Here is a 115,343-nt window from a genome sequence, read left to right as displayed (position 1 = left end):
GAGGAGTAATTATAGACATCTCATATAGCAATGTATTAACTAAAGTAGTTTTACCTGAACCAGTTCCTCCAACTACTAAAATATTCTCTTTTTGTTTGATAGCTTCTTTTATACTCTGAGCTTGGCTTGAAGTAATAATTCCATTTTCTATATAATTTGTTAAAGTAAAAACTATCTTAGGCCTTTTACGTATAGTAAAGCTAGGACTGACACTTATTGGTGAAATAATCCCCGTAAATCTACTGCCATCAAAAGGTAAGGTTGTTTCTAAAATAGGAGAGTTATAGTTAATTACTGTACCTTTCATTGCGGCTATTGTGCCAAGTAAATTCTCTGCCTGGTGTTTACTAATAACTATACCGCTATCAATCATACCTTGCTCTAAATAATCATACCAAACTTTACCATCAGGGTTTAACATAATCTCAATGATATCATTACTATAAAGAGCATCCATAATCTCAGGCCCAAGTTCACGTTTTAGCTTGTCTTGAAGCCTAGCAATTAGTTCTTCTTGAAAAAAGATGTTATTCATTCCTTTCAGTTTCTAAATCTTGCAAAATACGTGCTTTGATATTACGGGCAATATTAGCTTTGTTATCACTTATCGTCTTTACTACCCTTGTGATAAATCTTTCATAACGTTCCTCGGAGCTTTTAATTCGCTCTAGTTGCATTGCTGCTGGAACAGAAGGAGTATGATTTAGATAAAGCTGAAGATAATGATCAATGATAACACTTAGCATTTGGATTTCAGTTTTAATCTCTTCTATAACTTCTAAATTATTGACCAAAACTTTAGCAATTCTACTTTCCATATTAGCTAAATGCGTATGAATTATCGAACCTTCAGGTAATTTTCCTTCCTTAATAAGTTCCGATTCATTTTTTAGTTTAATATATTCCATAGCATAACTTTTTAAAATCTTGGACATAGGAACAGAAGCTTTGCTAGCTTCTTCTTGAATAGCCTTAAGAGTTTCTCCTGTTAAATTCACTTTAGTAGAACTAGCTATGATCATTAAATAAAAATTCTCCTCTATAAACTAAGTAAATCTGCGACATATACACTAAAAAACTGCACTAGAGGAGATCTTCTTTATCTTGCCTTCGGAGCGTACTATACCCTGAGTACTTAATCTCCTGTCCATTTTATTATTTCTGCTGCCTGCAAAATGTAAAGCGCAAGCAGCATTTATCATGTTTGCCATAGAGCAAATGAACATAGGATTGAACCAGTAGATAGCAGAACATTGATTAAATCGGAAATTCATTTTTAGATATCGTTATCTTACAAAATAGAAAATCAAAAAAACTTGAATAAATTTGCAATCAATATAAATTTTTGAATATTAAATTTGAATATTTAGGAAGTGTTTAGATAGATTTATCAACTTTATCTAAACACCTTACTTTGGGATTTTATCGTTGTCAATAACAATTATTTCTATTTTGGAAAAATATTATAATATTTGGCTAAAACATCCAAAGCTTTCTTTAACTCATATACACCAATATTTACATAATCAGGATTAACTTGCTTTAAATCCTTTAAATAACCATCGTCAAGTACCATATATTGCACTATAGCACTATAAGGAGCATTATTACCTAAACTCCTTTCTTGCTCCTCAAATTTTCTAACCTTAGCCATTGCTTGTTCATATCTCTCTCTTGAATCTAAAAAGCAATAACCAAGCATTGAAGGCTGATAATTCGATTTTTGGGTGATCGGATCAATAACAACTTTTGCTTTGACTGATACTACTGTATTTGCTTTAAAGTAATCTCTTTGCAGAATTTGTACTGCATGAAACTGATAAGCTTCAATTTGAGATCTTTTATATAATCTTTCCACAGGAGTTTGATTAGTAACTCTTGCTTGCTTATATCCACCTTCGATATCGATATATTCTACTTCACCTTTCTCTTGTAATTCTTTGGTGCCATAATCTGAATATCTAGCGGCAACTGGTGGTTTGCTATATTTAACTTTAGTTTTTTTCATCATTCTTTCCTTTTATTTTTTAATTTCTACTTTCTGCTTTTTTACTGATTTGCTTGTAATTCTTTAATCATTGCTTCAACTTCCTTTTGTATGGTTTTAATGAGCAATCTATTATCATCAAAATCTAGATCTTGTTCCTTTTCAGCTTTAGCTAACAAGATTTTGATTTGGACTAATTGCCACTTTCTAGCTACCCATTTTTCACGAATAGGCGCCAGTAACTCAGCAATCTTAGGAAAGAAACTATTTAGAGAGTTTTGACGATACTGCAGGCAGATAGCAGACAAGATATCAAACGGATATATGCCTAGATCTTCCAAATAGTCGTTTAGTAATATTTGCACCTGATTGCTTGCTAAATTTGTAAGCGGATAATGTAATCTCAGCTTAGAAAGCAAAGCTAATATCTGGCGATGAGTTGCTGATTTCAAATGCTCAGCTAAAATTCTTTCCGCTACCACTAGCTCTTGGTATAAAAACGAAGTTCTAGCTATTTTAGGAACCATATTTTTGCTATGATTGCCAAGTATGCCACTCCAATCAATGTCTTTCAAGCTTAGCAGCGAGCTCAGCTGCTCCGAGAAAGAAATTATCGATCCCTGAGTGTTCCTTTCTTTCAGTGTAGTAATTGTTTTCATTTGTTTTTCCTTGAGTTTTAAGTTCTACAGATTTACGTAACCAGTTTCTAAAAGCAGCTATCCCATCCTTTGGAGGCTTTTTACGAGTTGATAACCAGTAATCTTTGAATTTCCCTAGCTCCCAAGCAAGATCAACATCAATTGGTAGTGTTTTCTCTCCCCAATGTTCTACATCAGCAATTTCTACTAGATCAAAAGGTAAGGATTTCCTTGAAAAACTGCTTAAAAACTTTTCTTTTTTAATACCCCTATAAGGGGTATTTTTTTCTTTTGAAATATTATTTTCTTCTTTTCTTTTTTTGCTTCTTTTTTTCTTTTCTTCTTTTTCACAATTTTCGTCTTGAAATTGACTCGAATCTGTCTCAAGATTTTCTGCTAAGCCTTGAAGATATTGGGTTTCAGTATCACTACTTCCGTCTTGAAGCTGATTTATGCTTGTTAGATTGTCTTGTTTCTGACTTGGAACTGTCTCGCTCTTAGTCTCTTCTACTATCTCTATTTGCGAAGCATCAGGCTTAAATTGCTTACAATTACCTATCATAATTAACAACTGGCCTGACTTTACTTCTGTCTTGATTAATGACTCGTTTTTCAGAGATGTTAAAAATCTCTCGACTTTTGATCTATGCCACTTCCATATGCTTGCCATACTGCGAATAGAATATGATAACTCGCCATGAATAGCATTTTCTACTAGCCAGCTCCATGCTTCTCTTCGAGTAAAGGGTTCTTCAAAAAAATAGGCATAATTAATATTCTTAAGAAAATCATTCATAATTTTTATTTACTTTTGTTATTTGTTATGATATCTGTAGAATATATATGAAACTTTACTATATAAAATCATAATATTTATCCACATATATGTGGATATCATGATTAAAAAATTCATGCAAGGGAAATTTATGTCCTCTTACTTACAACAACAAATAAAAGAAAGAATGGAAGCTAAAAGCCTCTCCACCAATGCCCTTGAAAAGAAAGCTGGATTAAATAAAAGTGCTGTTAGAAATATATTAAAAGGTTTCTCTAAAAATCCTAGTGTTGAAATCTTAAGTGCTATAGCTGCAGCCTTAGATTGTACTCTTAATGATTTAGTACAGATATCATACGCCAATGCTGGGCTAAATAAATTAACCCCAGAAACATCAGATAAAGAAACATATATTTGGCAAGAGCAATTATATCTTGAAGCAGTAAAAGTTATATCCGAATTAGTAAAAAGTAAAAATTTGCATTTAAACCAAATAACTTCTTTAATTAATGAAGTATACAAATATTCTATAAGTAAGAATTCTAACCTTATAGATAGAGATTTTTGCAAATGGCTTATCAATAAAAATTTCTAGCATCTCAAAGGCTTTCTAAATAATATGACATTTTCATGTTCAACAGCCCTGGTTTTACTTACATCAATAAAAGTTTCACACGGCAAAGTTAAATAAATTTCTCTATTTTCACTGCCATGTAATAAATCTAAAGTACCATTATGTGTTTCTAGAATATTTTTGATAGTATTTAAATCTAGCTCTAAAGGAGAGATATTTAAGAAATTACTCTTAAAATCACGCGTAAATTCTTCTGAAAGGTAAAACCCATTATCTTTAATTAAAATTACTAAAGTATCTTGTTGATCTTTTTTTCTGGTAGTAATATCTATGTTAATCGTTCCTGCCGGTCTTGCATGACTCACTGCATGGTTTAAAAGACTAGCAAGTATTTGTTGTAATAATAATTTATTAAATTTAATATTTTTTATGTTAGTTGATATCGTAGGAATAACATTTAATCTACTCTGAACAATATCTTTTTTATAAATTTCATATATTTCTCTTATATTATAAACTATATCTAAAATTTCTATATCTTCTTCTTGATAGGCTACGCAAAATTCTGATAAATAGGCTAGCTTGTTATTGATCTCGATAAAAATATCTAATTGCTTATCACGGCTAATAGAAATCTTAATTTCTCCAGTTTTTAATTGTATAAAGATCCTGATAAATTCTTTTATTTCTGCTAAAGAAGTAGTTATTTTACTACAAATATCTGAAATCAGTTTTTCTTTTCGAAAGCTACTTATCTCTTCTATTTTTACTAAATTTTTATAGTGATGATAAGATCCTGTAAGAAGGTTATTCTTTTCGATTAACATCTTATTGTCCCTTTCAAGCTTTTCTATGTATTTAATAGAATAATTATTGAGATAATATTTTAGCTGGTGCTTAAAAAAGAAAAAAATGCTTAAAAAGAAAATATTAGAAATTCCTAATATTATCAAGAATTGGACAATAGAATTCATCAGCGACCCACCGAACTCACTATGCTTAGCATATAAAAATGCTACCATAATAATGGCTTCCAATACGGCATAAATATAAATTATTCTTAATAGCTGATAAAAATTCTTATCTTTAAAATGAGAAAAAAACATCATAATTTGTATATATTATTAAATTAATTATTTACTAATTTAATAATAGATAACATAAATTAATACAAGAATAAATAAAAATTAAAATATATTACATTTTACGCTTGTAGAATAAATATGAATATGATATTCACATATATAGTAATGATATTTCTCTATCAATGTTAAAGATTTATAATAAAAACATTAGAAGAGATTTTATGTAATATAAATTATGGAGTATTTTATGCTAACAACTATCCAAGAAAATAATGAACTAAATATACCTAAAAATGAAAACCTCAATATACACAAGCCGCCTCATTTAATCTTTTTAAATGAGAAAGAGTTTTGTGAAATAACTGGTCAAAAAATTTCGACAGCACGTTCTAATAGAATTAAAGGTATAGGTTGTAACTTCTATAAAATAGGTGGTTTAGTGCGTTATAAATTATCAGAAATTATAGAGTATCTTGAAAGCTGTAAGTGCAGTTCTACTACTAAAAAAATAGAGCTATCCCCGAAGAAAAGCTCAAATATAATAAAAAAATAATAATTATTTAATTAAGGAGTTATAAATGCAATTTAATTATACTAAGAATCCATCAGAAATTCTTCTTACCCGCACCCAAGCTGCAGAATATTTAGGCTGTAAAGTGAGCACTCTTGCTATTTGGAAATGTACTAAAAGATATAATTTACCTTATGTAAAGATAGGTAAAAATGTTAGATATAGGCTTTCTGATCTAAAAGAATTTATAGAACAAAATATAGTTGAATAATAAAATATTCTCTCTCAAGAATTTTTTAAAATATTTTGAGCTCTTAAAACATTTTCATTATCAATAGCAAAGTGATCTGTAAGTTTTTTTAAGTAAATCTCCGCTAATTTTCTATCACCACTTCTATAGTGAAGAATAGCTAAATTAGCGAGAACAATGCTAACTTCATACATTTTATAGAAATTTTCCTTATAGAATTTTTTATAAAACTCTTCAGAAAAGCTGTATTCTGCTTTAGCTTCAGCATATTTAGAGGTTTCCATAAAAATATCACCTAAAATAATATGTGCTGCAGCTTGGCTGGGATCAAGACTCTGAGAACCGAATATTATTTCTAGGTCAGCAATTGCCTTTTTAATTGTTTGCTCGGCTAAATCATAATCTTTATTGATTTTATAACACCTAGCCATAGTAACCAGATTTTCTGCTATTACATCTTTCGCTTCTGTTTGATAAAATTTGACTCCTCTCTCGTAGCATTTATTAGCACAATCAAACGCTGCTTGAATATTGCCTAAACGAAATTCAATAGATGCATTAATATTTAAACAATGTAAATATATAGCGCTGCTCACCTTAGATTCAGAAATAATAGAAAAAAAGCTATTAATATTTTCTTTAGCTGTTTTATAATCACCTTTTTCTACATATATCCATGAATAATGGTACCAAAATAAAGCTCTGTAATTCGGAATGCAAATTTTTTCTTCAATATTTTTAGCTTTATTTAGGTAAGATAAAGTTACTTCATGGGTGCCCTGAAATAAATAAAATTGGGATATATTAATATAAGCTAAAAATCTTTCATTAATTAATGAGTCTTCCGTTTCCAAAAATAAGAGATTTTTTTGTAATTCAATTTCAAAAGATTTTTTAGATTCATCGTTAAGAAACATATAATCAGCATATACACTATCAGAATAGTATCTTGCTCGAATCACTTTATCAACTGAAACACTTTTATTATCAATTAATTTATGTACTGCTTCAGCCAATTTTTGATATAGAGTATAATCAGCTTTTTTATGAAAAAGGATGTTATTATTTTCTAATAAACACACTAACAATTCGGCTAATAAAGCGTGGTTGTTATTTTCTGAAAATAACTTCAGAACAAAATTGTTAGCAAAGTCAATTAAATTCTCATGTGAATTTATATAATCTACTAAATCACCCCATGGCTTTCTGAATATAGAACATAAAATATCCAATATAAGATGGCTGATATTTTCTTTAGTTAATTCTTGTTGGCTGTTAATAATATTTCTAGCTATTTCATTTAAAAATTCATCTGGTAAGTTTTTTATCTCTAAATCTATTAAAGATTCTATTTTTTCTTTTAGCACTGATGGCATAGTTTCTAAATAATTATAATGTTTTGATCAAAGGACTATATTACTGGTTATGTAATAATTTTATAGATATTTCAATTAAATAATTATTTATTAGTAACACTTTAATCTTAATTAAATCTTTTTTGGAATGAATTTAATAACATTATTTGTATATTTTTCTATAGTTGGAGCAATTTCAGCTTCTTTTTCATTATTTAAAATGAGACACGTAGTGTTAGATTTATACGATTCAATACTTGTATTAATTGTAACATTAATTGCTAAAGAAATTCTTTGAATACCATTTATAATGTTTGATTAGAGGGGTTAGGAGAAAAATCTACATAGTACCCATTATTTTCAATTTCAATGTTAGTGTTATCATATTCTTTATATAATTTAATTAAAATTTTCCCTTTTTGTTAGGCTCTAAGTAAAGCAATTCTAATAAAACTAACAATAATATAAATTATTTTTTTTACTAAAATTATATCTTAAAAACTTTATATTATTTGTTTTAAAAGTAGCACGAAGGTAGCACTAAATATTTAAGTATAAAAAAAATTCTCACCAACACTAGAGAAATCCTGGTGGGCGATGGGGGGTTCGAACCCTCGACCTACTGATTAAGAGTCAGCCGCTCTACCAACTGAGCTAATCGCCCTAAAGATTTTATAAAAATTTATGGTTAGTATTAATATGGCTATTATAATGCACATAGCTATTAAACAAAAAGCCAAACCCTATAAATATAGTCATCATAATAGTTCCCCCGTATGATAATAAAGGTAATGGCACTCCTACTACAGGTAATAACCCCATAACCATAGCCATATTAATAAATATATGCAAGAAAAAAAGAGAAGTAATGCCTATGGCAATTAGTCTACTATAATGATTGCGTATATTATTTGCTGTAAAGATACCAAATATTATTAACAGAGCATATAATGCTAGTATTATTATACCTCCTACAAACCCAAATTCTTCTGCAAAAGTGGTAAAAATAAAATCGGTGTGATGTTCTGGTAAAAATTTAAGTTGGTTTTGTGTGCCTTTTAAAAGTCCTTTACCAAAAATACCTCCTGAACCTATAGCAATTTTAGATTGTATAATATTATATCCAGCTCCTAAAGGATCGCTCTCTGGATTTAAAAAAGTTAATACACGTTTTTTTTGATAATCATGTAGTAAATTCCAAGAAAATGGTAAAATAATTAAAGCAGCTATAATTATTACAATAAATTTTCGTATACTCACACCCGTTGCAAAAAAGATTAATGTACCTAAAGCTAATAAGATAAGCGCTGTACCGAGATCAGGTTGTCTTAAAATCAGGCAAAAGGGAATAAAAATCATAATTATTGGGGGTATTAAATAAATTATTCTGTTAGTAGATAGCTGTGAGATATTATGAAAATACTTTGCCAAAGCTAAGATTAAGGAGATTTTCATAATTTCAGAGGGTTGAATTTTAATTACACCAAGATTAATCCAGCGAGTAGCACCCATAGCTGTATGGCCTGAAAACTCTATTATAGCAAGAAATGATAATACTAATATGTAAATAACGTAAGACATTTTAAACCATAGCCGTACGTCTGTAATAGCTATAATAATCATAATTGGCAATGAGGTAAGTAAATGGATAATTTGTTTATTGGCCCATGGGTACCAACTGCCGTTAGCGGCGGTATACATGAGGGTAATACCTATTATAGTTGTAAATATAATAATCAAAATCATGGACCATGGTAATAACAATAATTTTTTCAAAAAATGTCTATTATTTTTACTAAAACCAGAATGATACATAAGTTATGATCCATTTCATTATCAATAAAGAATTTAATTTATATACGAAATATTGTTAATCCTAATTTATATCATACAAAATATTTATAATATACTATGTATGATGTTTGTATATTAGAAAATTAAAGAGTAATTATATATTATCTATTGATTTTTATTATTTATTTTATTTATTATAGTTGCTTATTTGAATATGTAAAATTTTTTGAACAAATGAATAAAATTGAAACCGATATAGTAATTATTGGAGCTGGTCCAGTTGGATTGTTTGCAATATTTGAAGCTGGTATGTTAAAAATGAAGTGTCATGTAATCGATACTTTAGAGTTTATAGGGGGACAGTGTAAAGCTTTATATCCTGAAAAGCCTATATATGATATTCCTGGCTATCCAATAATTCAGGCTTCAGACTTAATAGATAACTTAATTAAACAAGCAGAGCCGTTTGATCCTGTGTATCATTTAGGAGAACGTGTAGAAAAGATTGAACAAATTGGACAAGGTTTTTGCGTAATAACCTCAAAAGATAAAAAAATATATACCAATTCAATAATAATAGCGGCCGGGTGTGGAGCTTTTGGTCCTAATCGTCCTCCTCTTGACCATTTAGAAGAATACGAGAATAAAAGTGTATTTTATATGGTAGATAAAAAAGAAAATTTTCGTGATAAAGATATAGTTATAGCTGGAGGAGGGGATTCAGCAATTGATTGGGCGTTAAATCTGGCCGGTATTGCAAGAAATATTTATTTGTTACATCGTAGGCCTAAATTCCGTTGTGCACCAGAAAGTTTAGATAGATTGAATAAATTAGTAGAGCAAAAGTTAATAGAGTTGGTAATACCTTATCAACTGTCAGGCTTGGAAGGTCAAAAAGGTGTTTTAACTAATGTTATAGTAAAAGATTTAAATGATAATTATAAAACTTTATCTGCTAATTATTTATTAGCTTTCTTTGGACTTGCAATGGAATTAGGTCCTATAGCAACTTGGGGATTAAATCTTGATCATCAGCATATACAGATAAATCCACAAACATTTGAAACTAATGTAAAAGGTATTTTTGCTATAGGAGATATAGTGTCTTATCCTGGTAAATTAAAGCTGATTTTAACTGGTTTTTCAGAAGCAGCCAGTGCAGCTCATGCAATATATACGAGAGTACATCCTAATGAGGCTTTACATTTTGAATATTCGACAACTAAAGGATTGCCAGTATGAATAATATTATTGATGGCAAAGCAATTGCCGCTTCTGTTTGTGATGAAATTGCCAAGAAATTATTAATATTGAAAAATAAACATGGGATTGTACCTGGGCTTGCCGTCTTACTGGTGGGAAATAATCCAGCTAGTGAAGTATATGTAAGGAATAAAGTTAAAAAATGCAAAGAAATTGGTATAAACTCATTTGAAGTTCAATTACCAGAAAATATAGTACAAAAACAGTTAGTAAGTAAATTAGAATTTTTAAATAATGATCCAAAAGTTCATGGTATATTAGTACAATTACCTTTGCCTAAACATATTGATAGTGATATTATAATTAATACTATAGACCCAAATAAGGATGTAGATGGATTTTCTAGTGTGAATATAGGAAGGTTAGTAAACAATTTACCAGGTTTTGTTCCATGCACTCCTCTAGGTTGTTTACAATTGATAAAAAGTGTACGTCCTAATTTATCGGGGTTGAAAGCTGTAGTTATTGGTAGATCTAATATAGTAGGTAAACCTATGTTACACTTATTATTACAAGAAAATTGTACTGTTAGTATGGTACATTCTAAAACAGTGAATATAGAAAACGAAGTTAAAACTGCTGATATAGTAATAGCAGCTGTAGGTGTGCCTGAGCTTGTAACTAGTAACTGGATAAAGCCAGGTGCAATTGTGATAGATGTAGGTATAAATCGTGTGATACGAGGTGGTAAATCTATGTTAATAGGGGACGTAAAATTTGAAGATATTAAAGACACTGTGTATGCGCTTACCCCTGTACCTGGTGGAGTTGGACCAATGACAATAGCATATCTTCTGAATAATACTGTGAAAGCTGCATGTATGAGTAAGAATATTGATATGGATCAAATCTAGCTTAGGCAATTTAAATATTACTTTGTCGATTGCTAGTTAATGTATTGTTTTTTGTATATTTTACTCCTCGTTTCTAGTACCATTTTAAATTGCTGCAGCTATATATTAATTTAACTCGTCTCTTCTAGCCTAAATAACAAGTTAATTTGCTATATAGGTGATTATAAATTAATATTTTCTTTCTAAAATAAAATTTGCAAATTCTCTAAGTATATCGGCTTTTTTCTCAAATACATTTAAATGAGAAATTGCTTGATTCACTAAATATTTTACTTGTTCAAAAGCGGTATCTGGGCCTATAGAGAGGATATAATTAACTTTTTGAGTATTTATAGGTAATTTTGTAGGTTCAGTTGATTCAATTTTGTCAGGGGTTAAATCCATTAAATCATCAGTAATTTGAAAAGCTAAACCTAAAGCATGCGCATATCCCTTGAGGGCTAATCTAAGGTTTTTAGAAGATTTTCCAAGTATAGCACCTGCTTCGCATGAAACAGCAAATAATTCCCCAGTTTTCATACGTTGTAGCCTTATAATTTCTGCTAAAGAAAGCTCAGTTGTATTAGATAAAATATCAAGCATTTGCCCTCCTGTCATACCACTAGGTCCAGAAGCTTTGGCGATGGCTGCAATCAGCTCACATCGTACGTTACTGTCAGTATGGGTAGTAGGAGAAGCGAGTATACCAAATGCGAGTGTTAATAAGGAATCACCAGCAAGTATAGCAGTTGCTTCTCCAAATTTTACATGACAAGTTGGTTGTCCACGCCTCACAAGGTCATTATCCATAGCTGGTAAATCATCATGAATCAGAGAATAATTATGAATAAATTCAATTGCAGCTGCTGTTTGTAAGGCTGAATCTTTGCATACTCCAAAAAGATTGGCAGCTGCAATAGTCAAAAATGGCCTTAATCTTTTTCCAGGAGATAAGACTGAAAAAAGAATAGCTTCTAATAATATGCTCTCTTTACTATTATCTGGTTCAGGTAATAATTGACGCATCTTTATTTCTAACGATGAAGAAATATCTTGTAAAGTTTCTTGTAATTTTGCCAAAATAGCCTCTATTGATATTTTAAGTTAGCTTCTTACGATTAAAACAGATGTTTTAGCATGACGTACTACTTTAGCTGCGTTTGGACCAAGTAAATAATCTTTCAGTTCAGGACGATGGGCTGCCATAACAATTAAATCAGCATCTAATTCAGCTGCTTTATCTACAATACACTGATAAATAGGACCACGTTCAACTATATAGTCTATTTTTATATCATCAGGCAAATGTTTAGTAGCTATATTATTTAATTCTACATTAACCTTTTTAATCATTTCCTCTAGCCAGCCCTTAGGAAAATATTGATGTACTAAATTCATACCATAATTAGGTATTACAGTCATTAAATATAGTTTAGCATTAGAAGCTCTCACAAGTTCAATTACTGCGGCAAAACTCTTATCCCAGGCATGTTTTGAGTTAACATCAATAGGAAATATAATTGTTTTATACATGTGAATCTCCAAATGCTAAAATTATTAATATATTATGATTATAATAAGCCTTTTTCTTTATAATAGCGCTCTGCACCTTTATGTATAGGTATGATATTATTTTGTATCATATCTTTTGGTACTAAATTATGTAAAACAGGATGTAAATTTCTAAATACATCAAAATGATCAAATAATGATTTTACAACTTGATAGATTACGTTGTCATTTACATCTTCTCTGGTAATTATACTAACTTTTACACTAAAAGTAGGTATATTGTTTGGATTGCCGGCATAAAGTCCTCCTGGTATTGTAGATTTTGTATAATAGGAGTAATCTTTAAGTAATTTTTCTATATTATTACCTGTTATTGGTATGATAGTAATGTCACATAGTGCCGAAACTTCTTGTATTGCAGCATTAGGGTGACCTACACTAGCAATAATGGCGTCAATTTTATTATTACATAATGCAAAGGACTCTTCTGAAGATGTGAGTTCAGAAAATATAAAATTTTCCGAAGTTAATCCATAAAGATCCATAATGGTTTGTAGCATTTCTCTACTACCAGAGCCTTTAGAAGAGATATTAATTTTTTTACCTTTTAAATCTTCTATAGTTTTAATACCAGAATCACTGCGTACCACCACAGTAAAATCATCGTTATGTAAGGAAAAAATACTTCTTAGAGATTTATCGGGCCCATCATTTGCAAAATTATCGATACCATTATATGCGTTATATTGTATATCAGATTGTATAATACCTAAATCAAAAGTTTTATTTTTTAATGATTGAATATTATCCAAGGATCCGTTTGAAGGATCAATAGAACATCGTATAGAATTTGTGCGACGATATCTGTTAACCATACGACATATAGCGCTACCCGTGGGATAGTAAACACCTGTGACTTTACCTGTACCTATAATAACAAATTTCTCAACGGCTTGACTAGCTTGCCATGAAAAATCGGAATCTATAACCAGCATAGTAGATATAGTTACAAGAAAAAATATTACAATTATAAATTTTTTTACATTCATTATCAAGCCCACTAATCCATCAAAATCATCTAGTCAATATATTACATTAAAATTATTATTCTGAAAAGTAAACTTTTTCGTCTAAAGTACCTTCACTTTTATCAATAATGAGAGTAATAGTAGCGTCTCCAGTGAGATTGATAGTAGTACGTATCATATCTAAAATTCTATCTATGCCAGCTATTAATGCTACTCCTTCTATAGGTAAATGTACCGAAGATAGGACCATAGGTAACATAACCATTGAACCTCCAGGTATCCCAGCAGCACCTATTGATCCAAGGGTAGCAGTTAAAATAATCATCATATAATCATTAGGTTGTAAAGTAGTTCCTGTAGCTTGTGCAAAGAATATAGCGCACATACCAAGATATATTGCCATACCATCCATATTCATAGATGCACCAATAGGCAATACAAATGAAGTGTTGCTTTTTGAAATACCAAGTTGTTCTGTGCAGACTCGCATTGTAGTAGGTAATGTAGCTTTACTGCTACTCGTGGAAAAAGCAATAGTTTGATATTCAAGACTTTTTCTATAAAAGGGTATAGGAGATATACGGGCAAAGACTAAGATTAGCACGCCAAAAATTAGATACTGTAATGACATGCCAAGTATAACTGATATAATTAATTTAAATAAACTATTTAATACTTCTAATCCTTGCGTTCCAACAACCCATGCTGTTAAGGCAAAAGCACCATAAGGAGAAAATGACATAACTATATTAATCATTTTAAATATTAATTTTGCAAACAGATTAAAAAAGTTGATCATTTTTCTTCCATCGCTACCCATAGCATTTAAGGTAAGACCAGTAAATATTGCAAAAAATACTACTTGTAGCATATTATTACCTGCAAGTGTTGCTACAGCATTAGTAGGTACTATATCCACTAAAAATTTAGTTAAATCGAATTGTGCAGGGGGAGCTATATTGATTGAGTCTAGATGATCAAAACGCAGAACAACTCCTTGTCCTGGCTTTAGTAATAAAGCAGTTGTAAGTCCTATGATAATAGCAAAGGTAGTGGTAAGTAGATATGATACTACAGCTTTAAAGCCAATTCTACCTATTGATGATGGATCACTCATACTGGTGATACCAGAGACCAGAGATAAAAATATTAATGGTACAATAATCATTTTAATCATGTTAATAAAAATGTCTCCTATTGGCTTTATGTAGTGGAATACATTTTTATCTTTTACTAAAACACCAAAGACTACTCCTAAAATTAACCCCAAAGTAACTTGTTGCCAAAGTTTCATATCTATCTCTCCAAACTTAAATTTTGCATTAAAAATGCAATTTAAATTAGCTGTTAATAAAGATTTTAAACAAAATTAAGTCCAACAATAATCAGAATACTCAAATTACACAAGGATTAAATAAAAATTTTTAAAATTCAAAATATTATTATTATTAATTTGGCTATTGTACTACTAAAAATGTAATGGTATATATGTTTTACTAGGGAATATATAAGTTTTATACAAAAAGATTAATTTGTAGGGTAAATATGTCAGGTTTTGAACTAAATAAAATAGCTGCATCAATACTTTTAGCAGGCTTAATAGCAATGGTTGTTGGCAACATTGCTGATATAATTTATAGACCACATGTAAGTGAAAAAAGAGGGTATACAGTTGAAGTTACTCAGTCTGCGGAAGAAAATCAGCCTGCTAAAGAAGAGGTAGTAATAGATATACCAGCTTTACTTGCAAAGGGAGATGTGGATCGTGGTCAAAAATTATCAAAAGCATGTTTAATGTGTCATAATTTTGAAAAAGGTAAAGGGCCTAAAATAGGTCCAGATTTATGGGGAGTAGTAGGTGCAAATAAATTAAGAGAAGATTATGAATATAGCGCAGCTATGAAGGCCAAGGGTGGAAGTTGGACTTATGATGAATTATTTAGCTTTTTGCAGTCTCCTCAGAAATTTATTCCTGGAACTAAAATGACATTTGCAGGATTTAAAAAGCCTCAAGATGTAGCAGACGTAGTTACATATTTACGTAGTTTAAGTGATAATCCTGTGCCTTTACCCGAGGAAACAAAATAATCAATATTTTTTTAATTTAATTAAATCTTAAATAATAATGTTAATAATATATAATTATGGATATTATAAATAATTTTATACTCAATAATATAAGCTATGCTTGGATGGTGTTTGGTATTATATTGATAATACTGGAAGTTTTAACTACGCCTGGTATTGGTATATTATGTGCAGGCTTAGCTGCCATAATGGTTGGTATAATGATATTATCTAGTCTCATTTTTGATAATAGCTATATTATTCAGTTTGGTTGGTTTTTTGCATGGACGGTAGTGTGGGCTGCTGTATTATGGAAGCCTTTGTTACAATTACGACATTCTAAACCTAATTATCATAATATAGTAGGAGAACGTGCTGTCGTATATAAGAATGATTTAGTTAAAGGTAAAACTGGAGTAGTTAAATGGTCTGGTACTGTTATGAATGCTTTAATTATAGATGCTTCAGGAGTTTCATTTATTAGTGTAAATCAGGAAGTGATTATAAAAGATCTCAAAGGTAATGTTTTATTAGTTGATATAGCTACGTAATGTAAAAGAGGAGAAAAGTAGATGGTTGATATTTCTGGTTTATTTCTAGTAATAATGGTCATATTAGCACTTATAGTATTTAAAGGAATTAAAATTATTCCTCAGCAACAAATCTGGATATTAGAAAAATTAGGTAAATTTGATCGAAAAATGGAACCTGGATTAAATATATTGATTCCCTTCATTGAAACAGTAGCTTATAAGCATTCTTTAAAAGAACAGGCTATAGATGTGATGGAACAAACAGCTATTACAAATGACAATGTAACATTACGTATAGATGGTGTTTTATATGTACGTATTATAGATCCTGTAGCGGCTTCTTATGGGGTAAATGATCCATATTATGCTGTGTTACAGCTTGCACAAACTAGTATGCGTTCGGAAATAGGTAAGATTACTTTAGATAAAACATTTGAAGAGCGTGATACTATTAATGCTAATATTGTAAATGTTATAAATGAGGCTGCAGGTAGCTGGGGTATTCAGTGTATGAGGTATGAAATTAAAGATATTACTCCTCCTACTACTGTGTTAAAAGCTATGGAATTACAGGTAGCTGCAGAACGTCAGAAACGTGCAGAAATATTAGAATCTGAGGGTAAAAAACAATCGCAGATTAATTTAGCTGAAGCCTATAAACAAGAGATAGTATTACGTTCTGAAGCGGCTTATACAGATCAAGTAAATCGTGCAAAAGGTCAGGCAGAAGCGGTATTACTTGTAGCTGAAGCAACTAGTAAAGGTATAGAGAAAATTGCTGAAGGTATTTCGAAAGAGGGAGGTGATGCTGCTGTTGCAATGAAACTTGCTGAGCAATATACAGATGCTTTTAGAGAAATTGCTAAAGAAACTAATACTATAATAGTGCCAGCTAGTGCTTATGATACTGGCTCAATGGTTGCACAAGCTTTAACTATTTTTGATACAATTAAAAAACGTCCAACTTCTATATCGCCATGGAATAATAAAGTAGATGATAAAAATAGCTAATTGGAATATTAATTCTGTTAGAACTAGATTGCCCCTATTGCTTTCTTTTTTAGAACAAGAATCTCCTGATATAGTGTGTTTGCAAGAAACAAAATGTATTAATGAACAGTTTCCTACATTAGAAATAGAATCTTTAGGATATAATTTTGCTTTACATGGACAAAAAAGCTATAATGGAGTTGCAATTCTTTCTAAATTTCCTTTAGAGGATATATCGATAAAAATGCACGATGGTACAGATGATGTTCAAGCTAGATATATAGAAGTTATAGTAAATGTAAGCTCTGATCGTGTGTTAAGAGTTATATCATGTTATGTGCCAAATGGCGCGCCTCTTGAATCTGAAAAATTTATATATAAGCTTAATTTTCTTGATCAGCTATATGAACGTGTACAACAGCTTTTAAAATTTGAAGAAATATTGGTTGTCATGGGTGATTTTAATGTGGCTCCTGAAGATATAGATGTATATGATAGAGAGGTTTTAAATAATACAGTATGTTTTCATATTGAAGAAAAAGTACGTTTTAGAAAAATTATCTATGCTGGTATGAATGATGCCTTTAGGATGCTATATCCTGATAGGCAAGAATTTACCTGGTGGGATTATCGTGCTGGTAGTTGGCAACATAACAGCGGTATGCGTATAGATCATATATTGCTCTCACCGCAGGCTGCTGACTTATTGAAAGCAATTTATATTAGGAAAGATATGAGAGCGGTGGATAAAGCTTCTGACCATGTTCCTATTGTTTGTGAATTAGAATAAACTTAATAGGTGAACAATTTTTATAAACATGCTTGATTTAGATTAATTAAGCGGATCTAGTTAAGCTTTCCTACAACTTGATGTTTATGCTGTTTGTGTTAATCAAGCTATAATTGACACTTCTTATATAAAATTATATATCTTAATTAAAGCGTATTAAATTATCTGTTGACCGTTATATTTGTTTATAGCTATCATTTATATAAGCTATTTATAGTTTTTATTTATGAGTAAGTATATAGTTTTTATGAATACTGAATCTCAAATATCACTGTACGCATAGAGTAATAATTTACTTGAGGTATATATGAAAAAAATAGTTATTTCTGGTATGATAGGTAATGCTTTGGAGTGGTATGATTTTGCTCTTTATGCACATTTTGCTGGTATTATTAGTCAACTTTATTTCCCGTCAGATGATAAATTTATATCTTTAGTTTTAACTTTTGGAGTATTTGCTGCAGGTTTTGTTATGCGACCTTTAGGAGGGATAGTATTTGGTTATATAGGTGATAAATTTGGTCGTAAAGTTTCCCTGGTAACTTCAATTGTATTAATGGCAGTCCCTACTACTTGTATAGGATTGCTTCCTACTTATGAACAGATAGGTATAGTTGCGCCAATTTTATTAACAATAATTAGATTATTGCAAGGTTTATCATTAGGAGGTGGTTTTAGTGGATGTATAGCGTTTATTGTTGAGCATGCTCCGGATGGTCGTAGAGGATTAATTGGTAGTGCTTCTGTATTTAGTATGAGTGCGGGTATTTTATTTGGATTAATAGTTGCAACTTTTATATCGCATATATTATCTCCACATGATTTTAATAGTTGGGGATGGCGTGTGCCTTTTCTAGTTAGTGCAATTTGGGGATTAATTGCTATTTATATTAGAGGCAATATACATGAAAGTCCTAAATATAACGAAGCAAAGGCAAATGGTTTTCTATCAAAATCACCAGTGCGGGAAGTGTTATCAAATTATTTACCAGAATTATTAATAGCAATAGGTATTTACCTTACTGTAACAGTACCATTTTATACCTTAATGATTTTTATGAATAACTATATGTCTCAGATTTTAGGACATTCTATTAAAGAGGCATTACTAATGAATGTAGTAAGCATATTAGTTCATATGTTATTCTTACCATTTGCATCAAATTTATCAGATAAAATAGGTCGTAAGCCTGTTTTAGTAGTAAATTCTTTAGCGTTTATGTTCTTGACGTATCCTATTTTCTGGTTATTATGTCAGAATGGCTTTGTGTTACCCTTAATGGGTCAAGTGATGTTTGGTATTATATTATCATTTTATATAGCGCCTGTACCTGCATTATTAGTAGAATTGTTTCCTACTAGTGTAAGATTTACAGGTATTGCTCTTTCTTATAATTTAAGTGCTGCTATATTTGGTGGTACGACTCCTATGGTTGCAGCTTGGCTAATAAGATATACAAATATGAATGATGCGTTAGCATTTTATATTATTTTATTTGCTATCATTTCTCTTATAACCCTCTATTATTTTAGAGATAATTATGATAAACCTTTGGCGTAAAAATAAAAATAGAACAAAAGATGATAATATTATTATTACTAAACCAGTTATAGGTATTACTATAGATTCTGAAGAGCAAGGTTGGTATTCGGAATTTCCTTGGTATGAAGTGCGTCAAAACTATTGTACTGCTATTAGTAATAATGGGGGTGTACCTTTATTGTTGCCTTATGAAATGGGTTTGTTAGAAGAATATATAGGAATGATGGATGGATTAATGATCACTGGAGGAAATTTTGATATTTCTCCGGAATATTATGAGGAAAAGGGTGTATTAGAGAAATCAAAAATAAATAAAAATCGTACAGATTTTGAAATGGAAATTACAAAGTTAGCCTTAAAAAATAATATACCTATTTTAGGAATTTGTGGTGGTGAACAATTAATTAATGTTATATTAGATGGTACGCTTATTAAGCATATACCAGAGATAGTTGATGCTATTAATCATGAACAGACTGTTCCTAAAAATCATCCATGGCATATGATTAATATAGAGCCTAATAGTTTATTACACCGTATTACTGGTGTATTAGAAATGTCGGTCAACAGTACTCATCATCAAGCAGTAAAAGATTTGGGTAGGGGTGTAATAATTAATGCTACAGCTTTGGATGGGATTATAGAAGCTATAGAATATTCATATAACTGTTTTTGTTTAGGTGTACAGTGGCATCCAGAATATGAAATTAATGAGTATGATACTAAAATATTTAAAGCCTTTATAGATGCAGCGTTACAATATGCAAGAAGAAAGAATCTCAAAACTAATAGCTAAATCTGGTTTATGTTCACGTAGAGCTGCAGAGCAATTGATTTTAGAATCAAGAGTTAAATTAGATGGACAGATTATAAAAGAATTAGGTACCAAAACAAAAAATTATCATTCTATTTGGGTTGATAATAAGCCATTAAAACTTCAGGAAGAAGCTAGATTATGGATTTATTATAAGCCTGTTGGGCTAATTACTACTCATCATGATCCAGAAAATAGAAAAACAGTTTTTTCTACGTTGACTAAAGATATGCCAAGGGTGATATCAGTTGGTAGGTTAGATTTGAATAGTGAAGGATTACTGTTACTGACAAATAATGGGGCATTAGCGAGTCGTCTTGAGCACCCATCAAATGGATATCTTAGAAGATATAGAGTAAGAGTATTTGGTGATTTAAATCTCAATGAGTTCGCGAAATTAAAACAAGGAATTACAGTTAAGGGTATTGATTATAGGCCTATTACAGTAGAAGTAGATAAAATAGGAGGAAAGAATTCTTGGCTAGTGATGGATTTATATGAAGGAAAAACACGCGAGATTAGAAATATAATGCAACATTTTGGGCTTAAAGTGAATCGTTTGATACGCATTTCTTATGGTCCATTTCAAATAGCGGGCTTAAAACCTGGAGAAATAAAAGAAATAGATGTAAAACTATTTATCAAGGGTTCTTAAAACTTTTTCAATAAAAGACTTTAAAATTCTATTAATAATGAGAAAATAATATGAGAATTATAGCTGGAAAACATAAAGGGCGTAATATTATGTTGCCTACAAGAACAAATGTTAGACCTACTACGTCAAAAACTCGTGAAGGTATATTTAATATATTAAATAGTGGTCAGTTTCTTAAAGAAGGTATTTCTATTTTGCATAGAGCTAAAATACTAGAGTTATTTTGTGGTAGTGGTGCATTGTCTTTTGAGTCTTTATCACGAGGCGCAGAGCATGCTATAATGGTTGATAATAATCAAGAAAATTTAAATTATGTAGCATTGAATGCGGAAAAACTTTCAGAATCAAATAATATTTCTATTATTCGGACAGATGCGAGTTTTTTGCCTAAAGCTAATCATGCTGTTGATATTGTGTTTATTGATCCTCCTTATAATAGCAATGTAATTGAGTCTGTATTATATAAATTACAGCAGCAAAATTGGTTAAAAAATGATACAATTATTGTTATAGATGCTTTTAGTAAGGAAGATATCAATATACCATTGGGGTATAATCATATAAGCCAGCGTATATATGGTAAAACCAAAATAATATTTTTAGGTATTACATAAAAATTGTAAAAAATATTAAAATATAAATTATCTATTTTATGTTGCTGTATAATATGATATACTTAATAGGTTATAAAGTAGAACGCTTGCTAAATATTGTGAAATAGGAGGGTAAGATGTCATTACTGGAACATGTCAATCAAATTTCTTCAAAACATGCAAAGATAGAAAACGAACTACACACGGCATATATTAACCATATTGATGATATTATTATAGGAAAATTAAAAAAACAAAAATTGAAATTAAAAGATGAGCTTCAATATTACGTAGAATCAAGATTATTAGAAGTAATATAAATGTAATAAATTCTTAAACCACGGGTCTGCTACCAAAAATAGCAGACCCAATACGTATATGAGAAGCACCAGATTTTAAAGCTATTTTATAAGAATCACTCATGCCCATACTAAGTACTGAGATATTATGTTTACTAGCAATGTACTGCAATAAAGTAAAATGAGGATATGGATCATCATTTACAGGAGGAATACACATTAAACCTTCTACTTTTAATCTTAATTCATATTTACAGCTATGTATAAAATCGGTAGCGTCATAAGGCATAATACCAGATTTTTGGCTTTCCTCCCCGGTATTAATTTGTATATAGCATTTTAAAAATTTATTTTGTAATTCCATTTCATGTTTAAGAGATTTGGCTAATTTAAAACTATCTACTGTTTCTATAACATCAAAAATTTTTACAGCTTCTTTTACCTTATTGGTTTGTAAACGTCCTATCATGTGTAATTCAATATTATTGTATAACTTTTTAAGAGAAATCCATTTACGTTTTGCTTCTTGGATCCTATTTTCGGCAAACGTTCTATGCCCTACTTCTAATAAAGGTTCTATAAAATTTATTGGTTGGTTTTTGGTAACAGCAATAATGATTGCCTTTGAATTTAGAAAAGATATTTCATCTTGTATAAGTTGAAATTTACTGATTATAGAGCGTTCAATCATAGGCAAAATAAATGGTTATAGAAAACAATGTAATGGTATTTTTACAACAAAAAACGGAAAACTTAATAATAGGTAAACAAATATTATCTATCTAACTTGCATAAGTCAATCTTATCTTTTAATAATGAAAAGACATAAGAAGTCATATGGGTTTATATGTCTTTTGATTTTGGCAATAGTTTAATTTGGAAGGTTGGCGTATTATGAAAAAATTTTTGATTAGTACCACTGCATTAGTAGCGATAGTAGCAACTAGTGCGTTCGCTGAAGTACCTACAACCCCAGCCAATGGGCTTACTGTAAGTGCAGGTGGGATAGTTGATTTTCAAGCTGGTTTTCGTAACCAGAAAAAAGGTTATAAAGTAAATTTATCAGAAAATAATAGAAATGTTGCTTTTATGGGCCATGCAAAGGCTTATTTATCAGCGACTGCAAGAGCTGATATGGGCTTTAAATATGGTGGTGTAATACAATTAAATACTAATGTTGTTAATTATAGCGGAAATAAAGATGCTAAAATGGAACATACATATGTATTCGTTGAAACAGGTTTAGGTAGAGTAGAATTAGGTACTAATTCTTCAGCTACACAAGCAATGAAAGTTGACGCTTCAAGTATAGCTCGTGCTACTGGGGGTATTGATGGTGATTGGGATAACTATGTTAATACTGCTGCGTATTATCCAGATGGTGTCACAGGGGCTGTAGATCAGTTAGATACTGAATATATGAGTTCTCCGGATTTCTTAAGTGCATATAGATATGATTCTAAATGGACTTCTGAAAAAGCAAGAAAGATTTCTTACTATACCCAAAGATATAATGGCGTGCAGTTTGGTATAAGTTATACTCCTGATACAGGCGTTATAGGTAGATCTTATAATGGTGGAGTTGGAGAAAACACTGCATATAATACTCGTAGCGGTACGCAAGGTGTAATACCACGTTCGCCTAGAGCTATTAAGAATTTAGTTAGTGGTGGTTTCAACTATACCAATCAGTTTGATCAAGTTGGATTTAGTGCTAGTTTGTTAGGTGAACTTGGTAAAGGTACTCACAGTGCTTCAGAAACAACTAAACATCGTAATTTAAGAGCATGGCAGGCTGGTGCTGCTTTAGATTATGCAGGATTTAGTGTTGCTGGTTCTTATGGTTCAACTAATAAAAAGTTTGCAAATGTTGTGCCAGCTAGTGATACTACAAAATATAAAGATTTAAAGTATTGGACAGCAGGTTTAGCTTATGCTCAAGGACCAATTGGTGTTAGTGCAACCTATATGAACAGCGAATGGATGAAAAATAAATTCAATAACGTTGTAGTAGGTGCTGATTATCAACTAGCTCCAGGTTTAATGCCTTATGTAGAAGCTGCATTCTTCGAGTACAAACCTAAGAGAGGTGGTAAAATTACTAAGAAGAATAGAGGTGAGTCTTACATAATTGGTACTGAAGTTAGATTCTAGTCTTATTTAATTAATATGATGGTATAAATTTATACCATCATATTATTTTCTGGTTCTCTCTTGCTTTTGAAATCTTTCTATGTGATCATACAGTGTTGTTCATTATTTTCTATTCCTTAACTGTCCGTTGGGCTCCTATTTTTAAATTTCTAGTAGTAATATTATAGTAAAAGCATTGAATTTGTATGCTTAGGTAACTCTTTGCTCTCCTACTAATTGTCATACTACCGGACAAAAAAGTAGAAAGAAGTTTTAAGATGTGCAAGATTGGAGGATTTGGTATGGAAGGAAGTCATATCAAAAGCAGCAAAAGATTAGAAAATTATATTAAATGAATATTTATAGCTTTTGCTATTGTAGTTAAAATAGGTAAAGATGTGAATGAAACTATTCCGATAAAGGTTAAGAAAACTTTAGTTTGTAAGGCGTCTTTTGTCATTACCGCGTAGGCGGTAATCTAATAATATGGGCAAATTCACTAGATGCCCGTTTTCGCGGGTATGACTAAAGGGGATTCCTTTTTTTTATTACTGCATCCTTTCTTGCTCATTATTTACATTTTTTGTCTGGTAGTATGACTATTTATAGGCTTCGCTCTATCTGCCCTAGGTGTATAGTTTCAAGAATATATTTGCAGATTTATTAAATCTTGAGAATATCCTACGAAAATGTTTGATTTTACCAAAAAAACATTAAATCAGATGACGTTCTTTGTAAATGTGTTGGTCATATGATTTAGCTCTTTACAATTTTTCTTCGAAGAGATAATTATTTCACAATACTTAACTCTCAAGCTTTTCTCTTTATTTTCAACCACTTTAATCTCCATCTCTCTTTTAGAAAACTTCACATAACCTATATTTTGGTAATTTTTTTTGCGAATGTTACTAATATTAGCTGCGAAAATTCACTTATATACCCTAAAATTATTTCCAAAATCTTATCTAGAAATATTTTGTTAACAGGATCATAGTTTTTTATATGATTTCCAAAAGTTACTATTGTAATGACGCTTTTGGTTATTTCTATTATACCAATTTTATTTTGAGAAGGAGAATTAATAGATCAATTATTAAATAATAACGATTTATTGCCGGTTATAGGATTATATAAGTGAGATAATTTATGTATAGTTAGTATTAAGCCCTATTTCTTTGAATATAAGGTAAATTATTATGGGCTACGTCCTCTCCCTCGTGCTCCTATTTTTAATAAAGTTCCTTTTCTTAAGATAGTAGTAAATTTTGCCTTATTATTAGTTTTTATATGATTGTCAGATTTTACCCAAAAAGTTACGCCTGTAGTAACGCTTTGGGTTATTCCTGGGGTGTTATCTTGAGAAGAAGAATTAACCGATAAATTGTTAAGTAATGCCGATTTATTTGCAATTATAACAGGAGTTTTAGGTAGTTTTTTATCTTCTTTTAATGATTGTTCATCATCATAGGCTTTAGAGGTCTTAGCCTTACCTTTTTCAAATAATTTAACGATTTGGTCTATTATGACTGTTATCATACTTTTGATCTTTATCAATTTATATATTAATATTTATTACTATATATATAAATTTTTTTATAAAAAATCAAGGTATATTATGAAAAAAATACATTTTATCCTATATAGTATTGTATTTTAAAATATTATTATCATAATATTAGGGGTTAAAAATTATGATTATGTTTTATAATAAATAAAGTTGGAATAGGTATAGCGTCGCTTTAGAGCTCATGTACTCTAATCAAAACATCTGAAGCTACGGTGTTGTTTTTCTCTCATCACGTCTCGCTCCTTGTATTATTTTCAATTTATATTTACTATAACAAGAGCATTAACAATAAACGGAAAATATTGTGCGAAATAAATTTATTACTGCTTTAACTCTTGGAATCAACAGCGGTTTAAACTATGCTTTGATAGATACATTAATTACAGCGTATTTTAATGATGCTAAAATAAATTTAGTAGTGATAGGGATATTATCGCTTAGGCTTGTGCCTTATTATATAAGATATTTATGGGCACCAATTGTTGATAGAATACCTATTAGATTATTTCCCAAAAATTTTGGACATAGAAAAGGTTGGTTATTATGCACACAGGCAATTTTTATGTGTTTAGTGATAGCTTTATCTTTTATAGATATTACTGATAAATTTTTATTAACGATTATTGTAATCTTTATGATAGCTTTTACAGCAGCTACGTATGATATAAGTATGGAGGCTTACAGGATAGAATTATTTGAAAAAAATGCGTTAAACTTAGGTAGTTCTTATACCGTGATTGGATTTAGAATAGGGTTATTAATTTCTGGAGCTTTTGGATTATATTTATCTTCTATCTTATTATGGAAATATACGTTTATTATTATATCCATGTTTATTATACCATGTATGGTAGTAATATTTTTCTCTAAGGATGCTAATATTCAAAAAGGTAACAATAATTTAAAACAAGAGTTTTGTATGCCTTTTAAGGCAATATTTAAACAGCCTATGTTTATATTTGTTTTTGTCATTATAGCATTTTATAAAGTAAGTGACGCATATCTTGATACTATGCTTTTACCTTTTTTAATGGAAACTGGGTTTTCTAAAGGAGAAATAGCTAGCGTTAATAGTGTTGTTAGATTGATTGCTAGTATATGTGGTACATTTATTGGTGGATACATAGTACGTCAAAAAATGACAGCTAAGCATTTATTTTATACAGAAATTTTTGCTGCTTTAACAAATTTATTGTTTATATTCTTAATAAAATCAGGTCATAATATGAATATTTTAGTAGGTATATTATGTGTTGAGAGTCTGTGTTCAGGTATATGTAATATAATGTTAATAAATTATATGAGCAATTTATGTAATAAAGAATTTGTTGGCACTCATTATGCTATTTTAATATCTATTTCTGGATTTAGTAGGTCTATTCTGGCTTCTACATCCGGGTTTGTAGCGGTGAATTTAGGTTGGTATAATTTCTTTATTATATCATCTTTGTTATCAATACCTTCATTATTATGTATATATTGGCTTTATATATATAAGCATAAAACAATATTACCGTATTTCTAGTTTAGTAAGCTTTATTTGTGTGTTATGCATTTTTTGGTTTATTGCTAATAATACGTTATATAAATCATTTATATTAATATTTTTATATAATTTACCATTTAATGATAAATGTGGTATATACGAACCAGGTAGAGTACGCTTATCAAGACTATATTTACCATCCTTATATTTTGCTACTAGCGATATTAATGTTTGGTTATATTCTAAGAATAATTGTGCATTTTTGGGTAAAGCTACTATATATGAGTGTTTGCAGCCTAATAAACTTGCTGCACCAAATTCAAAAACTGTGCTCTCTAATTTGGTACGTAAATTTTCGTCCAAATATTTTTTTAAATCATTTATATCTTCATTTTGTACATTTTTAATGTATCCAATAGTAACATGGTATTCATAATTAAACTGGCTATTATCTTCTAATTTACGTATTAGCCCTAACTCTTTTAAATTTTGCTGATAAATATTATTACCAGCTTCCTCATTTTCAATATATATCATGACGGCTAGATCTCTTGCTTGTACAGTATTTATATTAAATTGAATAAGTACCAAAAAAAACAATAATAGTTTTATGAAAATATTTTGCATATACGAGTCCGAGTAAAATTACCAACATTCACTAAGATAAAAAAAGATAGTGCAACTACTACAATAGAAGCGCTACCTGGAGTATCAAATATAAAAGAGCAGAATAGACCTAAAATTAAAGAAATTATACCAATTATAGATGATATAATAACCATTTGCTCGGGTGTAGAACTTAAATATCTAGCTGTTGCTGTAGGAATTATTAATATAGCAGTTATTAATAAAATACCTATTATTTGAAAAGAAACGGCTATAAATAAAGCAAAAGCTAGAGTAAGTTCAATTTCTATACGTTTTACATAAACTCCTTGGACAGAAGCCAAATCTTTACAAATGATTATATATAAAATAGCACGCCATCTGATTAAGAACCAAATGGTGATTATAGCCAATAACACAAATATATAGAGCATATCTTGGTTAGTAATAGTAAATATGTCACCAAATAAATATGATTCTAAATCCAACCTTGTATTAATAAAAGAAGATGTAATAATTATGGCAATAGCAAGAGACCCAAAGGCTAGTATATTTAATAGAGTATCGTTTCCAAGTTGTGTATTCAGGGTTACTAATAATATTGCAAATATTATAGCTATCAATAAGGCAGACCAAAAAGGTGTAATATTTAATAATATTCCAAGCGCAACACCAAGCAATGCAGCATGTGATAAAGAATCACTAAAATACGCCATACGCTTCCATAGCATAACACAACCAAGAGGTGCAGAAGTTATTACTATCCCAATACCACTTAGTAATGCTCTAAGAAAAAAATCACTAAAAATATAGCTAATTATCATCGTATATAAAACTTAACTTAGCAAATTAATAAAAAATCAATATACTATTATATTATCCACGTCAAGATAATATAAAAAACATTTACATTTTATATAAAAGGCATTAAATGTAGTTAGGATTCTATTATTTTAAGTACAGAATTGGCTAATCTCTGAATGTCATCATTTTGATGTTCAGATGAAAAAGTAAAGCGTAATCTTGCGGTATTAGAAGGCACTGTAGGAGGTCTTACAGCTTTTACTAAAAATCCATCACTCATTAATTGATGAGCTGCGTTTAAAGTATCACTAGATTCTCCTATAATAACAGGCACTATTTGACTGGTTGCTGATTTCATTTTCATTAAATTAGTAAAATATTGAGCTTTAATTAGTGGAACTGATAGTATATTAGGATTTTCATTAATAAAATTAATAGCTGCTATAGCCTCTGCAAGTATGATAGGTGGCAATGCAGTGGAAAATATTAAACTACGTGCTGTATTATTTATATAATTGATAATAGATTTTGAACCGCATACATATCCGCCATATCCTCCCAAGGCTTTCGATAATGTTCCTACGCGTAGATCAATTTTGTGAGTAGATTTAGTAATTAAATGTGCTCCGTCACTTAATAGCCAACTATTATAATATTTTGCTATTTCAACCAAAGATGATAAAGGAGCTATATCTCCATCCATGCTGAAGATATCTTCTGTAATAATGAGACAATTATGATATAGTTTTCTGTATTTTTCTAATAAGATAGAGCAATGGTTGATATTATTATGCTCAAAACGTAAAAATTTTGCTCCAGATAATTTAATTCCATCTAAAATGCATGAATGAATAAATCTATCAGCGATGATTAAATCTTGTTTATTCATTATAGCTGGTATAATTCCTATATTAGTTAAATAGCCGCTCCCAAAAATTGTGCATGATTCAGTACCATGATAATTTGCCAATTTTTCTTCTAAAATAGTATAAAGGGGAGAATTGCCACTGATAAATCTTGAAGCAGAGGCTCCGCTTAGATATTGTGCACATATTTCAAGGCTTTTTTGTTTTACTGCGCGGTTATAAGATAATCCTAAATAATCATTACACGAGAAAGATAATAATTTTTGATTATTATATTCTACATAGTGGCTAGCAAATCTTTTTATAGTATCTAGAGTACGATAATTACTAATTAGTTTTAATTTATCAATTTTCGTATTTGCAAATTCTTCTAGTGTCAACACAATCTATATATTTGTAATAATGGTTTATACGAGACATATAACGAAACAGTTTCTACTAATTAATTTTTAAGAAGTCTAGTAAAAATTTTATCATATTAAAAATATTCCATTATAAATTTCATAAAATATTAATTAAGCGTTGCTACGATTATTACTAATGATAATATATTATCAATAATAGTATGAGTAAATTAAGACAAAAGACAGTTTCTTTGTATAATGAATGTATTATATTTTCTATAATAGTGGCAATATTTGTATTGATTTCTTCATTGTTTATTGGCTGTTCATTATATTATTCTCATAAAAAATCTAGATTATACATTAATAATAATGAAGCAGAAATTATAGAAAATATTTTCTCAGAAGCTTTAACAGAAACTTACCATTATATGAATTTTTTAGGAGAAAAAATAATAAAATATGGAAGTGAGGATAGTAATTTAATCACTAATATTTTAAAAAATAGTTATATTGCTTATAAAAACATAGATAATAATTATTCTTGGGCATTGTTTGATTGGATATCTCCTGATAGAAAAGTCATAGTTAATTCTTTGTATGGTAAGTTATCTGCTCCTCATAGATTATTGAATTGTTCTTATTTAAATAAAGCTGAAGCAAATCCTTGGAATTTTATATTTGATAAGCCATGTATTGGCTTTTTAAGTAAGCAATTAGTTTTGCCTACCTCTATAGGAATTTCATATGAAAATGGTAAATTAGGAGGGTTTATATTAGTTGCTTTGTCAGTACAAAAATTAATGTATAAAATTAATTTATCTCTAAAGGATAAGATAATATTTTTTGTTTTAGATGAACATTTTCATTATATGTTTGGTTCTAATATATTTAAAGATGAAGAGGAGAAAAAATATGCTCTATCTCAGATTCAAAATAGGGTAATAAGGCTAAATGAACCAGGACAGCTTAAGAAACCAGTTTTATATAAAGAAGATTTAGACTTTACTTATTACAAAAAATCTGACCAATACAATTATTACATTATTATAGGCGAAAATAAATATATAATTTTTCGTGAAATATATAATAAATTTCTTACCCATATATCTGTATTGCTCATTTTAGCAACATTTTCCATAATATTATTTTTTATATTGCAATATAAAATAATGAAACCAATGGCGCAATTGTCTAGAACTGCTTCTTCTATAGCAAACCAAGAGCGTATAGATATAAAAGATTATAAGTATAAAGAATTAAATGCGTTAGCTACACAGTTATATAATATACAAACGCTAAGAGAGCAATTGTTACGCTCTAATCAACGTTCAGAATTTATCAATAATGAAATATCGCGTATTAATAAAAATTTATCGAAAAGGACCATTGAATTAGAGGAAGCTTTACAAATAAAAAATGAGTTTTTAAATAATCTAAGTCATGAAGTAAGAACTCCCATTCAGGGTGTCACTACCTTATCCGAATGACTGATTAACTATTGGAATGAATATACAGAGCACGAAAAATTAAAGTTAGCTACTAAGATTGTAAAAAATGCTCGTAGACTTTACTCACTAGTAAGCAATATACTAGATTTATCCAAATTTTCTTCGAATACAATGACACTTATTATTACTAAGAATGATATGATTATAATAATGAATGAAATGATAGAAGAATGTAAAGAACTATATATAAAAGATGGAAGACAAATAGAAATTGTAAATAATGATATAAAAGAGTGGGTCATTAGTTGCGATAGAGAACGTATTATGCAAGTTATACGAAATCTGTTAGTAAATGCCATAAAATTTACTATGAAAGGTAAAATTATTTTAACTATAAAAGAATGGAAGCAAAAAATAGGTAACGTAAATAATGGTCTAATGATAAGTATAAGTGATGAAGGCGTAGGGATACCCGAGAATGAGCTGGAAAAGGTATTTGAGGCATTTACACAAAGTACAAAGACAAAAACAGGAGCGGGTGGTATAGGACTTGGTCTTGCAATATGTAATGAGATTATTAAAGCTCATAAAGGACAAATTTGGGCAGAAAACAATATTACGAAAGGAATTAAAGTTACTTTTGTTATACCACTTATGAAAGATGAGATCCCAGTATATTTTACTGATATTTTACATAAGGGAAATCAAAGAATTTTAGATATTCACGATAAGGGTAATATATTAATTATTGATGATGAAACCTGTTTGATGAGTATGGAAGTGATGATGTATAACAGTAATTATAATGTAATAACGAGTGCAGGAGGGAAACTGGGCTTCGATTATTTATCTGAGCATGCTGAAATTATTGATATAATTTTCTTAGACCTTATGATGGTAGATATGTACGGGCTTGATGTGCTATACAAAATTAAAACTAATCCTATTATGCGTCATATCCCTGTGATTGTACAAAGTGGTACATTTGATGATAGTGAAGTTACAAAAGCCTTTGAATACGGTGCAAGTGATTTTCTAAGGAAGCCATATAACAAGAATGATATACTACATGCGATAAAAAAATCTAAAAATAGTAAATAGCCTAGCATTATATTTTAAATTATATTATGATCACATATAAAATAATAAATATATGATATAATAATCAAGTAAAACGTGGTTCTAGTAAATAAATTATATATTAGGTTAGAAAACTATTGACATCTCAGCTGAAGCTAATATTAAGTTATATTGTTAAGAGATAATAGGAATGTAATAATGGATGATAGTATATTGTTAAATAAAGAAACCAAACCTGAATTAAGTAGCAACACACAAAATCCAGTAAATAGGCGTGATTTTATAGTCCTTACAGCTACTGCTATGGCAGCTGTAGGAAGTGCATCTGTTTTGTGGCCATTTGTTGATTCAATGAATCCATCAGCAGATGTATTAGCTTTGGGTTCTATAGAAGTTGATTTATCTCCTATAGTGGCAGGTCAAGAAGTAACGCTAATGTGGCGTGGTATGCCTGTTTTTATAAGGCATAGAACAGAAAAAGAGATACAAGATGCTAGAGAAGTGGTATTAGATCAATTACTTGATCCTGAATTAGATCAGGATAGAGTGAAAAGTGAACATCCAGAATGGCTAGTAGTAATTGGCATTTGTACGCATTTAGGGTGTGTACCTTTGGGATATGAGGGTATTTATAATGGCTGGTTATGCCCATGTCATGGTTCTCAATATGATACGTCTGGTAGGGTTAGAAAGGGTCCGGCACCTAAAAATTTACCTGTTCCGGAATATACTTTTTTAAGTGATACAAAAATAAAAATAGGTTAATGTGTGAGTTTATCAGTTATGCAATTGAATACAGAAAAACAGCAAACTACTTTGGATAAAATAATAGACTGGATTGATTATAGATTACCAATCTTTTCATTTTTAAAACATCTTGGAGAATATAGAACTCCTAGAAATCTAAGTTATCTATGGAGCTTTGGCTCTATAGCAGGGATAGCTTTAGTTTTACAGATAATGACAGGTATATTTTTGGCTATGCATTATGTTCCTGATTCTGAACAGGCATTTGCAAGTGTAGAAAATATTATGCGTAATGTCAATTATGGATGGTTAATTCGTTATATGCATGCTGTTGGGGCCTCTATGTTTTTTATAGCGGTCTATATTCATATATTTAGAGGTATGTATTATGGCTCATATAAGTCTCCTCGTGAATTGTTATGGTTTATTGGTATAATTATTTTTATTGCCATGATGGCAACGGCATTTATGGGGTATGTACTACCGTGGGGACAAATGAGTTTTTGGGGTGCAACTGTAATTACTAATTTATTTTCAGCTATACCATTGCTTGGAGAAAGTATTGTGAGGTGGTTATGGGGAGGTTTTGCTGTTGGTGGACCTACATTAAATAGATTTTTTGCCTTACACTATTTGTTACCATTTATAATAGTTGCATTGGTAATGGTACATTTAATAGCATTACATTTGCATGGTTCTAATAATCCTACTGGTATTGATATCAAGAGTGAAAAAGATACTATTCCTTTTCATCCATATTATACGATTAAAGATTTTGTAGGTTTTGGAGCTTTCTTTTTGATTTTTGCTTATATGTTATTTTATGCTCCAAATTATTTTGGTCATCCTGATAATTATATAGAAGCTAATCCTCTGGTTACTCCTCCACATATTGTCCCGGAGTGGTATTTTCTACCTTTTTATGCCATTTTACGTGCTATTCCTAGTAAACTTGGTGGGGTAATAGCAATGTTTGGAGCGATATTGGTATTATTTGCTTTACCGTGGCTTGATACATCAAAAGTAAGGAGTGGTAAGTTTCGTCCAATATTCAAATGTTTTTTTTGGGTTTTTGTAGTTGATTGTTTATTACTGGGGTATGTAGGCAGTAATCCACCAGAAGGTGTATATACTATATTAGGCCGCGTTGCTACCTTATATTATTTTATACATTTTTTCTGTATATTACCTTTGGTTGGTAAGTATGAAAAGCCTTTAAAATTGCCTGAAAGTATTAGTTATAGATAAAATTGGTTTTGAGTTTAGAGTATGAAAAAAATACTAATAGTTTGTACAATGTTGTTGTCTGTGGTTTCATTAAATAGCGAAGCTTCTGATCAAGTTCTATCGCCTAAACATTTAAAATGGCCGTTTACTGGGATGTTAGGAAGTTTTGATAAAGCATCAATTCAGCGTGGGTTTCAAGTATATAAAACTATTTGTCATACTTGCCATTCTTTACAATATTTATCATATCGTAATTTAGAAGAAGTGGGCTTTTCTGCTGCTGAAGTGAAAGAAATAGCTAGTGAGTTTGAAGTGTCTACTGTAGATGATCAAGGTAATCCTACAACACGTAAAGCCTTACCTTCGGATCGTTTTGTGAAACCTTTTGCCAATGAGCAAGCTGCAAGGGCAGCTAATGGGGGTTCTATTCCTCCAGATCAATCATTACTAATAAAAGCACGTGAAAGAGGGCCTGATTATTTATATTCTTTATTAACAGGCTATACTGAAGCTCCAGCAGGAGAAGAAGTACCTACTGGTAAGTATTATAACCCTTATTTTGCAGCCCATTTTATTGCAATGCCTCCACCCTTACAAGAGGGTATTTTAACTTATGAAGATGGTACGGATGCATCAGTTGACCAGATGGCACGAGATGTGGTAAATTTTCTACAATGGACAGCAGAACCTGAAATGGAGTATCGTAAGAGGATTGGTATAAAAGTGTTATTATATTTATCTATTTTTACAATAATATTTTATATAGCAAAACGTAGGGTGTGGTCTAAATTAGATAAGTAGGTATAAAATGCTTGATATTGCATGGTCAGAGTTATTAGTTGTAATTGCTTTAGGTTGGTTACTAACAGATCCAAAAGAATACGCAGAGGTAATCAAAGGTATCGCATCGTGTATGCGTAAAATTGCTACCATAAAGAATGAAATACATTCTACGCTAATGGAAATCAGTGAGGATTGTGTATCTACGTCTGATATGAAGGTACAAAAGGATAATAATATTTTAGGTGCCAAAGAATTATATTTAAAGCAACTTTCTAGCATGTATTGTGAAGCGCAATATAATAAAATCAAAGATGATAATACTACTATACATTGAATAATTATTTAATTGAGATGTCTAATTTTATTAGTGAAAATCAAAAAGTTTCTTTGTCTGTACATATAGCTGAGTTAAAGAAGCGTGTGGTATATTCATTAACTGTATTTAGTTTATGTGTAATGATATGTTACCATTTTGCAGGTGATATTTATAACTACCTCTTAATGCCTTTAGCTAATGTTTTAGAGGGAGATAATCGAAAAATTATTTATACAGGCTTAACGGAAGCATTTTTTACGTATTTAAAACTTGCAATTTTTGCAGGTTTTTGTATATCTTTCCCTTTTATCGCGATGCAGCTATATATATTTCTTGCCCCTGGCCTTTATTATAACGAAAAGAAAGTTTTAATACCTTATTTAATAGCTTCTCCTATATTATTTATATTGGGTGCGGTATTGGTTTATTACTTAATTTTACCAGTAGCATGGAAATTTTTTCTTAGTTTTGAGACTTCTCATAGTTTTTTATTGCCTATACAATTTGAAGCGCGTATAAGTGAATATTTAGCTCTTGTAATGCACTTAATTATAGCTTTTGGTATAGCGTTTCAATTACCTATAATATTAACTTTATTAACCAAAGTAGGTTTATTAGATTCTGTAGTGTTATCTAAGAAACGTAAGCTTGCTATTGTTTTGGTATTTGCAATTGCCGCAGTAATTACACCTCCTGATGTGATTAGCCAATTTGCTCTTGCAATTCCTATGCTGATATTATATGAGATATCTATATTGGCTTGTAAATGGGTAAAAAATTGAGGGAAATATAATGCATGATGCAAAATGGATTAAAGATAATTCAGAAAAATTTGATCAATTATTGATGAAGCGTAAATTACCTGCATTATCAGAGACAGTACTTGAATTAGATAATGAGCGCAGGCATACTATTACCATCACCCAAATGCTACAACATGCTAGGAAAGAAAAAGCTAAGTTAATTAGTACATTTAAAAATAAAAATTCTCCTGAATATAAACAGGCTTTAGAGGATGCAACGCATATTAATGAAAAATTGCAAGAGTTAGAAGAGAAAAAGCATCAAGGCGATAAGTTAGAGGAGTTGCTAGCTACGATTCCTAATTTATTAGATGATGACGTACCTGACGGTAAGAATGAAGAGGATAATGTAGAAGTAAAAAAAGTTGGTCAGATTAGAGAATTTGACTTTAAGCCTAAACAGCATTTTGAGTTAGGTGAAACTTTGGGTATGATGGACTTTAGTCAAACTGCAAAAATTTCAGGAAGTAGATTTGTTACCTTAAAGTCTAAACTTGCAAGATTGGAAAGAGCTATAGCAAATTTTATGCTTGATATTCATACTAGAGAATTTCATTTTCTTGAAATATCACCCCCATATTTAGTGCATGACTATGCAATGTTTGGTGCGGGTCAGTTACCAAAATTTAGTGATGAGTCCTTTGTTACAACAAATGGTTATAGATTAATTCCTACTGGAGAAGTTTCACTTGTAAATCTAGTCTATGATACTATCTTGAAAGCAGAGGAATTACCTATACGTGTTTGTGCATATACACCATGTTTTAGATCAGAAGCCGGTAGTAGTGGGCGTGATACTAAAGGCATGATTAGATTACATCAATTTAGTAAGGTAGAATTGGTAAGTATTGTTCATCCAGAACAATCTGATCAAGAACATCAACTGCTGGTAAATATGGCTGAAACAGTGTTACATAGGTTAGAACTGCCATATAGGATTATGTTATTATGTGCTGGAGATACAGGATTTACTTCAAAGAAAACTTTTGATTTAGAAGTATGGTTACCAGGGCAAGGTAAATATCGTGAAATCTCTAGCTGTTCTAATTGTGGAGATTTCCAGGCACGCAGATTGAAAGCTCGTTATAAGGCTGAAAATGGTAACTCATTTGTCCATACTTTAAATGCTTCAGGTTTACCTATTGGACGTACAATGGCAGCTATTTTAGAGAATTATCAGAATCAAGATGGGTCTATTAATATACCTCATGCATTAATAAAATATATGGATGGGATAGATAAAATTGATTTATCTGATTTTTAATTTAACAAAGGATAAAAATATGAGAATTGTTAGAATTTTTATCCTTACTTTTATATTAATATTATCTTTTATAAATTTAGCGAAAACTGAAGAACGTATACGTATTGTAGGATCTCATACGCTCTATCCTTTTTTAACAATTGTAGTAGAAAAATTTGGTAAGGAAACGGGTTTAAAAACTCCTATAGTTGAGGCTACCGGTACGGGGGGAGGATTTAAATTATTTTGTTTAGGAAATGATTATAAATATCCTAGCATTGTTGCTGCTTCTCGTCGTATTACAGAACAGGAATCTATGTTATGCAAAGAGCATAATATAAATGATATCCAGGAGATTTTATTAGGATATGATGGTATTATACTAGCAAATTCTGTAAAAGCTCCTCAATATAACTTTAAAGCGCGTCAGATATTTTTAGCTCTGGCTAAAAAAGTTCCTCACAATGGTCAATTAGTAGAAAATTTTTATAATTCATGGCATGAAATTGATCCTTTACTACCTAATTATAACATTGAAATATATGGACCTTCTGTAACATCTGGTACTAGAAATATTTTTGTTGAGTTAATAGTACAAAAAATATGTATAGAGGATCCTGAGTTTAAAAAATTTTTTCCTGATAAAACAAGAAGAGCACAAGAATGCCAATTATTTAGAGAAGATGGTAAATTTATAGAAGTTGGCGAAAATGATAATTTAATGATACAAAAATTATATTATAATCCTCTGGCTTTAGGAATATTTGGTTATAATTTTTTGGAACATAATTCAAGCATTATACATGCATCTACCATTAATGGCGTAATTCCGAGTTCATATAATATTGCTATTGGTAAATATCCTATTGCTCGTCCCCTTTATATCTATATTAAAAAATCTCATTTAAATACTTTGGTTAGTATGAAGTTATTTATTAAAACACTTCTTGATAATAAAACCATTGGTAAAGATGGTTATTTAGTGCGATATGGATTAATACCTATGAAGTCAGAAGAGTTGGAAAATATATTAAAGGTGTTAAATATATAAAGTGAAATATTATAAATTATTTATTGTAGCAATGTGTTTTTTATATAGTAGTGCCTATGCAAGTGATAAGGAACTGCTTAAAAGGATAGATTTGCTTGAACAGAAGGTACAAAAGCTAGAAAAATTACTTGCTGATAAAGAAACTGCGAGTGATATTAAAACTAAAGTTTATAACAACCATAAGCCAAACGATCAAATATTAGATAATCATATATCTAGAGTTGGTAAAAATAGTGATACAACTATACAAATCAATCCTTTTCCAAAAATAGAGTCTGAAGATAAGAAAACTAGTATAGCTGTTAATGCGTTATTGCAGAATGATTTAGCTTTATTTACGCATGAAAAATCTTATTTAAAAGAGGGAGCAATTGTAAGAAATGCTCGAATTAGTATGAGAGGAAAATTATATGAAGATTGGTCATATTTTTTGCAGGCTAATTTAGCAAAATCTGATGCAAATCCTACATATGCACTGATTTCATATAGTTTTTCTAAAAATTTTACTTTATCTGTAGGTAAAATGTGTGAGGTATTTGGTTTAGATAATTCTACGTATAATAGTAATACTTTCTTTCTAGAAAAAGCTGCTGTTCATACTATTACTCCTAATAATAAAACAGGAGTAATGGCAGTGCTAAATGGTGAAGATTGGCTAGTCACTCTTGGTGGATTTGGCAATTATACAAATGAAGAAAAGTCTCGTGTATACAGAAATTATTATTCTGGTAGTACAAGAATGACATATAGTCCTATTCATAATGGCAATGATGTAATTCATATGGGTATTAATGCTAATTATCAGCATGCTTACAAAAAATTTGGAAAGGCAGAGTATAAATCGCGTGGCGAAAGTGAAATATCTCCGTACGTATTGAATACAGGCATAATTAATAATGTGGATAATATTCAATCATATGGTGTAGAGTTTGCTACAGCAAAAGGACCTTTTGTATTAGAAACAGAGTATGTAACCAATATGATTAATAGATATAGAAGGAAAAGCGTTAATTTTTCTGGAGGATATCTACAATTAGCCTGGGTTTTAACTGGAGAGAAGCGTGAATATAGCGTGCAGAAAGGTATATTTGGCGGTGTTATACCTTCTGAACCTTTTAATATTAAAGATGGAACTAAAGGAGCTTGGGAAATAGCTTTACGGTACAATTATTTGAATTTGAATGATAAAAAGGCAAATATTTATGGCGGGGCTATGAATAATATTACTTTAGGTTTAAATTGGTATCCTAATTACTATATTAAAATAATGGCAAATTATGCATTTATAAAAACCAATCGTTATTCTGTAACACCTAATAGGCCACAAGTTTTGATGTTACGTACTCAGATAGGATTTTGATAGGTTAAAATAATTAATATAGTAAAAAAGATTAAATATATTAATATATTTAAATAGTAAGGAATATTTTATAAGTATTGGTAAAAAAAACTAATTATTAGAGTATTTTTATTATAATTAAATGAAATTATTGTATAATAAAGTTATGTATGATAGGTTCAAATACGTTTTTTATAAACATAGCTAATTATTGCCTGTTTTGTTAGTAAAAGTTAAATTGTAAAGAGCAAATAATGTATGAAAAATAATGAAACAATTAAAGAAAAACATCACGATTTTCATCTAGTGGATCCAAGTCCATGGCCTATTATGGCTTCTTTATCTTTATTTGTGCTCGCTTGTGGTGGTGTATTATTTATGCATAATTATAAGATAGGTCATATATTCTTACCTATGGGAGGAATTATGGTATTTTTTACCATGTTTGTCTGGTGGAGAGATGTAGTAAAAGAAGGTATATTAGATAAAGCCCATACTGAGATAGTTAGAAAAGGCCTAAGAATTGGTATGGCATTATTTATTTTGTCAGAAGTGATGTTTTTTATAGCATTTTTTGCTTCTTATTTTAAAGCTGAATTATTTCCTGTATCTATTTTAGATGGGGTATGGTCGATTAAAAATGCTGCTTGGCCTCCTCATGAGATTGCTAAAATTGATGCATGGAATCTTCCTTTAATGAATACATTGATTTTGCTTTTATCTGCTACAACAGTTACTTGGGCCCATTATGCCTTACTTGAAAATAACCAACAAGATGTTATAAAAGGTTTGCTTATCACCGTATTACTTGGGATTACTTTTTCATTTATACAGGCCTTCGAATACTATCATGCACCTTTTAAATTTACTGACGGAGTATTTCCATCTAATTTTTATATGGCGACAGGATTTCATGGAGCACATGTTATTATCGGTACTATTTTTTTAGCAGTATGTTTATTTAGAGCTAAAAGAGGAGATTTTGCTCTAGGTAATGGTCATTTAGGTTTTGAATTTGCTGCATGGTATTGGCATTTTGTAGATGTAGTATGGCTATTTTTGTTTGTATTTGTGTATGTATGGTCATAAATAGGAGATATTCTAATGAATGACAATGTTAATTTTCAATATATACAAGCTGTTTTGTGGTTTGTAGCTAGTATTCTTATTAGTGCAGGTAATGATCTGTTAGCAAAGTTATTAGGTGGCAATTTGCATCATATGCAAATAACGTTTCTAAGATTCTTTTTTAGCATGGTAACGTTATTACCTGTAATGTTTTGCTATAAAGAAAAATTTAAGACAGATTATTTATTATTACATGTATTACGTGGTACTATTTTATGTATAGCAATTATACTTTGGATTCAAAGCTTAAATTCTGTGCCTATTATTCTTGCAACAATTATTAGTTTTACTATACCTCTATTTTTTATTATATTAGCAAGGTTGTTTTTAAATGAATATATAGGGTGGCAACGTGGTTTAGTAACTTTAGTAGGATTTTGTGGAATATTAGTATTAATTATACCAGCTCAAGTTAGTATGGATTCTGCAGCATTGTTATTGTTAGTTGCTTCAATATTATTTGCTTCTCTGGATATATTAAATAAAAAATTTGTTACTAAAGAAACTATGCTGAATATGATGTTTTATTCTTCATTAGTAGCAGTTTTGATAGTATCTGTACCAGCTTATATAGTATGGAATAAACCTACATCACAGGATTTAATTTTATGTTTTGTATTAGGGTGTGGTGCTAATTTAATTCTTTTTGCTTTATTAAAAGCTTTTTCGATGTCAGAAGCCTCGGCACTTTCTCCATTCCGTTATTTAGAACTATTTTTTACTGCTGTATTAGGGTACATATTTTTTAGTGATATCCCAAATATGTATCATGTAATTGGTGCTGCTATTATTATACCTTCAACATTGATTCTTGTATATTATGAATCTATAAAGAAGGATCGTTTGAAAAATTGTTCTGAAGTTTCAGTAGAAGTTAATGTGAACACATGATTTAGTTATAATTGTTTTAATTTTGCAAGTTCTACTGCTGCTCGTAACTCTATCTCTTCTAATATATCTTTGAGGGTTGTGCATGTTGTAAAATTATTTGTCAAATATAATAAATGTTTTAGCTCTGATAAATCTTGAGAGTTAATATTGCCTTGTAATATACTAATTTGCATAGTTCTTAACATATCTAATAATTGGTTACATTTTTTTTTATCTTCTTGTTCTAAATTAAGGTAACTTGTACTGTCTATATTATTATGATCAATTATATTTGCTTTTTGTACCAAATTTGATAATTGTGTTTCTACTAGGTAATCAGTAAAAAAATTGGTTATATTTTTTGTAGGTGTTTTATTTATATTATTAGGTAATATAGGAGTGAGTTTATAGTTTTTGTCAATTTTCATATTTATTAATATAATATATTTATAATTTAAAAAATTATACCGATAATATATAAATAATGTATTAAAAAAACATCTTATCAGACATAGTATAGTAAATTAAGTTGATAAAGACATGATATATGATATATTAAAAAGCTCATAAACCCAAAACAGTAGAAGCAATGGCATATTCCTTAGATTTACGTAAAAAAGTAATTCACTATGTTAATAAAGGTTATACCAGAGAAGAAGCTGCAAGAATTTTTGGCATAGGTGAAAGAACAATTTATAGATGGTTATCGAGATCGAAATCCGGGAATTTAGCAGCCACACGAGCAGCTAAGCCATGGAAGAAGCTTGATCCAATCAAATTATTAAACGAGGTGTCTAAAAACAGCAATTGGCTATTATCTGATTTTGCAAAGGTTTTTAATGTGTCTACAGCTGCTATCTGTTTGGCATTCAAGACTTTGGGGATCACACGAAAAAAAAGACCACACTCTATCGTGAACGGGATGAAGCAAAACGGCAATTATTTTTGGCAGCTATCGCAAACTATAAAGCGGAAGATATAGTTTATATTGATGAGAGTGGAATTGATAGCTATTTGTACTATTCTTGGGGATACAGTCTCAGAGGAAGTAAAGTTTATGGTGATATCTCAGGTAAAAAACATGATTGAGAAAGCTTTATTGCAGGTAAGGTTGGGAAGAAAATTATTGCGCCAATGTGTTTCAAGGGCACATGTAATACAGAAGTTTTTAACGAGTGGGTTAGTCAGTGTTTGGTGCCCGAACTAAGATTTGGTCAAGTTGTAATACTTGATAATGCAACGTTCCATAAGTCAGCTAGAACTAGGAATTTAATAGAAGATATAGGCTGTAAACTTTTATTCTTACCACCTTACTCTCCTGATCTCAACCCAATTGAAAAATATTGGGCTCATTTAAAAGCTAAAATCAAACCTATCATTACTAATTTTAATAACCTTAGCGATGCTATTGATTATGGCTTCTCTATGCCATTCTCAACTTAATTGACTATAAATTGAGTTCTACTAGGTATAGTATAGCTGAAAGTTTATAAACTATAATCTAATTAGGGTATTGTCCTACGATGCGTATAACGGCTTCCTTCCTGTATTATTTGAAGCCAAAAGAAATAAAAACGTATTTATCACAATTAAGTGTGCAGAGTCTAATGTTAAGTTTTTAAAGTAGTCATAGTTTGAGTCATTTCGTCTCCAGCTTTAAAACACTTTGAGCTAAATTCGAAAGCACGTTGAGCGGTTACTAGTTTCACTAATTCGGTGATAGGGTTGACATTAGAAGATTCAAGCCATCCTTGTCTAAAAGTTCCCATACCATCTAAGCCAGCAGTACCTAGAATTTCATCTCCTGATGATTCAGTAACAATAAATAAATTATCACCTTGAGCTTCTAAACCGCCTGGATTAGGGAAATTTGCTATATCCAATTGCCCTACTAATTGAGGGGCTTCATTACCTGCTAATGTAACAAATACTTGACCGCTTTCATTTATATTAACTCCTAAATGATTTTGAGGAATAATAATACCTGGTGAAACAGTTAAACCCTGATTGGTAACTAATTGTGCATCTGCATTGAGTTTAAAAGAGCCATTACGTGTATATGAAAAAGTTCCATCTGGCATTTCTACTCTAAAATAGCCATTACCATTAATAGAAAGATCAAATTGAGAATTAGTTTGCTTTGGTGCACCCTGAGTTAATAATCTATAGGTGCCTGTTAATTTTGTCCCAAGTCCAATTTGTATACCAGTAGGTATAATATTCCCTTCTTCATTAAACTGAACACCTGGTCGTTGTTCTTTGATATATAATAAATCAGAAAAATTAGACTGTTCACTTTTATACCCATCGGTACTAATATTAGCAACGTTATTAGCAATAATAGCAGTTTCTTTAGACCTAGCTTCCATACCATTTGCTGCTATATTTAAAACTAACATCATAAAATTCTCTCCTATTTTGATATATTAACCATGGTTTTTATAGTATGTAAGCTGAGATTATGTATATCATTCATGAATCCTACGCTTAATTCAGTTCCACGTTGTGTATTTACCAATGTAGTTAGTCCATGGATTGGACTTACGTTAGATTTTTCAAGAGCACCTTGTATAAGATTAAAATTTTCTGAAATTAAGGGAGGAGTATTAGAATTATATAATCCATTACCAATTAATTCTAAAGTATTTAAATCATCAAATGTCACTACGGCTAAGGCTTGTAATTCTTGTCCAGCAGCGTATATCATTCCGCCATTATCAATGTGTATATCAGAAAGATCTTCTGGCTGGAAAGTGATGGGTTGTCTATCATCTCCAACTACTGGATAAAAATTTTCATCAACTAAAGTACTTTCTTCATTTAATTGAAATTTTCCTGAGCGTCTATATCTTTCTCCAAGTGGAGTCATAACAACAAAGTATCCTTCTCCATTTAGTGCTAAATCTAATTGTCGATTGGTAATTTCCAGCGCTCCGTCTTTATGATCTATAACAGTTGCTTTATCTATACCATAGCTTAATTTTTGTTCCCTATTACTTTTATTGATATCAAATTCTTCGTGAATTACTTTTACTTCTTTGTATCCAGACGTAGTTAGGTTTGCAATATTATTGGACTCAACTGTAAGAGTATTAAACAAAGATACCACATTAGCTAAACTTACATAACTTGCATTAAACATTGTACAATGATCCCTACTATATTCATTATAATTTAGTGTCATACTAAAATCAGTAAGCAAATAATGTGCCAAGGTTCAAATTTACTGCATAAAATTTAAAGATATGTTTATTTTGTATAATATTTTAATTGTGAGATATTGTAAAAACAAGCTTTTTATATCACTATAATAAGTTGGTTTGAACTTGCGGACGTTGTAGTATCAAAGTTCTCCTACTATTGTAAGCTTTGCTTATCGCTCTTAGTCCCAAATACAAGTTAATTTACTATATGACATTGTATACATATTTTTAATCTATAAAATATATATTCTAGTTAATTTATTATTAATTAAATCATGCTAAACAAGTAAAACTAAATATTGTTCTGAATAATAGTTTTAGAGTTTATCATAGTATTATTATATTAATTTTGGAATAATAGTTGATGAGCTAGAAAATAATTTTTTTATATACTAAGCGAATATAAAATATTATAATATAAGTAATATAAAAATTAGGAAATTTTTTCCTAGTTATGGAATCAAATATAGAATTGAAGAGAAATAGTATGAAGGAAGCTAGTGACAAACCTGTAGAAAATTCACCAGAAGTCGATAGTAAAAACGATGCTGTAATTTCTCAACCTAAAAATAAGAAGAAGATAACAATTTTTATTAGTATTGCGGTATTAATAATAAGCAGTATAGGTGGTTTTTTCTGGTATAAAAGTAAAGAAAATAGCGTTGAACCTACTCCTGTTGCACAAAAAGAAGTAAATGAAAATATTTTTTATAAATTGGATGATATTATTGTCAATCTTAATACATCAGATGCTCAATCTAGGTTTCTTAAAATAGGTATTACCTTACAATTAAACAATAAAGAAACAGTAGTAAAATTGGATAATTCTCTGCCAATTATTAAAGATTTAATCCAGTCATATCTTCGAGAATTAAGGCCTCAGGATTTAAATGGTTCAGCTGGATTATATAGAATAAAAGATGAATTATTACTTAGATTAAATGAAATTATGTTACCTAATAAAATAGTTGACGTGTTATTTAGAGATATATTGGTACAATAGATGTATGGTTGATAGTAATATAGAGGAAGATAATTCTGATATTAAATCCCAAAATTATAGGGATGTTAATACTCATAATTTAAATCAAGAAGAGATTGATGATTTATTTGGTTTAACTATAAATCAAAAAGATAGTGCTGAAAATAAAGGTATTCGGGCTATGTTGGATAAGGCTTTACAATCCTATGAGCGTTTTCCAATGCTTGAAATAGTGTTTGATAGGTTTGTGCGTCTTTTATCAACGACTTTAAGAAATTTTACTGCAGAGACAGTAGATGTAGATATTAGTTCTATATCCTCATTACGTTTTGGTAATTATATTAATTCTGTACCAGTACCTGCGCTTATTACTGTGTTTAAAGCAGTGGAATGGGAAAATTTTGGTTTATTAACGGCTGATTCTAATATGATATATTCTCTAGTAGAAATATTACTTGGTGGTAGAAAAAGTATTACACCAAACTATGTGGAAGGCAGATCGTATACTACTATAGAGCAGGCAATTGTAAGGCAGCTGTCTGATTTAGTATTGGTAGATTTAAGTTCATCATTTCATCCTATTACACCATCAAATTTTCAATTTGATCGTATAGAAACCAATCCGAGATTTACAACTATAGCTAGACCTAATGATTCTGCTATTTTGTTGCAATTACGTATAGAAATGGAAGAGAGAGGTGGAAAAGTAGAAATATTATTTCCGTATGCTACTTTTGAACCAATTAAGGAGCTGTTGTTGCAGGTATTTTTAGGAGAAAAATTTGGTAAGGATCTCGAGTGGGAAGAGCATTTATATACAGAGGTGCATAATATTTTAATTTCTTTAGATGCGGTACTCAAACCTAAATCTGCATTATTAAAGGAGATCATGCAACTAAAAGTTGGCAATACTATAATTATGGATGACGTTCCTGAAGATGATATAATATTACAATGTTCTGGGGTGCAAATGCTTTCAGGGAAAATAGGTAAAATCAATAATAAAGTTGCTGTCAATATTAATAGTAATTTAAATAAAAAAATTAATGAGGATCAAGAATAATGTTGTTAGATATTTTTATAGTACTAATGTTATTTATCAGTATAATATATTCCTTACGCTTAAATAAAAAAATCAAAGAATTTAATGCTACAAAAGTTGAATTAGCAGAGTTGATTAAAAGCCTTGATTATACTGTAATTAGAGCAGAGACTAATATAGAGGTATTAAAAGAGCTTAGTATAAATTTATCTAGTAAAGTGGATACTGGAAAAGTATTGTCAGATGATTTATCTTTTATGATAGATAGAGCTGGGATACTTGCAGATAAACTAGAAGGTATGATTACCTTAGCTCGTGATATGGAAAAAAACAGTTTATTAGCTTCTAATACACTCCGTAGCAGAACTATTGTAGAACCTAACATTAATAAAAAAGGTGAAGAAATTGTGGTACAGGAGCAAACTAGAAAAGCTACTATTGAGTCTTTATTATCTCGTATATCTAATGTAAAATATTATTACAAGAAAGAAAAAGCAGAAGTTTAATTATATATGAAAATACGTTTTTTTCCTATTATTATATTATCATTAATTGTTATGTTAAGTACAAAAGTATTTAATATAGCTACCAATGAGAATGATTTATTAGATTTTTCATGGTTTAGTGTATTTAAAAATGTTTCTATGATGAATATAGCTACAGCACAAAATGATACCGCTGCCATTAATAATCCAGAAGAAGCTAAGGAAAAAGGTAATGAAAATAGTGTTGTTGCTCCCAAAGAAGATGTAATACACCCAAATAATACTATAAATTTTACTAATGCAGAAATAGAGTTATTACAGAATTTAGGAAAGCGTAGGAAACAACTTGAGGAGTGGAGTCAAAGTATGTCCACTAAAGAAGCAGTACTTACTGCAGCCGAGCTTAAAGTTAATAATAAAATAGAAGAATTAAAAAAATTAAAAAGTGAAATTGAGCAATTGTTAGCATTGTATAATAAAAAAGAAGATACTAAAATTAGCAGCTTAGTAAAAATTTATGAAAATATGAAGCCTAAAGATGCTGCAAAAATTCTAGAAGATTTAGAAATGCCAATTTTGTTAGAAGTGATAGATAGAATGAAAGAAGCAAAAGCAGCTCCGATATTAGCGCAAATGACCCCTGAGAAAGCAACTGTGTTAACAGAGGAATATGCAAAGCAGAAGAAAATTTCTTCAGAAATTCAGTAACTATGGCCTTTTTTAGACAAAGTTACTTAAAAAGATTTGTATTAATTTATGATAAAATAACTCCCGTAATCAGGTAATTAATTCGATATAGTAAACAATTTATAAAATACGTAATATATCTATGGTGAGTTAGTTTGGTTACTATGTTATATATGTTGATTTATGCTTTGCTTACAATTTTTTGCTAGTATGTTAAGTGGTGTGCATTTAAAATTAGAATATAGTAAATTGACTTGAACCTGCGTACGTAGTTAGCTCAAAGCTCTTCTACTAATTTGTAGGCTTTGCTTATCACTCCTAATCCCAAATACAACTTAATTTACTATAAATACGTTTTGATTTTGTTAGCTGCAAATTAAACTATAATTTTCACTCAGAAGTATTTGAAAACAGTATATTTAATAAATGAGGTGGACAAAATCTAGAATATAATAGATTTCAATACCAGAAAATAACAAATCTATATTACCATATTATAATAAATTTATTTACCTAAAATAACATATTTATTAATAAAGAAATTATATGTTATAATTTTATATTATTTTATTAATTATCACTAGGTAAAACTTGTTTTATAAACATAGATTTTATAGATTTTTTATACTATTAAGATATTTTCATACAGATATTTTAGATCCTTATTTATAGCCTAATAACTGAAGCTAAAGTTTTATACCATTTAAATTTGGAGCTTTTTTAATTCACTTAATCTAGGAGGAATAGATGACAGCTATAAAAGAAAAGATTGATCCAGAATTTTCAAATTACGCACGTATTTTACGCAGTAAAAGTTCTTCTCCCGAAGAAAAGAAAAAGGCTGCTGCTATACTTGGTTCTAAAGGAGGATCAAAAAGCAATAAAAAGTCTTCTACTCATAAAAAGTAGAAGATTATAGCTGTTAAAAAAATATATTTCCCCTTTATGAATATGTAAAGGGGAATTATTAAAAAATATAAGCTAATCAGATTATAAAAATATTTTTTATAGGTATATTTCTTGATTAGTAGTAAATTTAATTATTTGATATATATCTTAATCTTCTTGAATAAATGCTATTAATCAGATTTCAACAACTTAATTTTGGGGCAGCCCATGCTTAATATAGTAAATTAAATTGTATTTGGGACGTCAAAAGAGTGAAGCCTAGATAGTAGGAGAGCTTTGAGTTAACCACGTTCCGGATTCAAATCAATTTACTATAGTAAAAGTACTTGGCAATCAAACAACGTAGATCAATGCTCATTAGCAAAAAGTAGGTTTCGGCTCCTCACCCTTGTGCGTTGATCAAGTACTTTAATTATCCCTTCTTTAGCATGCTTAAACATAAGCAAGAATTTGATCCTGATTTAATGGAATATTGATTACTAGGCTCAGATAGAGAGAGCCTACAATTAGTATGAGAGAGAAAAGCTAACTGAGTACGCAAATTCAAATGCTTTTACTATATATGCAACAAGAGTCTATGACTTTATATAGAAAAGTAAAAAAGATATTATACTTTTATAGTCTATCTTACAATTTTTTGTGTATTATAACCATTTTATTTAAGTATATAATATAATCTCAAATATTCTAAAGAAAATATAATTAACCAAAACAAAATTCTCCATTTTATTAAAAATGGAGAATTTTAACTAATAAAGTTTTTCTTTGATTCTAGCAGCTTTACCTTTAAGGGCTCTCATGTAATATAATTTGGCTCTTCTTACGATGCCTTTCCTTATCACGACTATACTATCAATGCAAGGAGCATGTAGAGGAAATGTACGTTCTACTCCTTCGCCATAACTAATTTTGCGCACTGTAAAAGAAGAGCTGATGCCTCTGTTTTTGGAAGCAATGCATACGCCTTCAAACGCTTGTATACGCTCTACGGCTCCTTCACGAATTTTTACATTAACCTTTAAGGTATCACCAGGGCGAAAATCAGACAGAGAACGAGAGTTTTCACTAATTTGCTGCTGTTCAAAACGCTGAATAATGTTCATAAGTTTACGCCTTATTTTATAATATCTAATAAGCAGGGTAACTTACTAGAATATTTGATAAATATCAACGTATAAAATTATAAATTATAAAAATTATATCATATTATTTAATATATAATGTGCAAATTTGATAGTTACGTTGCGTTTTTCAGCTAAAGAATGCTTGTCAATAAGTTCAACTATATTACGTACTGCACCACATGAACGTTCAATACGTACTAATAAATAATCTATAACATTTAAATCAATTTTTAATTGCCGTTCTGAAAAATATTTTATCATTAGGGCTTTTAAAAGAGGTTCATCTGGGTGTTTTATTTCAATGTTATGCATAGCACGAATACGGGAGGCAAGGTCAGGTAAATTTATCATTATTGAAGAAGGAGGAAATTTACTAGTAAAAATAAAATAATACTTATGTTCTATTAAAGTGTTTAATAAGTGTAGAAAATTTTCTTCATGCTGTGGTATTAATTCGTCTATATCTTCAACAATATAGCAATTAGATTGAATTATTTGGTGTAAATTATATAAAGAGTTAATAAAAATGGCCCTAGTTTTATTTTGCCATATGTGACATAAATGTGTTTTTCCAGAGTGTTCTGGGCCATATAGTATAATGCCATGAATTTGATTAATATCGGTTTTATTAGGCCAGCTAGTTAATTTGTTTACAGCTTCTTCATTAGCTGAAGATATTATGAAATCTGTATCGGTATATTCTTGATTAGGTTTGAGCTCAAAGTAGATTTGTTTATTCATTTCGAAAAATTACTAGATAAATATTGTTGAATGAAAAAACGTGTTAATACCCCAATAATAGCGGCGGTTGGAACAGCAACTAACATTCCAGTAAATCCAGCCAGATTAGTGCTCACCAATACTGCAAATATAATCCATGCTGGATGTAGCTTTACTCTTTCTCCGACTAATTTTGGCGTTATAAAATTACCTTCCAGTGCTGGTCCTATGATAAAAATAATGCATAGAATTAATATATGTGTACTATCCATAGATTGGAATAAAGCAAGAGATAAGGAAGCTATAAAACCTATAATAGGTCCAATAAAAGGTATCAAAGTTAATAAGCCACTTGCTGCCCCTATAACCAGTCCAAAATCGAGGCCAAGAAATGATAAGGATGTGGAGTAAAACACAGCCATCATTAAACATACATTCATTTGTCCACGGATATATCCAGATAAAATAAAATCTATTTCTTGGGTTTGCTCTTTTATTATACCTTTAGTGCTATTAGGTAATAGTTGTTCAATAGTATATAACATTTTAGGCCAATCTCTAAGCAAATAAAAAGTTATAATTGGGGTAATAAAAATTAAAAAGAGAAAATTTATTAAAGCTAAACCAGATTGCCAAATACTATTTAGAAAACGAGTTAAATATTGAAATAATTTTTCAGAAAAATTTTGTGCAAGTCCATCTATTTTTTCTACAAGGTTTGGATCAATTTTTTCCATTAGTTCTGAATATAGCGGTATAACTTTTTTTTGCATAGAAATATGATATTCAGGAATTTTATGTATAAAGCTTATGAACTGATCATAAATTAAAGGCATAATTATTATGCCTACAACAATAATAATTATGAAAAACATTGCAACTATTATACCAGATGAGCTACTACGTGATAATGATTTCGATTCCAATTTTGCTACTAATGGATCAAGCAAGTATGCAAAAACCATTGCTATAATAAATGGAAATAGAGTATTTTTAGTTGCGTAAAGGAATATCACTACAAGCGCAGAGAATAGGACCCAAAATATATATTGATAAATTATAGATGGCTTATATGTCATAACGATATTGTAATAATATTGTGTTGTTTATCTAGCATAAAACCATAAGATTTTAATTCTGTAAATAATTCTTCTGTTTCACCAATATAGTCTATACTAATAATTGCATTCTGTGTAGAGATTTCCTTGACTATTAGGCTGTGGATTTTCTTAATACGGTTAAGTTTTTTCCTGATTTCTATCCAATTCTCTATATTTCGTATGGATAGATTGAATATTATATTAGTTGTTTTACGATTTTGGTCTATTTCTATATTATCAGCGGTAGTATTAATATTATTTATCACTTCTGTTACTGCTTGCTTTAATAAAAATTGTAAAGAATTATTGCGATAATCATTGATTAATATTACTTTGCTCTCTTCTTCTGAAGGGCTTAAATATTTAAGAGTTAATTCTAAAGCTGGTAAATTTGTTTTAATATCAATAAAATAATGAGAAGAAGCGATTAATATTGTCTGTGCATTATATTTCTCTAATATATTTTGTAAATTAGAAAGACTTGGGTTGTTAATTATGTCATAATTAACAAGAGAAATATCATCTAAATCACCTATAGGAATAATAAGATTCTGTTTATATTCTGAGGATAGATACTTACTTAGAGCAGATTTCCAGTGATTATTTGGTTCCCAGAGTATATATTGTTTATCCCTAATAAAGATGGGTATAATTAAAGTTTTCTCATTTGCGTATACAGTGATATGAGAGGTTATATGAACAATTAGTATAATAATAAAAAAAAATATTCGCATTTTTATAATGAAAAATGTATTTATATAAAACAGAATTATATCTGAAGTTAGAAAGGATGACAAGTATGGAAAAATCTAGTCGTATAACTTATGAGCAAGCGGGGGTAAGTATTACTAAAGGAAATGATCTTGTAAACATAATCAAAGTTATGGCAAAATCTACTAAAAGAGCAGGGGTATACTCTGAAATAGGAGGTTTTGGTGGGTTATTTGATTTAAAACAATTATCATACCAAGATCCTATATTGGTCTCAACTACTGATGGAGTAGGTACTAAACTAAAAATTGCTATTGAAACTGGAATTCATGATAAGATAGGTATTGATTTAGTAGCAATGTGTGTTAATGATTTAATAGTACAAGGTGCAGAACCATTGTTTTTTCTCGATTATTTTGCCACTGGTAAGCTTGATGTAAGTGTTGCAGAACAAGTGGTAAAGGGAATTGTAGATGGTTGTAAATTAGCGAACTGCGCATTGCTTGGTGGGGAGACTGCAGAGATGCCAGGGATGTATAATGGTGAGGACTATGATTTAGCAGGTTTTGCAGTAGGGGTGGTAGAGCGTGATCAGTTATTACCTAAAAAAGATAAAATTAATGAAGGCGATATAATATTAGGGATTGCAGCGAGTGGTGTTCATTCAAATGGCTTTTCTTTAATACGGAAAATTATGGCGCAACATAATATTAAATATTCAGATAAGCCTTCATTTAGTAATATTACTTTAGCGGAAATATTGCTTGAACCGACAGTAATTTATACAAAAACATGCATGAAGGCTATAAATAAAGGATATATAAAAGCTCTAGCCCATATTACAGGAGGAGGTATTATAGAAAATTTACCCCGGGTAATGAACAAAAATTTAAAAGCTCTCATTGATAAGAAAGCTTTAAATATCCCAGAATTGTTTAAATGGATACAAAAATTAGCTAATATAGATGATTATGAATTATTTAGGACGTTTAATTGTGGAATAGGGATGATAATGATAGTGAGTACAGAAGATGTAAGAGATACTTTATCATTGATTAGTGAAGATGGCTATCAAATATATGAAATTGGTAAAATTTCTACCAAGGATGATATAAATGATCCACTAGTTATAATAAACTAACCATGAGTAAATTACGTATAGCAGTATTAATTTCTGGTAATGGGACCAACTTGCAGAGTTTAATTGATGCATGTAATAAGCCTGATTTTCCAGCTGAAATAGTAAGTGTGATATCAAATAAGCAGGATGCTTATGGCATAGAACGGGCAAAAACAGCGAATATTCCGAATATTATATATGTTAATAATCATGATTATGCATCCAGAGAAGATTTTGATGATGAAGTAGATAAGCTATTAATTGAGCATAAAGTGCAATTAGTATGTTTAGCTGGATTTATGCGTATATTAAGCAGTAGCTTTGTTGATAAATGGTATAATAAATTAATTAATATACATCCTTCTTTATTACCCTCATTTAAGGGATTGAATGCTCAAGCCCAGGCTTTAGAAGCAGGAGTAAAGATTACGGGATGTACGGTGCATTTTGTACGGGGTCAAATGGATGTTGGACCTATAATTATGCAATCTCCGGTTGAAGTATTGCAAAATGATGATATTAATAGTTTAACTAAGCGGATTTTAATAGAGGAGCATAAATGTTATAAGCAAGTAGTGCGTTTATATTCTGAAGGTAAGATTTCTGTAGAAAATGAAAAAGTAGTAATTAATTTATAGGATATAATATGAATATGTTTAAAATTGTTTTTATATTAGGGTGTTTAGCTTTTGTGAATATAGCTCACGCTGTGGTGGATTATAATCAAATTTTTATGGATATGGATCCTTGCGTAGTGATTTATGATTTAAATCAAAATAAGATTGTAGAGAATTTTAATAGCACCGAATGTACAAAACGCATTTCGCCTTGTTCAACCTTTAAAGTGCCATTAAGCTTAATGGGGTATGATAGTGGGATTTTAAAAGATGCTGATCATCCAGAGTGGAAATTTAATCCAGAATATAATGCAAGGCTAGATATATGGAGAAAAGACCATAATCCTAGAAGTTGGATGGCAAATTCTGTGGTATGGTACTCACAGTTACTGACTAAAAAATTAGGGGCAAAAAAGTTTCAAGATTATGTAGAGAAGTTTGCTTACGGAAATGAGGATGTGAGTGGAAATGATGGTAAAAACGATGGTTTAACCGAAAGCTGGTTAAGTTCATCTCTTAAGATTTCTGCATATGAGCAAGTAGAATTTTTAAAAAAGCTAATAAATGGAAAGCTTCCAGTATCAAAGCAAGCGATGCAAAGTACTAAAGAAATTATGTTCATAGAAGAATTAGAAAATGGCTGGAAGCTTTATGGTAAAACTGGTAGCGGTCGGGATAAAATAAGTAATATGCAATATGGATGGTTTATTGGTTGGGTAGAGAAAGATAAGCAAACTTATGTCATTGCGTTAAATATTTATGATCGCAAACAAATGGATGAAGTTGCAGGAAAGAGAGCTAAGGTTATAGCTAAGGAAATTTTAGTAGATTTTCTAAAGCGTTAAATTGATCACATGTATAAAGGGGTTACGCCTTAAGTTTGTTCTTAAGGCGTAAGTAAAAAATGAAAAGTTGTTACATAATGGAACAACTTTTACCTTTGGATTTACCTTGTTTAGCGCGATCAGTATGGCTGCTTTTTGGTGGATGTTTGCTCTGATGTGAAGAAGAATATGTAAGGCTGTCTTCTTGAGATCTTCTGCTTTGCGTCACTTGTGAAGCTTTACTAGTACTTGGGGCGTTAACGTTCCAGGTGCTTTGTGCAATATCAGAAGATGATGTAAGATTTGAAGGTGTGTTATGAGCTTTACTCTTATAATCTTGAACTTCTTTTTGAAAAAGAGCTATTCCATTGCTATAAGAATGGCTTTTAGATGGATGGGTTGCTAAGTATTCTATATACTCTGATTTGAGTATTTTATACTGCGCACTACCTAATGCACTTATTTTTTCTTCATAAAGTGAATGATGTTCTGGTGTGCTACCAACTAATACTTTAAAAAAATATAAGTCAATTAACGCACCTTTGCCATAATTAGTTTTTAAATCAATTCCTTTTTGTTTTGCATTCAAAACTTTTTCAGACCAGGAATCTATTGTCTTTGCATATAGATCAATAAAAGATTGGTTATTTTTTTCTGCAAATGCTTTAATTTGCGGAGCTATGCTTTGATTTAGTAATTCTACAAGATTATCATAGAGAACTTTGTTAGGCGCATTTAGCATAATTACCTCGCTAATTTAATTAGTAAAAAATCTAAGGGCCGATCATAACGTGACTATTATAAATAGTAAATATATTTTATACAAATTTTATAAATTTTTTAACGCTTATTATGATTTTTCAATTGATGGTGATGGTTTATTATTTGGTAAATTAGGTGGTGACAAGTTACCTATAGATTGGCCTTCACTATTTTTTTCGTATCCACTACTCAAGCTTTCTATAAAGTTCTTAACAGATTTATCTTCACTTAGTTTTGTAGTGTCAGTTTTATCGTTAATTTTATCTGGAGATTGTTCTTTATTTACAGTTTTGTTCTTGCTTTTTATCTCATTATATGCCATTTCATCAAATATATGGGTGTCAATCTCTGCTTTAAGATTAGTTAATTTATACGTTTGATCTTCATTCAAGCCATATTGAGATTTATGTTCTTCTAATTGTTTAACTGTTTGTTTAGCGTGTTCATGGGCAGCCTTATGTAACTCCGGGTTTTCTTCGAATTTTTTATGAAGCACTTCATGATATTCTTTTTCTTCGTGTGCTTCAAGTTTTTCACCACGCTTATGCTTTTCTCTAATCTTATTAATTTGTAACTTATGCTCTTCATTTTTATAAAGATGTTTATCAGCTTTTTCAATGACTTCACAAGTTAAATCAATTCTATTTTGTAATAATTTAGCTGCCTCTTCTTGTTCTTTAGCGGCTTGTTCAGCAAATTTTTCAGTCTGTTCTCTTTGGCCATATCCAGATCTCATTTCAACCATTTCGCTTTTGATAGTTTGAATGCTATTTTCGACGGAAGTACCTTTGAGCATAGGGGTGGAAGCAATAAGATCTTGCGCTGAGTTAAGCAAACTATATGCTGAATCGAAATTACCATTGGCCATTGCTCTGCGTGCATCTGATATTAAATTCTTAATATCTTCAAGTTTTTTATCTTTCTCTAATTCTGCTTCTTTTTCTTTTGCAGCTTTTTGTTCTTTTAATTGATCTAGTTTTTGTTGCTCAGGATTTTTTGATTTATCTTCTTTTTTCTGCTTTTTCTCAGCAGACTTTTTTAGATCTTCTTGCTGAATTTTTTGTTCTTCAAGCTTTTTTGATTCATCAGGTTTGATTTTTTCGTCTGTGGCAGATGTTAATTTTTCGTTTTTGTCATTATGGGTATCAGGGTTATTATTATCCATAACTAATCTTTCCTTTTACAAATACATTTCACATTATTAAAATATAATAGTATTTTATTAACCAATTATTAATTTATTATATATCTTTTATGAGTTTTTGCAAATTGAATAATAAACTTTATTGGTTAATTTAAAAAATATCCGTCTTAAACTCTTTTGATATTATTAAGTATACTTAACACTTAGTATATATTAACATATTTTACCCCAAAATAATAGAATTTTTTAAATTTTATTATAGATACTGTTTTTGTTATTATTCAAACGTAAGATAGTGTAAAGGAATGATAGGGGCGGTTAGTCATTTCCATTATAGTAAAAGTGTTTGAATTTGCGTACTTAGTTAATTCTTTGCTCTATCTGAATGAAGTAATCAATATTCAACTTCTTTTACTATATATGTGGTTACGACTCCAAGATATTAAAACTTATGTTTATCATTTTTACTACTATCCTATTATTATAAAACACTGCAAGGAGAGCAGCGTGCTTGAGCTTCTTTTTGTTTTATTACTTGTGTGGTTTTACTGCTTTCATTAGTTCGGCTTGCTATTATCTCTTCTATAAAGACTGATGAAGATGTTGATGACTTTAAATCCACTTTTTCTCTTAAATCGTTATACTGAATATTACCTTGGGCATCGACCGATATTTGAGTTGCGGGTTTTAAGTCCCATTTTTTTATTAGATCATTATTTTTAATATTATCTTCAGCATTGGCTGATATTTTAGTTCTTTTGGCAGTAGAATAAAATGACTTTTCTGCAAGAAAATGTAATTCTAGAGAAAATAGCCGTATGTTATAAAAATGAAGATCGGTCTTTAGGGCAACTTCTTGTTCAAAAAACTGTAATCCTTTAAGTAAAGAAACGCTACTTGGGAAAGTTTTTTGCCCATTTATATTAGTATATTTTCTAATTTCTTCCGCGAGGTATTCTATATATTCTCTTTCTAAAGTTTGGTAGTTTATAAGATCTTTTTCGTGTATATTTAAAAGATCATTCTTATAAAATTCTTTTTCACTAGCTGAAAATAAGCTCTTAAAATATAAATCAATTAAAGCTCCTTCACCGTAATCAACCTTTAAATCAATACCTTTTTCCTTTGCTTGTAAAAGGTCTGCAGCCATATCATTGAGAGCGGCATAGTAGGCATCAAAAAGATCAAATTCTTGATGTTCAGCTTCTTGCTCGAGTGATGCAAGTAAATTTTTATTTAACTGAATTACAAGATCTTTATATATAACGTCATTATTTATGTCTAACATAATTATTTCTCCAGCAATTAGTAAAAAACTTAATAGATAATCATAATTTTGGAGGCACTTATAGTAAAGAAATTTTATACAGAATTGTAAAATCATTAACGATTTTGTAGTTAGGTATGTAGTAGTAAAAATTCTAACGATAAAATTTTATCGTTTTAATTTAACACATTATTAAGCCTAGATATATATTATTTTAAGTTAAAAGATAGAACAGTATCATAGGATATCTTAAGGTAATCTCTGAATTAACAAGGTGAATCTTAATTTAAAAGTGAGTAAATAATAGTATTTGAAAGGGCATTATGCAAGAAATGTCTATACTCGGAGTGGATATATCCAAAAAGGCATTAGATGTTTGTTTACACGTTGGTGTAAAAGAAAGCCATAAAGTTTTTCATAATAATGTAGAAGGTTTTAAATATTACGCTTTTTTCATGTCATTCAAAGTCTCTATATATTGTTCTAACTTATTATATATACCACCTTTCTTTTTATAGTGCTTTGGCAATTCTTTGGTCCACGTTATAATGCTATTAGAAAAATTTATTACTTCAGCATAATCAGAGATAGCCGCTTGGTATTGTTTTAGGGCGTAATAGGCGTGGCTTCTGATTTTATAGCTTATAATATTTTTGAAGTTATTTTTTTCTAATGCGATTGCTTTAGTACAATCGATAATAGCTTCTTCGTATTTACCTAATTTCAAATGCGCTTCTCCTCTATGATAATAATATGATGCATAGTCCGGGCTTAATTCGATTGATTTAGTATAATCATCTATAGCCTTTTGATATTCAGTTAATAGATAATAGTTTTGCCCTCTATATTTATAACATAAAGACATCAAAAAAATATTATCTTTAGGTTTATTTGAGTTCTTTCCTTGATCGAGGTAATATATTTGTGCAGAATAGGAGCTTTTAGAGCTATGATTCTTAGTAATGAAGCTCTTCTTGGCTTCTAAAAATTATATATTTTTGCTGCGGGAATCATATTTAAAAACGTAGTAAAATCATCAATAGCTGCTTGATGCTTTTGCAAAATATAATAAATTTGTCCTCTGCTTTTATAGTATGATATTTCATGTGGATCTAACTTTATGGCTTTATTGTAATCTCTTAAAGCTTCTTGATATTGTTGCATCTCATTATAAATACTACCTCTTATTGCATAGTAATTGGCAGCTCTAGGTTCAAGCTCTATTGCTTTAGTATAATTATTTATTGCTTCTTGGTGCTGATTAAAAAGCCTATAAATAAATCCTCTGTGCTCATAACATTCTGCATCATATGGCAAAAGCTTTATAGCTTGATCGTAATCCTTTAAAGCTTCTTGGTGTTTACCCAAGTATAAATATGAATTCCCTCTGATAAAATAAGATTTATTGCTTGGATATGTTTCTATGACTATGCTGATATCTTCTAAAGCAGCTTGATATTGTGCTAGTATATAATATGCCTGTCCTCTGTAATAATAGTATTCGATATTATCAGTGTCTAATTTTATAGCAAGGTTGTAATCTTGAATTGCTTCGCTATATTGTGATAATTTAGAATAAGTATGTGCTCTATTTGAGTAATATTTTGGATTTTCAGGCTCTAAGGAAATTGCTTTATTATAGTCATAAAGAGCTGCTTGATATTGACCAATTTTATGTAAATTTCTAGCTCTTAAATAATATTGTACAGCGGTTAACTGTCTCATAGAATATACCTTGTTTAAAGCTATTAATTTGTAGGCTTCGTTTATCTCTCCTAGTCCCAAATATAACTTAATTTACTACACTACATTATAGAGTATATTTTGAATATGTTAATAAAGCGTTATTAAGTTAATATTTTTGATATATATATGTTGATTTTTTATAAGGGACTTTATTTATAAATAATATTTCCTTAACTTTCAACGCTAATTATAGTTAAAAAGAAAAAAATTTTTTAAAAATTAAAAAAATCTTTCTATCAAGATATATAAGTGACAAGAATTTAGAAAAGTATCTATAGAGATATTTTAGGTAATATTAGCAAAAATCTTTAACCTAGATGAGAAACGATATCTAATACCAATCCTAACTGCTATTTAAAATATTAGAAAAAGAATACCCGCACGTGCGGGTATCACAATATCAGCTATTTTTTAACTACAAAACAATTTTGTTTGTAAGAACTTAATTTTTGACATAACATACGTGCTTCTGCTTCACTGCTTAATGGACCAACTTGCAACCTATAAAAAACTCCTTTTGCACCTAAATCCTTTTTTTCTACAGAATGGGTATTTTTGCCTAGAATATTTTCATAACGTGTTTTAATTTTTTTCCACTCAATTTCTACTTCTTTTTGTGATCTAAAAGCAGCAAGTTGAATTTTGTAACCAGTATTATTTACAATCTTACGTGTATTTTTGTGAATTAAGTTATTTTTTTGATTGGCAGGTATTGGTTTGATATCAGGCTCAGCTACATTATTAGATACATCGTTATGAGATATATCAGTAGTTTGTGCTGATTCTATATTTCTGTGATCAGTTTCAACATGCTTATTTTCTTGAGGTTGTTGTAAGTCTTGGTTACTTATCTTTTCCTGTGGAAGTGGATTTTCAGTATTAGTGGTAGCAGTACTAGAGGTATTAGAAGTATGAGAAGAGTTGCTATTAGTTGTTTCTGAGGAAGTATTATTTGTTATATTAGGAGTATTTTCTTTAATAACTCCATCTTGATTTATAGGTTCTTCTGTTGATTTACTATCTTCAGATTTTACTTCTTCTGGAGCCATAGGGTCTTTCTTGTCTAGAATGTTATCACGATTCAAAGGTTCTTCTGGCATAGGTAAAACATGCTCTGGCGCTTTTTCATTATTACCTTCGACTAGATTGTTATATACATCTTTGTCCATATTGGGTACCACCATTCCTCCGGGATCCTCAGGCTTAATTTTTATAGGAGAAAAATCAGACTTTATAACAGGTATGTCAGCATTATCATTACCGCTATAAATATTATCAAGCATATACCAGGCTAACGCAGCAAATATTAATGCAATTACTAATAAGCGTAATAAAGTGGAAGAATACATTCGCCATAAAGAAGTTTTTTCTTCTACATTTTCCAAATCTAAATTTTCATCTAATGTTTTTTCACTATCAGAATCTAGATGTTGCATAATTTCCCCAATTTGATTTTATGTTTTAAAAATTAACAGTTTTTATATGGTTGCTACTACATTTATTCCTATTATACTTAGGCCTGACTCGATAATTACTTTTAGTGCTCTAATTAAGGCTAATTTAGTAACCGTTAAATTGATATCATTATTGTAAATAAAAGGCAAATTTTTATTATTATCTTTATATTGGATATTGTAAAAATATATAGAGAGTTTTTGTAAATAAAGCACTATTCTGTGGACATCATAGGAAATAGATACTTCTTCTAGTAATTGTGGCCATAAAGATAGTAAGTGTATTAGGCATATCTCTTCTTTGGAATAGTGACTATAACAAATATCTAGTTTACTTAGGTTGATATGGGAGTGAGGAGTGGAATTTTTAGTATGATGTAGTATGTAACATACCAAGTTGTATGTATATTTTATATAAAATATTACATTGTTTCTAGATTTATCAAATATTTGATTAAAATTAATGTATAAAGGCATGTTATATTTCTGACTTAGAAATATCAAAATCATATCATCGGGAGGAATATGTATGTTGTTTTCTGTGTTATTGGAAACAATTTGATTAGAGACATATAGGGTATGTAAGCAATTAGTATTATTTTTGCACGTAATAGTAATAGTATCAGGTATATGATGATGTTTTTTATTTACATATTTTAGAATGTTATCTAAATTTGGTATATCACCTGAATGTGACTTGGTATAAGGTTCTGCTATTTCGCATAATTTTATAGGACAGTGTATATTTAGAGAGTACAATTGTTCTAGAACGTTATTGTGGATATTATTTAAAATATAGTGTTTGATATAAAGAAATAAATCTATCTCCGAAAGAGGGGAAACATCACCCCCAGAATCATCAATAATTTGTTGCCCTATTTTTATCAAAAATATGTTGTGTGTATTTTTTGTAATAGGTTGATTTATTACCAATAGGGATATGTAGTATTTAACTGCATGTATTAGTGCTAGGATATATGTTTTAGTATAAGTTATATAATATTGCTTTGTAGTTTTGTATCCGCATTCAATTAAGATTGAAGCTAAAGCATTCATAAACACAACTCCTCTAAGAGATATATATGGAGGATATGTAGAAAAGGTTGTGGTACATTTCAGAATAGTGTTTTTGTTAATATGTGCATTTCCGAACTGGATTTTTTTAGAAATGATATGATCAAGTGTTTGTGCCCAGATAGATTTTTTGATAATTATGTTAATAAATCCTGGGCTTGACATAGTAGCTTTCTCAATATAATGCATATGTATGAGCTCATTAATTAATAATTGCCCAATTTCATTTATTGGATAACTCAATATTTTAGCAAGAATAAGTGTTGCGTTGGTGTATATTTCACCATGTTGTTGTTTTGGTGATAATTTAATTACTAGATTGTTAAATAATTCATTATTTATAGTAATATGCTGTTTCTTTGCTAAACGAGATATTATCTCTTTAATGTTTAGCTTTAACTCTTTAAATATATCCATACTTAACGTGATTTACCAACTTATATATGTTATAAAAATATTAACTTAAAATTTTATATATATATAGATAAAAACAGCTTGCAATCATTCAATTATACTATATAATCCACCGATAATAGTTCGTATATGCTTTTTGGAGGTGGGTTTTCCCGCCTTTTTTAATGGATTTTATTAAGTTAATAATGACAATTAATAATATAACACCACTTGAATATAAAATTGAAGAACTAACTAAAGAATCTTTAAAAAGATTAGGGTATAAATTGGTTAGGGTTAAATTATTAGGCCCTAGTCCTAATAATAAAAAATCTAGTAAAATTTTACAAATGATGATAGAACGTTTAGATAATGAAGAGATTACCGTAAGTGATTGTGAAAAAGCAAGTCATATGCTTTCGGCATTGCTTGATGTGGAAGATATCATTATAGAGAATTATAATTTAGAGGTAAGTTCACCGGGTATTGATCGACCATTAATGAACATCGATGATTTTAAAAAATATCAAGGATTTGACATAAAATTATCATTTTCTACTAAAGTTTATGACATGAAACAGTGTAAGGGTAATATTAAAGATGTAGAAGGTAATGTTATAACGATCATATCGAATAATAAGGAGTTTGAAGTGGATTTTTCATTTATTATAGCAGCAAAGCTGGTATTAAATGATAAATTATTAAAAAAGATACAAAATATAAATATAGTGCAGTAATAAATGAGGAAAAAATTGCAATGAGTGTGTTATCTATAGGTGGTAATGAAATATTACAAATAATTGATGCGGTAGCAAGAGAAAAAGGCATATCTCGTGAATCAGTATTTGAAGCTATGGAGCAGTCTATACAAGTGGCTGGTAGGAAAAAATATGGTCATGAGCACAACATACAAGCAGAAATTGATCGTAAGACAGGTGAAATCAAATTATATAGAAAGCTTTCCATAGTCAAAGATGTAGAAGATTATGCAAAAGAAATTTCATATAAAGATGCTAAAGAATTAGATAGTGCTGCGGAAGTAGGAGGCGAAATACTTGATTTATTACCTCCAATTGATTTGGGTAGGGTTGCGGCCCAAACTGCCAAACAGGTCATTGTACAGAAGGTACGAGATGCTGAAAGAGAGCGTGAATATCAAGATTTCAAAGATAGAATGGGTGAGATTATTAACGGAGTTGTAAAAAGAGTTGAATATGGGAACGTAACCATTGATTTAGGAAGAGCTGAGGCTATTTTAAAGCGAGAAAGTATGTTGCCACATGAAACTTTCCGTCAGGGAGATCGTATAAGGGCATATATTTTAAGTGTGACTAGGGAAAATAAAGGCCCTCAAATAATTCTTTCTCGTACTTGTAATGAATTCCTTGCTAAACTTTTTGCGCAAGAAGTACCGGAAGTGTATGATAATATAATAGAAATTAAGGCTGTTGCAAGAGAGCCTGGGTCTCGTGCCAAGGTTGCAGTTTATTCTGCGGACTCTACTATAGATGCGGTTGGATCATGTGTAGGTGTAAGAGGGGCGAGGGTACAAGCAGTAATTAGCGAATTACAAAATGAAAAAATTGATATTATACAATGGAGTGCTAAACCTGCTACATTTGTAGTAAATGCGCTTGCGCCAGCAGAAATTAGTAAAGTTGTAATAGATGAAAATAAAAGGCGAATTGAGGTAGTTGTTTCCAGTGATCAACTAAGCCTTGCTATTGGAAGAAGAGGACAAAATGTTAAGTTAGCCTCGCAATTAACGGGCTGGGGTATAGATGTATTAACTGAGGATGAAGAATCAAAACGTCGTTCTGAAGAATTTAATACAGCATCAATATTATTTATGAAAGCGTTAAATGTAGAAGAAGTATTAGCGCAGCTACTTGTAGCAGAAGGATTTTATAATATAGAAGAAATTGCTTATACTGAACTTGAGGAATTACAAAATATAGAAGGTTTTGATGCTGTACTCGCTACAGAATTGAAAAATAGAGCTCAAAATTATCTTGAGCAGCAAAATAATAGTGTAATAGAAGAGGTTAAAAGTTTAGGCGCTGATATAAAATTAGAGAAGTTGTTAAATATACCAATAAAGTTATTGTTAGTTTTAGCTAAACAGGGTATAAAAAATGTACAGGATATAGCGGATTTATCTCGTCAAGAATTTAAAGAAATAGTTGGAACAGATGATTTAAGTGCAGAGGAAATAGATGAGATAATAATGCAAGCTAGGCATAAGGTAAATTTATAGCATTTTTGTAGAGTAATATGGAAGATACACACAATAAAGATAAGAATAAAACATCAAAGCTGACTATTAGTACTGCAGGTAAGTTACAATTGTCAAAGGGTGATGGTGCTCAAATAAAACAGAATATTGCTCATGGCCGTTCAAAAACTGTTACAGTTGAAGTTAAGAAAAACCGTAGTGTTAAAGAACGTAGTAATGATGGGGTAGTTGAAGTTCCTTCTTCTGTTATAAAAAATGATGTACTACAACAGGAAGATGATAATATTTCTTCTCTTACGGATCATGAAAAATCTGCAAGAATACGTGCACTTGAGCATGCTGATAAGAAATATGTTTTTAAATCTTTATTAAAAGTTAGTGAAAAGCCTTCCTTGCTTGATAATCCTAGCGAGGAATTGGGGAAAGAACCTGAAGTTACTGAAACAAAAAACCATTCTATAGAATTATCCAATGAAGAGGTAAAAGATCCAATAGGTATTCCTATCATAGATATACCAAATAAAGTAGTTCAAGATCAACCTTCTACTGATGCTGTAAAACCCTCTATTACTAAAGCTGTAGTTCGAGAGGAAGAAGATGAAGATGATTATGATTCTAGTAAAAAAGCCTCTAAACATTCTGTATCTACAAAAAAGGTTATTAAATCTGAGGTTACTAGAAAATGGACTGAAGATAGGCGTGTATATGGTAAAGTATCTATAGCTAATAATGATATTCCAGAAGATGAAGAACCAGTAAGATCTAGAAGTATTGCATCTATTAAAAGAGCAAGAGAAAAAGCTAAAAGATTTGACCTTAGAAACAAAGAAACAGAAAAAATTGCTAGAGAAGTTATATTACCAGAAGTAATTAGTATACAGGAATTAGCGAATCGTATGGCTGAAAAGGCTTCAGAAGTGTTAAAACAGCTTATGAAGCTTGGTGTTATGGCAACTATTAATCAGGTTATAGATGCTGATACGGCTGAATTAATTATTCATGAATTAGGGCATAAAGTAAAAAGAGTAACGGAATCAGATGTAGAAAATATACTATTTGGTGAGCAGGATCCTGAAGAGCTGATGGTATTACGGCCGCCAGTGGTTACTGTAATGGGACATGTTGATCATGGTAAAACTACTTTACTCGATGCATTACGTTCAACAGACGTGGTAGCTGGGGAAGCAGGAGGTATAACGCAGCATATAGGCGCATATAGGGTTGAATTGATGAATGGTAAATCCATAACCTTTTTAGATACTCCTGGACATGAAGCGTTTACAGCTATGCGTGCACGAGGGGCAAAAGTAACAGATATAGTAGTATTGGTAGTGGCTGCTAATGATGGTATTATGGCGCAAACAGCAGAAGCTATTAATCATGCTAAAGCAGCTAAATTACCTATTATTGTTGCAGTTAATAAAATTGACTTACCAGGTGTTAATTCTCAGAATATACGTAATGAATTATTAAATTATGAATTAGTACCAGAAGAATTAGGTGGAGATATCATAATTGTAGAGGTATCAGCTAAGACAAAAAAGAATATTGATAAATTAGAAGAAGCAATTTTATTGCAAGCAGATTTTTTAGATTTAAAGGCCAATCCTAATAGGATGGCAGTTGGGACTGTAATTGAAGCTAAAGTAGACAAGGGTAGAGGAGTTGTAACAACTTTATTGGTACAAAAAGGTACTTTAAAAATAGGGGATATTATAGTTGCTGGTGTAAGTTTTGGTAAGGTAAGAGCAATGCATAATGATAAGGGTATACAAGTTAAAGATGCTATACCTTCTATGCCTGTTGAAATTATTGGCCTCAATGAAGCGCCAGAGGCAGGTGATCTTTTTTCAGTTGTTCCTACAGAAAAACAAGCTAGAGAAATTAGTGATTACAGAAGTAAACGTGTTAGAGAGATACGGACTGCTCGCGTACATAAGTTGAGCTTAGAAGAATTATTTTCCAATCACGAATCATTATCTCAAACAAAAGAGTTATCTGTTATTGTAAGAGCAGATGTACAAGGGTCTGTAGAAGCAATAGTAAATAATTTACTAAAAATGTCTAATAATGAGATTATAGTTAAAATATTACATTCGGCAGCTGGGGGTATTACAGAATCGGATATAGTACTTGCTAAAGCAAGTAATGCTATAATTCTGGGTTTTAATGTAAGAGCAAATAGTCCAGCTAGGTTACTAGCAGACCAGGAAAGAATTGAATTAAGATATTATTCAGTCATTTATGACTTAATTGATGAAATGAAGTCTATTATTGGAGGTATGTTATCACCTATTATACGTGAACAAATCCTTGGCACAGTTGAAATAAGGCAAGTCTTTAACGTTGGTAAATTTAATAAAATTGCTGGATGTTTTGTAACAAATGGTATTGTAAGAAGAAACTGTAAAATTAGGCTATTACGTGATAATGTAGTAATACATACGGGTAAGATTAAAGGATTACGTAGATTTAAGGAAGATGCGCGTGAAGTTAGAGAAGGATTTGAATGTGGGATAGTACTTGAGAACTATGATGATATTCAAGAAAAAGATATAATAGAAGCTTTTGAAGTTATTGAAGAGCAGCAGACTTTTTAGTATAATTGGGTTTTGTAGTGATAAATTTTAATGTTTTTATATTATGAATGGATCAAATTTACCGAGTAATAGACAGTTTAAAGTGGCTGAATTAATAAAACGTACTTTGGCAGAAATTTTGAATAAAGGTAAGCTCTTAGATTTAGCATTAGTAGATGTATCAGTTACTGTATCAGAGGTAAGGGTAAATTCAGATTTACGAGTAGCAATTGTATATATTGTGCCATTATTTTCCTATAAAGTAAATCATGAATTAGTAATTCAGTCTTTAACTAAATTAACACCTGTTTTGCGTAAAATGCTGACTAGTAAAGTAAAATTAAAGTACTCACCTGAATTAATTTTTAAATTTGATGATTCATTTAACAATGCTCAAAAAATTTCTACACTTATAGATAATGCAAAGATTGATCAATAAATAATCTAAGATTCTAAGATAATATAGAAGATATAAAAGAACATTTGATAGAATGTGTTTATTTTATCGTCACGCTTCACTATAGTTTTTGCAGCTTCCTTAGCAAAAATAGTAAATTGATTTGAACTTGCGGACGCGGTTAACTCAAAGCTCTCCTACTATTTGTAGGCTTCGCTTATCGTTCCTAGCCCCGAATACAACTTAATTTACTATAGTATAACAGGAAAAAGCTCTGTTTTTCTTTCATATTCCATTCCTTTTTTTAATGTTTATTTTTAAATTCTCAATTATTCTGTGATAAAATAAATAAGGGTAAGGTGTATGAAGTTATTCTGAAATGCGATATAGATGTTGATTATGTAATTTTCCACTGTATTCAAATTTAGTTTTTTATATTAATAAATAGTTTTACTTGCAATATTTCTCTTAAAGTCTTTACTAAATTCATTTAGTACTGCTGGATGTTTAGTAAACCATTCTACCGTAAATTTTAAATTTTCTTTTAAAAAATTTTCATTTATTTCTATATCCTTAGCTGACATATCGGAAGGTTTTTCAATTAATCCCTCATTATCTGCTAATTTTTTTCTTTTGGAACTCGGTATTTCAGCTGTAATAATTTGAATATTAGATTTTAGATCTTCTAATACTGATCTTTGGAACATTCCTTTTTCAAGAGGATTATTTTTTATTTCATCAGGTATATCGTCTAAATTAACAGCGGCTAAATCATATAAATAATTAATACTTTTATTTAATTCCTTATTATTTTCTAAAAAATTACCAAATTTTTTATATAAATTATACAAATCAGGAAATGGATCACTATCCATAAAAATCAGAATATCCCTATTTGCATCTTTTATAATTTTAAGGTGTTTGGCAAAAACTATACAGGAAATAAAAGGAGTGGTTGAGGAAATAGGCCAAAATACAGGACAGGAATTTTTGTAGAAAAGTTTAAACAATTTTAAAGCTGTGATAAAAGCTGATAAGCAGTATAAATTGGCTTTAAATCGGCCGCTACCTTTTTGCGGTCTTGCCAGGGCACATAATTCAAGCTATTTCTGATCATATGCACAATGCAAAGCTGGACGATAGTATTTGGAAAACACTGTTAATAGCCTCACCAAAGCCCTTTAGACCATCAATACAGGCTATATGTATTTGCTCGACACCACGATTTTTAAGATCAGTTATAACCGATAGCCAAAACTTAGCCCCTTCATTTTTAGCTATCCACATGCCAAGGACTTCTTTGATGCCATCCATATTAACCCCGATAGCTAGAAATAAGGATTTATTGCTAATTTGGTTATTTTCTTTAACTTTTATCACTAAACAATCAAGGTACATGATAGGATAGACAGCATCTAAAGGTCTATTTTGCTATAAAATTACCTCTTCGATAACTCTATCAGTAACAGAAGAAACGAGCTCAGGAGATACTTCTGTGCCATAGATCTCGAGAAGATGAGCCTGTATATCCGGCAATAGACATTCCTCTTGCGTACATAGCAATAATTTTATCATCAAAGCCCTGTAATCTGGTCTGTCCTTTCTTAATAATTTGAGGCTCAAATGAACTATCACGGTCTCTGGGAGTAATAAGGTCTATTTTACCTGTATCAGTAATAATAGTCTTTTGGCTTGAACCATTACGGCTATTATCAGCAGGTGATTTAGCACCTTTATGGTAGCCAAGATGCTGGTCAAGTTCTGCTGATAGAGCATTTTCTATTACAGCTTTTTTAAGTCCTGCAAAGAAGTCAGCAAATTGTTCAGGTGAAGAATAATGTTGCATAATATCGGCAAGAGTCTCTGGCTTTAGGGGCATTTTTTTAGTCATAATTTTACTCCATATAAGTTGATTAATTAATATCATATCTCCTGAGTTTTTCAACTTACACAATCTTTTTGACAGAACCTTTTTTGGTAAAATCAAACATTTTCGTGGAATATGTTCCAGATTTGATAAATCTGCAAATATATTCTTGAGTTTTCTTAATTTTGTAGGAATATTAATATGGCTTCGTTAGAGAAAACTTCATACAACCTAAGTCAATCTGTAATTCTTCTACAGAATTATAAATCTTCTTTCTAAACTAAAGCACTATTTTGAATGATCTTTAGATGGACTATTAACTTTAATATTTGGGGTATTAGGCGGAGATATATTACCCAAGCTATTATTTGGAGATCTATCTCTTTTTAAACTAGTTTCACGTTGTTGTTTTATATTATTAATTTTTTCTCCTCCAGCACGCATTATAGCTTTGGTGACTTTAGCAGTTTCTAGTAATAATTCTTTTGGATTTTGCAATTTATCAATTTGTTCATAATGATTTTTCAGAAATTTATCTTTTACTTTATTGTCCACATCTTTTAAATCTACATATGTTTTATATAATCCTTTTAGATTTTCCTTATTTGCTTGTAACTGTTTTTCTGGTGATTCTGTTAGAGTAGACTTGATAGCATTGATTAAATTATTACCTAATTCCTTAATAGCATTTACAGCAGGTGATATCACTGTTTTGATGCCTTCATAAATTGTTTTTAAACCTTTAGAAATAATGTTTGATACTGTGTTTTCATATTCTTTTGGTACCGTAGGTATATCATCAATAATACTTCCCATTTCTTTCAGGGTATTAGATAAATTATTTAAAGATTGCACTTCTTTGGTATTATTAGAACGATAAGCAAATTCACTAGCTATGCTAGCTTGTGCATTAAGATTTGTTGAAGTTAGCGATTTAATATCATTAAATGAAAAACTTTTAGACGATTTTTGTTTTACGGGATTATTATCTTTAAGCTTTTCTATTCTATCAAAGAGTTCCTTATCTGAAGATGTTTTTTTATTTGACATCCCAGAGTTTTCCCTGATTGGGTTATTTTCTTTAAGTCTTTCTATTCTATCAAAGAGTTCCTTATCTGAAGATGTTTTTTTATTTGCTATCCCAGAGTTTTGCCTGATTGGGCTATTTTCTTTAAGTTTTTCTATTCTGTCAGCAAGTTCTTTATCCCGGGCTGCATTTAATTCGGCACTTTTTTTATCTAGTTTCACTTCATCTTGCATTTGTGCTAATAAGTTATTTACTTCACGATCATTATTAGAATAATGCTCTTTACCTAATATTTTCTCGAATGTTGCACTTAATTTAGTATTAATCTGCTCAAATTTTTTTGTTTCATTGATACAAGTCATTTTTAATGGTACTTGTAAGCTTTTCAATTCTTGCTTCTAATTGTTGTAGTGCTTTTGTATCAAAGTTATTGGTAGTGGCCATAGTAACCTCTTAGTTTATTTCCTAATAATTATATATAATAATATAGTTAATTAGTTAAGTTTAAGTGAATATTTTACTCTGATGAATTTCTATATTCTAACCAGACTATTAATAATTTAAATTTTTTTATCGTAGAAAGTCTTTATTGACTTATAAGAATATATTAAGAATTACAATTAATTATTAATAATTATTAATATTTTTAATAAATATTTAGGAAAAATTATGAGTATAGAAGTAAAGGCTGATGATAAAATTCAGATTTTACAGGAAATAAAAGAGAATTTGAGCAAGCATACTCAAAGCGGGAGTTCTACTGATTTATTACAAAGTGTAATGTTGGCCTGTATAAGCAGCTATAAAAATAATTTAGAGATTCAACGAGAATTGATAGAAGAAGTGCTTGATAAAAATTATGATATTAACAATTTGATCTTTAATAACTCATTATACCTTTATGATGCTTATATATTACAATATCACAAAGATTTGTTACTGAAACATCTAACTAATCCATTATTACCAGAAAATTTATTACGTGTTGTACTTCAGCTGCCTATAACTTATGAGCTAGTAGAAGGCCAACATGTTCAAAATGAAAAATTAAGCAATATAAGAAAAAAACTTATAGAAGATATCCTAAATGAGGGCATTGATTTGTCGTTACCTTTTGATAAAGAAGAGGGAATTAGTATTATTGAACGATTGTTACAAAATGGGGATTTTAAAATTATTGAGCAAGCTTTAAAAGCAAGATCCCAAAATAATTTTACTATTAGTATCGAAAATTATCTTGGCGCCTTAGGTGAAAATTTTAATATAGATTTTTTCTCTAATTTTATAAAATATTTTCCAGATCATCAATTTTCTGAAAATCAAATATATGAAACTATGCGGTCATTAGGTGCATCTATTGTCCGTATAAATAGCGTTATAGATGTATATAAATTATCTAAGGATTTTGTTAATGTACAAAATAATGTGAATATAATTTATTATCTGAAATAGAGCTTACTGTATTAGATAAAAACAAAAGTACTTTACCTTTGAAATATTACCAAGACCATTCTACATTAAATAATAATTACGGCTTTTCATTTCTCTCTTTAGCCTTATTAAGTAATAAATTGGGCATCGCTATAGAAATGATAAAAGCAGGTTTTAGTCTAGAGTTACCAAATAAGAATTCTATTACGCCTCTGCATATAATGAGTATGTTAAACTTAGATCATGTTCCCAACCAATTATTAAAGGAATTAAGCGAAGCCATTTTTCAACATATAGAAAATATTGATACCATTATAAATGATAATGGTGAAGCTATAGTAGATAGTTTTTTAGCACTAGATGGTGATTTATCCAAGAGAATTATAGAAAAATCTAAGAGCTCTCTTTATGCATTCTTTAAAGAAAATGCAGATATATTTTCTCCCTCCAAAAACCCAGAAAGTACCTATATCGCCATTAGTCATGGTAATGGTTTTTGGTCTACAGGTGTGGAAGCTTGGTCGCGGTTAGTAAGTAAAAAATATCCAGAAGTAAAGTTTTATATAGTAACTTTAGAAATGATAGATAAAGGAGGAGAGGAATTTATAAGACAGTTTGATGGTTGGATTAATCCAGGCGCAGGTGATAGCTATCCTAAGGACAAAAAAGAATTTACCAAGCAACACTGGGAACAATCTTTGGATACTGAACAAATATATCAAAAAGTTCTAGAGAAAACTTTAGAGTTTAAGATACCGATTATGGGTATTTGTGCTGGTGCTCAAAACTTAATATTACCATAATGGTACTTTGCGTCCTGTGAAAGGGTATAGTGGAGGTACCCATACGATCAACTATCTTCCTGCTACTATATCGCATTTTATGGCTATGACCAAAATTCAGCAGAATGAAACTATGAAAGTATATGAATTCCCTTCTATTACCTTTAAAGGAGATACAGCGCATTTTTATGCTGCCGTTTATAATAAATTAGGTGATGATATAGAGCTTGGAGCAGTATCAGAACACAATATTGCTATGTAATATGCTCGAGTGGGTTAAGATATGCTACCCAATGTCACCCTGAGCATGCATACTATCTAAATATAACTGCTATCAATCATCAAAAAGTATTATTAGATAATTTTGTTAATATTGCTATGCTACATAGTAAGTATAGAATAGGAGAAATTGATTATCCTGAAAGGCTATTAGAGCAAATATCTAATAGACTATATGAATGTTCAGAATATCCACACTCTTTGGCAGGAGAATTAGTATTCAATGATCACAACACAAAGGTAATATTGGACCAGTGGTTTAATTATTAATTAAGATTAATATAGAGAGTCTTTAGGGTACTAGTATATCAAAGACTCTCTGTGTAATTGAGATATTCCTATCTACTACTTTTCAAATAAGTTAAATTACTCTATTATAACTAGATTAACCCTTATACCTATTTAAAGATATATTTTTAACTTATAATTTATTTTTTAAATATATAATGATTAATATTATCAACATATATTAAAGAAGGTTAATTATGATGACGCCTTTAATCTATCCTCTTGAGAATGCAATGGCTTATAATTATATTGAAGCTTGTAGATTATCTTTAATCCCATTTAGAGAAGCGTTGGAGCTAGGTGAAAGGTGGAGCCAAAATCCTTTTATATATGACAATAAAATAGGAAGATTTTATGCAGCTTCATATGAATTGGCTGATAGGCTAACTATGTTATATCCTAAGCCAGAATTTGGTATTAACTTAACTACAATTGACGGTAGGGATGTGGCAGTAAAGCAGTCGGTAGTATTCAAAAAGAAATTTTGTAATTTATTACATTTTACCAAGAATACTAATATCAAACAACCAAAACTCTTGATAGTAGCACCTATGTCTGGCCATCATGCTACTTTACTACGTGGTACAGTGGAAGGTTTATTACCTTTCTTTGATATATATATTACTGACTGGGTTGATGCTAAAAATATACCACTTTGGGAAGGAACCTTTGACCTAGATGATTATATTGACTATTTAATTGAATTTTTTGAGTTTTTATCCCCCTCTATACATGTGCTTGGGGTATGTCAACCTGCGGTACCTGTACTTGCTGCTACCTCTATTATGTCAGAATTAAATAGTCCCTTTGTTCCTGCTAGTATGATACTTATGGGTGGTCCTATAGATACCAGAAGAAACCCTACCCAAGTTAACGATATTGCCGTATATAAAAATATTGATTGGTTTGAATCTAGATTAGTTACTAGGGTACCAATTAATTATCCAGGTTATATGAGACCAGTATATCCAGGATTTTTTCAATTACTCAGTTTTCTATCAATGAATGTTAAACGTCATATGACAGCGCACTCGGAGTTTTTTGAGTCTATAGTGAATGGAGATGAAGTGGCTGCTGAAGCTCATAGAAAGTTTTATAACGAGTATTTTGCTGTAATGGATATGACAGCAGAATTTTATTTACAGACAATTCAAGTAGTATTCCAAGATAAAGATTTAGCACTTGGGAAAATGATGTCTAGAGAAAGAAAAGTAGAACCTGCAGCTATTACTAAAACAGCTTTGCTTGGTATTGAGGGAGAGCTAGACGATATTGCTGGTATAGGGCAGACCCAAGCAGCTCTGGAATTATGCAAAAATTTACCTGATAATATGAAATATTATTATTTGCAAAAAGATGTAGGACATTATGGGGTGTTTAGTGGTAGACGTTTTCGTAAATATATAGTACCTATAATTACAGAATTTGCATATAAACATAATAAGTCTTAATATGTTTGATAATAAAGTGTTTAAAAATTTTCCTATAATGGATTTAGGAGATATAATACTACGTGATATTGTAGTTTCCCAAGATAGTCGTCATTTTTTGGAATATATATCTGATAGTTTAGTGAATAAATATTTATCAGATGATGAATTACCACGCTCACTTAGAGAAGCAGAAGTAGAATTAAATTATTGGAAGGATCTCTTTAGACATAAACGTAGTATATATTGGGCTATAGCAAAAAAAAAGAATAACACTTTAATTGGTACATGTGGCTTTAATTCTATAAATTATACTCATGCTCGTGCTGAAGTTAGTTATGATCTATGTCGTAAAGAGTGGGGGCAGGGAATTATGACACGAGTTGTGCAGGCAGTGTGTGATTTTGCATTTACCAGTTTAAATATTAATCGTGTCCAGGCCACCGTAGCCCATGATAATATTGCCTCAATTAAAGTTCTTACTAAACTTGGATTTCAGCGAGAGGGAGACTTGCGCCAATATGGGATATTACACGGTCAAAAGAAAGATTTCTATATGTACGGATTACTTAGTTCAGATTTAGTATTTTAATTTATATTGTTAAATATAAATATCTGATATTATATATATTATTGTAATACATAAATAAACCTTACTTTAGATAGGTTATTCCTACTTACGATTCATTTTTGGCTGTTGAGAGGGGAAAGGCAGAATTTGTTGCCGCTTTAATAAAGCATGGAGCTATAATTGATCAAAACTCTATAAATTTTGCTCACATTAATAATAATCACAAGATTTTAGAGATCTTACAAGCAGGTTTGCTCATTGATGTATTATATAACCGTATACCAGATTTGAAGGAAAATTATGCAAATGAAACTGTAATCAAGCTTTACCTAGATTAGCATGTTTAATAAAGCAACAAGGGCTTCCTATACATTTACTTAACCCAAATAATATTCCTGAAGCTATTAGAGAAAAAGTATTAGCATTGCTAGAGACCAAAACATAAATCAAAATATCCAAGAGGCTGTAGATATACATTTAATCGCTATATTACATAAATTATATCCGGAAAAATTCTTTAGAGTTCTATCTTATTCACACGCTTCAGAATATCAGCACAACAGTAATGATCCTATAACATACAGTAAAATTTTAGAAAGCTATGTAGAAAATTTAAAAAATAATGATACTAAATATCAGGACCAAAAAATTCTCGAGAGAATTTTACTTAATCAGCCCCAAATTAATAAATTCTTTTTACCGCAAAGCTGATCTCTAAAAAGGAAGGAACCTCCCCTCAGCTTTATTAAAAGAGAGCAAGAGAAAAGGAAAATTTTTAAAGTAACTCAAGAACGTCATTATAGCAAAGGCAATTTAAAATAATACGAGGCGTGAGGCAGAAAGCATAGAAATGCTATTGTAGGCAATGAACAACAAAGTAATATTTAAATTGCTGCAGCTATAGATACCCATTTTCACGGATAGAACATAGTTTCTCTTGCTCATTACTTACATTTTTTGTTCGAGAGTAGGACAATTAGTAGTAGAGCTTTGAGCTAACTGCGTCCGCAAGTTCAAATCAATTTACTAACACTTACACTTTTTCGTTTGGTAGTATAATAATCACTATATACTTCGTTGCATTTCTGCTGAAGAATTTTGTTTTAGCCTTTCGACATGGGTTAAATGTGTCAGATTTTGTTCTGAAGTATTTTGTAAGTCTTTTAAGGCTATTTTTTGAAAATCAGAAAATTCATTAATAATAAGCCTTATTTCCTTAAGTAAAGCTAAATCGTGAGTATGGTTATATAAATTATTTTTTGATGGCAAGAAAATTTTTTCAATAAAAGATATTATAGGAAAAGGATTATTGTTTTTATGAGATATTATTTTTGCCTCTATTACTTCTAGTAATTTTATAGCTGTTTGTTCCTCTATCATAAAAGTTTCGCATAAATTATGCTTTTTTATAATTGCAGAATGCTGAATACACATATTTATATCTTTTATAATTGAAATAGTTTTTATATCTATCTTTTGTTGTAATGGGTGCATATAATGAAAGATATACCTTAGAAATTCAGTTGTTTCATGATTCGTTGGTATAGAAAATATAGTGTGAGGATTTATGGAGCCAATAAGACCTAGTTCTGGTATATTTTGTAAGAAATTATGAAATAAATCTGCATTTGCATATAGTAGGGTTTTAACTATTTCAATATTTTGGCCTTTAATTGCAAGTGCTAAAGGTGTGATACCATTTGGATATTTTAAATTTACCTTTGCTCCATGTTGAATAAGTAAATCTACAATAGCCTTATGATTAAATCTTATAGCTTCAAGTAAGGGCGAATTATTGTTTATTATCTTATTAATTTCTGCCCCTGACTCTAATAATAAATTTATTATAGGAGCATTTTTTATTTTAATGGCTTCAATTAGGGGTAATTTGTTATTTACTACTTCATTAACATCTGCTCCATGCTGAATCAAGAGAGATATAATAATTAAATTATGCTCAGCTATTGCAGTGAGGAGTGGAGAGGTATTAAATATAGCCTGAATAAAGACACCTTCCTTTAGCAGTAAAGATACTATAGTGATGTTATTTTGCTTGATAGCTTCAAGTAAAGGTGAGGTATTATGCCTCAATTGATTAACATTACTCCCCGCTTTTATTAATATATCTATTATAAAGCTATTATTGTGTTTTATTGCCTCTAATAAAGCAGAAGTACTATAATAATTAGGCAGATTAACCTCGGCTCCTGCCTCAATTAACATCCTCACCATAAGTATATTATTTTTTTTTACTACTTCTATAAGTGGTGAAGTAAGAAAATTTCTATAATTAACCTTTGCTCCTGCTTGAATTAATAATTGGACTATGGGGAAATATCCAAGTTTTATTGCAAGTAATAAGGGTGAGGAGTTGTTCTCTTCATGGTTAACATTACTCCCTGCTTTTATTAAAATCTCTACAATTTCTAAAGCATTTCCTTCAATAGCAGCAAATAATGGATGATGATAACTATCGTGCTGAGGAGGATTAACACTTGCTCCATTATTAATGAGAGCTATTACTAATTCCTTGTGGTTATGGAAACAACTGTGGGAGAGAGCACTATTTATACCATGCCATATTATTTTACCACTTTCATGATGAGTTGTTACGTTAAGCCAGGTATTTTGGTTTATTAATTCTAATGCACGAGGTATGTTATAGGTTTGGATAGCGTTGATAAAAATAAAACCAGCATTTTTATGGTTTTGTATAAACTGATGGATTATTCTAATAGTTTGGTTACCAAGAAATTTAAAAAGAAATCCACTAATTTGATTATAATGAATGGCATTTTCTAAGGTAAAAGAATTATACGCTTTTAGGAATTGCCATTCTTTTGAGAATTCTTGAGGATTACTATCCACTATAAAAGAATTGGGATTTAATATAGAAAGTAAATTTAAATTATTAAGTTTTATTGCTTTTTCTAATAGATTTATTTTACTTTCTTCTACATCGATGTCCAACTTTTCCAAACAGACTGAAGATGGAAAAAAGGATTGTAATTGATATAATTTAATTGCTGTGACTGGTGGAAGGGGAAGTTTTAATATCAGGATGTTCTAATAACATCATAATAATTTTCATATTTCTATGAAAAACTGCTTCATCTAATAAAGAATGGTTTTCTGCACTATGGTGGCTTTTTGGAAACAGCGTGTTAGGATTAGAACCATGATCAAGCAATATTTTAGTTAATTGAGTATCATTTAATTCTACAGCCATTGCTATAGGAAGCATGCCTCTAATATCTTTATCTTTTTGTAAAATTTTATTATGTTGTAATAAAAGGTGAATTAGTTCATATATTTCATTTTTTTCTTCTATAGTGGGGCTAAAAATTAATTGTATTATTAAATGGTGCAAAATAGTAGAATTATTATGATCTTTTATATTAGTGTTTATATTATTGGATAGTAAATTGTTAAGAATCTCCCCCTTGTTTGGTTCATTATTATCTATTAATTGAATAATATGATGGTTATCAAAATTATCAGCATCCCTTACCATTATAAACCTTATGATTGTTTAAAAACGCTTTAATCTTAGCGTATAAATAGGATTATGACAATTTTATATTTATTGCCTTTGCTATAGTTTAATTTAAATTATAGGTAAGTAGTGCTTCGCTTATGTAATGTTGTCCTATTCGTTCATAACTGCTATCATAATTCAAATTAATTCATTATAACTATTTTGCGGCAGTGTAATTTCTTACAGTCCTTTAACCTTATCAGAGGTAGTATTACCTACAAACCATCCCATTATTTTTGTTACGAAATCTGGTTCTTGATTTATTTTATGTCCAAGTAAAGGTTCTGTTTCGGGCTTGGTTAATGCATCGGAAGATCTAGAAATTGATTTCATCGCTGCTTCTTGTTTAGTTTGCAAAGGTTCATCTGATTTGGACCTATGTCTTAAGCTAGAGTTTTGCCCTTCTAGTATTTTTTCACTCCAAGTTTTGTCTTTCCAAGTTTTTTCCTGCTTTTCTTCAGCTATGGATGTTGATTTTATTATTTCTGGCAAAAACTTTTTATGATATGGAGTAAGAACTATACCTTTTGCCTTTGCTTCTAAACATTCTTGATAATAAACTTCCTGCTCTTTAAGTGCTTTTTTTAGTTCTTGTACTACTTCTTTTGTAGGACTTTTATCAAAGCGTTCTGCACGAATTAAAGGAGTGCGTCCTCTATAATCAAACTGATCTTTAAGCCAAGATATATCTTTATATTTTTCTGGGAAATATGCTCTTTGCTCGGCTTCATAGTGTAGTAATGATCTAGCTATTTGATAAGAGTGTGATACATTAGATTTACGTTTATCATCCCTAATAGATATGGCAGCGCACTCAGCAGCACAATGTAAGGAATTTAATTTATCATCATCGAGTATATAAATATTAGCTCCTTTTTCTAAAAAATAGGCAACATAACTAGGTATAATAGTATATGATAATTTGTGAAGAAAACTTTGATTTTTATCAGTGATATCTTTAAAATTTACTATATCAATTTCTGGATATTGTTCTATTAATTTACTTATAGAATTTAAAAAATCTGGCGCAGCTACCTTAATAGAACTAATATCTATCATTTTTTGTTTCATTTTATTCACCTATTTTTTTATTAATTATTTTTTAACGTGTAATTACTGATATTTCGTTATTAAGATTGGCATTATTACTTTTTGATTTACTATTACTCACAGCTATTTCTTCTTGAATAGGTTGGCCCTTTAATTGCCTAAGTTCTCCTTGCAATTCTTCTATTTTATTTTGCTTTTCTTCAAGTTCTTCAGTTAATTGTTCATTTATTTGTGAGAGTTGTTTTGTAGTTTCTTCGGTTTTATCTAGCTGTTCAGTAAGAGTTTTATTATTTACCTGCAAGTTATTATTTTCTTGTCTAAGGCAAACAATTTCTTTTTGTTGTGCATTAACGTTTTGTATTAGAATAGAAGTTTTTGTTTTGAGGTTATCATTCTGTGTGGTAAATAAGTCATTAAATTGTTTTAATTGGTCACTTACAGCATTACTAGTAATCTCTTGCTCTAATTCCTCAGCAGCTTGTATTGCAGGAGAAATTAAGATTTCTCTTTCTCCTACCATTGGAGCAGGGGGATTTTTTCTCGCCACTTCTCTTTTAATCATAGGTTTTACTAACATCTGCGCGCTACCTGCTACAAAAGTGCCAACTGCAAGGAGTACTGAACTCATAATTTCGGCTCCCTGGTTATATAAACGGATATGCAGACCAAAAAATAATGCTCCAACCACTACAGCCACAATTCCAGGCCAAATAAATTTTGTAATTTCTAGAGCTTTATCCTGAAAAGTTTTTAGATCCTTATTTTTTAACAACTCATTTTTTATTAATTTATAATTGTAACTAAAATCAGTAACAGCAGGTTGTAGGCAACTTATGCCAGCTAATATAAAGCTTACTGTTAAACTAGTATGAGCAAGTATAGCATTACATACTGCAGCAAATCCTATAATACTTAAATTAAGTATATTGCCTGGTTTTTTAATACCTTCTTTAATAATGCTAGGTAGATCTTTAATCAACGTTTTAGTATCAGAATGTATTTTAGGCTCTTGTCTTCTAATAACCTCATCTGCCCTTTGTTTACCTTTATTTTTTCTTCTTGGCATATTCACTCTTATCTGAAAATATATTTCATAATAATTAATAACTTTATATAAGTCAAGATAGGATGTAACTATTATTAATAATATTTAACTATATTAAATCATAAACTATTATTACGGATGATTATTTAGTAATACACTTCCTCATTCAAATTAAAGTGCTATACCTCTCTACCTTGTGAGCAATTGCTTGCAATTAATCAAGAAGTTGATTATAGAATTATTTAACTATTATGGTAAGAGAGTTTGATATGAGTGCTTCTTTGGATGAAAGCGTAAGAGGAATTTTGAATTAACTTGTTATTAAATAAAGTTATATAAACTAAATGTTATTGTGGTTAAATTTATAGATAAAATATTTTTTAGAATAGGATGATGTTATAAATGAAACAAGAGTCAATCAATAGCTTAAAAAGTAGGGCTAGTTTACAAGTTGGGCAAAAGAGTTATGAATATTTTAACCTGAATACTGCCGCACAAGCTTTAAATCGTGATATAACTAAAATGCCATTTTCTTTGAAAATATTATTTGAAAATTTGTTACGTAAAGAAGATGGACGTATTGTAACATTGAGCAGTATTAAAGCCTTAATAGCATGGTTAGATAAGCGTACATCTGATCAAGAAATTGCTTATTATCCTTCCAGAGTATTAATGCAGGATTTTACTGGAGTGCCTGCTATTGTAGATTTAGCTGCTATGCGTGATGCTATGCAAAAATTAAAAGGTGATCCACTAAAAATAAATCCATTAATTCCCGTAGATTTAGTTATAGATCACTCGGTACAGGTGGATTACTATGCAACTATTAATTCCTTTAAACAAAATGTTTCAATGGAAGTAGAGCGCAACCAAGAACGATATGAATTTTTAAGATGGGGCCAGGAAGCATTTAATAATTTTAGAGTAGTGCCTCCGGGAACTGGTATTTGTCATCAGGTAAATCTTGAATATTTAGCAAAAGTAGTATGGACAGATGAAATTAATGGTAAAGTTTTTGCTTACCCAGATAGTTTGGTAGGTACAGATAGTCATACCACTATGGTAAATGGGGTAGCAGTACTTGGATGGGGTGTTGGAGGGATTGAAGCTGAAGCTGCAATGCTTGGGCAAGCTGTTTCTATGATTATTCCAGAGGTAATAGGAGTTAAGCTAACTGGTAGATTGCAGGAAGGGGTAACTGCCACTGATTTGGTGCTCACAATTACTCAGATGCTAAGAAAGAAAGGGGTAGTTGGAAAATTTGTAGAATTTTATGGTAGTGGACTTGATAATTTACCGGTCGCAGATCGTGCAACGATTGGTAATATGGCGCCTGAATATGGAGCTACTTGTGGTTTTTTCCCTATTGACGAGGAAACAATCAAATATTTAAAATTAACTGGTAGAAATCAGGATACCATAGATTTAGTGCGTAGCTATGCGAAAGCTCAAGGATTATGGAGAGATTCAGGGAGTGAGCCAATATTTACCGATGTGTTAGAGCTGGATCTTGGCAATGTAAAGCCAAGTTTAGCTGGTCCGAAACGTCCTCAAGATAAATTGTTGTTATCTGAAGTATCGAAAAATTTTCAAGAAGTCTTACCAAGCTTTGTAAAAAATAATCAAAATACCGAGAAAAAATTTAAAGTGGAAGGTAAAGATTATGAATTAAATAATGGAAGTGTGGTGATAGCTGCTATTACTAGCTGTACTAATACTTCAAATCCTAGTGTAATGATAGCAGCTGGCTTAGTTGCCAAAGCAGCTTTAGAAAGAGGGATGAATTGTAAACCTTGGGTTAAAACATCACTTGCTCCTGGTTCAAAAGTGGTAAGTGAATATTTAGAGGTTAGTGGCTTACAAAAATATTTGGATGAATTAGGTTTTAACTTAGTAGGTTATGGTTGCACTACATGTATTGGTAATTCTGGTCCCTTAAATCAAGAAATTGCGGATACTATTACTACTAATGATTTAGCTGTCGCTTCAATATTGTCTGGTAATAGAAATTTTGAAGGACGTATTCATCCTCAAGTAAAGGCAAACTATTTAGCCTCTCCTCCACTTGTTGTAGCTTATGCGCTTGCTGGTTCAGTAAATATTAATATAGCTACTGATCCTCTAGGGAAAGATAAGGATGGCAAAGAAGTGTATTTAAATGATATTTGGCCTAGCCTTAAGGATATTAATGACTATGTTTCAAGTACAGTAAAGCCAGAGATGTTTATTGAAAAATATGCTGACGTATTTTCTGGTGATGAAATATGGCGCAATATGGATGTTAAAAAATCAGTAGTATATAACTGGAATTATAATAGTACTTATATTAACAACCCTCCTTATTTTGAGAATTTAGAAAATAATGCTAAACATATAGGAGATATAAAAGGAGCAAAACTATTAGCCCTGTTTGGGGACAGTATTACTACAGATCATATCTCTCCAGCTGGAAATATTGCTCTGAAGTCTCCAGCAGCAGCATATTTACAAGAACATGGTATTGAACCTCGTGATTTTAATTCTTATGGCTCAAGACGCGGAAATCATGAAGTGATGATGCGTGGTACTTTTGCTAATATTCGTATAAAAAATGAGTTAGCTCCTGGTACAGAAGGTGGATTTACGAACTATATACCAAGTAATGAGATTATGACCATATTTCATGCTTCAATGAAATATAAAGAAGATAAAGTTCCAACGATAGTGATTGCTGGTAAAGAATATGGTACAGGTTCCTCCCGCGATTGGGCTGCAAAAGGTCCATCATTACTTGGAATTAAGGCTATTATTGCAGAAAGTTTCGAACGTATCCATCGCTCGAATTTAGTAGGGATGGGTATTTTACCGTTAGTATTTAAAGATAATATGAATAGGCATGACTTAAATCTTACAGGACATGAAACTTTTGATATCTTAGGAATGGAAGGTAAAATAACACCATTAATGGATGTAACTTGTCACATTACTTATAAAACTGGGGAGCATAAAATTATTAATTTAACTTGTCGCCTAGATACTATAGAAGAAGTTGAGTATTTTACTAATGATGGAATATTACATTATGTAATTAGGAAATTACTTAAATAATATTATAGTGAAAAACAGCATGTTTTGCTTGTACCAGAGTAGCTCTTCATATCTATAGTAAATGGATTTGAATTAGGTACGTGGTTATAGCTGTGGCAATTTAAATATTACTTTGTTGTTCGTTGCCTACAATAGTATTTCTACGCTTCGCGCTTCACGCCTCGTATTATTTTAAATTGCCTTTGCTTAGCTCAAACCTCTCCTACTATAGTAGTTTTAAATGAAGATGACACTCGGAATGAGGAGCCTACGCCTACTAATTGCTAGGAGAGTGACGAATGACGACATATGCATCTTCCTGAGTACTATAGTCAATTAAGTTGAGAATGGCATAGAGAAGCCATAATCAATAGCATCGCTAAGGTTATTAAAATTAGTAATGATAGGTTTGATTTTAGCTTTTAAATGAGCCCAATATTTTTCAATTGGGTTGAGATCAGGAGAGTAAGGTGGTAAGAATAAAAGTTTACAGCCTATATCTTCTATTAAATTCCTAGTTCTAGCTGACTTATGGAACGTTGCATTATCAAGTATTACAACTTGACCAAATCTTAGTTCGGGCACCAAACACTGACTAACCCACTCGTTAAAAACTTCTGTATTACATGTGCCCTTGAAACACATTGGCGCAATAATTTTCTTCCCAACCTTACCTGCAATAAAGCTTTCTCGATCATGTTTTTTACCTGAGATATCACCATAAACTTTACTTCCTCTGAGACTGTATCCCCAAGAATAGTACAAATAGCTATCAATTCCACTCTCATCAATATAAACTATATCTTCCGCTTTATAGTTTGCGATAGCTGCCAAAAATAATTGCCGTTTTGCTTCATCCCGTTCACGATAGAGTGTGGTCTTTTTTTTCGTGTGATCCCCAAAGTCTTGAATGCCAAACAGATAGCAGCTGTAGACACATTAAAAACCTTTGCAAAATCAGATAATAGCCAATTGCTGTTTTTAGACACCTCGTTTAATAATTTGATTGGATCAAGCTTCTTCCATGGCTTAGCTGCTCGTGTGGCTGCTAAATTCCCGGATTTCGATCTCGATAACCATCTATAAATTGTTCTTTCACCTATGCCAAAAATTCTTGCAGCTTCTTCTCTGGTATAACCTTTATTAACATAGTGAATTACTTTTTTACGTAAATCTAAGGAATATGCCATTGCTTCTACTGTTTTGGGTTTATGAGCTTTTTAATATATCATATATCATGTCTTTATCAACTTAATTTACTATACTACGTCACAAGATCGTATTCAAGCTGAAATACACTATGATGCCCAAACTCCCCCTTTACCACCTAAGACATGGCAAACTCGTCTTCAAACTGAAAGAATTCGCCCAACGAATACTACTCTTATCCGTCATTAACTCATAGTGAATTAATTTATAATAGGAAGAGGAACAAGAAACGAAGGGTACAATTATAGTAAATTGATTTGAATCCGGGACACGGTTAACTCAAAGCTCTCCTACTATATAATTCCTACAGGACAAAAAAGTGAAATAATGCCTAAGAAATGATGTCATACCCGCGAAAGCGGGTATCTCATGACTCTGGAGCATTACTATATTACCACTTTCACGGTCATCACAAAAAAGAGTATAGTATATCTTATATCATAGATTATCTTAAACTTTTTTGTCCGGTAGTATGAGAAATGCTACGTGAACAATAAACAACAAAATAATATTTAAATTGTCTTTACTATAATTCATAAAATATCTACACCCCACATAGCAGTAACAACACTCAAGACCATAATAGGTAACTTATACTCTATATAAGATGAAGATGAGTTCTCATATTGAGTATTTTCTAGATAGTCAGTTCCATCTCCGCTACTTTCTGAATATAAGTCTTCATCTTCACTACTTTCCAAATATATATTCTTATCTCTGATATTTTCTAACTCTTTATTCTCAACAAACTCAGAAATATCTGTACTATTAAGGTAGTGAGAATAATAATTATCCAGTAAAGCTTCTTGAAAAGCGCTCTTTGTAGATCTAATATTTTCAAGTGCTTCTTCTGATACTTCTGACATAAAAAATTTTTTCTGTAAATTCTCTACTATATCCATCGCATGAATAGCACCGTCAGACGTGATAGCATCATTTCCTTTAAAATCCAAGGAGCTAATACTGCTATTAGCTAAGATTTGTGCAATTTTCTTTAGCTTTTCATTACCAATATGATTATATGATAAATCTAAAAATTTAATTTTCTGCTCTTTAATACTTAATAAAAATTCTTCTGTTAAATCTTGATCCACCATATTAGTAGAAGCAAGATTTATCGAATTTATCTGCGTATCTGATAGTATACTGGCTAACTTACCTAAACTTAATCCAATATCATTATATGATAAGTCTAGTAACTGAACTTGACTTCCTGGTAACCCTGAATATACTTCTTCCGCTTGTTGATTAGTAAGTTTAGCATTATGAAAATGTAAATCTCTAACCTCTGTACATTTTAAAAATCTTGATAATTCATGTATAAATTTATCATTCACATTGCTAGTAATATATAACCTACTTTTACTTCCAATATTTCTTACCAATTTAGTTTCTATAGAATTGCACATATATTTCTCCGAATTAATGTTTTAAGATAATTTTTCTAGATTTCAAAATCATACGATATATTTCTAACTGTTCCTCCAAGCTCCATATCACTAGTTTCGCTTGTTGTTAGATCTAATTTATGTTCTTGAGTTATTTGGATTAAATTTTCTATATCGAGTAATTTATTGATAGTTTCAATAATCTCCTGAGATGCCGAGCTAGAAATTAAGTCAGTATTAATTACTTGAATAAATTGATCGATCTCAGCTTCAGTATAAGAGTTCAATTTTAACGTATTTTCTAATATCAATTTATATTGATCTAGCAGTGGTTGATTTATACAATTTTTAAGTACATTTAATTTATCAGACTGAAAATTACATTCTTTTACATAGTCCATATAGTCTGTTATACTATTAAAGCCTAATGCATGACTTACATTATGATAATATTCTGGTTGCTCAACTTTCTTATAGGCAAGTACGCATTTTAGGGTATGTTCATCATAACAATCTTGGCTCTTACCTAATTTACTAATCTCTTGATAAGATTTATATATTGCTTGAACAATAGTAAATTTTTCTGCTAAATTATAAGAAGATTTTATACTATTATACACTAATATAGATTTCTCTAATTGTGAAAATCTAAATTCGAATATATTAATGTCATTATTTACGGTATTTTTATAGGGATTGTGTATTATACAACTATAGCCAGACTTCTGATGAATTAATTTTATATTTTTATTGCTACGTATAATATCAATATCTTTTGGATAAATATCATTAAATACTACTATTTCTATTTTTTCCTTTTTTTCTCCTGCAGGTACCATTTTGTTCTTTAATAAGTGTAAATTAGGATTTAATTCTATATTTTCCCTAAAACTCACATAATGTACATTGAGCTTGTTTTTAATTACTATATCCTTTTCTGGAGACCGGCTACTGTTCTGCAATTGAACTACAGTAATAGGATTGTAATTATCAATAATGCCATCCCTATAGGTGTATAATTTAATATCTTCCCATTTAGGAGTTTCATTATGTAAATCTTTTAAGAGTATTACTATATTTGAATTATTAACTTCTAATATAGAATCGTTATTATATCGATATATAAAAATATCATCTCTATGAGCATTAATAACAGCTGTGGTAGTGCTTGGAGAAACTATAATATTATTGGCATGATAAAAAGGTACCAACTTTATATAACCACCATAATTAAATGGAATCAAACTATTATACTCTTCATCTAAAAATATTAGATGTTGGTATTCTTTAGATTTATAATAATTTTCAACAGTGATAGATTTTTTCTCATTTTCAAAATATAAAATTATTCTTAAATGATCGGCAGACTGATATATATATGAATTATTATGAGGTGGTAAATACAAAACATCAAAAGCCAAATCTTCTGCAAAGTTATTAATATCTACGTCGACTTGGTTGTTTAAATGATCAATTTGATATATATCGGAGCCATTATTACCTTGACCGTAAATTATATTATTATCTAACATAATAATATCTACGCTACTTGCACCAAAAAATGCCCCTTGCATTACTTCTGAAAAATTTCCTTGTAGGATAGTATAAACATTATACTCAGGCTTAGCTTCAGAAAATTTCTTATAATAATTCTGAAAATTAGTCAAATTCCTTGCAGAAAATTGTATATATATTCCAAATTCACTTACAACATTAGTATCTTTTGGTATTGTAGGTACAATATTACTACCATATTTGTCGAAGAGTATTACGTTATTTACCTTAGCATTTAAATAGCTAGCTATATTAATCGTATGTACCTTTCCTGTATTTCCTAGCGGCATTTCAATAGATAAAGTATCATTATTTGGATAATATAATATCTGTTTACAGTCTTTTAATAAAACGTTATCAATGAATGTAATTGTTACATTACCGCGAGCACCAATTGAAGAAATAGAATTATCATCAATATTATAATCTGTGGTTTTGATATAAAAGTTATAATTATCCTCTTTAAGACCCGAAGCGATAGTATGAGGACTTATGATAGCATTAGTACAATTAAACAATTTATCAGGTTTAGAATTATTAATTCCCCCTCCTGTACTAATAAAGAAGCTATTTTGTGATGGATTTTTTATCACTTCATCAGATGCCTTACACTGCACAATATCTGAATTTTTGTTACTACCTTGGTAAGCAATAGAACGAGTTTTATGACTACTTTCTACACTAATAGGATGGTTATTGTGAAAGCCAATTTTTACTTTTTGGCCTTTTTCTTTTAATTCTTCGAATTCCAGAAGAATAATTTGATTTTTTAAATTTGCAGTATTGATAACATTCGTTGAATTGCTGTTTAGTAAAATTTTTCCTTGAAAGTCAATATTATTAAAAATAAATTCATTTCTAGTATTAGCACTACCATATATTGATTCACTATTTTGATATAAGTAATATGTATTATCATATATATTGCTACCTATTATCTCACTATACTCCATATAAGTTGGATCATATACTATAGTAGGGTTTGAAGATTTTTGATTAATTCTAGTCTGATTAACCACCACAGCACTATTTTCACAATAGTAATTAGAGTGCCCCTCTCTATCTACCACTTCATATTCAGCATCTGTTTTCTTAGGTAAGCATATAAAAGATATATCCTTATTTGCTTTAGGCAAAACACGTGATAATTTATAATTTGTATAATTATTATTCATATCAATTTTAGAATAACCAGAATGAAACTCTATCTCAGTTTTATATTTAGTGCATACAACATTGACTGGTGGCGAACCACATGGTGCTGTATATGGAGTATAAGATGTTTTTAATTCACCAAGTCCATAAGCATAACCTACAACATTTTCAGGCATACTCTCTAGGTTTGTTATAGCCGCTTTTGTTAAAGAATTGACGTACTCAGTACGATAAGCTAGCTCTTGTACATCCGCGGACATTTCATTCATCGTTACAGTGCGCCAAAAAATACTCCAGTTTTCGCTATGAGTAGTATCGTATTTTTCTTCATATTCTATAATATTACTCACTCCATTATATACGCTATATCCCACAAATAAGGCAGTACCTACTATTATTCCAATTGGACCTGTACCATACGCTGCCACTAATACTCCTGAGACTAATGATACAGATGCAAAACTAATTTCTGCTATAGCATCTCTAATTTCTTTATCAGTACATTGATGAGTAGTATTACATTGATGTAACTTTACTGAAGCTTTTGCTAAATCAATAATATCAAATAAGCCTACGGCCACTCCTCCAGCAGCTTTTGCAAATTTAATAGCATATTTTCCAGCACTTACCTTTGCTATAAATTCTATATTAATACCTTTAATACTTCCCAATTTAGGAACTTTACTCATTCCATTATTTACCAGATACGTAGTCATTTTAATGGACATATTTTCTATAGGACCAGATAAAAACTGATAACCAAAACTAGCTAAATTATATACACAATCTTTAGCCTCACCTTGCGTACAACTAACCTTAATGCCATACAAACCATACATCATATGTAGCTTTCCAGCTGCACTTAGAATTTTATTCTTTAATGGAGCTCTAATATTGGTAGTATCCATATGAGCTTCCATGCCCCGTATATAGACATTTTCTATATATTTGTTATGCCCATTATAATTTTTACTATCTTGGCTAGCTCCTGGATAATAATTATCTAAAACTAAATCTGTACCAGGATATTTTTTATTAATAGTACTAATGGCTTTTGTAGGAATATTATTATATTGTAAATCAATTTTATCTATACTTTGAAGATTATATTTTTCTGTATGGGTTAAATGTAAAAAATTATCACTAATTTTTAGCTCTTTCAAATTAGGTAAATTCTTTGTATTTAAGATATATTTTAAACCTTCATCACCTATATTATTATGGCTTAGATCCAACTTTTTTACATGCTGTAATTCTGGAATTTTGACGAATTGTTCTATATCTTTATCCGTTAAAGCACGATTAGATAATGTTAATTCCCCCGTAGAAGAGACTTTTTTTCTTCCAGGAATCTTGCCTTTAGATAGGAGAGTATAATCAGAAGCTATAGCATTAGGGTGTAACTCTAATGCTCGGATAGTTTTAGTTTTTGGTAAAGTAGGTGAGGCTACATATATTTCATATTCAGGACTATTTGATAGAGCAGTAAAAATTTTTGCTACTGCTTTATTCAGTTTTTGAAATGAGATATCGTCTCGTAAAGAAAATTTATGACTATAGTTTATATGATATCCATATAATGTATAACCACTTTTATCCTTTATGACTAAGATTGAGGTTTTTTTATTAGTATATAAAAAGGCATTATCTGTAGGGAATTCAGACGATGTATATTTAACTAATATCTGATCATGATATTTCTCGTTAGCTTTTATAGCCTTCCTATGATGGACTTTTAATTTATGTTTTTCCTCATACCCAATATTTATTGCTTTTTCATTCAGTAAACTATTAAAATTCTTAATATATTTCAGAGATTTATTAATATTACCATATTTATTATGGTTATATAATAATGCCATATTTAAATAGTCTTGTGATAGCATATTACCATCATGTGTTACTTTATAATCTATATTATTACATGAGGGAGCTCCTCTTTTGACTATATTATGCCCCTGATCACCTAGATCACGCTTACAACGCGGAGTATCTAAAATATCTGTTAAAGCCTCATCTAAATTATCTTGAACTTGCTGCTTTACTTGCTCAATTTCCTCAGCCATAGCCTTTTTCACTGGTGAATTTTTAGCTAATTCTAATAGCATAAATCCATCTTTATTTTTGCTTGCTAGAGCAATATATCCTTTTGGTGATAATAGTTTAAAGATCTTTATATTATTATTTTTAGCTGCTATATGTAGAGGAGTATTACCATCAGAATTCTGTATATTTACATCAGCATCCTTCTCAACCAATAATTTGATAAGATCAACATTATTCTTTTTAGTTACTAGATGTAACGGGGCATTACCTTTTTTGTCTGTAATATCGATATTGATTTTAGGATGAGATAATAATTTAATAATGATTTCATTTGAAACATTATTATTAATTGCATACAATAAAGGGCTTTTATTGTTTGTATCTATAATATTAATATTTGCAGACGGGTGATCAACTAATATATCAATAATTTCCTTATATTCATTTTTTATTGCTATATTTAAAACAGCTATACCATCTTTAGTGAGAATATTAACATTAGTATTATGCTTTAGTAATAAATTAACAGCCTCCAAATTATTAGTCTTTACAGCCTGTACAAATAATAGATGTTTTTGTGATTCATTTAATATATCTATATTTAAGCGTTTTAAAACTTGATTTAAAATTTCTATTTCAGAAAAATTAGCAACTTTTACTGCATCAGGTGCGTTAGCAATATTATGGACAATTATCCTATATTCATCTAACAAAGGAATTACAGCCTCATAGTTAGGTAAAAACTGCAGCAACTCTTCTATTATAAAATTTCCAACCTTTGCAAGTACAGCTTGTTCATGTAAGTTAATATTTTGAGGGTTATCTATATCAATATTAGCCATAGCTAAATCTTGTAGTGATTCTATTTTATTATGATCTGTTACAATATCTATATCTTCTGTAAGCTTAAACAGTATTTGTTCAGATAATGGTTTGCTATTATCTTCGGTAATTGTATTCGCTAATCTACCTTGATTAAGTTGTGCTTTTTGATAATCTGCATATTCATTTAAAAATGAAGATTGAATCTCTGACGAGCTTTCAATAATTTGAGCACACGTCTCAACAAAACATGCATTGTTATTTTATCAGGACCTGATTTGTCTATCAGAGTGTGGACGACCCCTATAGTTTCAGGTAATGTTATATATTTTTCTTGCCCTGCTGTATAATCATATTGTAACTTAGAAATCTCATAAGCTGGTGTTAAATATTGATTTTTCAATGTGTGGAAAGCTTTATTAATAATCTTTTGTACAAAATAACTATCTTCGGGAACCGCTTCACCATTTCTCAAAATAGTTTCCATCACGCTGCGTTTCTCTTGAGCCGTTAGATCAAGCAATTTAACTTTAAGCTCCATGCTCTGAACAAATAACTGATTTATCTGACTTTGGCAGATCTGTGCTTTTGCTTTCAATTCCTCTGTATTTAAATTGGCTAACTGAACTAATTTCTTAACAAAAAAGTTAGTTTTATTTGTAATTTCACTATCATGCACAGATTGAGCATCTTCTACAATACGCTGCATGGTATCATCTTGAACTGGATCTGGAATCAAACCATTTCTAAATAATATTAGTAACATTTCTCCATTATTATTATAATAATAGCTTAAAGAATGGTTATCACTATCTCTAGCATTAATTAACAAAGGGTAGCTATCTTGATTGCTCAGTATATATTGAATAATTTTACCGTCATTATCATGAGGAGCAATTTTTAAAACCATTTCGGTTACAGCTTGTTGCCACTCTGTTTCAGGTACTTGGCCTGATGCTGAATTAAATTTTTTTAATTTTAATAACTCATCATAAAATATAGATAAGCCACCTTCTCCTCTTAAATTTAATTTTACATCTTCAGGTAAATCTTGAGCTAATAATACCACATCTGCAACTGCTAGAGAGGTATATTCTATAGTTAGATCCTGGAAAGATACTTTATTTGATAAGCGTATTAATTCTTTTATATCATCTGTCTTGATATCAGCATGACATAAGCGAAGTATTTTTAGGTTATTAATATAAGGAGAGTCAGCTAAACTTGCTATAGCTGTCTTTACTGAAGTCAATCCTAAGGTTAGAGTGTGTAAATGCTTAAAATTTGGAGATTGAGATAAAGTTTCTATAGCTTGAGATCTAATGCTGGTATTTGATAGATCTAGGACTTTAAGATTTTTAATATTTTCAGAATTAGCTAAAATCTCTATACTATGCGATGTAATATCATTTTCTGATAAATCTAAATGGGTTAGATGTTTTAAGTATTGAGAATCACTTAAACTTTTTATAGCTTGATCATCCATTTCATTAAATGATAAGTTCAAACTTTGTAAATGTTGAAAGTTTGAAGAACCAGCAATAATAGATATGTCTTCATTATCAAGCTCATTATAGGATAAATCTAAAACTTTTAACTGTTTTAAATATCTAGAATTAGCTAAACTTTCTACACCCTCCTTTCCAATCTTATTAGTGGATAAGTTTAAACCTTTTAGTTGTTTTAAATATTCAGAATTAGCTAAACTTTCTACACCCTCCTTTTTAATCATATTAGACTCTAAATTTAAAACTTCTACATGTTTAAAATTTGGAGATGTACAAAGAGCATCTATATCTTCATTTATAAGATCGGTGTGAGAAATATCTAGAAGTTTAAGATTTTTTATATATTCATTATTAGCTAGTAGCTGCAGATTTCCCTTTATTGCTCCGCTCTTAGCTAATTTCAAACTAGTTAATGAAGAAAATTTTAGATTTACAAAGAATGTTATGAATAGGTCAGGAGATAAATAGCACTTACTAAGATTTAGTGTCTTAAGATTTTCTAACCTCGCATCAGTTATAGCTGTAATGGAAAGCATATTAATAGGGCGTCCCCTATTATTAATATTTAAAACTTCAAGGTTTGTTAAATAATCTGACAAATATATACCGCTAGCAAAATGATCTATAGCATTAGCTTCATAGTGCAAAAATTTTAATTCCTTAATATTTTGTATACTCTCAGTGTCTAGTAGTCTTTTTATTGAATCTCCACTAATATCGTTTTCCTCTAGCATTAAAGAGGTTATTTCAGGATGGTTTTTATATATTCTGTTATTGAAACCACATCTTCATTGGTAAGGGAAAGGTCTGATAGATGTAAAATATGACCATTTTGATATTCTTCTAAATTCATAAACTCACTCAATTCATAATATAAATTTTAATACTCAATATAGTTAATACTTCTAAGTGTTTTTAAACTTAAACGTTAACTAACGCTTACTTAATCACATTTATTATTAATAAGTCAATAACTTTTTGAGTAAAACATTTTTAAATTAATAATTTGCTTAGTTTTAAATTAATTTTTTAATTAAAAATGGCTTGTAATATAATAAATTATAGTTAATAAAATTGAGGCTATTTCAAGATATGAAGAGTTATGTAAAAGCAGTTGAAAGTTTATATAAGGATTGAGTAATAAAGCCTACAAATAGTCATCCTAACAGACAAAAAATTGTAAGGGCGATAATTAAGATATACTCTAGGTGTACGGTTTCAGTAGTTGATGGTTAGGATTAATTCTAAAATTATTAATTAATTTTTGCTTGCGTCAGGTAGATAAAATAAATTCAAAAATTATTGAATAATTAAATAAAATTGATATAATAATTAATAAAAATTAACTATTTTAATATAAAGGTTATGATAATGAGTGTAAGTAGTAATTCTGTAGCCATCTTATTACCTCATATTGCTGCAAAATGTGATAATCCTGGGCAGTGGATGAATGCCATAGCTAAAACTAGAGGCGTTTCTGAAGGTACATCAAGTCTGCTAATAATTAAGGATTTTATGGAATTAGTATGCCAAAGCTTAAATGGCATAGCTAAATTACCTGTAGCAGCAGTTGGCTCAGATTTTAATAGTATTTTAGTGTCAGATTTGAAGAATTTGGAAGAAAATTGGCGAGAAGCTTTAGATATAATAAATGTATTTAAAATGACCTGCCGAATGGGAGAGATAAGGTTTTCCGTGGGGGAAATGCCAGCAATATCTAAAATAAATTCTAATAACCTTAATTTCCTCCAAGCATATAATGGTGCTTGGGGTTTATATCAAGGTAATATAGTAGAGTACATACATCCTAATATGCCTGAGCATATACCTTTTGACCTAGATAATGTAGATTCACTAATTATATCTTTAAATCAAGAAATATGTGATGCATTAGTAAATGATAAAATAGTTACAGCTGAAGATTTACAATCTAATATATTATCACAAGCTTATATACATAAAGAAACAACAGATTATTTTGGAAGATCAATTTATAAGGTAGAAAAGGTAGATTATTCTTCACATATAGAATTTTTAAATATGATTAGTAGATTAGAAAATTTATACTATAATTATTATAATTTTGACTATTTTAGTCATAGAGAAGAGTTTTGTAAAAATTTTGTTTACATTCTTAATAAATATTACTCATCTACTAGTAGCAAGATACTTTATGACTCTAATATTTTGGTCAAAAAATTTAAAGATGTAATATTACATGATAGTGATAATATCGTATATATATTAGACCATTTCAAGGACAGACATATGTCCAATGCAATATTCAATACGAACACTATTAAATTACATTTTTTAGATGCAAGAATTATAATAAAATTAACTAATAATGGTGTAGAGGTTAAAGATATAATAAAAGTTTTACACACCCATAATATCAATGAATTGGAAGTTAAATCTCTTGTTAAAGATGTTTTAAGCCACAATATAAATGAGAATTCAGCTGGTTTAGCTGGAGAATTAATTAACAGTTTTAAGGATAGCTTTTCTCAAAATGAGTATGAAAATTTTAGAGCAGTTTCTTTTAAAAGGCAAAATGCAGAGGATTTATACAGCATTATGAAATGTGAGAATAGCTTTTCCGATTGTAGTAAACTAAAGGAAGAAATTATTGATTTTTATTATAGTGCTCCTAAGGAGGTTAAGCAGATATTGGATATAGCAACCAAATCATACTTAAATACTCCTTCTTATGGGATTAAAATAGGATTTTATGCGGAAGATGCAGCTAAAGGTGCTGTAGCCTTTTATACATTTGGCAGAGATGTCTACCTACGTGCTTTTGATAAGCTAAATACCGTATTTTTTGCTGCTATCGTTCATGAAATGTCGCATCGTGCTGTTCATAAGATTTGGGATAATTATCCTAATCCTTTTAGTGGTATCGAAGAAAGAGCTGTTTATAGAAAGGCTATGGAAGAGAATTTTTTCTTTAAGTGCCAAAATGAAAATGCGCTAGAACTTTTTATGTGCACTATTAAAGAAGGGGGTTTTAGCCAATTTGTTAAAACTATCTTTCAATTTGATATGGTTATGGATACTACATTTAGTATAGCTTATCTATATGATGTAGAACATTATGAAGCTGAATATGTGGTTAGATATTACCAGAACTTAATTCAAAATGGTCCTATGGCTCATAGTTTTTATAGTATGATTAAAGATTATCACTATAATTATCTTATCCCTAAGGCTGTTGAAAGAGGCTTATTATCTAATGATACGCTTTCCTATTACAATCATATAGCTCTTGCTTCTAAGGCAACTTATACGGCAACTGGGAATTTTATGGGATGGATGGATAATTCTCCTTCGCTTGATCAAAATATATTAGAGAATATGTATGAATTTATAATTGGTCAAACTAATACATTTTTTCAGCATTCAGAATTATAGGGTAAATAAAGCTAAAGGTTATATATAGTTTTTTGATTTGAACTTGCGGACGCAGTTAGCTCAAAGCTCTCCTACTAATTGTTATACTTTCAGAAAAAAATATTTAAGATATATAATATATATTTCACTTCTCCCTATGGGAGGGCTTTCTTAATTTACTATAAAATACATACTATAATATATGTATAATATTAGTTGTATATTATCAGATAATTTGAAAAATAGGTTGTATTTTTTAGAGCATATGTTAATTATTTTCCAAATTAATTAGTAGAATATAATTATTTATCTTATAAGAAAATACAATGTTAAAAATTTTATATAATAATTCGTTATATGATATCAGTAATGATTTTGGGTATTATTGGTCATGTAATGAATATGTACCGATAGGATGGGAATGTGAAGAATACGATGTTAGAGGTTTAAATTATACGATATTTATTCGTAATGAAATTCTTTTTGAACAGGAATATTTTACTAATGAGACAAGAGTTTCATCTATTGAATACAGAATGAATACTCTCACTAATAGTAATTTATATAATCAAGTCTTGGCTGATCAATTGATAATTTATTTTTTAAATTATGTTAAAATTACTGGAGTAATTACCATAGATCACTATGCTAAACTGAGTTTAGTAGCGCCTTTTGGTATAGATATTACCGAAGCAGATTTTTTGGGGTTAGATGTTGAAATTAACGCATGTCACTCCACTCTTCATGGAAGTAATAAAGCTAGAGTTTTAAAATTTAATTCGTTGTGTAATGATTATAATATCTTATACAATAACACTGAAACTCAAAGTTTATATAATAAATTTACGTTACTCGGTAATGTAGAAACTTATGATATATACGTTAATGATTATAGTAATTTATATATAGGTGGTATAATTAAAAGCAATATTATTGATATAGCTGGAACAAAGGTTGTTTTTACTAATAATTCGGTAATTAATGGAAAAAGCTATATTAATTATTTAGGAGAAATGGTCTTTCCTGGTGCAATTAGAATACGTGGTGCAGAAGGAGAATTTGCGCCTTATTCTAAAATTTATTATGAACCTCAAGATTTGTTATTCTCTCCAGAAAATACTGATTATAAAAAACAATATAATAAGAAAAAATATACATGCTATGCTAAGAATTTTTGTTTAAATAATAAATTTAAATGGCTCTTAAATTCAGACTTTGCAAATAAATATCACTACCTAAGTCCCCTAATGATTGATAGAGTAAATTCTGTACCTATTATTTATATAGAGTTTGATAATAAACTTAATTTTAATGGTGACATTGAAGGGTTAATAAGTGTAAGTTTGGTTGCAAAAGCTATTCATCTGGGTAAACAAAATAATATAACTTCTAAATATGGGCCTATCAAAATTATTGCAGAACATCTAGATATATACGGCTTTTTGTTTGGGCCTTATCTTGATATTACAACAAGCAATTTATATTTTCATTCTATTAATATGGAAATTAATAATCTGAACATTTTGGCTGTAAATGTTTTTCAATATTGGTTCTTAAAGGCAGAACATATATGTATTATAACCAAGAAACTATTTCAGCAAATGGCAAATGGTATATTGGAATGTCAATCATGCAATATAGAAGCAGAGCAGATCATTAATGAAGGGGTAATTAGAACAGATTATGGCATAATAAAAGCTGTAACTCACTTAAATAATACAGGTAATATTACTAGCTTAACAACTGATAAGATGTCTTCTATTTACTTATCTTTAAAAGAAGGTAATCTAACGTCTCCTGGAAATATCGTTACTAATTATCAAATCAAAATTGAAAGTTTATCAGGCGACGTAGAAGTTAATTCTATTACCTCAAAGCAAAATAATATTTATTTATATGGAATTCATGTAAATAGCCAAAATTTAACTGCTTTAGAAGGTATGTTAATTCAAGCCAAACAATGGAGTGTAGTAAATCTTTTCTCTAAAACTGTTGATTTTACAGGAGTTAAAGATTATGAATTAATATCTTTTGAAGAAAAATGGAACCAAATTAGAAAAGAAAGTATATCAAGTACTTTATCTAAATCATATAGTGCTAGTAATATTAGCGCTGAGTTTATATCAATTGCAGGTAAAATAAATACGGAATTTTTTAGTGTTACTTCAAATGTTTTAGGATTTGAAACTACTTCAGTAGTTAATATTAAATATCTAATAGCTAATTTAACGAGTGGCTTAATTTACTTTAGTGAGAGTCATGAAAATGTTATAGGTGATTTATATCAGCTTGGAGGAGATTTTAGATTTGAGGGAGCCAATCTATTAGTTTCTAATGAGTTAAAGATTAATAGCCCTGAAGGAAAGTTTATAAATTATGGCAATCTTCTGGAGGCTAAGAAAATTACAGTAAAAGTTAAGGAATTTGACAATCTTTTTGATCATCATATTCATTGTGTAGATTGTGATATTAAGGCTGAAGGGGCTATATATAATGCTGGATCGATTATAGCTGATAAATTTCTGAGATTAATATCTAATGATCGCTTAATTAATAAAAATTATATTAAATCAACTAATGGAAATGTATATATTACAGCACTAAATTTAATTAAGAGTGGGGATTTTCTTACTGAAGATCAAAAAATAGATGGAGATACTTGCTGTGTAAGATCTGAAACAATAGAAGCTAAAACTGGTAAAGTTACGTTAATTACTGAGGGCATAATTCATACTCGTGATGTAACAGCATATTTATTATATACGGAAAGTAAAGAATATTATAATCATGCCAAACTAGCTATTATCTCTGATTGGGAAATGCATACAGAATATTACTATAATGGCTATTATGGTAATATTCAGGTAGGGGGTATATGGCATATTTTAGATAATGCACCGCAAGGAATGCGTAAACTCTCTTTAAACCAAGATGATAATATATGGAATGCTCTGCAAGGTATTAATTTCCAAGGTAAGGAGTGGATTCAGACAAAAAATTTAGAGCTCAAGAGCTTAACAGTTACGGTAGACCAAGATTTTAAAAATATTGGAATATTAAAAATACATGGTAACTTATCAATCGACGCAAAGGGCACAGTATTAAACCAAGGTGTGTTAGAAGTTGATCAAAATATTTATATAGTTACTCATAGTTTTTATAACCATAAACCATGGAATGTAATATTCAAAGTATTAGATATTCACCAGGCTTTTGAATATTTAGAAGGTCATTATAAATTAATATTACCTAATCATTTTAAGAAAAGAAGAAATGATATTATTGGGACTTTTCCCTTTGAAATTCCTAACGATTTAGGAAAAATTTATGCTAGAAATTTAGTAATAATTGCAGAAGATTTTATACATAATATAGAAGGAGGAGTTTTTCATGTGGATAATAATATTACCTTACAATCTAAAGAAATATTAAGTAAAAATCATAATCAGAAAAATGCTCAAGGAAATGAAGGATATGAAATTTTTCCTGCGAGCATAGAAGCAGAGAATGGTAATATACAAATTTATGCTGACAATAGGATTTACCATATAGGATCCGATGTGATAGCTTATAAAGGTAAAATATACGAATATGCAAGGAGTGACATATTACATGAAGCAGCACATGAAAAAGAATATGCACTTTCGAAGGAACTCGGTTTTGGTACCTTAATCTTATTATATACTCCGTCACGCCCTGCAAATGTTTATGCAGCTCAAGGATTTGATGCTTATTCAGAACATGGAACCATTATTGCTGCAGGTGCAAATATTCTGGCTGGGGGTGAAATACGTCTAATAGGGAAAAATATAATACAATATCCGTTATTAATAGGAAAAGAATCCTATTTAGGAGGAGTAACAACTGGGGCAGATATTTATTATAATGCCGAAGAAAATCTCAAATTAGCTGGTATTTTTGAGGTAAATAACAATATTTATTTACGTGCAGGTAATAAAGTAGAAATTGAATCTTTGCAGCATGCATATATAGAAAGATATATTTGGACAAAAAATTATAAGGAAATAATTTATAATTTAATTGTAGAACAAACAAAACTTGTTGCAGGGCAAAAATTAAAGCTAGAATGTGGTACGGAATGTAGATTAAAAGGTGTAATGTTACTTGCACAAGGCAATATAACTATAGATTCACCGCATATTGTGCATGATAGTGCATATATTACTGCTGAAAATTATCTTACTGAAAGAAAGAAAAAAGGATTATTAGGTAATTCAAAATATGAGGTGAAGTGGAATATTATAAATACTAAACCTACTATAATCTATTCCGATCAAGGCTATATATCTGAATATGCAGAACAAATTAATATGTATGGTGCTAATATTTTTGGTAAATTAGGTGTATATTTATATGCTGATAAAGGAATTAAGGTAGAAACATTTAATTATATAAATAAAGTATTTCTACACACTAAAAGTAGTGGATTATTTGCTCCTAAATTAGATAGAGAGAAAATTCAATCTAAGATTAATTTTGATTATAATTTTAATCGTATAAAAGTTGACCCATTAATATTGCAAAACTCAATAAAATCATTAGGTCATACTAAGGGTGTGTATGATTTAGCGGGGCCTCTTTCTTTCACTAGTGATGTACTTACAATATATAATGTGTATAAAAAGGTTAGGGCTTCAGAAATAAATCCAGCGACAGCCTATATACAAACTATGCTTTCAATGCTTCCGAGTATAAATTTTAATTTTGGAACTATAAAGGCTTCAGGCAATATCCAGGAGATGCATCATTTATTAAATACGATTAAGAGTAACAAGATTCATATAGAAGCAGGAGAAAAAAGTCACTTTATTGGTACAGAAATATCAGCAGCAAATGAAGCTGAAATCTACATACATGGTGATGTATTAATACAAGCTGCAGTAGGAAATACAGAGCAAAAAATGGAGCTTATATCAACAGGGCCAGTGGTAAGTTTAAACTTTAATGGCATGACTGTGGCATTTGGTCATTCACAAGCTACTTCTTCCAGTTATTTAGAATATACAATTCCTTCGCTTATTAATGCACCAAAAGTGTTTATTGAAGTTGATGGAGATTTATCTCTAAAGAGTGCATATATTAAGGGCGAGAAAGTAAAAATACAGGTAGCTAAAAAATTGCTAATAGAAAGTATGAAAGATAGAAGTATCTCCATATCAGAAAGATCTAATTTATTATTAGGAGTATATATTAATTGGGCAGGAAAGATATTGCCAAGTATTTCTGTATCACAAGGCCATAAATTCCAATCTACTGAATTGGTAAAGTTTATAGCTGGCATAAGTGGTACTAATGTAAATGTAATTGCTGACGCAATCCAATTAAATGGCGCAGAAATCTTTGGAAAAGATAATTTACATTTAGAAGGTAAGGTAAGAGATGACAATATCGAAGTAATCCAAGAATCTTTAGATAATAGTTTTAGTTTTACCATTAATCCAAATCATTTATTCCCTCTTACCTCAATTGGTGTTGATTTTAATCAAGAAAAGAAAGAAGACTTAATCTCTTCTGGTATTGATACAAATGCTGAATATATGGCCAAGAGTAAGGGTAAAAAATACTTAAGTTTTTTAGGTAATAATATCATAATGGATAGATTAAAATCGCTATATGATTGGATAACAGCTTCAGAGGTAAAATCGGATTCCACCGTATCTAGTCATTATGTAGATGGGAAATTATCCTATAGCACATATAAAGAACCAGCGCCTGAGAAAAGGGAAGATAAAGTTTTGGGGCAAAAGAAACAAAATAAGAAAAATATTAATACAGAAAAATATATATTTTCAAAAATTTATTCAACTGAATATTTAGAGATTGATCGCGCGGTTGATGAGTTAAAAATATCTGGTATTGACAAAGAAGAAATTAAACAAGAATTACATAAATTTACTTATGAATTAATTAAAAGTGGCCCCGAACGCAGAAAAGAAATTATGGTTGATTTATTAAATCTTATACAACCAGAAAAACAAAACTTATTATCTACTATCCAAGAAAATATAATACAGAAAGCTAATGCATTTGGTCCTGTAACTCCAGCTGTTGCAGTGGCATTTTCTTGCTTAAATAATCCTGTATGTAATACATTACTTTTGAGTACGGCTATTACAATGTATCATAAAATATTGAGTGCAGGGAATGGGGTAGGTACTATTTTAAGCACACCCATACCTGATAATCAGAAAATGAAAATTTTTAGTACTCCACCCTATCAAGATCTTGCACCTCAAATATTTGCTACCTTGAGTGAGCCCTATCAAAATATTGATCAAGACTTCCAAGAAGTAAAATTAAATATACCATTGCCTGGTTTTGATATCCATAACGATATGGATATGAATATATTAATGAAAGAAGATTGGGATGAGTGGGAAATAAATAATTATGATAAGACTATGAATCATGATAGATTTGGAAAGTTTTATAGAGATCCTAAAGCAGAAAGTGAGGATGGTAACAGAATTTGGTGGAGTAAAGATAGAGCCAAACACGGTGGATCGGAGTGGAAAGTATTTGAAGAAACAGCTAAAGTTAAGATGGTATAAAGATACAGATAAATATGGTAATTATATAGAAAATAAACATAAAGGGCCGGTGGGTAAAGATATCGATTGGAAAGAATTTTGGAATAAAAATAAATTTAAAGGCGATATAGGATAGATATATGAGTTTCTGTTGTGGAAATATGGAATATTATGTCAAAGAAAATAAGGAAATTACTTATGATATTCATCTTAGGTATTATGGACTTAAATTAGCTGATGATGATTCAGGTACAGTGCAGCAGTTATTTTATTGTCCATGGTGTGGTACGAAATTGCCCAAATCTCTGGAGCTCAAATGGGTACAAGTGTTAAATGAAGAATATAATATTAAGGATCCAATATTTGATGATGCTGATAAAATTCCCTCAGAGTTTTATACTGATGAATGGTGGAAAAAAAGAGATATATAAAAATTTGCTTATACTCTAAAATTATTTTCAAAATCTTATCTAAAAATAATTTATTAACCAAATACTTTATTAACCACCCAATAGATTTAATTCTCCCCTATGCAGGAATTATAAATTTTATTAGTAATTTAGATACTATGTGAATTTTTATTCCTACCTATTTCAGGTGAATTTCCACTTCTTTTTCTATTTTCTCGTTCTTGAAATGTTAAATGAATAGTTTCAGGCTTAATAGTAGCTAAAGTAGCCATAAATTGTAAAGGTTCATTAGACTCATTGCTATTCTGATTATTAGAAAGGGTTGGTTCATTTTTAACATTAGATAATATTTGATTAGAGTTGTTATTATTTATTTCTCTAGGTAAATAAGAAACTGAAGAATGAGTAGTAGTATGAATGTTTTCGGTACTATTTTGTGTTTGTAAATTATTAGTATTTAATGAGCGAGAGGTGAGATTAGGATTTATATTTTCGCTAATTAATTTTTCAGCAAACTCTAATTGTGCTTTTAATTGTAATATTTCTAAGTCTTTTTCTATTAATAAGGAATCTTTATGTGTTAGTTTTAATAAAAAATAATATACTACAAATTTTGATAACTATGTTGTTTCTTTATCTTGTATAACATTAATATTAATTGTATATTTGTATGCTATAGTAAAAACATTTGACTTGCTACGTTGTCGCTCTTCGTTCTCCTACCAATTGTAGGCTTCGCTTATCGCTCTTCGTATTAATGATAAACTGTTTTCACTATATATTTTAATTAGGGAGAGAATATGGTAGCAGAAATTAGTGATCAAGATTTTGATGTAGAAGTATTAAAATCAGACTTACCAGTACTAGTTGATTTTTGGGCGCCTTGGTGTCAGCCATGCTTGCAGCTTGCTCCAACTTTAGAAGTAATGGCCACAAAATTGAAAGGCAAAATAAAAATTGTAAAAATGGACGTAGAGGAAAATACTGATAACCCAAGTAAACTTGGAATTAGAAGTATTCCAACTTTAATGATATTTAAAAATGGCAAATTAAGTGCAACAAAAATTGGCTCTTTACCAGATGGAGCTTTATTAGAATGGATAGAAAAGAGTATTTCAGGTAGTTAATGTCATCAAATAAACATATAATACTTGTTGATGGATATAACTTTATTTTTCGAGCTTACCATGCACTTCCTCCTTTAACACGTCCAAATGGACTTGCAGTAGGGGCAGTGTATGGATTTACATCCATGATGCTAAAATTACTTGCAGATCATCCTGAACATTATGTTGCTGTTATTTTTGATTCGGGAGTAAAAAGTTTTAGAAATGATATATATCCAGAATATAAAGCTAATCGTCCGCCAGCGCCTGAAGATCTAAAACATCAGTTTCAATTAATTCGTGAAGTTACATCAACCCTAAATCTACCCACTATTGAAAAACCTGGATATGAGGCTGATGATATTATTGCAACTTTTGCTCATATGGCACAAAATAGTCAAGAAAAGGTTATAATTGTATCATCTGATAAAGATTTAATGCAGTTAATAGGCCATAATATAGAAATGCTTGATCCAATTAAATCAAAGCCTATTAATGCTGAAACTGTCAAAGAAAAATATGGCGTAATGCCAAATAAACTACTAGATTTTTTTTCTTTAATTGGAGATAGCTCCGATAATATTCCCGGAGTGAAGGGTATAGGTCCTAAAACAGCATCTGAACTTATCAATCAATATGATAATCTCGAACAGTTATTTAATAACATCGAACATATCACTCCAGAACGTAGGAAAAACCTCCTTACAGAAGGGAAAGAATTAGCATTTTTGTCTAAAGCTTTATTAAAATTAAAAAATGATGTTAATCTTAATATTGCTTTAGAAGAATTAAAAGTCACTAATATTAATTATGATAAATTTTTTATCTTCTTAGAAAATTATGGTTTTAAATCACTTATTACCAGAGCTGAGCAAATATTTAATTTGAAAAAACATTCAGAACACAGTGAACCCATTACAAATATAATCCATATTACTGAAAGTAATAAAATTAAAGAGTTAATAAATCTTGCCTATAATCATGGATATATAGGTCTATACCCATACTTTAATACTAAAACTAACCTTATAGAGAAATTAGAGTTCTATCTTGTAAATAGAGTATATTATATAAATATTACATCTGAAAAGAAAGATATACAAACTAGCTTTTTAGATCATAATACTTCCCTTAACTCTACAACTTTTACTCTAATAGAGTGTTTAGCTTTACTACATGATCTATTTCATAATCCACATATATTAAAGATTGGTTATGATATTAAAAGCTTTCTACTGAAATGTTATATGGAATTGGGATGCAATGATAATCATTTAGATATATCTCCTATAGAAGACGTTATGTTATTATCTTATGTGGTAAATAATGGTTTATGTAATCATACTTTACCAGCTATTGCAGAATTGTATCAGCAAGAAGATCCAAATTGTTTAAATGCTGAATTAATTGTAAAATTATATAAATTATTAAAGCTACGCCTCAATGAAGATCATTTAATCACTTTATATCAAACCATTGAAAAACCCCTTATTTACACCTTAGCCTATATGGAAAAAGCAGGAGTTACTATAGATGGCTTGAAATTACGCTCATTATCTAAAGAATTTTCATATAAATTAGGGTTATTGGAGGAGCAAATTTATAAAGAAGCAGGTACAAGTTTTAATATAGCATCTCCTAAACAATTATCTGAAATATTATTTGATAAACTTGCTCTTAACAAAGGAAAAAAATCCAATAAGGCCATCCACTATAAAACTGACATGAGTGTTTTAGAAGATTTGCATGAACAAGGCCATAATATAGCGGGGTTAGTATTGCAATGGAGACAATTGTCAAAATTACAAAATACCTATACTGATGCTCTACCAAAACAAATTAACTCAATTACAGGACGAGTACATACACACTACTCTATGGCACTCACATCTACAGGAAGATTAAGCTCTAGTAGTCCAAACTTACAGAATATTCCTATTCGCAGTGAAGAGGGACATAAAATACGTGAAAGTTTTGTTGCACGCCCAGGATTCAAGTTACTTTCAGCTGATTATTCTCAAATAGAGCTTCGTCTATTAGCTCATGTTGCAAATATTCCAAGTCTTAAACAAGCTTTTTATGAAAATAAAGATATACATGCTACAACTGCTAGTCAAATTTTCCAAGTTCCTCTTAGAGAGGTTGATTCTAACTTACGTAGAAAAGCCAAAGCCATTAATTTTGGTATTATCTATGGTATTACAGGTTTTGGGTTAGCTAAAAGGCTTGATATTTCAACATCTGAAGCAAACAAATATATTGAATTGTATTTTAAAGAGTATCCTGGTATTGAACTATATATACATGATACCAAAGAGTTTGTACGTAAAAATGGATACGTACAAACTTTATTCGGCAGAAAATGTTATATAACGAATATAAATGATAAAAATGCTAATATTAGATCATTTGCAGAAAGAGCTGCAATAAATGCTCCTTTACAAGGTACAGCAGCAGATATAATCAAAAAATCTATGATTAAACTACATAATATACTATTGTTAAAAAAACTCCGAACTATTATGACTTTACAAGTTCATGATGAATTAATATTCGAAGTCCCTGAAGACGAGCTAAACAATATATCAGATATCATAAAATATACTATGGAAAATATTATTACATTAAATGTTCCATTAATAGTTGATATAGGCATTGGCAATAATTGGTCTCTCATTCACTAATTGAATTAAATTACTATATTTTTTACTTTTTATTAGTTTCTTAGTATTATTTAGTATTAAATTCTCAATAGTGTTTTTAGATTTTATATTTTCATTTAATAGGTCAGGTGATTCACTACATAACATTTTACAAAATGTATGAAAAAATGATAAAGAATAGGTTTCTTCATATAAAAATAAAAATTTCATTTTCATTGCAAGTAATGCAAGAATTTCTGGTCTTTCTAACGCACTAGCTAAATAAGCACATATTAAACACTCCGTTATACCCATTTCTAAATCATCGTCCCCGAGTATATTTTTAAAATCTTGAAATTTATTTTCTACGATAGTATTAATAAGCGATTTATACCTGACGAAAAAGCTCTCCTGACTAGATTTATTATGCTTATTCATATTACCTCCTGAATTTTACACTAACTTCTTATTAATTTTAATACCATATCTACTAAAAAACTTTAATTTTGTAAATAAGATTCGTATTCTATTTTAAAAACCTAGTATAGTAAAAAAATTTATACTAAATTTATATTGCAAAAATTCATTGACATTTTAATACTTAATATATATAAGTAGAATCTTTACTTCTTTATTCAAACAAATGTACAATAGTTTTTCTAATATTGCAGATAGAATAAAATATATAAGATTACTTTCTAAATTAAGTAGAGCCAAGATTAATTCTGAGCTTCATATATCGCATAATAGTTTATTTAGCTGGGAATCTGGGAAATCTGTACCTAACAATTCTAGTATACAAAATTTGGTACAAGCATTTAGGTCAATTGGTATAGTATGTAGCACAGAGTGGGTTCAATCTGGTATGGGAGAATTACCATATAAAATGGATCATCTTCTTACACCTAGTGAATTACATTATTTAGAGGTTCTCAGTAAGCAAGCAACATTTATATCATATGTAAATAGGGAAGAAAAATTTTTATTTGTAAATGAGAAATATGGTGAAATATTTAATGCTTCTCCTTTAGATATTATTGGCAAAAAGCTAAAAGATTTAATAGGAGATCAGAGTTATATGGTATGTAAACCCTATGTTAACCAAGTACTTTCGGGTCAAGAAGTAGTTTTTGAATATCCATGGCAATTTAAGCCTGGATGCTTTAGGTATTTAAAATTACGCTATATACCAGATATAAATGATCAAAAATATATAAAAGGATATTATTCATTTATGGATGATACTCCTATATTTTTAGATTCTAATAATCATGCTATATTTTCTAGTATTCCTGATATTACTGAAGTATTACCAGAAATTATAGATGTACCTGTAACAAGCTTAAAATATGATCATAAATTGAATTTATTAGCATATGAATTAGTATTTAAGTTATTTAATGAATATGATATAGAATATAATTATGGTACTTTTAAAAAAGTTGCTGAAAATGTATATGCTCATGCTATAAATTCTGACAATAAAATTAACCATAATTATGCAAATAGCATAATAAAAACTGCTTTAGCAGCAGGAAAATTACAGTGTAAATAATTATGTAAAAGAAGTTGTATTTGGGACAAGGGCAGATAGAGCTAAGCCTACAAAAATAGTAGGAGAGCTTTGAGCTATAGCAAAGACAATTTAAAATAATACGAGGCGTGAGGCAGAAAGTGTAGAAATACTATTGTAGGCAACGAACCACAAAGTAATATTTAAATTGCTACAGCTATAACCGCGTCCCAATGCAAATCAATTTACTATATTTGCTAAGTAAACTGAAAAAACTGTAGATAAGATTTTGTAGTCCCATAGAAGTGGTTATATATATTTCAATATTATAATACCCATAAATGCGGAAAGAGCTGAACCAATAATAATAGATATTCTTAAGGTACTTATCGTGTCTGGACTACTAAATGATAATCCGCCAATAAATAGACTTAAAGTGAAGCCTATACCAGCTAAAGCGCCTATTGCATAATACTTAGACCATGAAGTATTTGTAGGTAGGTTACATAATTTAAGTTTTACTGGTATGTATGAAAAAATAAATATACCTAATTGTTTTCCTAAAAATAGGCCTAATATTATTCCTAAGCTCAAATTAGAATATAGATCTTTAACCGCAATATCTTTTAAAGGTATTTCAGAATTGATAAAGGCAAAGATAGGTAAGATTAGATAATTTACGATAGGATGTAAAACCTGTTCTAATTGTTTAAGAGGGGAAATTGAAATATCTTCAATTGCTACAGGTACTAGTAGTGCTACAATAATACCTGCAAGGGTACCATGAATACCAGCTTCTATGATGGCGCCCCATAAAAATACTCCTATTAATAGGTAATAACCATATGATTTTACTTTAAAATAATTTAAAACTCCTAGTAATAATGTGAAAACAATAGCCAATGCCAATGCTATCAAATTAATAGATTTACTATAAAATATTGCTAGAATTAAGACTGCTATAATATCGTCTATTAATGACAATCCTACCACAAATATTCTGAGTTCTACAGAAATTTTTCTACCAAAAAATGATAAAATACATAAAACAAAAGCTGTATCTGTGGCTATAGCAATAGCCCAACCCTTTGCAGTAGGTTCATTATAATTAAACTAAGGAACAAAATAGTGCTGGAATTACCACTCCTCCTATAGCTGCCATAGTAGGCAAAAATAATTTATGCTTTTCTTTATATTCTCCTTCTATAATGTGATATTTGATTTCCAGCCCTATTAAAAGAAAAAATAATGCCATTAAGCCATCATTTACCAGTTCTATGAGGGTTACTTCTGTTTTTAAATTACCTATGCCAAATGAAATAGGTAATTTTACCATGTAGGTATAATACTGATATAAAGGCGTATTACTAATAATTATTGCTAGAAACAGACTAATAATAAGTAGAATTCCAGAAAAAAACTCGGTTTTAATAAATTCTGTTAATTTGAGTGCCATAATTATTATACCCTTTATATATCTCTATTATAATCAGATGTATCAATAATCTGTGATAAATATTAAAATATAATTAGTATTAAATTAGTATATATGAAAAATTTTAGAAATCTGAGTAAAACTTAAGGGAAATAATAGATATAAAACTATAGATATAGAGTAGGTAAATGTTATATAAAAAAATATAGTTGTAACAAAACCACTATAATAATAGTTTTGTTACAAAAAAATTGCAAATTTTATGCTAATTTATTTTATTGATACTGTAAATGGTATAGTAAATTAAGTTGATAAAGACATGATATATGATATATTAAAAAGCTCATAAACCCAAAACAGTAGAAGCAATGGCATATTCCTTAGATTTACGTAAAAAAGTAATTCACTATGTTAATAAAGGTTATACCAGAGAAGAAGCTGCAAGAATTTTTGGCATAGGTGAAAGAACAATTTATAGATGGTTATCGAGATCGAAATCCGGGAATTTAGCAGCCACACGAGCAGCTAAGCCATGGAAGAAGCTTGATCCAATCAAATTATTAAACGAGGTGTCTAAAAACAGCAATTGGCTATTATCTGATTTTGCAAAGGTTTTTAATGTGTCTACAGCTGCTATCTGTTTGGCATTCAAGACTTTGGGGATCACACGAAAAAAAAGACCACACTCTATCGTGAACGGGATGAAGCAAAACGGCAATTATTTTTGGCAGCTATCGCAAACTATAAAGCGGAAGATATAGTTTATATTGATGAGAGTGGAATTGATAGCTATTTGTACTATTCTTGGGGATACAGTCTCAGAGGAAGTAAAGTTTATGGTGATATCTCAGGTAAAAAACATGATCGAGAAAGCTTTATTGCAGGTAAGGTTGGGAAGAAAATTATTGCGCCAATGTGTTTCAAGGGCACATGTAATACAGAAGTTTTTAACGAGTGGGTTAGTCAGTGTTTGGTGCCCGAACTAAGATTTGGTCAAGTTGTAATACTTGATAATGCAACGTTCCATAAGTCAGCTAGAACTAGGAATTTAATAGAAGATATAGGCTGTAAACTTTTATTCTTACCACCTTACTCTCCTGATCTCAACCCAATTGAAAAATATTGGGCTCATTTAAAAGCTAAAATCAAACCTATCATTACTAATTTTAATAACCTTAGCGATGCTATTGATTATGGCTTCTCTATGCCATTCTCAACTTAATTGACTATAACTGAAATACTCTCCTAATTAACTATAGTAAAAGTATTTGAATTTGCCTACGCAGTTAGCTCAAAGCTTTCCTACCATTTGTAGGCTTCGCTTATCGCTTCAAGTAGTCAATTTTCAACTTCTTTTACTATATAATATATTTATAAAAAATTAGAAAATTAATAAATATTTGAATGTTACAGTTTATATAAAATCTCAGTTTTAAATTAGTTGTGAAAAGGAACATTATGCAGCAAGATTCCTCAATAAATAAAGATAAATTATTTAATGCTATTATAAAGAATTCTAGAAAGAAAATAGAATCATCATTAAATAAAGGCGCAAATGTAAATAGTAAAAATATATATGGAAAGACGCCTTTACATCACATTGCTCAAACAGGTAATGTAGACAATATGCAATTACTATTAGATAATGGTGCTACAATGGGGGTTAGAGATACTCGTGGAAAGACGCCTTTACATGATGCTGCTGCAAATAACAAGATAGACGGTATCGAATGGCTAATCAATAACGGGGAGTATGTAGATACTAAGGATATATATGAAAAAACTCCTTTATGTATAGCTGTTGAAAATGGCAGTATAGAAAGTATCAAATTTCTTATCAATAAAAGTGCGAATGTAAATGCTTTAGATACCTCAGAAAATACACCTTTATATTATGCTTCTATACACAAAAAGTATGATAGTATTAAAATTTTGCTCGCAAATGGAGCAGAATTAACTACTAAAATTAAGCAAGGAATTTCTGAAGATTTGTATAAAGAGCTTAAAATTAGCTCTAAAATATAGAGAAAAAGAAGCTTTTAAAAGCGCTTGTAATACTTTTAATAGTTTACTTGCTTTTATACCAGTTGCAATTAATTCAGAGGGGCAGTCTGTAGGAACATACGTTATTACTAAGATAGCTAATTATATTACTATAGAGGAAGTAAGTAAGAGTGCAAGACATGATATTGCTGAAACAGCGATATTTTTATATGCTAACCGTCAAGCATCCGAGAATTCGGTGGCTACTATAGAAAATATTATTAAATCAGGTAAAGCAAATATACACGCTATCATGAGTAAAGCTCCTCAAAAAACTCATGTTGAGCAATATGTCCAGAGATCAAAAGCTTCAGAAATAAGTAGGTAGAATAAAATATTCCCTAAGTGAGTAGTACTGATATTTATACTCACTTATATCTCTTATATGTTAAACTCTGGTAACTTCTAATATCACCATTTCGTTAGTAGGTAAACTTAAATCAGGTAGGAAAAAATTATCAGTTTTTTTTGAAAATATGTTGTTTAAAAATTCTGGTGGAACAATCGCCACTTTTTCTGAATTTATGGTCATATATTCAATAATCTTATTGATAGCAAATGGTACTTGATCGCTGCCTACTTTTACATTAATAGCTTTAGGGTACGCTTTTGCTGAATTAAAAATCTCAGTTCCGTCAAGGCGTAATATTTTATAATGAATATTTACGTTATCTCCACATTTTGCTGGTTCACCTTCTTCTAATCTTTCCGTAAAAATACGTAGTTTTCCTTTAGAAGAGGGTAATGTTGAAGATTCTATTACATTAATTATAAGGGTTGAGAAGCCATTATAATTTTGCGCTTTCTCTTTGAATTTAATATCATTTTCAATGAAATATGGAGACAATATAGCTTTTCTACTACCTCCCTCCTTCATACCTAAAGCTACAAAATCCATAGCTTTCACTATATCATTATTTCCAACTATAATTTCAGAGGGATGCGTTTGATCTAAATTACTAGCTAAGATTTTATTCTCTGCAGATAAAATTTGGTAATTAATGGCGAGTTTTTGTCCGCATTCTATATTATGTCCCTTACCTATTTTATCGTCAACTATGCTAAATTCTTGGAATTCTCTTGGTATAATAGGTGCATTTGGTACAGTAGTAATAATTTTTTTTATAGCTTCTTGCCCTTCTTTAGTACTAACTACATTATTTAGCGTGTTTGCCAAGAAGCGTGTAATAACAGAATCATTGTTTGCTGGAGGAGTAATGGTGATATTAGAAAAAGTAGGGTTATCAATGGTTGAGACGTTATCAGGAGTAGCATGTGGTGTATTTGTTTCTGTATGCTTAGAAGAATTAAATAAGCTATTAATTTTTGATTGAGCGTTTTTATCATTTGCAATAGCGTATATAATAAATAGTATAATAGCAACACTGATTATTTTATTTCCTGGCATACGTAACCCTTAATTAATTATAAATTTTAGAAGTAAAGTGTAATTTCTGTAGTGTAACTAAGATTATTATAGTTCTCAATATAAATATAATTTTAAATATATATTAATAATATAATAATATATTAAGTATAAATGCCAATTCTTTGTTAATGTATAACCAGTATGGTATATAATGAAAGAGATAACTGATATTATCAATATAATACGCTCAATACAGAAAAAATTTGAAATCTCTAAGACTGGTATGGATGTTGGGAAAACGATAGTAGATCCTGAAAAAAAGAAAAAACCAAGAAGAAGACGTAATGAAGAAGGTGATATTAACAATAATGTTTCAGATCAAGAGTCAGTAGATAGTGGAATTGAGAGTGGAACGGAAAGTGATGATTCTCTAAGTAAGGAGTCTCTTAGCGGTAGATCTAGCATATCTTCAAATTTAAGTAATGCAGAGAGTAATAAATCCTCAGATGCTGCTAC

106 protein-coding genes, 1 tRNA gene and 2 pseudogenes (2 of these 109 only partly in view) are annotated in these 115,343 nt (G+C 29.9%); 62 read left to right on the top strand and 47 right to left on the bottom strand.

The features are described from left to right. From NOVO_01715 to NOVO_01695, 5 genes are all read right to left on the bottom strand, one after another. A protein-coding gene (locus NOVO_01715; protein ID AIL64739.1) for a Conjugative transfer protein TrbB crosses the window boundary here: on the bottom strand, nt 1–535 show its 5' portion. Its footprint begins 428 nt before the window's first position; only the first 535 of its 963 coding nucleotides appear in the window; the start codon lies at nt 533–535; its stop codon lies off the left edge, out of view. Next, on the bottom strand, nt 528–1,022 hold the full coding sequence (locus NOVO_01710) for a hypothetical protein (protein ID AIL64738.1): 495 nt from the start codon (nt 1,020–1,022) through the stop codon (nt 528–530). Before NOVO_01710 ends, NOVO_01715 begins: the two co-directional genes overlap by 8 nt. A 425-nt stretch (nt 1,023–1,447) precedes the next feature. Next, on the bottom strand, nt 1,448–2,008 hold the full coding sequence (locus NOVO_01705) for a hypothetical protein (protein ID AIL64737.1): 561 nt from the start codon (nt 2,006–2,008) through the stop codon (nt 1,448–1,450). Between the two features lie 41 nt (nt 2,009–2,049). Next, nucleotides 2,050–2,514 (bottom strand): hypothetical protein, encoded by a 465-nt coding sequence (locus NOVO_01700; protein AIL64736.1) that lies wholly within the window; start codon nt 2,512–2,514, stop codon nt 2,050–2,052. A gap of 34 nt (nt 2,515–2,548) precedes the next feature. Then, entirely contained in the window at nt 2,549–3,421 is an 873-nt protein-coding gene (locus tag NOVO_01695) for a hypothetical protein (GenBank protein AIL64735.1), read from the bottom strand. 130 nt (nt 3,422–3,551) lie between these two features. Between NOVO_01695 and NOVO_01690 the strand changes: the two genes are divergently transcribed. Further along, nucleotides 3,552–3,995 carry a helix-turn-helix protein gene (locus tag NOVO_01690; GenBank protein AIL64734.1) on the top strand — a complete coding sequence of 148 codons (444 nt, stop codon included), beginning with the start codon at nt 3,552–3,554 and terminating at the stop codon, nt 3,993–3,995. Here the strand turns inward: NOVO_01690 and NOVO_01685 are convergent. After that, nucleotides 3,992–5,083: a hypothetical protein gene (locus NOVO_01685; GenBank protein AIL64733.1), complete on the bottom strand. Its 1,092-nt coding sequence runs from the start codon at nt 5,081–5,083 to the stop codon at nt 3,992–3,994. The two genes, NOVO_01690 and NOVO_01685, sit on opposite strands and share 4 nt — an antisense overlap. Nucleotides 5,084–5,306: 223 nt before the next feature. Here NOVO_01685 and NOVO_01680 point away from each other — a divergent pair, with 223 nt between their 5' ends. Together NOVO_01680 and NOVO_01675 are read left to right on the top strand one after the other, a co-directional pair. Then, nucleotides 5,307–5,612, top strand: a complete 306-nt coding sequence (locus NOVO_01680; GenBank protein AIL64732.1) for a hypothetical protein — start codon at nt 5,307–5,309, stop codon at nt 5,610–5,612. Between the two features lie 25 nt (nt 5,613–5,637). After that, nucleotides 5,638–5,841, top strand: coding sequence for a Helix-turn-helix domain protein (locus NOVO_01675; GenBank protein ID AIL64731.1), 204 nt, complete (start codon nt 5,638–5,640; stop codon nt 5,839–5,841). A gap of 14 nt (nt 5,842–5,855) precedes the next feature. Here the strand turns inward: NOVO_01675 and NOVO_01670 are convergent, their stop codons facing one another. Continuing rightward, entirely contained in the window at nt 5,856–7,196 is a 1,341-nt protein-coding gene (locus tag NOVO_01670) for a Tetratricopeptide repeat protein (GenBank protein AIL64730.1), read from the bottom strand. A gap of 127 nt (nt 7,197–7,323) precedes the next feature. Here NOVO_01670 and NOVO_01665 point away from each other — a divergent pair, with 127 nt between their 5' ends. Then, nucleotides 7,324–7,473, top strand: a complete 150-nt coding sequence (locus NOVO_01665) for a hypothetical protein (protein ID AIL64729.1) — start codon at nt 7,324–7,326, stop codon at nt 7,471–7,473. Nucleotides 7,474–7,763: 290 nt separating this feature from the next. Here the strand turns inward: NOVO_01665 and NOVO_01660 are convergent. Together NOVO_01660 and mrdB are read right to left on the bottom strand one after the other, a co-directional pair. Then, nucleotides 7,764–7,839: transfer RNA gene (locus NOVO_01660), tRNA-Lys, on the bottom strand. A gap of 8 nt (nt 7,840–7,847) precedes the next feature. After that, the gene (gene mrdB / locus NOVO_01655; GenBank protein ID AIL64728.1) at nt 7,848–8,990 is read right to left on the bottom strand and encodes a Rod shape-determining protein RodA; all 1,143 of its coding nucleotides are present in this window, start codon (nt 8,988–8,990) and stop codon (nt 7,848–7,850) included. Nucleotides 8,991–9,203: 213 nt separating this feature from the next. Here mrdB and NOVO_01650 point away from each other — a divergent pair, with 213 nt between their 5' ends. Further along, nucleotides 9,204–10,211 carry a Ferredoxin--NADP reductase gene (locus NOVO_01650; GenBank protein AIL64727.1) on the top strand — a complete coding sequence of 336 codons (1,008 nt, stop codon included), beginning with the start codon at nt 9,204–9,206 and terminating at the stop codon, nt 10,209–10,211. Then, nucleotides 10,208–11,086 carry a Bifunctional protein FolD protein gene (gene folD, locus NOVO_01645; GenBank protein AIL64726.1) on the top strand — a complete coding sequence of 293 codons (879 nt, stop codon included), beginning with the start codon at nt 10,208–10,210 and terminating at the stop codon, nt 11,084–11,086. Before NOVO_01650 ends, folD begins: the two co-directional genes overlap by 4 nt. A 168-nt stretch (nt 11,087–11,254) precedes the next feature. Here folD and NOVO_01640 read toward each other — a convergent pair whose 3' ends face one another. Genes NOVO_01640 through gltT_2 form a run of 4 tightly spaced genes read right to left on the bottom strand, consistent with a single transcriptional unit; the run spans nt 11,255 to nt 14,899 of the window. After that, nucleotides 11,255–12,145: a Farnesyl diphosphate synthase gene (locus NOVO_01640; GenBank protein ID AIL64725.1), complete on the bottom strand. Its 891-nt coding sequence runs from the start codon at nt 12,143–12,145 to the stop codon at nt 11,255–11,257. A 24-nt stretch (nt 12,146–12,169) separates the two neighbouring features. Then, complete coding sequence (uspF, locus tag NOVO_01635) at nt 12,170–12,598, bottom strand: Universal stress protein F (GenBank protein AIL64724.1); 429 nt, start codon at nt 12,596–12,598, stop codon at nt 12,170–12,172. A 38-nt stretch (nt 12,599–12,636) separates the two neighbouring features. Next, nucleotides 12,637–13,626 carry a TRAP transporter solute receptor, TAXI family gene (locus NOVO_01630; GenBank protein ID AIL64723.1) on the bottom strand — a complete coding sequence of 330 codons (990 nt, stop codon included), beginning with the start codon at nt 13,624–13,626 and terminating at the stop codon, nt 12,637–12,639. 55 nt (nt 13,627–13,681) lie between these two features. Next, on the bottom strand, nt 13,682–14,899 hold the full coding sequence (gene gltT_2, locus NOVO_01625) for a Glutamate-aspartate carrier protein (protein ID AIL64722.1): 1,218 nt from the start codon (nt 14,897–14,899) through the stop codon (nt 13,682–13,684). 251 nt (nt 14,900–15,150) lie between these two features. Between gltT_2 and NOVO_01620 the strand changes: the two genes are divergently transcribed. The 9 genes from NOVO_01620 to NOVO_01580 all read left to right on the top strand — a co-directional run bounded on the left by NOVO_01620 (nt 15,151) and on the right by NOVO_01580 (nt 21,910). Then, the gene (locus tag NOVO_01620; protein ID AIL64721.1) at nt 15,151–15,693 is read left to right on the top strand and encodes a Cytochrome c2; all 543 of its coding nucleotides are present in this window, start codon (nt 15,151–15,153) and stop codon (nt 15,691–15,693) included. Between the two features lie 56 nt (nt 15,694–15,749). Then, nucleotides 15,750–16,223: a hypothetical protein gene (locus tag NOVO_01615; GenBank protein AIL64720.1), complete on the top strand. Its 474-nt coding sequence runs from the start codon at nt 15,750–15,752 to the stop codon at nt 16,221–16,223. 21 nt (nt 16,224–16,244) lie between these two features. Beyond that, nucleotides 16,245–17,216, top strand: coding sequence for a Stomatin 2 (gene qmcA, locus NOVO_01610; GenBank protein ID AIL64719.1), 972 nt, complete (start codon nt 16,245–16,247; stop codon nt 17,214–17,216). Beyond that, on the top strand, nt 17,200–17,985 hold the full coding sequence (xthA_2, locus tag NOVO_01605) for an Exodeoxyribonuclease III (GenBank protein ID AIL64718.1): 786 nt from the start codon (nt 17,200–17,202) through the stop codon (nt 17,983–17,985). Before qmcA ends, xthA_2 begins: the two co-directional genes overlap by 17 nt. Before the next feature lie 307 nt (nt 17,986–18,292). Beyond that, nucleotides 18,293–19,546: a Proline/betaine transporter gene (proP_1, locus tag NOVO_01600; protein AIL64717.1), complete on the top strand. Its 1,254-nt coding sequence runs from the start codon at nt 18,293–18,295 to the stop codon at nt 19,544–19,546. After that, on the top strand, nt 19,527–20,324 hold the full coding sequence (locus tag NOVO_01595) for a Putative glutamine amidotransferase (GenBank protein ID AIL64716.1): 798 nt from the start codon (nt 19,527–19,529) through the stop codon (nt 20,322–20,324). The genes proP_1 and NOVO_01595 overlap by 20 nt, the downstream gene beginning before the upstream one ends. Continuing rightward, entirely contained in the window at nt 20,290–20,997 is a 708-nt protein-coding gene (rluB, locus tag NOVO_01590) for a Ribosomal large subunit pseudouridine synthase B (protein AIL64715.1), read from the top strand. Before NOVO_01595 ends, rluB begins: the two co-directional genes overlap by 35 nt. 50 nt (nt 20,998–21,047) lie before the next feature. After that, the gene (gene rsmD, locus NOVO_01585; GenBank protein ID AIL64714.1) at nt 21,048–21,611 is read left to right on the top strand and encodes a Ribosomal RNA small subunit methyltransferase D; all 564 of its coding nucleotides are present in this window, start codon (nt 21,048–21,050) and stop codon (nt 21,609–21,611) included. 116 nt (nt 21,612–21,727) lie between these two features. Next, complete coding sequence (locus NOVO_01580; GenBank protein AIL64713.1) at nt 21,728–21,910, top strand: hypothetical protein; 183 nt, start codon at nt 21,728–21,730, stop codon at nt 21,908–21,910. A 13-nt stretch (nt 21,911–21,923) separates the two neighbouring features. Here NOVO_01580 and NOVO_01575 read toward each other — a convergent pair whose 3' ends face one another. Next, nucleotides 21,924–22,580, bottom strand: a complete 657-nt coding sequence (locus NOVO_01575; protein ID AIL64712.1) for a hypothetical protein — start codon at nt 22,578–22,580, stop codon at nt 21,924–21,926. A 203-nt stretch (nt 22,581–22,783) separates the two neighbouring features. Here NOVO_01575 and NOVO_01570 point away from each other — a divergent pair, with 203 nt between their 5' ends. Beyond that, nucleotides 22,784–24,043 (top strand): Outer membrane protein (porin), encoded by a 1,260-nt coding sequence (locus NOVO_01570; GenBank protein ID AIL64711.1) that lies wholly within the window; start codon nt 22,784–22,786, stop codon nt 24,041–24,043. A gap of 1,173 nt (nt 24,044–25,216) precedes the next feature. Here the strand turns inward: NOVO_01570 and NOVO_01565 are convergent. Continuing rightward, nucleotides 25,217–25,558 (bottom strand): hypothetical protein, encoded by a 342-nt coding sequence (locus NOVO_01565; GenBank protein AIL64710.1) that lies wholly within the window; start codon nt 25,556–25,558, stop codon nt 25,217–25,219. 335 nt (nt 25,559–25,893) lie between these two features. On the opposite strand from NOVO_01565, the gene ampG_1 reads away from it, so the two are divergent. Next, nucleotides 25,894–27,114 (top strand): AmpG, encoded by a 1,221-nt coding sequence (gene ampG_1 / locus NOVO_01560; protein AIL64709.1) that lies wholly within the window; start codon nt 25,894–25,896, stop codon nt 27,112–27,114. Here the strand turns inward: ampG_1 and NOVO_01555 are convergent. The 3 genes from NOVO_01555 to bioF all read right to left on the bottom strand — a co-directional run bounded on the left by NOVO_01555 (nt 27,100) and on the right by bioF (nt 29,734). Further along, nucleotides 27,100–27,702, bottom strand: a complete 603-nt coding sequence (locus tag NOVO_01555; GenBank protein AIL64708.1) for a hypothetical protein — start codon at nt 27,700–27,702, stop codon at nt 27,100–27,102. The genes ampG_1 and NOVO_01555 overlap by 15 nt on opposite strands. Then, on the bottom strand, nt 27,684–28,505 hold the full coding sequence (gene znuB, locus NOVO_01550) for a High-affinity zinc uptake system membrane protein znuB (protein ID AIL64707.1): 822 nt from the start codon (nt 28,503–28,505) through the stop codon (nt 27,684–27,686). Before znuB ends, NOVO_01555 begins: the two co-directional genes overlap by 19 nt. Nucleotides 28,506–28,618: 113 nt before the next feature. Continuing rightward, nucleotides 28,619–29,734: an 8-amino-7-oxononanoate synthase gene (gene bioF / locus NOVO_01545; protein ID AIL64706.1), complete on the bottom strand. Its 1,116-nt coding sequence runs from the start codon at nt 29,732–29,734 to the stop codon at nt 28,619–28,621. A 182-nt stretch (nt 29,735–29,916) separates the two neighbouring features. Between bioF and NOVO_01540 the strand changes: the two genes are divergently transcribed. The 12 genes from NOVO_01540 (at nt 29,917) to NOVO_01485 (ending at nt 41,754) form a co-directional block, all read left to right on the top strand. Further along, a complete protein-coding gene (locus NOVO_01540) occupies nt 29,917–31,185 on the top strand; it encodes a two component system sensor kinase SsrA (protein ID AIL64705.1) in 1,269 nt (422 codons plus the stop codon). A gap of 132 nt (nt 31,186–31,317) precedes the next feature. After that, the gene (locus NOVO_01535; GenBank protein AIL64704.1) at nt 31,318–32,247 is read left to right on the top strand and encodes a Sensor histidine kinase; all 930 of its coding nucleotides are present in this window, start codon (nt 31,318–31,320) and stop codon (nt 32,245–32,247) included. A 177-nt stretch (nt 32,248–32,424) separates the two neighbouring features. Further along, a complete protein-coding gene (gene petA, locus NOVO_01530; protein ID AIL64703.1) occupies nt 32,425–32,991 on the top strand; it encodes a Ubiquinol-cytochrome c reductase iron-sulfur subunit in 567 nt (188 codons plus the stop codon). 18 nt (nt 32,992–33,009) lie between these two features. Then, entirely contained in the window at nt 33,010–34,221 is a 1,212-nt protein-coding gene (gene petB, locus NOVO_01525; GenBank protein AIL64702.1) for a Cytochrome b, read from the top strand. Between the two features lie 21 nt (nt 34,222–34,242). Further along, nucleotides 34,243–35,001 carry a Cytochrome c1 precursor gene (gene petC / locus NOVO_01520; GenBank protein ID AIL64701.1) on the top strand — a complete coding sequence of 253 codons (759 nt, stop codon included), beginning with the start codon at nt 34,243–34,245 and terminating at the stop codon, nt 34,999–35,001. A gap of 7 nt (nt 35,002–35,008) precedes the next feature. Next, nucleotides 35,009–35,317: a hypothetical protein gene (locus tag NOVO_01515; GenBank protein AIL64700.1), complete on the top strand. Its 309-nt coding sequence runs from the start codon at nt 35,009–35,011 to the stop codon at nt 35,315–35,317. A gap of 17 nt (nt 35,318–35,334) precedes the next feature. Continuing rightward, on the top strand, nt 35,335–36,081 hold the full coding sequence (gene tatC, locus NOVO_01510; protein AIL64699.1) for a Sec-independent protein translocase protein TatC: 747 nt from the start codon (nt 35,335–35,337) through the stop codon (nt 36,079–36,081). Nucleotides 36,082–36,091: 10 nt separating this feature from the next. Further along, on the top strand, nt 36,092–37,366 hold the full coding sequence (gene serS / locus NOVO_01505; GenBank protein ID AIL64698.1) for a Serine--tRNA ligase: 1,275 nt from the start codon (nt 36,092–36,094) through the stop codon (nt 37,364–37,366). 19 nt (nt 37,367–37,385) lie between these two features. Then, entirely contained in the window at nt 37,386–38,396 is a 1,011-nt protein-coding gene (gene sphX / locus NOVO_01500; GenBank protein ID AIL64697.1) for a phosphate ABC transporter substrate-binding protein, read from the top strand. Nucleotides 38,397–38,427: 31 nt separating this feature from the next. Beyond that, on the top strand, nt 38,428–39,756 hold the full coding sequence (gene oprP / locus NOVO_01495) for a Phosphate-selective porin (GenBank protein ID AIL64696.1): 1,329 nt from the start codon (nt 38,428–38,430) through the stop codon (nt 39,754–39,756). 237 nt (nt 39,757–39,993) lie between these two features. Further along, complete coding sequence (ctaE, locus tag NOVO_01490; protein ID AIL64695.1) at nt 39,994–40,824, top strand: Cytochrome c oxidase subunit 3; 831 nt, start codon at nt 39,994–39,996, stop codon at nt 40,822–40,824. Between the two features lie 15 nt (nt 40,825–40,839). Continuing rightward, nucleotides 40,840–41,754 (top strand): putative permease, DMT superfamily, encoded by a 915-nt coding sequence (locus NOVO_01485; GenBank protein AIL64694.1) that lies wholly within the window; start codon nt 40,840–40,842, stop codon nt 41,752–41,754. Between the two features lie 5 nt (nt 41,755–41,759). Here the strand turns inward: NOVO_01485 and NOVO_01480 are convergent, their stop codons facing one another. Next, nucleotides 41,760–42,161: a flagellar assembly regulator FliX gene (locus NOVO_01480; protein AIL64693.1), complete on the bottom strand. Its 402-nt coding sequence runs from the start codon at nt 42,159–42,161 to the stop codon at nt 41,760–41,762. Nucleotides 42,162–42,322: 161 nt separating this feature from the next. On the opposite strand from NOVO_01480, the gene NOVO_01475 reads away from it, so the two are divergent. Then, entirely contained in the window at nt 42,323–42,715 is a 393-nt protein-coding gene (locus NOVO_01475) for a Transposase (protein AIL64692.1), read from the top strand. A 152-nt stretch (nt 42,716–42,867) separates the two neighbouring features. Beyond that, complete coding sequence (locus NOVO_01470) at nt 42,868–43,176, top strand: hypothetical protein (GenBank protein ID AIL64691.1); 309 nt, start codon at nt 42,868–42,870, stop codon at nt 43,174–43,176. A gap of 167 nt (nt 43,177–43,343) precedes the next feature. Here NOVO_01470 and flgG read toward each other — a convergent pair whose 3' ends face one another. After that, complete coding sequence (gene flgG / locus NOVO_01465) at nt 43,344–44,135, bottom strand: Flagellar basal-body rod protein FlgG (GenBank protein ID AIL64690.1); 792 nt, start codon at nt 44,133–44,135, stop codon at nt 43,344–43,346. An 11-nt stretch (nt 44,136–44,146) separates the two neighbouring features. Then, entirely contained in the window at nt 44,147–44,875 is a 729-nt protein-coding gene (flgF, locus tag NOVO_01460) for a Flagellar basal-body rod protein FlgF (GenBank protein ID AIL64689.1), read from the bottom strand. A gap of 515 nt (nt 44,876–45,390) precedes the next feature. Here flgF and fliL point away from each other — a divergent pair. From fliL to NOVO_01435, 5 genes are all read left to right on the top strand, one after another. Continuing rightward, nucleotides 45,391–45,939 (top strand): Flagellar FliL protein, encoded by a 549-nt coding sequence (gene fliL / locus NOVO_01455; GenBank protein AIL64688.1) that lies wholly within the window; start codon nt 45,391–45,393, stop codon nt 45,937–45,939. A gap of 4 nt (nt 45,940–45,943) precedes the next feature. Then, nucleotides 45,944–46,981 carry a Flagellar motor switch protein FliM gene (gene fliM, locus NOVO_01450; protein ID AIL64687.1) on the top strand — a complete coding sequence of 346 codons (1,038 nt, stop codon included), beginning with the start codon at nt 45,944–45,946 and terminating at the stop codon, nt 46,979–46,981. Next, nucleotides 46,981–47,466 (top strand): hypothetical protein, encoded by a 486-nt coding sequence (locus tag NOVO_01445; protein AIL64686.1) that lies wholly within the window; start codon nt 46,981–46,983, stop codon nt 47,464–47,466. The genes fliM and NOVO_01445 overlap by 1 nt, the downstream gene beginning before the upstream one ends. Nucleotides 47,467–47,472: 6 nt before the next feature. Beyond that, nucleotides 47,473–48,153 (top strand): hypothetical protein, encoded by a 681-nt coding sequence (locus tag NOVO_01440; GenBank protein AIL64685.1) that lies wholly within the window; start codon nt 47,473–47,475, stop codon nt 48,151–48,153. A gap of 726 nt (nt 48,154–48,879) precedes the next feature. After that, nucleotides 48,880–49,041, top strand: a complete 162-nt coding sequence (locus NOVO_01435; protein ID AIL64684.1) for a hypothetical protein — start codon at nt 48,880–48,882, stop codon at nt 49,039–49,041. Nucleotides 49,042–49,790: 749 nt separating this feature from the next. Here the strand turns inward: NOVO_01435 and rplS are convergent. The 4 genes from rplS to NOVO_01415 form a co-directional block, all read right to left on the bottom strand. Next, entirely contained in the window at nt 49,791–50,144 is a 354-nt protein-coding gene (rplS, locus tag NOVO_01430) for a Ribosomal protein L19 (protein ID AIL64683.1), read from the bottom strand. A gap of 93 nt (nt 50,145–50,237) precedes the next feature. Then, nucleotides 50,238–50,906, bottom strand: a complete 669-nt coding sequence (locus NOVO_01425) for a DnaA regulatory inactivator Hda (protein AIL64682.1) — start codon at nt 50,904–50,906, stop codon at nt 50,238–50,240. After that, nucleotides 50,903–51,964 carry a pheromone autoinducer 2 transporter gene (locus NOVO_01420; protein AIL64681.1) on the bottom strand — a complete coding sequence of 354 codons (1,062 nt, stop codon included), beginning with the start codon at nt 51,962–51,964 and terminating at the stop codon, nt 50,903–50,905. The genes NOVO_01425 and NOVO_01420 overlap by 4 nt, the downstream gene beginning before the upstream one ends. After that, nucleotides 51,961–52,719: a hypothetical protein gene (locus NOVO_01415; protein ID AIL64680.1), complete on the bottom strand. Its 759-nt coding sequence runs from the start codon at nt 52,717–52,719 to the stop codon at nt 51,961–51,963. The genes NOVO_01420 and NOVO_01415 overlap by 4 nt, the downstream gene beginning before the upstream one ends. Before the next feature lie 65 nt (nt 52,720–52,784). On the opposite strand from NOVO_01415, the gene purM reads away from it, so the two are divergent. From purM to bla, 3 genes are read left to right on the top strand one after another with little or no spacing between them, the layout of a single operon-like run. Then, complete coding sequence (purM, locus tag NOVO_01410) at nt 52,785–53,837, top strand: Phosphoribosylformylglycinamidine cyclo-ligase (protein AIL64679.1); 1,053 nt, start codon at nt 52,785–52,787, stop codon at nt 53,835–53,837. Between the two features lie 2 nt (nt 53,838–53,839). Continuing rightward, nucleotides 53,840–54,454, top strand: a complete 615-nt coding sequence (purN, locus tag NOVO_01405; protein AIL64678.1) for a Phosphoribosylglycinamide formyltransferase — start codon at nt 53,840–53,842, stop codon at nt 54,452–54,454. An 8-nt stretch (nt 54,455–54,462) separates the two neighbouring features. Then, a complete protein-coding gene (bla, locus tag NOVO_01400; GenBank protein AIL64677.1) occupies nt 54,463–55,278 on the top strand; it encodes a Beta-lactamase OXA-1 precursor in 816 nt (271 codons plus the stop codon). 70 nt (nt 55,279–55,348) lie between these two features. On the opposite strand, the gene NOVO_01395 is transcribed toward bla, so the two are convergent. The 3 genes from NOVO_01395 to NOVO_01385 form a co-directional block, all read right to left on the bottom strand. Next, nucleotides 55,349–55,999, bottom strand: a complete 651-nt coding sequence (locus NOVO_01395; GenBank protein AIL64676.1) for a hypothetical protein — start codon at nt 55,997–55,999, stop codon at nt 55,349–55,351. A 108-nt stretch (nt 56,000–56,107) separates the two neighbouring features. Then, nucleotides 56,108–57,184 (bottom strand): hypothetical protein, encoded by a 1,077-nt coding sequence (locus NOVO_01390; protein ID AIL64675.1) that lies wholly within the window; start codon nt 57,182–57,184, stop codon nt 56,108–56,110. Nucleotides 57,185–57,644: 460 nt separating this feature from the next. Next, entirely contained in the window at nt 57,645–58,451 is an 807-nt protein-coding gene (locus tag NOVO_01385) for a hypothetical protein (protein ID AIL64674.1), read from the bottom strand. Between the two features lie 302 nt (nt 58,452–58,753). Here NOVO_01385 and NOVO_01380 point away from each other — a divergent pair, with 302 nt between their 5' ends. Further along, nucleotides 58,754–58,948 (top strand): hypothetical protein, encoded by a 195-nt coding sequence (locus NOVO_01380; protein AIL64673.1) that lies wholly within the window; start codon nt 58,754–58,756, stop codon nt 58,946–58,948. Here the strand turns inward: NOVO_01380 and NOVO_01375 are convergent. The 4 genes from NOVO_01375 to NOVO_01360 all read right to left on the bottom strand — a co-directional run bounded on the left by NOVO_01375 (nt 58,873) and on the right by NOVO_01360 (nt 63,121). Further along, the gene (locus NOVO_01375; GenBank protein ID AIL64672.1) at nt 58,873–59,295 is read right to left on the bottom strand and encodes a Tetratricopeptide repeat protein; all 423 of its coding nucleotides are present in this window, start codon (nt 59,293–59,295) and stop codon (nt 58,873–58,875) included. The two genes, NOVO_01380 and NOVO_01375, sit on opposite strands and share 76 nt — an antisense overlap. A gap of 116 nt (nt 59,296–59,411) precedes the next feature. After that, nucleotides 59,412–60,155, bottom strand: coding sequence for a Tetratricopeptide repeat protein (locus NOVO_01370; GenBank protein AIL64671.1), 744 nt, complete (start codon nt 60,153–60,155; stop codon nt 59,412–59,414). A gap of 425 nt (nt 60,156–60,580) precedes the next feature. After that, nucleotides 60,581–61,612 (bottom strand): Sporulation related domain protein, encoded by a 1,032-nt coding sequence (locus NOVO_01365; GenBank protein ID AIL64670.1) that lies wholly within the window; start codon nt 61,610–61,612, stop codon nt 60,581–60,583. Between the two features lie 42 nt (nt 61,613–61,654). After that, nucleotides 61,655–63,121 (bottom strand): arginyl-tRNA synthetase, encoded by a 1,467-nt coding sequence (locus tag NOVO_01360; GenBank protein ID AIL64669.1) that lies wholly within the window; start codon nt 63,119–63,121, stop codon nt 61,655–61,657. Between the two features lie 161 nt (nt 63,122–63,282). Here NOVO_01360 and rimP point away from each other — a divergent pair, with 161 nt between their 5' ends. From rimP to NOVO_01340, 4 genes are read left to right on the top strand one after another with little or no spacing between them, the layout of a single operon-like run. Further along, entirely contained in the window at nt 63,283–63,834 is a 552-nt protein-coding gene (rimP, locus tag NOVO_01355) for a Ribosome maturation factor RimP (GenBank protein AIL64668.1), read from the top strand. A 20-nt stretch (nt 63,835–63,854) separates the two neighbouring features. After that, nucleotides 63,855–65,354, top strand: a complete 1,500-nt coding sequence (gene nusA / locus NOVO_01350; GenBank protein AIL64667.1) for a N utilization substance protein A — start codon at nt 63,855–63,857, stop codon at nt 65,352–65,354. Between the two features lie 17 nt (nt 65,355–65,371). Further along, the gene (infB, locus tag NOVO_01345) at nt 65,372–67,933 is read left to right on the top strand and encodes a Translation initiation factor IF-2 (protein AIL64666.1); all 2,562 of its coding nucleotides are present in this window, start codon (nt 65,372–65,374) and stop codon (nt 67,931–67,933) included. A 43-nt stretch (nt 67,934–67,976) separates the two neighbouring features. Continuing rightward, nucleotides 67,977–68,351, top strand: a complete 375-nt coding sequence (locus NOVO_01340) for a Ribosome-binding factor A (protein AIL64665.1) — start codon at nt 67,977–67,979, stop codon at nt 68,349–68,351. Nucleotides 68,352–68,746: 395 nt separating this feature from the next. Here NOVO_01340 and NOVO_01335 read toward each other — a convergent pair whose 3' ends face one another. The 3 genes and pseudogenes from NOVO_01335 to NOVO_01320 all read right to left on the bottom strand — a co-directional run bounded on the left by NOVO_01335 (nt 68,747) and on the right by NOVO_01320 (nt 71,565). Then, nucleotides 68,747–69,319, bottom strand: a complete 573-nt coding sequence (locus NOVO_01335) for a hypothetical protein (protein AIL64664.1) — start codon at nt 69,317–69,319, stop codon at nt 68,747–68,749. A 103-nt stretch (nt 69,320–69,422) separates the two neighbouring features. Continuing rightward, nucleotides 69,423–70,200 (bottom strand): annotated as a pseudogene (locus NOVO_01325) (transposase; disrupted). A 264-nt stretch (nt 70,201–70,464) separates the two neighbouring features. Next, nucleotides 70,465–71,565, bottom strand: coding sequence for a hypothetical protein (locus NOVO_01320; GenBank protein AIL64663.1), 1,101 nt, complete (start codon nt 71,563–71,565; stop codon nt 70,465–70,467). Nucleotides 71,566–71,872: 307 nt separating this feature from the next. Between NOVO_01320 and NOVO_01310 the strand changes: the two genes are divergently transcribed. From NOVO_01310 to speG, 6 genes are all read left to right on the top strand, one after another. Continuing rightward, on the top strand, nt 71,873–72,655 hold the full coding sequence (locus NOVO_01310; GenBank protein ID AIL64662.1) for a hypothetical protein: 783 nt from the start codon (nt 71,873–71,875) through the stop codon (nt 72,653–72,655). 137 nt (nt 72,656–72,792) lie between these two features. Next, entirely contained in the window at nt 72,793–73,437 is a 645-nt protein-coding gene (locus NOVO_01305; GenBank protein ID AIL64661.1) for a hypothetical protein, read from the top strand. Nucleotides 73,438–73,453: 16 nt separating this feature from the next. Then, nucleotides 73,454–73,678: a hypothetical protein gene (locus NOVO_01300; GenBank protein ID AIL64660.1), complete on the top strand. Its 225-nt coding sequence runs from the start codon at nt 73,454–73,456 to the stop codon at nt 73,676–73,678. Between the two features lie 116 nt (nt 73,679–73,794). Then, a complete protein-coding gene (locus NOVO_01295; protein AIL64659.1) occupies nt 73,795–73,965 on the top strand; it encodes a hypothetical protein in 171 nt (56 codons plus the stop codon). A 215-nt stretch (nt 73,966–74,180) separates the two neighbouring features. Continuing rightward, entirely contained in the window at nt 74,181–75,434 is a 1,254-nt protein-coding gene (locus NOVO_01290; GenBank protein ID AIL64658.1) for a Poly-beta-hydroxyalkanoate depolymerase, read from the top strand. A gap of 1 nt (nt 75,435) precedes the next feature. Then, nucleotides 75,436–76,005 carry a Spermidine N(1)-acetyltransferase gene (speG, locus tag NOVO_01285; protein AIL64657.1) on the top strand — a complete coding sequence of 190 codons (570 nt, stop codon included), beginning with the start codon at nt 75,436–75,438 and terminating at the stop codon, nt 76,003–76,005. Nucleotides 76,006–77,049: 1,044 nt separating this feature from the next. Here the strand turns inward: speG and NOVO_01280 are convergent. The 4 genes from NOVO_01280 to NOVO_01265 all read right to left on the bottom strand — a co-directional run bounded on the left by NOVO_01280 (nt 77,050) and on the right by NOVO_01265 (nt 81,638). Then, nucleotides 77,050–78,963, bottom strand: coding sequence for an Ankyrin repeat protein (locus NOVO_01280; protein AIL64656.1), 1,914 nt, complete (start codon nt 78,961–78,963; stop codon nt 77,050–77,052). Nucleotides 78,964–79,003: 40 nt separating this feature from the next. Further along, complete coding sequence (locus tag NOVO_01275) at nt 79,004–79,498, bottom strand: Ankyrin repeat protein (protein ID AIL64655.1); 495 nt, start codon at nt 79,496–79,498, stop codon at nt 79,004–79,006. A gap of 204 nt (nt 79,499–79,702) precedes the next feature. Then, nucleotides 79,703–80,593, bottom strand: coding sequence for a hypothetical protein (locus NOVO_01270; protein AIL64654.1), 891 nt, complete (start codon nt 80,591–80,593; stop codon nt 79,703–79,705). Nucleotides 80,594–80,624: 31 nt separating this feature from the next. Next, the gene (locus NOVO_01265; protein ID AIL64653.1) at nt 80,625–81,638 is read right to left on the bottom strand and encodes a hypothetical protein; all 1,014 of its coding nucleotides are present in this window, start codon (nt 81,636–81,638) and stop codon (nt 80,625–80,627) included. 381 nt (nt 81,639–82,019) lie between these two features. Between NOVO_01265 and acnA the strand changes: the two genes are divergently transcribed. Further along, a complete protein-coding gene (acnA, locus tag NOVO_01260; protein AIL64652.1) occupies nt 82,020–84,704 on the top strand; it encodes an Aconitate hydratase 1 in 2,685 nt (894 codons plus the stop codon). Between the two features lie 315 nt (nt 84,705–85,019). Here acnA and NOVO_01255 read toward each other — a convergent pair whose 3' ends face one another. From NOVO_01255 to NOVO_01235, 5 genes are all read right to left on the bottom strand, one after another. Next, a complete protein-coding gene (locus NOVO_01255; protein AIL64651.1) occupies nt 85,020–85,328 on the bottom strand; it encodes a hypothetical protein in 309 nt (102 codons plus the stop codon). A gap of 152 nt (nt 85,329–85,480) precedes the next feature. Further along, nucleotides 85,481–85,873: a Transposase gene (locus NOVO_01250; protein ID AIL64650.1), complete on the bottom strand. Its 393-nt coding sequence runs from the start codon at nt 85,871–85,873 to the stop codon at nt 85,481–85,483. Nucleotides 85,874–86,425: 552 nt separating this feature from the next. Then, nucleotides 86,426–87,301 carry a hypothetical protein gene (locus NOVO_01245; GenBank protein AIL64649.1) on the bottom strand — a complete coding sequence of 292 codons (876 nt, stop codon included), beginning with the start codon at nt 87,299–87,301 and terminating at the stop codon, nt 86,426–86,428. Between the two features lie 35 nt (nt 87,302–87,336). Further along, nucleotides 87,337–92,877 (bottom strand): Ankyrin repeat protein, encoded by a 5,541-nt coding sequence (locus NOVO_01240; protein AIL64648.1) that lies wholly within the window; start codon nt 92,875–92,877, stop codon nt 87,337–87,339. 167 nt (nt 92,878–93,044) lie between these two features. After that, a complete protein-coding gene (locus NOVO_01235; GenBank protein ID AIL64647.1) occupies nt 93,045–95,099 on the bottom strand; it encodes a Leucine-rich repeat (LRR) protein in 2,055 nt (684 codons plus the stop codon). A 637-nt stretch (nt 95,100–95,736) separates the two neighbouring features. Between NOVO_01235 and NOVO_01225 the strand changes: the two genes are divergently transcribed. The 6 genes from NOVO_01225 to polA all read left to right on the top strand — a co-directional run bounded on the left by NOVO_01225 (nt 95,737) and on the right by polA (nt 108,509). Next, nucleotides 95,737–97,779, top strand: a complete 2,043-nt coding sequence (locus tag NOVO_01225; protein AIL64646.1) for a hypothetical protein — start codon at nt 95,737–95,739, stop codon at nt 97,777–97,779. A gap of 305 nt (nt 97,780–98,084) precedes the next feature. Next, the gene (locus NOVO_01220) at nt 98,085–104,330 is read left to right on the top strand and encodes a hypothetical protein (protein AIL64645.1); all 6,246 of its coding nucleotides are present in this window, start codon (nt 98,085–98,087) and stop codon (nt 104,328–104,330) included. 119 nt (nt 104,331–104,449) lie between these two features. Further along, nucleotides 104,450–104,740: a hypothetical protein gene (locus tag NOVO_01210; GenBank protein AIL64644.1), complete on the top strand. Its 291-nt coding sequence runs from the start codon at nt 104,450–104,452 to the stop codon at nt 104,738–104,740. A gap of 396 nt (nt 104,741–105,136) precedes the next feature. Next, complete coding sequence (locus NOVO_01200; GenBank protein AIL64643.1) at nt 105,137–105,319, top strand: hypothetical protein; 183 nt, start codon at nt 105,137–105,139, stop codon at nt 105,317–105,319. A 200-nt stretch (nt 105,320–105,519) separates the two neighbouring features. Then, nucleotides 105,520–105,846, top strand: a complete 327-nt coding sequence (trxA, locus tag NOVO_01195) for a Thioredoxin (GenBank protein ID AIL64642.1) — start codon at nt 105,520–105,522, stop codon at nt 105,844–105,846. Then, complete coding sequence (polA, locus tag NOVO_01190; GenBank protein ID AIL64641.1) at nt 105,846–108,509, top strand: DNA polymerase I; 2,664 nt, start codon at nt 105,846–105,848, stop codon at nt 108,507–108,509. Before trxA ends, polA begins: the two co-directional genes overlap by 1 nt. On the opposite strand, the gene NOVO_01185 is transcribed toward polA, so the two are convergent. After that, complete coding sequence (locus NOVO_01185) at nt 108,462–108,905, bottom strand: hypothetical protein (GenBank protein ID AIL64640.1); 444 nt, start codon at nt 108,903–108,905, stop codon at nt 108,462–108,464. The two genes, polA and NOVO_01185, sit on opposite strands and share 48 nt — an antisense overlap. 205 nt (nt 108,906–109,110) lie before the next feature. Between NOVO_01185 and NOVO_01180 the strand changes: the two genes are divergently transcribed. After that, nucleotides 109,111–110,022 carry a hypothetical protein gene (locus NOVO_01180; GenBank protein ID AIL64639.1) on the top strand — a complete coding sequence of 304 codons (912 nt, stop codon included), beginning with the start codon at nt 109,111–109,113 and terminating at the stop codon, nt 110,020–110,022. 267 nt (nt 110,023–110,289) lie between these two features. Here NOVO_01180 and NOVO_01170 read toward each other — a convergent pair. Continuing rightward, nucleotides 110,290–111,436 (bottom strand): annotated as a pseudogene (locus NOVO_01170) (Sodium/proton antiporter nhaA; disrupted). A 347-nt stretch (nt 111,437–111,783) separates the two neighbouring features. Between NOVO_01170 and NOVO_01165 the strand changes: the two are divergent. The 3 genes from NOVO_01165 to NOVO_01155 all read left to right on the top strand — a co-directional run bounded on the left by NOVO_01165 (nt 111,784) and on the right by NOVO_01155 (nt 113,440). Beyond that, nucleotides 111,784–112,176 carry a Transposase gene (locus tag NOVO_01165; protein AIL64638.1) on the top strand — a complete coding sequence of 131 codons (393 nt, stop codon included), beginning with the start codon at nt 111,784–111,786 and terminating at the stop codon, nt 112,174–112,176. 152 nt (nt 112,177–112,328) lie between these two features. After that, the gene (locus tag NOVO_01160) at nt 112,329–112,637 is read left to right on the top strand and encodes a hypothetical protein (GenBank protein AIL64637.1); all 309 of its coding nucleotides are present in this window, start codon (nt 112,329–112,331) and stop codon (nt 112,635–112,637) included. 236 nt (nt 112,638–112,873) lie between these two features. Next, on the top strand, nt 112,874–113,440 hold the full coding sequence (locus NOVO_01155) for an Ankyrin repeat protein (protein AIL64636.1): 567 nt from the start codon (nt 112,874–112,876) through the stop codon (nt 113,438–113,440). Between the two features lie 406 nt (nt 113,441–113,846). Here NOVO_01155 and NOVO_01150 read toward each other — a convergent pair whose 3' ends face one another. After that, nucleotides 113,847–114,866, bottom strand: coding sequence for an FKBP-type peptidyl-prolyl cis-trans isomerase (locus NOVO_01150; protein AIL64635.1), 1,020 nt, complete (start codon nt 114,864–114,866; stop codon nt 113,847–113,849). Between the two features lie 172 nt (nt 114,867–115,038). Here NOVO_01150 and NOVO_01145 point away from each other — a divergent pair, with 172 nt between their 5' ends. Beyond that, a protein-coding gene (locus NOVO_01145) for a hypothetical protein (protein AIL64634.1) crosses the window boundary here: on the top strand, nt 115,039–115,343 show its start. 1,261 nt of this gene lie beyond the right edge of the window; 305 of the gene's 1,566 nt are visible here — the first part of the coding sequence; its start codon is at nt 115,039–115,041; its stop codon lies off the right edge, out of view.

This window comes from Rickettsiales bacterium Ac37b, from assembly GCA_000746585.2.
Classification (GTDB): domain Bacteria; phylum Pseudomonadota; class Alphaproteobacteria; order Rickettsiales; family Arcanibacteraceae; genus Ac37b.
Note: the sequence above shows the minus strand (reverse complement) of the source record. Positions and strands in the feature narration are given on the sequence as shown.

Coding starts and splice junctions, on each gene's coding strand:
- NOVO_01255 (AIL64651.1), bottom strand. CDS start 85,328: ATGTGTTTCAAGGGCACATGTAATACAGAAGTTTTTAACGAGTGGGTT.
- NOVO_01620 (AIL64721.1), top strand. CDS start 15,151: ATGTCAGGTTTTGAACTAAATAAAATAGCTGCATCAATACTTTTAGCA.
- NOVO_01160 (AIL64637.1), top strand. CDS start 112,329: ATGTGTTTCAAGGGCACATGTAATACAGAAGTTTTTAACGAGTGGGTT.
- NOVO_01225 (AIL64646.1), top strand. CDS start 95,737: ATGAGTGTAAGTAGTAATTCTGTAGCCATCTTATTACCTCATATTGCT.
- mrdB (AIL64728.1), bottom strand. CDS start 8,990: ATGTATCATTCTGGTTTTAGTAAAAATAATAGACATTTTTTGAAAAAA.
- uspF (AIL64724.1), bottom strand. CDS start 12,598: ATGTATAAAACAATTATATTTCCTATTGATGTTAACTCAAAACATGCC.
- infB (AIL64666.1), top strand. CDS start 65,372: ATGGAAGATACACACAATAAAGATAAGAATAAAACATCAAAGCTGACT.
- NOVO_01565 (AIL64710.1), bottom strand. CDS start 25,558: ATGATAACAGTCATAATAGACCAAATCGTTAAATTATTTGAAAAAGGT.
- trxA (AIL64642.1), top strand. CDS start 105,520: ATGGTAGCAGAAATTAGTGATCAAGATTTTGATGTAGAAGTATTAAAA.
- nusA (AIL64667.1), top strand. CDS start 63,855: ATGAGTGTGTTATCTATAGGTGGTAATGAAATATTACAAATAATTGAT.
- NOVO_01675 (AIL64731.1), top strand. CDS start 5,638: ATGCAATTTAATTATACTAAGAATCCATCAGAAATTCTTCTTACCCGC.
- purM (AIL64679.1), top strand. CDS start 52,785: ATGGAAAAATCTAGTCGTATAACTTATGAGCAAGCGGGGGTAAGTATT.
- NOVO_01575 (AIL64712.1), bottom strand. CDS start 22,580: ATGATTGAACGCTCTATAATCAGTAAATTTCAACTTATACAAGATGAA.
- purN (AIL64678.1), top strand. CDS start 53,840: ATGAGTAAATTACGTATAGCAGTATTAATTTCTGGTAATGGGACCAAC.
- rplS (AIL64683.1), bottom strand. CDS start 50,144: ATGAACATTATTCAGCGTTTTGAACAGCAGCAAATTAGTGAAAACTCT.
- znuB (AIL64707.1), bottom strand. CDS start 28,505: ATGATAATTAGCTATATTTTTAGTGATTTTTTTCTTAGAGCATTACTA.
- xthA_2 (AIL64718.1), top strand. CDS start 17,200: ATGATAAAAATAGCTAATTGGAATATTAATTCTGTTAGAACTAGATTG.
- NOVO_01425 (AIL64682.1), bottom strand. CDS start 50,906: ATGAATAAACAAATCTACTTTGAGCTCAAACCTAATCAAGAATATACC.
- NOVO_01580 (AIL64713.1), top strand. CDS start 21,728: ATGTCATTACTGGAACATGTCAATCAAATTTCTTCAAAACATGCAAAG.
- NOVO_01305 (AIL64661.1), top strand. CDS start 72,793: ATGATAAAAGCAGGTTTTAGTCTAGAGTTACCAAATAAGAATTCTATT.
- petA (AIL64703.1), top strand. CDS start 32,425: ATGGATGATAGTATATTGTTAAATAAAGAAACCAAACCTGAATTAAGT.
- speG (AIL64657.1), top strand. CDS start 75,436: ATGTTTGATAATAAAGTGTTTAAAAATTTTCCTATAATGGATTTAGGA.
- NOVO_01395 (AIL64676.1), bottom strand. CDS start 55,999: ATGCTAAATGCGCCTAACAAAGTTCTCTATGATAATCTTGTAGAATTA.
- bla (AIL64677.1), top strand. CDS start 54,463: ATGAATATGTTTAAAATTGTTTTTATATTAGGGTGTTTAGCTTTTGTG.
- NOVO_01665 (AIL64729.1), top strand. CDS start 7,324: ATGAATTTAATAACATTATTTGTATATTTTTCTATAGTTGGAGCAATT.
- NOVO_01180 (AIL64639.1), top strand. CDS start 109,111: ATGTACAATAGTTTTTCTAATATTGCAGATAGAATAAAATATATAAGA.
- flgG (AIL64690.1), bottom strand. CDS start 44,135: ATGATGTTAGTTTTAAATATAGCAGCAAATGGTATGGAAGCTAGGTCT.
- NOVO_01650 (AIL64727.1), top strand. CDS start 9,204: ATGAATAAAATTGAAACCGATATAGTAATTATTGGAGCTGGTCCAGTT.
- NOVO_01275 (AIL64655.1), bottom strand. CDS start 79,498: ATGGTAAGGGATGCTGATAATTTTGATAACCATCATATTATTCAATTA.
- NOVO_01185 (AIL64640.1), bottom strand. CDS start 108,905: ATGAATAAGCATAATAAATCTAGTCAGGAGAGCTTTTTCGTCAGGTAT.
- NOVO_01420 (AIL64681.1), bottom strand. CDS start 51,964: ATGACATATAAGCCATCTATAATTTATCAATATATATTTTGGGTCCTA.
- NOVO_01710 (AIL64738.1), bottom strand. CDS start 1,022: ATGATCATAGCTAGTTCTACTAAAGTGAATTTAACAGGAGAAACTCTT.
- NOVO_01670 (AIL64730.1), bottom strand. CDS start 7,196: ATGCCATCAGTGCTAAAAGAAAAAATAGAATCTTTAATAGATTTAGAG.
- NOVO_01440 (AIL64685.1), top strand. CDS start 47,473: ATGAAAATACGTTTTTTTCCTATTATTATATTATCATTAATTGTTATG.
- NOVO_01165 (AIL64638.1), top strand. CDS start 111,784: ATGGCATATTCCTTAGATTTACGTAAAAAAGTAATTCACTATGTTAAT.
- NOVO_01475 (AIL64692.1), top strand. CDS start 42,323: ATGGCATATTCCTTAGATTTACGTAAAAAAGTAATTCACTATGTTAAT.
- NOVO_01150 (AIL64635.1), bottom strand. CDS start 114,866: ATGCCAGGAAATAAAATAATCAGTGTTGCTATTATACTATTTATTATA.
- sphX (AIL64697.1), top strand. CDS start 37,386: ATGAGAATTGTTAGAATTTTTATCCTTACTTTTATATTAATATTATCT.
- NOVO_01485 (AIL64694.1), top strand. CDS start 40,840: ATGAATGACAATGTTAATTTTCAATATATACAAGCTGTTTTGTGGTTT.
- NOVO_01250 (AIL64650.1), bottom strand. CDS start 85,873: ATGGCATATTCCTTAGATTTACGTAAAAAAGTAATTCACTATGTTAAT.
- NOVO_01695 (AIL64735.1), bottom strand. CDS start 3,421: ATGAATGATTTTCTTAAGAATATTAATTATGCCTATTTTTTTGAAGAA.
- acnA (AIL64652.1), top strand. CDS start 82,020: ATGAAACAAGAGTCAATCAATAGCTTAAAAAGTAGGGCTAGTTTACAA.
- NOVO_01200 (AIL64643.1), top strand. CDS start 105,137: ATGTTTTCGGTACTATTTTGTGTTTGTAAATTATTAGTATTTAATGAG.
- rluB (AIL64715.1), top strand. CDS start 20,290: ATGCAAGAAGAAAGAATCTCAAAACTAATAGCTAAATCTGGTTTATGT.
- NOVO_01370 (AIL64671.1), bottom strand. CDS start 60,155: ATGAGACAGTTAACCGCTGTACAATATTATTTAAGAGCTAGAAATTTA.
- NOVO_01680 (AIL64732.1), top strand. CDS start 5,307: ATGCTAACAACTATCCAAGAAAATAATGAACTAAATATACCTAAAAAT.
- NOVO_01595 (AIL64716.1), top strand. CDS start 19,527: ATGATAAACCTTTGGCGTAAAAATAAAAATAGAACAAAAGATGATAAT.
- NOVO_01290 (AIL64658.1), top strand. CDS start 74,181: ATGATGACGCCTTTAATCTATCCTCTTGAGAATGCAATGGCTTATAAT.
- NOVO_01235 (AIL64647.1), bottom strand. CDS start 95,099: ATGCTAGAGGAAAACGATATTAGTGGAGATTCAATAAAAAGACTACTA.
- NOVO_01700 (AIL64736.1), bottom strand. CDS start 2,514: ATGGTTCCTAAAATAGCTAGAACTTCGTTTTTATACCAAGAGCTAGTG.
- ctaE (AIL64695.1), top strand. CDS start 39,994: ATGAAAAATAATGAAACAATTAAAGAAAAACATCACGATTTTCATCTA.
- NOVO_01540 (AIL64705.1), top strand. CDS start 29,917: ATGAGTAAATTAAGACAAAAGACAGTTTCTTTGTATAATGAATGTATT.
- NOVO_01240 (AIL64648.1), bottom strand. CDS start 92,877: ATGGCTAATATTGATATAGATAACCCTCAAAATATTAACTTACATGAA.
- petB (AIL64702.1), top strand. CDS start 33,010: ATGCAATTGAATACAGAAAAACAGCAAACTACTTTGGATAAAATAATA.
- NOVO_01320 (AIL64663.1), bottom strand. CDS start 71,565: ATGACTTGTATCAATGAAACAAAAAAATTTGAGCAGATTAATACTAAA.
- NOVO_01340 (AIL64665.1), top strand. CDS start 67,977: ATGAATGGATCAAATTTACCGAGTAATAGACAGTTTAAAGTGGCTGAA.
- NOVO_01480 (AIL64693.1), bottom strand. CDS start 42,161: ATGAAAATTGACAAAAACTATAAACTCACTCCTATATTACCTAATAAT.
- NOVO_01295 (AIL64659.1), top strand. CDS start 73,795: ATGCTACATAGTAAGTATAGAATAGGAGAAATTGATTATCCTGAAAGG.
- folD (AIL64726.1), top strand. CDS start 10,208: ATGAATAATATTATTGATGGCAAAGCAATTGCCGCTTCTGTTTGTGAT.
- NOVO_01470 (AIL64691.1), top strand. CDS start 42,868: ATGTGTTTCAAGGGCACATGTAATACAGAAGTTTTTAACGAGTGGGTT.
- NOVO_01375 (AIL64672.1), bottom strand. CDS start 59,295: ATGTCTTTATGTTATAAATATAGAGGGCAAAACTATTATCTATTAACT.
- NOVO_01690 (AIL64734.1), top strand. CDS start 3,552: ATGTCCTCTTACTTACAACAACAAATAAAAGAAAGAATGGAAGCTAAA.
- NOVO_01360 (AIL64669.1), bottom strand. CDS start 63,121: ATGGATATATTTAAAGAGTTAAAGCTAAACATTAAAGAGATAATATCT.
- NOVO_01310 (AIL64662.1), top strand. CDS start 71,873: ATGAGTATAGAAGTAAAGGCTGATGATAAAATTCAGATTTTACAGGAA.
- serS (AIL64698.1), top strand. CDS start 36,092: ATGCATGATGCAAAATGGATTAAAGATAATTCAGAAAAATTTGATCAA.
- tatC (AIL64699.1), top strand. CDS start 35,335: ATGTCTAATTTTATTAGTGAAAATCAAAAAGTTTCTTTGTCTGTACAT.
- NOVO_01155 (AIL64636.1), top strand. CDS start 112,874: ATGCAGCAAGATTCCTCAATAAATAAAGATAAATTATTTAATGCTATT.
- fliL (AIL64688.1), top strand. CDS start 45,391: ATGGAATCAAATATAGAATTGAAGAGAAATAGTATGAAGGAAGCTAGT.
- NOVO_01555 (AIL64708.1), bottom strand. CDS start 27,702: ATGCAAAATATTTTCATAAAACTATTATTGTTTTTTTTGGTACTTATT.
- petC (AIL64701.1), top strand. CDS start 34,243: ATGAAAAAAATACTAATAGTTTGTACAATGTTGTTGTCTGTGGTTTCA.
- gltT_2 (AIL64722.1), bottom strand. CDS start 14,899: ATGAAACTTTGGCAACAAGTTACTTTGGGGTTAATTTTAGGAGTAGTC.
- NOVO_01435 (AIL64684.1), top strand. CDS start 48,880: ATGACAGCTATAAAAGAAAAGATTGATCCAGAATTTTCAAATTACGCA.
- NOVO_01390 (AIL64675.1), bottom strand. CDS start 57,184: ATGGATAATAATAACCCTGATACCCATAATGACAAAAACGAAAAATTA.
- NOVO_01535 (AIL64704.1), top strand. CDS start 31,318: ATGACACTTATTATTACTAAGAATGATATGATTATAATAATGAATGAA.
- NOVO_01615 (AIL64720.1), top strand. CDS start 15,750: ATGGATATTATAAATAATTTTATACTCAATAATATAAGCTATGCTTGG.
- polA (AIL64641.1), top strand. CDS start 105,846: ATGTCATCAAATAAACATATAATACTTGTTGATGGATATAACTTTATT.
- NOVO_01385 (AIL64674.1), bottom strand. CDS start 58,451: ATGTTAGACATAAATAATGACGTTATATATAAAGATCTTGTAATTCAG.
- proP_1 (AIL64717.1), top strand. CDS start 18,293: ATGAAAAAAATAGTTATTTCTGGTATGATAGGTAATGCTTTGGAGTGG.
- NOVO_01380 (AIL64673.1), top strand. CDS start 58,754: ATGCAAGAAATGTCTATACTCGGAGTGGATATATCCAAAAAGGCATTA.
- NOVO_01220 (AIL64645.1), top strand. CDS start 98,085: ATGTTAAAAATTTTATATAATAATTCGTTATATGATATCAGTAATGAT.
- NOVO_01415 (AIL64680.1), bottom strand. CDS start 52,719: ATGCGAATATTTTTTTTTATTATTATACTAATTGTTCATATAACCTCT.
- oprP (AIL64696.1), top strand. CDS start 38,428: ATGTGTTTTTTATATAGTAGTGCCTATGCAAGTGATAAGGAACTGCTT.
- NOVO_01515 (AIL64700.1), top strand. CDS start 35,009: ATGCTTGATATTGCATGGTCAGAGTTATTAGTTGTAATTGCTTTAGGT.
- flgF (AIL64689.1), bottom strand. CDS start 44,875: ATGTTTAATGCAAGTTATGTAAGTTTAGCTAATGTGGTATCTTTGTTT.
- NOVO_01365 (AIL64670.1), bottom strand. CDS start 61,612: ATGCAACATCTAGATTCTGATAGTGAAAAAACATTAGATGAAAATTTA.
- NOVO_01245 (AIL64649.1), bottom strand. CDS start 87,301: ATGTGCAATTCTATAGAAACTAAATTGGTAAGAAATATTGGAAGTAAA.
- rimP (AIL64668.1), top strand. CDS start 63,283: ATGGATTTTATTAAGTTAATAATGACAATTAATAATATAACACCACTT.
- NOVO_01685 (AIL64733.1), bottom strand. CDS start 5,083: ATGATGTTTTTTTCTCATTTTAAAGATAAGAATTTTTATCAGCTATTA.
- NOVO_01445 (AIL64686.1), top strand. CDS start 46,981: ATGTTGTTAGATATTTTTATAGTACTAATGTTATTTATCAGTATAATA.
- qmcA (AIL64719.1), top strand. CDS start 16,245: ATGGTTGATATTTCTGGTTTATTTCTAGTAATAATGGTCATATTAGCA.
- NOVO_01265 (AIL64653.1), bottom strand. CDS start 81,638: ATGCCAAGAAGAAAAAATAAAGGTAAACAAAGGGCAGATGAGGTTATT.
- fliM (AIL64687.1), top strand. CDS start 45,944: ATGGTTGATAGTAATATAGAGGAAGATAATTCTGATATTAAATCCCAA.
- NOVO_01705 (AIL64737.1), bottom strand. CDS start 2,008: ATGAAAAAAACTAAAGTTAAATATAGCAAACCACCAGTTGCCGCTAGA.
- NOVO_01270 (AIL64654.1), bottom strand. CDS start 80,593: ATGAAACAAAAAATGATAGATATTAGTTCTATTAAGGTAGCTGCGCCA.
- NOVO_01630 (AIL64723.1), bottom strand. CDS start 13,626: ATGAATGTAAAAAAATTTATAATTGTAATATTTTTTCTTGTAACTATA.
- rsmD (AIL64714.1), top strand. CDS start 21,048: ATGAGAATTATAGCTGGAAAACATAAAGGGCGTAATATTATGTTGCCT.
- NOVO_01210 (AIL64644.1), top strand. CDS start 104,450: ATGAGTTTCTGTTGTGGAAATATGGAATATTATGTCAAAGAAAATAAG.
- NOVO_01570 (AIL64711.1), top strand. CDS start 22,784: ATGAAAAAATTTTTGATTAGTACCACTGCATTAGTAGCGATAGTAGCA.